The 113,699-nt window shown below is 43.0% G+C and carries 124 protein-coding genes and 2 tRNA genes (2 of these 126 running past the window's edge); 56 read left to right on the top strand and 70 right to left on the bottom strand.

The genetic code is table 11. The features are described from left to right. The 3 genes from KEJ24_05635 to KEJ24_05625 all read right to left on the bottom strand — a co-directional run. Window positions 1-292: the 5' portion of a hypothetical protein gene (locus KEJ24_05635; protein MBS7647298.1), read on the bottom strand. Its footprint begins 161 nt before the window's first position; only the first 292 of its 453 coding nucleotides appear in the window; the start codon lies at window positions 290-292; its stop codon lies beyond the left edge, outside the window. A 73-nt stretch (window positions 293-365) separates the two neighbouring features. Beyond that, window positions 366-686 (bottom strand): hypothetical protein, encoded by a 321-nt coding sequence (locus KEJ24_05630; protein MBS7647297.1) that lies wholly within the window; start codon window positions 684-686, stop codon window positions 366-368. 115 nt (window positions 687-801) lie between these two features. After that, a complete protein-coding gene (locus KEJ24_05625) occupies window positions 802-1,023 on the bottom strand; it encodes an NFYB/HAP3 family transcription factor subunit (GenBank protein MBS7647296.1) in 222 nt (73 codons plus the stop codon). A gap of 160 nt (window positions 1,024-1,183) precedes the next feature. On the opposite strand from KEJ24_05625, the gene KEJ24_05620 reads away from it, so the two are divergent. The 5 genes from KEJ24_05620 to KEJ24_05600 all read left to right on the top strand — a co-directional run bounded on the left by KEJ24_05620 (window position 1,184) and on the right by KEJ24_05600 (window position 3,998). Further along, window positions 1,184-1,993 (top strand): TatD family hydrolase, encoded by an 810-nt coding sequence (locus tag KEJ24_05620; GenBank protein MBS7647295.1) that lies wholly within the window; start codon window positions 1,184-1,186, stop codon window positions 1,991-1,993. Between the two features lie 83 nt (window positions 1,994-2,076). Next, window positions 2,077-2,307 carry a 30S ribosomal protein S17e gene (locus KEJ24_05615; protein MBS7647294.1) on the top strand — a complete coding sequence of 77 codons (231 nt, stop codon included), beginning with the start codon at window positions 2,077-2,079 and terminating at the stop codon, window positions 2,305-2,307. Then, window positions 2,288-2,737 carry a hypothetical protein gene (locus tag KEJ24_05610; protein MBS7647293.1) on the top strand — a complete coding sequence of 150 codons (450 nt, stop codon included), beginning with the start codon at window positions 2,288-2,290 and terminating at the stop codon, window positions 2,735-2,737. Before KEJ24_05615 ends, KEJ24_05610 begins: the two co-directional genes overlap by 20 nt. A 164-nt stretch (window positions 2,738-2,901) precedes the next feature. After that, complete coding sequence (locus KEJ24_05605; GenBank protein ID MBS7647292.1) at window positions 2,902-3,183, top strand: MoaD/ThiS family protein; 282 nt, start codon at window positions 2,902-2,904, stop codon at window positions 3,181-3,183. Between the two features lie 2 nt (window positions 3,184-3,185). Beyond that, the gene (locus KEJ24_05600; protein ID MBS7647291.1) at window positions 3,186-3,998 is read left to right on the top strand and encodes an S-adenosyl-l-methionine hydroxide adenosyltransferase family protein; all 813 of its coding nucleotides are present in this window, start codon (window positions 3,186-3,188) and stop codon (window positions 3,996-3,998) included. Here the strand turns inward: KEJ24_05600 and KEJ24_05595 are convergent. Both KEJ24_05595 and KEJ24_05590 read right to left on the bottom strand, forming a co-directional pair. Beyond that, window positions 3,967-4,491, bottom strand: coding sequence for a nicotinamide-nucleotide adenylyltransferase (locus KEJ24_05595; GenBank protein MBS7647290.1), 525 nt, complete (start codon window positions 4,489-4,491; stop codon window positions 3,967-3,969). The two genes, KEJ24_05600 and KEJ24_05595, sit on opposite strands and share 32 nt — an antisense overlap. Before the next feature lie 57 nt (window positions 4,492-4,548). Continuing rightward, window positions 4,549-5,130, bottom strand: a complete 582-nt coding sequence (locus tag KEJ24_05590) for a methylated-DNA--[protein]-cysteine S-methyltransferase (GenBank protein ID MBS7647289.1) — start codon at window positions 5,128-5,130, stop codon at window positions 4,549-4,551. 242 nt (window positions 5,131-5,372) lie between these two features. Between KEJ24_05590 and KEJ24_05585 the strand changes: the two genes are divergently transcribed. From KEJ24_05585 to KEJ24_05575, 3 genes are all read left to right on the top strand, one after another. Then, window positions 5,373-5,513 carry a hypothetical protein gene (locus KEJ24_05585; GenBank protein MBS7647288.1) on the top strand — a complete coding sequence of 47 codons (141 nt, stop codon included), beginning with the start codon at window positions 5,373-5,375 and terminating at the stop codon, window positions 5,511-5,513. 148 nt (window positions 5,514-5,661) lie between these two features. Continuing rightward, on the top strand, window positions 5,662-6,264 hold the full coding sequence (gene psmB / locus KEJ24_05580; protein MBS7647287.1) for an archaeal proteasome endopeptidase complex subunit beta: 603 nt from the start codon (window positions 5,662-5,664) through the stop codon (window positions 6,262-6,264). Between the two features lie 15 nt (window positions 6,265-6,279). Next, window positions 6,280-6,900 (top strand): TIGR00296 family protein, encoded by a 621-nt coding sequence (locus KEJ24_05575; GenBank protein ID MBS7647286.1) that lies wholly within the window; start codon window positions 6,280-6,282, stop codon window positions 6,898-6,900. A gap of 12 nt (window positions 6,901-6,912) precedes the next feature. Here the strand turns inward: KEJ24_05575 and KEJ24_05570 are convergent, their stop codons facing one another. Then, window positions 6,913-7,998: a hypothetical protein gene (locus KEJ24_05570; GenBank protein ID MBS7647285.1), complete on the bottom strand. Its 1,086-nt coding sequence runs from the start codon at window positions 7,996-7,998 to the stop codon at window positions 6,913-6,915. 146 nt (window positions 7,999-8,144) lie between these two features. On the opposite strand from KEJ24_05570, the gene nadC reads away from it, so the two are divergent. Further along, window positions 8,145-9,014, top strand: coding sequence for a carboxylating nicotinate-nucleotide diphosphorylase (gene nadC / locus KEJ24_05565; GenBank protein MBS7647284.1), 870 nt, complete (start codon window positions 8,145-8,147; stop codon window positions 9,012-9,014). Here nadC and KEJ24_05560 read toward each other — a convergent pair. From KEJ24_05560 to KEJ24_05545, 4 genes are read right to left on the bottom strand one after another with little or no spacing between them, the layout of a single operon-like run. Further along, the gene (locus KEJ24_05560; protein ID MBS7647283.1) at window positions 9,007-9,561 is read right to left on the bottom strand and encodes a stage II sporulation protein M; all 555 of its coding nucleotides are present in this window, start codon (window positions 9,559-9,561) and stop codon (window positions 9,007-9,009) included. The two genes, nadC and KEJ24_05560, sit on opposite strands and share 8 nt — an antisense overlap. Before the next feature lie 17 nt (window positions 9,562-9,578). Further along, on the bottom strand, window positions 9,579-10,283 hold the full coding sequence (locus tag KEJ24_05555) for a DUF4152 family protein (protein ID MBS7647282.1): 705 nt from the start codon (window positions 10,281-10,283) through the stop codon (window positions 9,579-9,581). A 50-nt stretch (window positions 10,284-10,333) separates the two neighbouring features. Next, window positions 10,334-10,960 (bottom strand): RlmE family RNA methyltransferase, encoded by a 627-nt coding sequence (locus tag KEJ24_05550; protein MBS7647281.1) that lies wholly within the window; start codon window positions 10,958-10,960, stop codon window positions 10,334-10,336. A gap of 2 nt (window positions 10,961-10,962) precedes the next feature. Beyond that, on the bottom strand, window positions 10,963-11,340 hold the full coding sequence (locus tag KEJ24_05545; GenBank protein MBS7647280.1) for a transcriptional regulator: 378 nt from the start codon (window positions 11,338-11,340) through the stop codon (window positions 10,963-10,965). A 103-nt stretch (window positions 11,341-11,443) separates the two neighbouring features. Between KEJ24_05545 and kae1 the strand changes: the two genes are divergently transcribed. The 10 genes from kae1 (at window position 11,444) to KEJ24_05495 (ending at window position 19,132) form a co-directional block, all read left to right on the top strand. Continuing rightward, entirely contained in the window at window positions 11,444-12,466 is a 1,023-nt protein-coding gene (gene kae1, locus KEJ24_05540; GenBank protein MBS7647279.1) for a N(6)-L-threonylcarbamoyladenine synthase Kae1, read from the top strand. Between the two features lie 5 nt (window positions 12,467-12,471). Further along, window positions 12,472-13,122, top strand: coding sequence for a Kae1-associated kinase Bud32 (locus KEJ24_05535; protein MBS7647278.1), 651 nt, complete (start codon window positions 12,472-12,474; stop codon window positions 13,120-13,122). A 6-nt stretch (window positions 13,123-13,128) separates the two neighbouring features. Further along, window positions 13,129-13,716 carry an XTP/dITP diphosphatase gene (locus KEJ24_05530; GenBank protein MBS7647277.1) on the top strand — a complete coding sequence of 196 codons (588 nt, stop codon included), beginning with the start codon at window positions 13,129-13,131 and terminating at the stop codon, window positions 13,714-13,716. A 34-nt stretch (window positions 13,717-13,750) separates the two neighbouring features. Continuing rightward, on the top strand, window positions 13,751-14,278 hold the full coding sequence (locus tag KEJ24_05525) for a PH domain-containing protein (GenBank protein ID MBS7647276.1): 528 nt from the start codon (window positions 13,751-13,753) through the stop codon (window positions 14,276-14,278). Between the two features lie 7 nt (window positions 14,279-14,285). Then, the gene (locus KEJ24_05520; GenBank protein MBS7647275.1) at window positions 14,286-14,882 is read left to right on the top strand and encodes a PH domain-containing protein; all 597 of its coding nucleotides are present in this window, start codon (window positions 14,286-14,288) and stop codon (window positions 14,880-14,882) included. Between the two features lie 42 nt (window positions 14,883-14,924). Further along, window positions 14,925-15,365 (top strand): 30S ribosomal protein S15, encoded by a 441-nt coding sequence (locus KEJ24_05515; protein ID MBS7647274.1) that lies wholly within the window; start codon window positions 14,925-14,927, stop codon window positions 15,363-15,365. Window positions 15,366-15,448: 83 nt separating this feature from the next. Beyond that, window positions 15,449-16,900 (top strand): DHH family phosphoesterase, encoded by a 1,452-nt coding sequence (locus KEJ24_05510; protein MBS7647273.1) that lies wholly within the window; start codon window positions 15,449-15,451, stop codon window positions 16,898-16,900. After that, on the top strand, window positions 16,890-17,138 hold the full coding sequence (locus tag KEJ24_05505; GenBank protein ID MBS7647272.1) for a hypothetical protein: 249 nt from the start codon (window positions 16,890-16,892) through the stop codon (window positions 17,136-17,138). The genes KEJ24_05510 and KEJ24_05505 overlap by 11 nt, the downstream gene beginning before the upstream one ends. A 41-nt stretch (window positions 17,139-17,179) precedes the next feature. Beyond that, window positions 17,180-18,469: a serine--tRNA ligase gene (gene serS / locus KEJ24_05500; GenBank protein MBS7647271.1), complete on the top strand. Its 1,290-nt coding sequence runs from the start codon at window positions 17,180-17,182 to the stop codon at window positions 18,467-18,469. 48 nt (window positions 18,470-18,517) lie between these two features. Beyond that, complete coding sequence (locus tag KEJ24_05495; GenBank protein ID MBS7647270.1) at window positions 18,518-19,132, top strand: 30S ribosomal protein S3ae; 615 nt, start codon at window positions 18,518-18,520, stop codon at window positions 19,130-19,132. On the opposite strand, the gene KEJ24_05490 is transcribed toward KEJ24_05495, so the two are convergent. From KEJ24_05490 to KEJ24_05475, 4 genes are read right to left on the bottom strand one after another with little or no spacing between them, the layout of a single operon-like run. Next, window positions 19,129-19,674, bottom strand: coding sequence for a 2-oxoacid:ferredoxin oxidoreductase subunit gamma (locus tag KEJ24_05490; GenBank protein ID MBS7647269.1), 546 nt, complete (start codon window positions 19,672-19,674; stop codon window positions 19,129-19,131). The two genes, KEJ24_05495 and KEJ24_05490, sit on opposite strands and share 4 nt — an antisense overlap. 5 nt (window positions 19,675-19,679) lie before the next feature. Beyond that, window positions 19,680-20,513 carry a 2-oxoacid:ferredoxin oxidoreductase subunit beta gene (locus KEJ24_05485; protein ID MBS7647268.1) on the bottom strand — a complete coding sequence of 278 codons (834 nt, stop codon included), beginning with the start codon at window positions 20,511-20,513 and terminating at the stop codon, window positions 19,680-19,682. Next, window positions 20,513-21,673, bottom strand: a complete 1,161-nt coding sequence (locus KEJ24_05480; protein MBS7647267.1) for a 2-oxoacid:acceptor oxidoreductase subunit alpha — start codon at window positions 21,671-21,673, stop codon at window positions 20,513-20,515. The genes KEJ24_05485 and KEJ24_05480 overlap by 1 nt, the downstream gene beginning before the upstream one ends. After that, the gene (locus tag KEJ24_05475; GenBank protein ID MBS7647266.1) at window positions 21,667-21,945 is read right to left on the bottom strand and encodes a 4Fe-4S binding protein; all 279 of its coding nucleotides are present in this window, start codon (window positions 21,943-21,945) and stop codon (window positions 21,667-21,669) included. The genes KEJ24_05480 and KEJ24_05475 overlap by 7 nt, the downstream gene beginning before the upstream one ends. Window positions 21,946-22,205: 260 nt before the next feature. Here KEJ24_05475 and KEJ24_05470 point away from each other — a divergent pair, with 260 nt between their 5' ends. Genes KEJ24_05470 through KEJ24_05460 form a run of 3 tightly spaced genes read left to right on the top strand, consistent with a single transcriptional unit; the run spans window position 22,206 to window position 24,486 of the window. Beyond that, window positions 22,206-23,255, top strand: a complete 1,050-nt coding sequence (locus KEJ24_05470; protein ID MBS7647265.1) for a Gfo/Idh/MocA family oxidoreductase — start codon at window positions 22,206-22,208, stop codon at window positions 23,253-23,255. A gap of 52 nt (window positions 23,256-23,307) precedes the next feature. Further along, on the top strand, window positions 23,308-23,763 hold the full coding sequence (locus KEJ24_05465) for a molybdenum cofactor biosynthesis protein MoaE (GenBank protein ID MBS7647264.1): 456 nt from the start codon (window positions 23,308-23,310) through the stop codon (window positions 23,761-23,763). A gap of 54 nt (window positions 23,764-23,817) precedes the next feature. Then, on the top strand, window positions 23,818-24,486 hold the full coding sequence (locus tag KEJ24_05460; GenBank protein ID MBS7647263.1) for a DUF47 family protein: 669 nt from the start codon (window positions 23,818-23,820) through the stop codon (window positions 24,484-24,486). A gap of 6 nt (window positions 24,487-24,492) precedes the next feature. On the opposite strand, the gene KEJ24_05455 is transcribed toward KEJ24_05460, so the two are convergent. From KEJ24_05455 to KEJ24_05440, 4 genes are all read right to left on the bottom strand, one after another. Next, on the bottom strand, window positions 24,493-24,777 hold the full coding sequence (locus KEJ24_05455; protein ID MBS7647262.1) for a PDGLE domain-containing protein: 285 nt from the start codon (window positions 24,775-24,777) through the stop codon (window positions 24,493-24,495). After that, complete coding sequence (locus tag KEJ24_05450) at window positions 24,774-25,436, bottom strand: energy-coupling factor ABC transporter permease (protein ID MBS7647261.1); 663 nt, start codon at window positions 25,434-25,436, stop codon at window positions 24,774-24,776. The genes KEJ24_05455 and KEJ24_05450 overlap by 4 nt, the downstream gene beginning before the upstream one ends. 181 nt (window positions 25,437-25,617) lie before the next feature. Then, window positions 25,618-25,729 (bottom strand) — tRNA-Leu (locus tag KEJ24_05445). A 125-nt stretch (window positions 25,730-25,854) separates the two neighbouring features. Continuing rightward, window positions 25,855-26,613, bottom strand: a complete 759-nt coding sequence (locus KEJ24_05440) for a creatininase family protein (protein ID MBS7647260.1) — start codon at window positions 26,611-26,613, stop codon at window positions 25,855-25,857. A gap of 75 nt (window positions 26,614-26,688) precedes the next feature. On the opposite strand from KEJ24_05440, the gene KEJ24_05435 reads away from it, so the two are divergent. From KEJ24_05435 to KEJ24_05420, 4 genes are read left to right on the top strand one after another with little or no spacing between them, the layout of a single operon-like run. Beyond that, window positions 26,689-27,774: an NDP-sugar synthase gene (locus KEJ24_05435; GenBank protein MBS7647259.1), complete on the top strand. Its 1,086-nt coding sequence runs from the start codon at window positions 26,689-26,691 to the stop codon at window positions 27,772-27,774. 22 nt (window positions 27,775-27,796) lie between these two features. Continuing rightward, window positions 27,797-29,173 carry a phosphoglucosamine mutase gene (gene glmM, locus KEJ24_05430; protein MBS7647258.1) on the top strand — a complete coding sequence of 459 codons (1,377 nt, stop codon included), beginning with the start codon at window positions 27,797-27,799 and terminating at the stop codon, window positions 29,171-29,173. 33 nt (window positions 29,174-29,206) lie between these two features. Next, entirely contained in the window at window positions 29,207-30,580 is a 1,374-nt protein-coding gene (locus tag KEJ24_05425) for a nucleotide sugar dehydrogenase (GenBank protein MBS7647257.1), read from the top strand. Next, window positions 30,573-31,523, top strand: coding sequence for a Gfo/Idh/MocA family oxidoreductase (locus KEJ24_05420; protein MBS7647256.1), 951 nt, complete (start codon window positions 30,573-30,575; stop codon window positions 31,521-31,523). The genes KEJ24_05425 and KEJ24_05420 overlap by 8 nt, the downstream gene beginning before the upstream one ends. A gap of 3 nt (window positions 31,524-31,526) precedes the next feature. Here KEJ24_05420 and KEJ24_05415 read toward each other — a convergent pair whose 3' ends face one another. Continuing rightward, a complete protein-coding gene (locus KEJ24_05415; GenBank protein MBS7647255.1) occupies window positions 31,527-31,802 on the bottom strand; it encodes a Trm112 family protein in 276 nt (91 codons plus the stop codon). 36 nt (window positions 31,803-31,838) lie between these two features. Beyond that, on the bottom strand, window positions 31,839-32,708 hold the full coding sequence (locus KEJ24_05410) for a class I SAM-dependent methyltransferase family protein (protein ID MBS7647254.1): 870 nt from the start codon (window positions 32,706-32,708) through the stop codon (window positions 31,839-31,841). A gap of 79 nt (window positions 32,709-32,787) precedes the next feature. Between KEJ24_05410 and KEJ24_05405 the strand changes: the two genes are divergently transcribed. Beyond that, a complete protein-coding gene (locus KEJ24_05405; protein MBS7647253.1) occupies window positions 32,788-32,955 on the top strand; it encodes a DNA-directed RNA polymerase subunit P in 168 nt (55 codons plus the stop codon). 47 nt (window positions 32,956-33,002) lie between these two features. Here KEJ24_05405 and KEJ24_05400 read toward each other — a convergent pair whose 3' ends face one another. Further along, window positions 33,003-33,290: a hypothetical protein gene (locus KEJ24_05400; protein ID MBS7647252.1), complete on the bottom strand. Its 288-nt coding sequence runs from the start codon at window positions 33,288-33,290 to the stop codon at window positions 33,003-33,005. A gap of 134 nt (window positions 33,291-33,424) precedes the next feature. After that, window positions 33,425-35,515, bottom strand: a complete 2,091-nt coding sequence (locus tag KEJ24_05395) for a hypothetical protein (protein ID MBS7647251.1) — start codon at window positions 35,513-35,515, stop codon at window positions 33,425-33,427. A 159-nt stretch (window positions 35,516-35,674) separates the two neighbouring features. Here KEJ24_05395 and KEJ24_05390 point away from each other — a divergent pair, with 159 nt between their 5' ends. The 7 genes from KEJ24_05390 (at window position 35,675) to metG (ending at window position 40,710) form a co-directional block, all read left to right on the top strand. Beyond that, window positions 35,675-36,853 (top strand): hypothetical protein, encoded by a 1,179-nt coding sequence (locus KEJ24_05390; protein ID MBS7647250.1) that lies wholly within the window; start codon window positions 35,675-35,677, stop codon window positions 36,851-36,853. A gap of 49 nt (window positions 36,854-36,902) precedes the next feature. Beyond that, window positions 36,903-37,862 (top strand): 4-demethylwyosine synthase TYW1, encoded by a 960-nt coding sequence (twy1, locus tag KEJ24_05385; protein ID MBS7647249.1) that lies wholly within the window; start codon window positions 36,903-36,905, stop codon window positions 37,860-37,862. 93 nt (window positions 37,863-37,955) lie between these two features. Next, entirely contained in the window at window positions 37,956-38,156 is a 201-nt protein-coding gene (locus tag KEJ24_05380) for a hypothetical protein (protein ID MBS7647248.1), read from the top strand. A 98-nt stretch (window positions 38,157-38,254) separates the two neighbouring features. Then, window positions 38,255-38,905: a hypothetical protein gene (locus tag KEJ24_05375; protein MBS7647247.1), complete on the top strand. Its 651-nt coding sequence runs from the start codon at window positions 38,255-38,257 to the stop codon at window positions 38,903-38,905. Window positions 38,906-38,908: 3 nt separating this feature from the next. Then, the gene (locus KEJ24_05370) at window positions 38,909-39,595 is read left to right on the top strand and encodes an endonuclease V (GenBank protein MBS7647246.1); all 687 of its coding nucleotides are present in this window, start codon (window positions 38,909-38,911) and stop codon (window positions 39,593-39,595) included. A 42-nt stretch (window positions 39,596-39,637) separates the two neighbouring features. Beyond that, window positions 39,638-40,345 carry an HDIG domain-containing protein gene (locus tag KEJ24_05365; protein ID MBS7647245.1) on the top strand — a complete coding sequence of 236 codons (708 nt, stop codon included), beginning with the start codon at window positions 39,638-39,640 and terminating at the stop codon, window positions 40,343-40,345. 35 nt (window positions 40,346-40,380) lie between these two features. Further along, window positions 40,381-40,710 carry a methionine--tRNA ligase subunit beta gene (metG, locus tag KEJ24_05360; protein ID MBS7647244.1) on the top strand — a complete coding sequence of 110 codons (330 nt, stop codon included), beginning with the start codon at window positions 40,381-40,383 and terminating at the stop codon, window positions 40,708-40,710. A gap of 10 nt (window positions 40,711-40,720) precedes the next feature. On the opposite strand, the gene KEJ24_05355 is transcribed toward metG, so the two are convergent. From KEJ24_05355 to KEJ24_05345, 3 genes are all read right to left on the bottom strand, one after another. Continuing rightward, window positions 40,721-41,980, bottom strand: coding sequence for a replication factor C large subunit (locus KEJ24_05355; GenBank protein MBS7647243.1), 1,260 nt, complete (start codon window positions 41,978-41,980; stop codon window positions 40,721-40,723). Between the two features lie 3 nt (window positions 41,981-41,983). Next, a complete protein-coding gene (locus KEJ24_05350) occupies window positions 41,984-42,952 on the bottom strand; it encodes a replication factor C small subunit (GenBank protein MBS7647242.1) in 969 nt (322 codons plus the stop codon). A 101-nt stretch (window positions 42,953-43,053) separates the two neighbouring features. Beyond that, on the bottom strand, window positions 43,054-44,145 hold the full coding sequence (locus KEJ24_05345) for a phosphate uptake regulator PhoU (protein ID MBS7647241.1): 1,092 nt from the start codon (window positions 44,143-44,145) through the stop codon (window positions 43,054-43,056). A gap of 146 nt (window positions 44,146-44,291) precedes the next feature. Here KEJ24_05345 and KEJ24_05340 point away from each other — a divergent pair, with 146 nt between their 5' ends. The 4 genes from KEJ24_05340 to KEJ24_05325 all read left to right on the top strand — a co-directional run bounded on the left by KEJ24_05340 (window position 44,292) and on the right by KEJ24_05325 (window position 49,948). After that, window positions 44,292-45,899: an FMN-binding glutamate synthase family protein gene (locus tag KEJ24_05340; GenBank protein ID MBS7647240.1), complete on the top strand. Its 1,608-nt coding sequence runs from the start codon at window positions 44,292-44,294 to the stop codon at window positions 45,897-45,899. A gap of 82 nt (window positions 45,900-45,981) precedes the next feature. Beyond that, complete coding sequence (locus tag KEJ24_05335) at window positions 45,982-47,232, top strand: Glu/Leu/Phe/Val dehydrogenase (GenBank protein MBS7647239.1); 1,251 nt, start codon at window positions 45,982-45,984, stop codon at window positions 47,230-47,232. A 105-nt stretch (window positions 47,233-47,337) separates the two neighbouring features. After that, window positions 47,338-47,922, top strand: coding sequence for a DNA replication complex GINS family protein (locus tag KEJ24_05330; protein MBS7647238.1), 585 nt, complete (start codon window positions 47,338-47,340; stop codon window positions 47,920-47,922). Beyond that, complete coding sequence (locus KEJ24_05325) at window positions 47,906-49,948, top strand: minichromosome maintenance protein MCM (protein ID MBS7647237.1); 2,043 nt, start codon at window positions 47,906-47,908, stop codon at window positions 49,946-49,948. Before KEJ24_05330 ends, KEJ24_05325 begins: the two co-directional genes overlap by 17 nt. A 19-nt stretch (window positions 49,949-49,967) precedes the next feature. Here the strand turns inward: KEJ24_05325 and KEJ24_05320 are convergent, their stop codons facing one another. The 7 genes from KEJ24_05320 to KEJ24_05290 all read right to left on the bottom strand — a co-directional run bounded on the left by KEJ24_05320 (window position 49,968) and on the right by KEJ24_05290 (window position 53,899). Beyond that, the gene (locus tag KEJ24_05320) at window positions 49,968-50,501 is read right to left on the bottom strand and encodes a hypothetical protein (protein MBS7647236.1); all 534 of its coding nucleotides are present in this window, start codon (window positions 50,499-50,501) and stop codon (window positions 49,968-49,970) included. 871 nt (window positions 50,502-51,372) lie between these two features. After that, on the bottom strand, window positions 51,373-52,146 hold the full coding sequence (locus KEJ24_05315) for a proteasome assembly chaperone family protein (protein ID MBS7647235.1): 774 nt from the start codon (window positions 52,144-52,146) through the stop codon (window positions 51,373-51,375). Next, on the bottom strand, window positions 52,143-52,307 hold the full coding sequence (locus tag KEJ24_05310) for an RNA-protein complex protein Nop10 (GenBank protein ID MBS7647234.1): 165 nt from the start codon (window positions 52,305-52,307) through the stop codon (window positions 52,143-52,145). Before KEJ24_05310 ends, KEJ24_05315 begins: the two co-directional genes overlap by 4 nt. Then, the gene (locus KEJ24_05305) at window positions 52,307-53,095 is read right to left on the bottom strand and encodes a translation initiation factor IF-2 subunit alpha (GenBank protein MBS7647233.1); all 789 of its coding nucleotides are present in this window, start codon (window positions 53,093-53,095) and stop codon (window positions 52,307-52,309) included. Before KEJ24_05305 ends, KEJ24_05310 begins: the two co-directional genes overlap by 1 nt. A 14-nt stretch (window positions 53,096-53,109) precedes the next feature. Beyond that, window positions 53,110-53,307, bottom strand: a complete 198-nt coding sequence (locus KEJ24_05300) for a 30S ribosomal protein S27e (GenBank protein MBS7647232.1) — start codon at window positions 53,305-53,307, stop codon at window positions 53,110-53,112. Between the two features lie 17 nt (window positions 53,308-53,324). Then, window positions 53,325-53,600, bottom strand: a complete 276-nt coding sequence (locus tag KEJ24_05295; protein MBS7647231.1) for a 50S ribosomal protein L44e — start codon at window positions 53,598-53,600, stop codon at window positions 53,325-53,327. Window positions 53,601-53,665: 65 nt separating this feature from the next. Further along, on the bottom strand, window positions 53,666-53,899 hold the full coding sequence (locus KEJ24_05290) for a hypothetical protein (GenBank protein ID MBS7647230.1): 234 nt from the start codon (window positions 53,897-53,899) through the stop codon (window positions 53,666-53,668). Between the two features lie 81 nt (window positions 53,900-53,980). On the opposite strand from KEJ24_05290, the gene KEJ24_05285 reads away from it, so the two are divergent. Then, window positions 53,981-55,045: an archaeosortase/exosortase family protein gene (locus tag KEJ24_05285; protein ID MBS7647229.1), complete on the top strand. Its 1,065-nt coding sequence runs from the start codon at window positions 53,981-53,983 to the stop codon at window positions 55,043-55,045. Here KEJ24_05285 and KEJ24_05280 read toward each other — a convergent pair. Continuing rightward, window positions 55,008-55,544, bottom strand: coding sequence for a hypothetical protein (locus KEJ24_05280; protein ID MBS7647228.1), 537 nt, complete (start codon window positions 55,542-55,544; stop codon window positions 55,008-55,010). The genes KEJ24_05285 and KEJ24_05280 overlap by 38 nt on opposite strands. Beyond that, window positions 55,545-56,738 carry a DNA primase small subunit PriS gene (locus KEJ24_05275; GenBank protein ID MBS7647227.1) on the bottom strand — a complete coding sequence of 398 codons (1,194 nt, stop codon included), beginning with the start codon at window positions 56,736-56,738 and terminating at the stop codon, window positions 55,545-55,547. Between the two features lie 197 nt (window positions 56,739-56,935). Here KEJ24_05275 and KEJ24_05270 point away from each other — a divergent pair, with 197 nt between their 5' ends. Next, window positions 56,936-58,027: a glycosyltransferase gene (locus KEJ24_05270; GenBank protein MBS7647226.1), complete on the top strand. Its 1,092-nt coding sequence runs from the start codon at window positions 56,936-56,938 to the stop codon at window positions 58,025-58,027. Window positions 58,028-58,056: 29 nt separating this feature from the next. Here KEJ24_05270 and KEJ24_05265 read toward each other — a convergent pair whose 3' ends face one another. From KEJ24_05265 to KEJ24_05240, 6 genes are all read right to left on the bottom strand, one after another. Beyond that, window positions 58,057-60,090, bottom strand: a complete 2,034-nt coding sequence (locus tag KEJ24_05265) for a DUF2079 domain-containing protein (GenBank protein MBS7647225.1) — start codon at window positions 60,088-60,090, stop codon at window positions 58,057-58,059. Between the two features lie 42 nt (window positions 60,091-60,132). Beyond that, entirely contained in the window at window positions 60,133-60,945 is an 813-nt protein-coding gene (locus tag KEJ24_05260) for a polyprenol monophosphomannose synthase (protein MBS7647224.1), read from the bottom strand. A 139-nt stretch (window positions 60,946-61,084) separates the two neighbouring features. Further along, a complete protein-coding gene (locus tag KEJ24_05255; GenBank protein ID MBS7647223.1) occupies window positions 61,085-62,152 on the bottom strand; it encodes a DNA primase large subunit PriL in 1,068 nt (355 codons plus the stop codon). A 7-nt stretch (window positions 62,153-62,159) separates the two neighbouring features. After that, window positions 62,160-62,915 carry a proliferating cell nuclear antigen (pcna) gene (pcn, locus tag KEJ24_05250; GenBank protein MBS7647222.1) on the bottom strand — a complete coding sequence of 252 codons (756 nt, stop codon included), beginning with the start codon at window positions 62,913-62,915 and terminating at the stop codon, window positions 62,160-62,162. A gap of 158 nt (window positions 62,916-63,073) precedes the next feature. Continuing rightward, window positions 63,074-63,427 carry a transcription factor S gene (locus KEJ24_05245; protein MBS7647221.1) on the bottom strand — a complete coding sequence of 118 codons (354 nt, stop codon included), beginning with the start codon at window positions 63,425-63,427 and terminating at the stop codon, window positions 63,074-63,076. A gap of 65 nt (window positions 63,428-63,492) precedes the next feature. Next, window positions 63,493-64,098 (bottom strand): DUF99 family protein, encoded by a 606-nt coding sequence (locus KEJ24_05240; protein MBS7647220.1) that lies wholly within the window; start codon window positions 64,096-64,098, stop codon window positions 63,493-63,495. 110 nt (window positions 64,099-64,208) lie between these two features. Between KEJ24_05240 and KEJ24_05235 the strand changes: the two genes are divergently transcribed. The 4 genes from KEJ24_05235 (at window position 64,209) to KEJ24_05220 (ending at window position 67,498) form a co-directional block, all read left to right on the top strand. Beyond that, complete coding sequence (locus tag KEJ24_05235) at window positions 64,209-64,394, top strand: hypothetical protein (protein ID MBS7647219.1); 186 nt, start codon at window positions 64,209-64,211, stop codon at window positions 64,392-64,394. Window positions 64,395-64,406: 12 nt separating this feature from the next. Then, window positions 64,407-65,762: an amidohydrolase gene (locus tag KEJ24_05230; protein ID MBS7647218.1), complete on the top strand. Its 1,356-nt coding sequence runs from the start codon at window positions 64,407-64,409 to the stop codon at window positions 65,760-65,762. Window positions 65,763-65,779: 17 nt separating this feature from the next. Next, window positions 65,780-67,054, top strand: a complete 1,275-nt coding sequence (locus tag KEJ24_05225; GenBank protein ID MBS7647217.1) for an adenosylhomocysteinase — start codon at window positions 65,780-65,782, stop codon at window positions 67,052-67,054. A 75-nt stretch (window positions 67,055-67,129) separates the two neighbouring features. Then, window positions 67,130-67,498, top strand: coding sequence for a transcriptional regulator (locus KEJ24_05220; protein MBS7647216.1), 369 nt, complete (start codon window positions 67,130-67,132; stop codon window positions 67,496-67,498). 4 nt (window positions 67,499-67,502) lie between these two features. Here KEJ24_05220 and KEJ24_05215 read toward each other — a convergent pair whose 3' ends face one another. The 6 genes from KEJ24_05215 to KEJ24_05190 form a co-directional block, all read right to left on the bottom strand. Beyond that, a complete protein-coding gene (locus KEJ24_05215; GenBank protein ID MBS7647215.1) occupies window positions 67,503-67,877 on the bottom strand; it encodes a hypothetical protein in 375 nt (124 codons plus the stop codon). A 76-nt stretch (window positions 67,878-67,953) separates the two neighbouring features. Continuing rightward, complete coding sequence (locus tag KEJ24_05210; GenBank protein MBS7647214.1) at window positions 67,954-68,310, bottom strand: hypothetical protein; 357 nt, start codon at window positions 68,308-68,310, stop codon at window positions 67,954-67,956. 147 nt (window positions 68,311-68,457) lie between these two features. Then, the gene (locus KEJ24_05205) at window positions 68,458-69,036 is read right to left on the bottom strand and encodes a PhoU family transcriptional regulator (protein ID MBS7647213.1); all 579 of its coding nucleotides are present in this window, start codon (window positions 69,034-69,036) and stop codon (window positions 68,458-68,460) included. A gap of 4 nt (window positions 69,037-69,040) precedes the next feature. Further along, complete coding sequence (locus tag KEJ24_05200) at window positions 69,041-69,649, bottom strand: potassium channel protein (protein MBS7647212.1); 609 nt, start codon at window positions 69,647-69,649, stop codon at window positions 69,041-69,043. A gap of 55 nt (window positions 69,650-69,704) precedes the next feature. After that, a complete protein-coding gene (locus KEJ24_05195) occupies window positions 69,705-70,943 on the bottom strand; it encodes a magnesium transporter (GenBank protein ID MBS7647211.1) in 1,239 nt (412 codons plus the stop codon). Window positions 70,944-71,024: 81 nt separating this feature from the next. Then, a complete protein-coding gene (locus KEJ24_05190; protein ID MBS7647210.1) occupies window positions 71,025-71,210 on the bottom strand; it encodes a hypothetical protein in 186 nt (61 codons plus the stop codon). 126 nt (window positions 71,211-71,336) lie between these two features. Here KEJ24_05190 and KEJ24_05185 point away from each other — a divergent pair, with 126 nt between their 5' ends. Continuing rightward, window positions 71,337-71,525: a hypothetical protein gene (locus KEJ24_05185; GenBank protein MBS7647209.1), complete on the top strand. Its 189-nt coding sequence runs from the start codon at window positions 71,337-71,339 to the stop codon at window positions 71,523-71,525. A 33-nt stretch (window positions 71,526-71,558) separates the two neighbouring features. Here KEJ24_05185 and KEJ24_05180 read toward each other — a convergent pair whose 3' ends face one another. Then, window positions 71,559-71,963: a hypothetical protein gene (locus tag KEJ24_05180; GenBank protein MBS7647208.1), complete on the bottom strand. Its 405-nt coding sequence runs from the start codon at window positions 71,961-71,963 to the stop codon at window positions 71,559-71,561. Between the two features lie 74 nt (window positions 71,964-72,037). Here KEJ24_05180 and KEJ24_05175 point away from each other — a divergent pair, with 74 nt between their 5' ends. From KEJ24_05175 to sdhB, 3 genes are all read left to right on the top strand, one after another. Next, a complete protein-coding gene (locus tag KEJ24_05175; protein ID MBS7647207.1) occupies window positions 72,038-73,780 on the top strand; it encodes a pyridoxal-phosphate dependent enzyme in 1,743 nt (580 codons plus the stop codon). A 222-nt stretch (window positions 73,781-74,002) separates the two neighbouring features. Further along, window positions 74,003-75,703 carry a succinate dehydrogenase/fumarate reductase flavoprotein subunit gene (locus KEJ24_05170; GenBank protein MBS7647206.1) on the top strand — a complete coding sequence of 567 codons (1,701 nt, stop codon included), beginning with the start codon at window positions 74,003-74,005 and terminating at the stop codon, window positions 75,701-75,703. Window positions 75,704-75,721: 18 nt separating this feature from the next. Continuing rightward, entirely contained in the window at window positions 75,722-77,287 is a 1,566-nt protein-coding gene (sdhB, locus tag KEJ24_05165) for a succinate dehydrogenase iron-sulfur subunit (GenBank protein ID MBS7647205.1), read from the top strand. Window positions 77,288-77,314: 27 nt separating this feature from the next. Here sdhB and KEJ24_05160 read toward each other — a convergent pair whose 3' ends face one another. After that, window positions 77,315-77,542, bottom strand: a complete 228-nt coding sequence (locus KEJ24_05160; GenBank protein MBS7647204.1) for a hypothetical protein — start codon at window positions 77,540-77,542, stop codon at window positions 77,315-77,317. A 183-nt stretch (window positions 77,543-77,725) separates the two neighbouring features. On the opposite strand from KEJ24_05160, the gene KEJ24_05155 reads away from it, so the two are divergent. After that, window positions 77,726-79,588: an aldehyde ferredoxin oxidoreductase family protein gene (locus KEJ24_05155; GenBank protein ID MBS7647203.1), complete on the top strand. Its 1,863-nt coding sequence runs from the start codon at window positions 77,726-77,728 to the stop codon at window positions 79,586-79,588. A 12-nt stretch (window positions 79,589-79,600) separates the two neighbouring features. Further along, window positions 79,601-80,110 carry a 4Fe-4S dicluster domain-containing protein gene (locus KEJ24_05150; protein MBS7647202.1) on the top strand — a complete coding sequence of 170 codons (510 nt, stop codon included), beginning with the start codon at window positions 79,601-79,603 and terminating at the stop codon, window positions 80,108-80,110. 57 nt (window positions 80,111-80,167) lie between these two features. On the opposite strand, the gene KEJ24_05145 is transcribed toward KEJ24_05150, so the two are convergent. The 10 genes from KEJ24_05145 to gcvH form a co-directional block, all read right to left on the bottom strand. Then, window positions 80,168-80,659, bottom strand: coding sequence for a hydrogenase 3 maturation endopeptidase HyCI (locus KEJ24_05145; GenBank protein MBS7647201.1), 492 nt, complete (start codon window positions 80,657-80,659; stop codon window positions 80,168-80,170). Between the two features lie 41 nt (window positions 80,660-80,700). Then, window positions 80,701-82,155 (bottom strand): Ni/Fe hydrogenase subunit alpha, encoded by a 1,455-nt coding sequence (locus KEJ24_05140; GenBank protein MBS7647200.1) that lies wholly within the window; start codon window positions 82,153-82,155, stop codon window positions 80,701-80,703. Beyond that, on the bottom strand, window positions 82,152-83,135 hold the full coding sequence (locus KEJ24_05135; GenBank protein MBS7647199.1) for an oxidoreductase: 984 nt from the start codon (window positions 83,133-83,135) through the stop codon (window positions 82,152-82,154). Before KEJ24_05135 ends, KEJ24_05140 begins: the two co-directional genes overlap by 4 nt. A 9-nt stretch (window positions 83,136-83,144) precedes the next feature. Further along, window positions 83,145-84,023, bottom strand: a complete 879-nt coding sequence (locus KEJ24_05130; GenBank protein MBS7647198.1) for a CoB--CoM heterodisulfide reductase iron-sulfur subunit B family protein — start codon at window positions 84,021-84,023, stop codon at window positions 83,145-83,147. Beyond that, window positions 84,020-84,586, bottom strand: coding sequence for a 4Fe-4S dicluster domain-containing protein (locus tag KEJ24_05125; GenBank protein ID MBS7647197.1), 567 nt, complete (start codon window positions 84,584-84,586; stop codon window positions 84,020-84,022). The genes KEJ24_05130 and KEJ24_05125 overlap by 4 nt, the downstream gene beginning before the upstream one ends. Continuing rightward, entirely contained in the window at window positions 84,583-85,020 is a 438-nt protein-coding gene (locus KEJ24_05120; GenBank protein MBS7647196.1) for a hydrogenase iron-sulfur subunit, read from the bottom strand. The genes KEJ24_05125 and KEJ24_05120 overlap by 4 nt, the downstream gene beginning before the upstream one ends. After that, on the bottom strand, window positions 85,017-88,049 hold the full coding sequence (locus KEJ24_05115; protein ID MBS7647195.1) for a CoB--CoM heterodisulfide reductase iron-sulfur subunit A family protein: 3,033 nt from the start codon (window positions 88,047-88,049) through the stop codon (window positions 85,017-85,019). Before KEJ24_05115 ends, KEJ24_05120 begins: the two co-directional genes overlap by 4 nt. A gap of 2 nt (window positions 88,050-88,051) precedes the next feature. Next, on the bottom strand, window positions 88,052-88,801 hold the full coding sequence (locus KEJ24_05110) for a hydrogenase iron-sulfur subunit (protein ID MBS7647194.1): 750 nt from the start codon (window positions 88,799-88,801) through the stop codon (window positions 88,052-88,054). A 6-nt stretch (window positions 88,802-88,807) separates the two neighbouring features. Further along, window positions 88,808-90,526 carry an FAD-dependent oxidoreductase gene (locus tag KEJ24_05105; GenBank protein MBS7647193.1) on the bottom strand — a complete coding sequence of 573 codons (1,719 nt, stop codon included), beginning with the start codon at window positions 90,524-90,526 and terminating at the stop codon, window positions 88,808-88,810. Between the two features lie 128 nt (window positions 90,527-90,654). Then, complete coding sequence (gene gcvH / locus KEJ24_05100) at window positions 90,655-91,245, bottom strand: glycine cleavage system protein GcvH (protein MBS7647192.1); 591 nt, start codon at window positions 91,243-91,245, stop codon at window positions 90,655-90,657. A gap of 165 nt (window positions 91,246-91,410) precedes the next feature. Between gcvH and KEJ24_05095 the strand changes: the two genes are divergently transcribed. Further along, complete coding sequence (locus KEJ24_05095) at window positions 91,411-92,445, top strand: phosphate uptake regulator PhoU (GenBank protein ID MBS7647191.1); 1,035 nt, start codon at window positions 91,411-91,413, stop codon at window positions 92,443-92,445. 175 nt (window positions 92,446-92,620) lie between these two features. Further along, window positions 92,621-93,088, top strand: coding sequence for a hypothetical protein (locus tag KEJ24_05090; GenBank protein ID MBS7647190.1), 468 nt, complete (start codon window positions 92,621-92,623; stop codon window positions 93,086-93,088). Here KEJ24_05090 and KEJ24_05085 read toward each other — a convergent pair. The 12 genes from KEJ24_05085 to KEJ24_05030 form a co-directional block, all read right to left on the bottom strand. Further along, entirely contained in the window at window positions 93,085-93,282 is a 198-nt protein-coding gene (locus KEJ24_05085) for a hypothetical protein (protein ID MBS7647189.1), read from the bottom strand. The genes KEJ24_05090 and KEJ24_05085 overlap by 4 nt on opposite strands. 126 nt (window positions 93,283-93,408) lie before the next feature. Beyond that, window positions 93,409-94,284 carry a CoB--CoM heterodisulfide reductase subunit B gene (locus tag KEJ24_05080; GenBank protein MBS7647188.1) on the bottom strand — a complete coding sequence of 292 codons (876 nt, stop codon included), beginning with the start codon at window positions 94,282-94,284 and terminating at the stop codon, window positions 93,409-93,411. Next, on the bottom strand, window positions 94,281-94,787 hold the full coding sequence (locus KEJ24_05075; protein MBS7647187.1) for a 4Fe-4S dicluster domain-containing protein: 507 nt from the start codon (window positions 94,785-94,787) through the stop codon (window positions 94,281-94,283). The genes KEJ24_05080 and KEJ24_05075 overlap by 4 nt, the downstream gene beginning before the upstream one ends. 32 nt (window positions 94,788-94,819) lie before the next feature. Then, a complete protein-coding gene (locus KEJ24_05070) occupies window positions 94,820-97,228 on the bottom strand; it encodes a hydrogenase iron-sulfur subunit (GenBank protein MBS7647186.1) in 2,409 nt (802 codons plus the stop codon). Between the two features lie 31 nt (window positions 97,229-97,259). Continuing rightward, complete coding sequence (locus KEJ24_05065) at window positions 97,260-98,717, bottom strand: Ni/Fe hydrogenase subunit alpha (GenBank protein ID MBS7647185.1); 1,458 nt, start codon at window positions 98,715-98,717, stop codon at window positions 97,260-97,262. Continuing rightward, window positions 98,714-99,664 carry an oxidoreductase gene (locus tag KEJ24_05060; protein ID MBS7647184.1) on the bottom strand — a complete coding sequence of 317 codons (951 nt, stop codon included), beginning with the start codon at window positions 99,662-99,664 and terminating at the stop codon, window positions 98,714-98,716. Before KEJ24_05060 ends, KEJ24_05065 begins: the two co-directional genes overlap by 4 nt. Before the next feature lie 281 nt (window positions 99,665-99,945). Further along, window positions 99,946-101,310 (bottom strand): NADPH-dependent glutamate synthase, encoded by a 1,365-nt coding sequence (gltA, locus tag KEJ24_05055; GenBank protein MBS7647183.1) that lies wholly within the window; start codon window positions 101,308-101,310, stop codon window positions 99,946-99,948. 34 nt (window positions 101,311-101,344) lie between these two features. After that, window positions 101,345-102,181 carry a sulfide/dihydroorotate dehydrogenase-like FAD/NAD-binding protein gene (locus tag KEJ24_05050; GenBank protein ID MBS7647182.1) on the bottom strand — a complete coding sequence of 279 codons (837 nt, stop codon included), beginning with the start codon at window positions 102,179-102,181 and terminating at the stop codon, window positions 101,345-101,347. A 9-nt stretch (window positions 102,182-102,190) separates the two neighbouring features. Next, window positions 102,191-103,399, bottom strand: coding sequence for a hydrogenase iron-sulfur subunit (locus tag KEJ24_05045; protein MBS7647181.1), 1,209 nt, complete (start codon window positions 103,397-103,399; stop codon window positions 102,191-102,193). 109 nt (window positions 103,400-103,508) lie between these two features. Further along, window positions 103,509-104,444 (bottom strand): thioredoxin-disulfide reductase, encoded by a 936-nt coding sequence (trxB, locus tag KEJ24_05040; protein ID MBS7647180.1) that lies wholly within the window; start codon window positions 104,442-104,444, stop codon window positions 103,509-103,511. Window positions 104,445-104,449: 5 nt separating this feature from the next. Then, entirely contained in the window at window positions 104,450-104,611 is a 162-nt protein-coding gene (locus KEJ24_05035) for a hypothetical protein (protein ID MBS7647179.1), read from the bottom strand. Window positions 104,612-104,648: 37 nt separating this feature from the next. Further along, window positions 104,649-105,758, bottom strand: coding sequence for a (Fe-S)-binding protein (locus KEJ24_05030; protein MBS7647178.1), 1,110 nt, complete (start codon window positions 105,756-105,758; stop codon window positions 104,649-104,651). Window positions 105,759-105,853: 95 nt separating this feature from the next. On the opposite strand from KEJ24_05030, the gene KEJ24_05025 reads away from it, so the two are divergent. From KEJ24_05025 to KEJ24_05010, 4 genes are all read left to right on the top strand, one after another. Then, entirely contained in the window at window positions 105,854-108,229 is a 2,376-nt protein-coding gene (locus KEJ24_05025) for a hydrogenase iron-sulfur subunit (protein MBS7647177.1), read from the top strand. Between the two features lie 209 nt (window positions 108,230-108,438). Then, the gene (gene leuS, locus KEJ24_05020) at window positions 108,439-111,351 is read left to right on the top strand and encodes a leucine--tRNA ligase (GenBank protein ID MBS7647176.1); all 2,913 of its coding nucleotides are present in this window, start codon (window positions 108,439-108,441) and stop codon (window positions 111,349-111,351) included. Window positions 111,352-111,514: 163 nt separating this feature from the next. Next, window positions 111,515-111,620 (top strand) — tRNA-Arg (locus KEJ24_05015). A 66-nt stretch (window positions 111,621-111,686) separates the two neighbouring features. Further along, window positions 111,687-113,699 carry the 5' portion of a DNA polymerase II gene (locus KEJ24_05010; protein MBS7647175.1) on the top strand. It continues 384 nt past the right edge of the window, so 2,013 of the gene's 2,397 nt are visible here — the first part of the coding sequence; the start codon lies at window positions 111,687-111,689; its stop codon lies off the right edge, out of view.

Here is a 113,699-nt window from a genome sequence, read left to right as displayed (position 1 = left end):
AATCCTTCATGTGATTAGCCTTTTGTATAAACAAACTGGCAGCATCAACAGGGTTTGCCACAGCATACTTATTCGCCCAAATAACTGCCTCTGTTTCACGGAGTTGTGTGAAGCCATCTATTTCAATTATCTCCTTAATATAAGTCCTAAGAAAATCGTAATAACCAGCCGTTTTCACAAGTTTAATGGCTTCTTTCACTTTCTGTTTAAACTCAGGGCTTCCCTGAACTCTTATATAATGTCGATAGTTTCGCTTGACACGTTCCCCGACTTCTTTAACATCTTCTTTCATGGAAATCTTTTCCGGAAACGACAGATTAAAGTCGCCTCAAACAAAATAGAAAGCCAACCTACTTTAAAGTTTGTTAATCCAAAGTCTTATATATTTTGATGTCATGGTTACCTGAAACTAGCTGAATTAGTCCGTCGTCTTCAAGCTGCTCTAGCAGATCTTTTGCAGCGCTTATCCTTATGTTAAATTTTGAAGCCACTGCGTAAGGTGTTAAAACCCGCATTTTTTTCAATTCATCCAGCATTTTTCCGCCTTTAATGTCGGGAATCAGTATTCCAGCTGCCTTTTTCTCTTTTGGAGCTGCCTTTTCTTTTTCCTTCTTTTTCTCTTCTTCGCTTTTTCGCATTTGCATGCGTTCCATCTGTTTCAAGCTTAGCTTCTTTTTCCCACCCACAGTGCATTTCCACCTTTTCGGTGTTTACCGGAATATTCTCAGCTCCCTTCCTTATATATCTATTGCAAACATGAGGCATGCTTTAGGGGAAAGGAAAAAGGGTGGGTGCTTTATTTTATCTACCCATAACTTTTCTTGCAGCGATTTCAATGTCCTCAGCTTTTATTGTTTTTCTTCCAGTGTGCATCGCAAAATCAAGAGCTTCCTTGGCTATTTTAATTCCAATTTCTTCTAGAGCCTTGGCGAGTTCCTTTGCAGCTGCTTCACTTACTCTTTCAGCTCCGGCCTTTTTACAGAGTCTATGCATAGGAGCAATTGCCAACTCTAAATCTGCCATAGAGACTCCTCCGTAGCGTCTTTTTGTATTTGAAGCAATATTTAATGTTTATTGCGCTTCATCTTCCAAAAATCAACTCTAAAACCGGATTTTCTTTAATTGAAATTTAGGAAATTATAAAAGCTTCCGGATGATACTTTATGTGCCAAAAGTGAACAGCATGAAAGCTCTGAGATATATTGATGCTCACATACATCTTTCAGATGAGGAGTATGAGGGGAAAGTTGAAGAGATTGTTTCTGAAGCAAAAAATTTCAATGTTATTGCGCTTGTTTCCAACTCGATGGATCTTGAAACCAGCGTAAAAAGTGTAGAATTAGCCGAACAATTTAAGGGATTAGTCTATGCTGCGTTGGGAATTCACCCGTGGAATGTAAACACTATGCTAGAGGAAGAGTTGCATGAAACTTCTGAGTTTATATTGGGACAACAACGGAATAAGGCGGTGGTGGCTATTGGAGAGGTTGGCTTAGACTACAAGTATGAGAAAATATGGGATAAGCAGCTGAGAGTCTTTGATGAAATGCTTAGGTTAGCTGAGAAGATGAATCTGCCGGTTATAATTCATTCCCGTGGGACAACCGCACAAGTAGTTGAAATGCTTCCGTCTTACCGTTTAAAAAAGGTTCTTCTCCATTGGTTCAGCAATCCGATAAGCGCGTTAACGAAAGCTATAGACAACGGATATTACATAAGCGAAGGGCCGCCGGTTGCCTATTCTAATGGTATAAGAGAGGTTGTGAGACGCGTTCCTCTAGAAAATCTCTTGACAGAAACTGATGGGCCTGTGCGGTACTTCAGAAATCCCTTCGAGGGTAAGTTAACAAGTCCAGCTTTCGTGCCGACGGTTGTTAACGCTATAGCTGAGGTTAAGAAAAGAAATGTTGATGAAGTTGCGGAGCAAATCTTGAAAAATTTCGAGGAATTTTTCGGGTTGAAGTTTAATTCAAAGAACGTAAAGTTAAATTAGGATTTGTGTTTATGAAATGTTCATTCCACCATACGTGTTTAACAGCGTGGTTAGTCTCGAATGCCGCTGGAGGAGTCGATTGGTTGGGAAAAGTTCGAACAGAGCAGATTAAACGTACAGCCAAAGAACTAATCAGACGATTTCCGGATAGGTTTTCCAGAAATTTTGAGGAAAACAAACGTTTGGTTGCCATGCTTGTTCCAGGGGCTACAACAAGAGTGCGAAATCAGATTGCAGGCTATATAACACACGCTTATGGCGGTATCGAGGTTCCCTCTCAAAGTGAAAATGGAAATGAGGACGCAAGCGAGTAGCTTATTAAATGCTTTCACATCTAGAAAGTTCTGGAGGCTGAAAGGTGATTGCACAATGATGGATCATTATAGGCGGGGGTGGGCTTTAAGATATTTGCGAGAAGCTAAAGCGGAGCTTGAGGCTGCTAGAAAATTACCATACATGGCTCCAAGCTTAATTCTTGAAGCCATAAGAAAAGCTAGAAATGCCATATATTACAGCCTAGGCGAACCAGCCTTCATTGAAAACGTTGTACGCGATGTCATGGAAAAAGCCCAAATAGGAAATGACCCGGTTTTAAAGTGTCTGGTAGAAATTGAAGAAATTATGCTGCAACTAGCGCAATTGGAGGAAATGGACGGGGAGAAAGCCATAAAACAAGCAGATAATTTAATCCAAACAGCTTCGGAAATTGTTGAAACTCTTACTGGAGAGAAAGCAGAAAATTAAGAAAGAATGCCTTTAAAGTTTCTATACCCTAGCCCATCCTTCTAAAGCTTTCATAACCTTTTTAGCCTTTTCGAACATGGGATCCGATAAATTCGAAGGCAAAACGTAAACGACATATCAATCCAACCCTTATAGAGTTCTAATAAAAATGGAGAAATTTGAGTATGAGTGTAACTGTAAAGTTCGTCGGAAGTTTACGCAACTTGACTGGAAGAGGTAGAATTACATTAAAAGTTGATGGAGAAAAAGCGCTAAAGGAGATTATAGACATGATTATCAAAGACTTTCCTAAAACAAATGTCTTGCTTGATCCAGAGTTGAAGAATCCGAAGCCAAACACTCTTATAATCGTGAATGAGAAGGAGATAAGCGTTCTAAATGGTTTAGAAACCATCATTAAAGATGGAGATGAAATAGTCTTTGTTCCAGTTTCTCATGGCGGATAAGTATGAAGACACCGTTGCAACTTATAACGCTGACTACGGATTTTGGATTGATTGATCCCTATGTTGCTGAAATGAAAGCGGTTATTTTGGGAATAAATCCCAATGTAAGAATAGTTGACATAACACATCAGATAGAGAAGTTCAACATTAGAAATGGTGCATTCGTGCTTGCCGCTGCATCTCAATATTTCCCAGAGGGCACAATACATGTGGCGGTTGTCGACCCCGGTGTTGGAGCGAAACGAAAACCCATCTTGATAGAGACTGCGAAAGACTTTTTCATAGGTCCAGACAACGGCATATTGACTCTAGCAGCAAAAAACCAAGGAATAAAACATATTTATGAAATAGCAAACCCAAAGTTTATGCTTCCCAAAATATCCAAAACTTTCCATGGGAGAGATATATTTGCTCCGGCAGCGGCGTTCCTTTCAAAAGGGGCAAAACCATCAGATTTTGGGCCGGAAATTCATAAAATTGTTACGCCAAGGTTCGCAAGAATCGTTAAAAAGGACGACACATTATCTGGTCAGGTTATTCATGTTGACAGTTTTGGGAATGTCATAACAAATTTCACAAGCGAACATCTTGAAGCTTTGGGTATCAAGGATTCTGTACATGTAAAGATAGGGGATAGGAAGTTAACATTAAGGCTTTGTAAGGCTTATGCAGACGAGAAAGCCCAAAGGCCTTTGGCTATAATGGGAAGCCATGATTTTCTTGAAATATCCATAAACATGGGTAACGCAGCCAAATTTTTTAACGTGAAAGTCGGAGACCCAGTTACACTTTATCGCTCTTTACAAGATCTCTGATTCTTTCATCACCACCTATCTCTTTTATGAAATCGGCTACGCTTTTGGGGACAAGTTCCTCCCAGTTTTCGCCCTTTAGCATTCTTTCTCTTATTTCTGTGGCGGAGTATATTTCGCGCTTATGAAAGCGTATGGATTTAACAGGGTATCCAGCTTCCATGAAGAGTCTACGCGTAAGCGGTTCGTTGGAGTAAACCACATCAAAGCGGGGGGCATAACCTTCAACGGCTGAAACCCAAACCATGTGGATGTGCACATCGGGCACGGGCACAATCCAGACGCGTCTTAGATCAATCCCTTCCTCTTCTAAGGCTTTCCTTATCATTACAAGCCTTTCGCTTGTTGTGAATGGGTTATTAATGCGATGACTGTATTGAGCGCTGCCAACAACGATTACAAGTTCGTCCACTTCGCTTAAAATTTCTTTTATTACATGGAGGTGTCCTTTGTGGAAGGGCTGGAATCTCCCAACAAAAAGCCCACGCTTAGTCATTGAAAATCGCCTCTTCACAGATTTAGATATCAAGCTTTTATTATTTGCGCCTATTTTTTACAAATTTTTCAGAACAAATTCCACTGGAAAAATTCGTAGAACACCGCCATTCACTTTAATTTCTTTAGTTGTTGTGTAGCCTCTCTTTTCACGTTTTAGAATCTCTAACTTTACATGCAAACCCCCGCCATACCCGCCTGGAGAAAAATCTGAAGCCACAACTCGATGGCATGGAATAAGTAGCGGAAAGGGGTTTGAGGCCATAGCTCGCCCAACAGCTCTAGGGCTTCCGCCAATAGCTTTCGCTATTGAGGCATAAGAAGACACGTAGCCAACGGGAATTAAAGAGGCAGCTTTAAGGACTTTCTGTGAATAGCAAGTTAAAAGATCTTCGGCAAGGGGAAACGTTTCACTGCAACCTTGGCCACCATAGATACCTGCAAGGGAATAGATTACTTTTTCAGCGAACTCCGTTGATTCTTCTGAATGTTGAAAAGGAATGTTAAAGGGGATGTTTTTAAGCAAACTTCTAAGAATCTGGCTCTTTTCGAACGCAAATGCTGTTGCGAAAATCTTCTCGCGTTCATATGCAACCCCAAACCATACGTTTTCAATCTTCTTGGCATAAAGCGCTAACATTTTGTTCCTCGTTAAAGTGTTAAGAGTTTGAAATATTTTAGCTCTTGTGGAGGTAAATGAAAGGAAGACAATCCATTTTAGACATTGCTGTGAGGCTGTTGTAAAATTGTTCAAGGAGCAGGGACCTTTTGCTCTGCCTTCGTGTTTTATTTCTTGGGGGGTTATCTGACACTGGATGGTGTTATTGATAAACTCTTGAGATTTTTGGAGCTGGCACTAAAATAGCCGTGTAAGCAGCGGTTATGGCGACTGACGTCAAGGAAGTAAATGAAGGCGAAGAGATAGCATCATGCGCAGTACATATAAAGGTTAGACACTGCGTTGATTATGAAAACAGCATGCAGTATGAACTTTTCGATGGTTTGAGGTTAAAGAAATCGTAGCTAAACCATCATGCCGTGTTAATAAGCTCCCGGAATTTGATATGAAAACTGAGAGGCGATTGTTCACAACTTCGAAGACATTAAGTTTAATAGGTTGCGTTCATATATCACGTGCAAAGGGTGAAAGATCGTGGAAAGAGAAGGGCAAATGCCTCAATATTTGTGGGTTCCAGGCGCCACTACGGTCGGCATAGTATGCAGAGACGGTGTCATATTGGCCTCTGAAAAGCGGGTTTCCTACGGGTATTTGGTTGTTAGCAGAGGAGGGAAGAAAGTCTTCAAAATAACAGATAATATAGGTGCAGCCTGCGCCGGGCTTGTATCAGACATGCAAATTCTGGTTCGCGAAGTTGAGGCTTATGCAAACCTTTACAGCATGGATGTCGGCAGACCCATATCAGTCAGGTCTGCAGCCAAGCTTATGTCTAACCTGCTTTTTGCTAATAGATTAGCTCCGTTAATAACTCAAACAATTGTGGGAGGCATAGATGATGAAGGCTCTTCACTATACGTTTTGGACGTTTTAGGTTCGGTTATACCAGACAAGTACGCGGTTGTTGGTTCCGGAACAGAGATCGCCATGGGAGTGCTGGAAGAAGGCTATCGGGAAGGCTTAAGCATAGAAGAGGGAAAAAACCTCGTCGTCAGAGCTATAAAATCCGCCATTAGTCGAGACATTATGAGCGGCGACGGCATCGACTTTCTATTTATAACAAAAGACGGAACACGCGAGGAATCCATAAAGTTCTAGAAGGGTTAATCTCCATTGTCTTTCGACCTTAGCCTAGAGGAAGGAAAACTGCTGGTTGGGCTTGCTAGAAGAGCCGTAGAAGAGTACCTAAAAACTAGAAAACGCATTCGATTGCCGGAAGGACTTCCACAGAAGCTTATGCAACCATGCGGAGTTTTCGTGACGATAAATAGTGTTAAGGGAAGAGAAAAAGAATTACGGGGATGCATCGGCCTTCCCTACCCAACAACACCTTTGGCGGAGGCTGTCATAGAATCTGCTATAAGCTCGGCAACCCAAGACCCGAGGTTTTACCCCTTATCTCTAGAAGAGTTAGACGATGTGGTTTTTGAGGTCAGCGTGCTCACACCCCCACAACTAGTGGAAGTGAAAAGTCCAAGCGAATACCCATCGAAAATAAAAGTGGGTGTTGATGGGCTGATCATAGAAAGAGGTTTCTACAGGGGACTTTTGCTTCCTCAAGTGCCAGTTGAATGGAGTTGGGATGAAGAAGAGTTCCTATGCCAATGCTGTTTGAAGGCCGGACTCCCACCGGACTGCTGGCTTATGAAAGGCACAAAAGTCTACAAGTTTCAAGCTATAATATTCGAGGAAGAAAAACCAAAAGGCGAGGTTAAACGTAAAGCCCTCACCTAAACCGTCTTACTTTCAACCGTCCTGTGCAACTTTTTCGATAATGTTAACAGCTCTGTCAACGCCTTTAAACTTGCTAGCATACTGGTTTAACCTCTGCACGTTTTTCTTGTAAATGTCTATGTTTTTCTCCATCCCACCAATGGCTTGAGCCAATTGACTCTCGTTCTTAGCGATTATGGAACAATGCATGTCTTGCAGTTTCTTTGCATTTGCAAACTGCTCGAGCTGAGTTGGGATACATATACTCGGTTTTGCATACTTCACAACTTCAAAACAAGTGTTGTGTCCTCCACTGAAAATCACAAGCTTAGCGTTCGCCATAAACTCGTTTCTTTCCTGTGGTGAAAGCCACGTGTAAACTACGCAATTTCCGATTTTTGCCATCCTTTTTTCGCCATGTTCTCCAAGGCTGACTATACTTTTTGTTCTCAAGCAACTTAAAACTGGAATAATAATTCGTTTCAATCGAGCCCTTGTTCCAGCCGGCCCGCTTATTGGAGCAAAAATATGGTTTTCTCCACCTTTTACAGACGTTATCTCAATAAAGCTTCCTACAAATTCAGTTTTGTCCGCAACTCCGACATCTTCCAGATTGCCTAAGTTGTATTCGCAAATGGTGTATGGTGGAGGGATATCTGGAATAATTATTTTTGAACAGCTTCTCACATAGCGTTCAGTGAATCTTTCACCAGGAATAAGCAAGGGAGAAAAACCGCAGCTTGGGCGAATAAAATTTGTTACATATACCGAGGGATAACGCCATCTCCAAGCTAAACGTAGTGTGTGTAGATCACCGTCCGATATAATTACATGAGGCTTTATTTTCAGAATGTTTCTTCTGAGGTCATAGTAACGATGCATTGTTTCTATGCCACTTGGGGATTTTATTTCGAGCTTCCTATTTTCTGGGTTAATACGCAGCAACGGAAAAAAGATGTTTAAAATAGAAGCAGAAAAAACTATGCCATAGGCGTTTTCATACCATCTGACAGGCGTGCAATGATAAACATTTTTAAACTCCCTTTTTAGAAGAGTATAGGCGTTTCCTCCGGAGAAAAAGAAAAGCTCGTTTCCCTTTGCTGCTAGCTTTTTTCCCAAAATCATAAGCCTAGAAACATGCCCTAATCCGAGCTCTGAGCAGCTTAGCATTAAACGCATAATTCATAGTGAGGCTTATGCCATTTATTTTGGTTGCTCTGCAAAATTGTTAAATAAAAAGCAAAGGGATGATAAAACGGTAAATTATGTTCCTCCCTAAAAAAGTTCTCGAAGAAAAGCTCTTACAGATGCTTACAGAAGACCTTGGGCAAGGTGATGTAACGTCATCCCTAATAGTTCCAGAAGGTTGCACTGCAGAAGCGGAGATAATAACCAAAGAAGCAGGAATAGCTGCGGGAATAGAGGAAGCAAAAGTGCTTCTTGAAAGTTTAGGCTTAAAATTTGAATCTTACGTTAGAGACGGTGACGAACTAACACCTAAACAAGTTTTGTTAAAGGTTTACGGGGACGCAAGAACAATACTCTCGGCTGAGCGCACTCTTCTCAACATTTTATCGCGGATGAGTGGCATAGCCACGGCGACGAGAAAGCTTATAGAGAAAATCCAAAAAGCGGGATATAAAACGAAGGTTGCTTGCACAAGGAAAACTGCGCCTGGACTACTATACTTAGATAAAAAAGCTGTCGCCACTGGCGGAGGAGACACGCATAGACTTCATCTGGACGACATGATTCTGATAAAGGACAATCATATCGCCATAGCCGGAGACGTTAGAAAAGCTGTTAAAGCGGTCCAGGAAAAAACCTCTTTCAGCAAGAAAATCGAGGTTGAAGTGGCTAAAGTTGAAGATGTTCTCAAGGCTGCTGAAGCCGGGGCAGACATAATAATGCTTGACAATTTTTCACCAGAACAAGTGGAAGAGGCTATCAAACTCTTGAAAAAAGCTGGATATTATGGAAAAGTGATGTTAGAAGCCAGCGGTGGCATAACGGCAGACAACATCCTTGATTACGCTTCGAAAGGAGTAGACATTATAAGTTTAGGTGAAATAACCCATAGCATAAAAGCTCTAAACATAAGCTTGGAGATCACAAACGTTGAGAAGACTAGGTGAAGGCTTTTATTAGCGCTATTTCAATGAAGGCAGCCACCAGCAGTATCACCGCGCATATAGAAATCATAATACATGCATTTATGATTTCCCTTCTCCAATTATGCCTTATAATACGCCAGCCCAACCAAACACTTTCAGCAAATGCCGCAGAATATGCTAAAAACTCAAGCCAAGTGAAAGGGAAAAGGAACAGCAACAAAAAAGCTAAGCGGGGATCTACACCGTTGCAGATGCTTTGTGCAGCAATCACAACACCAGTGCTATAAAGCACATAAACCCCAAATATAGGTCCAATAAAGGGGACAAAAAAGGACAGACACAAAACAAAATTGTTGCCGAAGATTAAAGTGGCTCCACGAAACAGATCGGCGGTTGAAAGGTAGTCTTGCATCTCGCCAAGTTCTTCGTTTATCTCAGATGCCTCCCTCTCGGTGAGTGGAGTCGAAACACCCGCAACCGTCACAGCAATCGAAACAAGGAAGAAAATCAATACCGTGAGAATGCGTTTCACTTTTGTTGGAAAGCCTTTCCAAATGCTTGATGTCAACTTTTAAACTCCTCCAATCATGTTAGGTTAGAGGGGGTTATTTTCAAAGTTCTGAACCCCCTTGCGCATGGATTCAATATCTCGGTAATATTAACTTTTTTCAAAACTCCGTTAGTGTCGGTCGCGCAGCCTAGAACATCGTGTTCCGCCGCCATTAAAGAGTAAACATACACTTTGTCGCCTAATATTTTTGGTTGACATTTCAACGGAAGCCCAAGTATTAACGGTTCATTCTGCTTTAGTGTTTTTTCTGAAGCATATATTATGGCATGAGCCCCAGCTGTCAGTTCAGCAATTCTCACTGGGATACTTGCCTTTCCTATGGCTAGGACATCTACGCCATATTTCTGCGAAATCTCTCCAGAGATTTTCCTAAGCTTGGGCAGAATCTTTACAAGGTTGCTTCTTGCCCTGCTAGAGATTTTCATGTTAGAAAATTGTATTGGGGAAAGCTGTTCAAGGGAGACCGCCCCAAGAGACATGTCAAGATGAATAACATCCGCTTCCGCCTCTACTTTTGCAAGCAGTTGTTTACACAATTCAGCTTCATGCAGTATAACCTCGTGGCTGTTTTCAGCATCCGCAAAAATCGGCTTAGCTAAACATTCGCTTGGTTCTCTGTAAGGAGACTTCACTAAGACGGCGGCAGTTGCCACGATAGTTAATGGTTCAAACTTCTCGTTTAAAATAGCCGAAGAAGAATCAGCGGCAACTATCCTCAATGATTCCACATCTCATTAATAAACCGTATAGGAATTTAGCTTTTACCGCTTTATCCATGAGGAAAACTTGAAGCCTTAAGGTGAACGCCCAAAACAAAAAGCTCCGAGCTTCTCGCCCTACTAGCTTTCGGCTTTATAACTTTCACCTCTCTAAAATACCGTTTAACTTTAGCTACAAAGTCGTCAAGCATGTCGCCTTGAAAAACCTTCACAAAAAAGTTACCGTTAGGCTTAAGGATTTCAAGAGCTATTTCCAAAGCTTTTTGAGCTAAATCAATCTGACGAGCGTGATCTAACTCCCAAATTCCAGAAATATTTGGTGACACATCTGAAATAACTACCTCAGCCTTTTTAGGGAGTTTTTCACAGATTTGCCCAACTATTCCCTCCTCAGTTATGTCACCGATAATCGTCCGTACATTATGTTCTGAAAACGGTTCTACAGGCTTTAAGTCAACCCCCAAAACAAAACCTTTTGATCCAACAATTTTTCTTGCAGCTTGGGTCCAGCCGCCCGGTGCAGCGCCCAAATCTACAACAACGTCGCCCTTTTTTATGAAATGATATTTCTCTGCCGCTTGAAACAGCTTGTAAGCCGCTCTTGAACGGTACTTTTCTTCTTTCGCCTTCTTATAGTAATAATCTCTTTTGCGTTCTTGAATCCAAGCTTTGGGCAAGACTAGCTGTCACCTAAAATGTTTTGTTTGGATTCGGCAATGTGGAAAAGCCATTCAGTAAGTCTTTCACAGCCTTGTGGTGTAACGTTGCCCGTGGGCCCGCATTTTGCACTGTCAGGACACATTACGCATGGACAGTCAACTATAGAATTTATTGACGCGGGAAGCCTTTTCGGATAAAGTCTATAAGTCCATCTGCCGTTGCGGAGTTCCTTTTCGCGTCGAATAAGCCCTTTACTCTCAAGTTTTAGGGCTATTCTTGAGCCCTCCCTGCTGCTTGCACCCAACTTCCGCCATAATTCAGACTGCAGTAAGCCATCGTTTCCAGCATTCATTATTATTTGCAACGCTTTCTGTTCTAAGTCGTTGGGTTTCGGCATCTTACCCTTTCAATCTCCACGCAAATATATAGGCATTCTCAAATAAAATATGCTCATCCGAACATAAAATAATTTAGGTCACAGTTGGGGTTAGGATTCTAAAATGAGACTGAAAAAAACTAGTGACGGCTACTGCTTAGGAATAGAAAGTACAGCTGACGATTTCAGCGTTGGAATTGCCACTTTTAGGGGCGAAATACTAGCTAACATAATAAACGCCTACATCCCGCCGGAGGGGGGCATTCATCCAAGGGAGGCCGCGCAACACCATGCTGAAGTCGCAGGCAAAGTTATTGAAGAAGCCTTCAAAACAGCCGGCATAAAACCAAAGGATTTAACGGTTATCGCGTTTTCACAAGGTCCAGGGCTTGGACCTTGCTTGAGAACTGGTGCCACCGTGGCTCGGGCGTTGGCCTCTTATCTACGTGTTCCACTTGTCGGTGTTAATCACTGCATAGCTCACATTGAAATAGGAAAACTGAAAACTGGAGCGGTGGATCCGGTTACGCTTTATGTCTCAGGCGGAAACACTATAGTAGCGGCTTTTGACGCTGGTCGGTACAGAGTTTTTGGCGAAACATTAGATATTGCTTTGGGAAATTGTTTAGATGTTTTTGCAAGAGAAGCTGGACTAAAGCAAAAGCCCGGAGAGCCGTTTGGAGCCGTTATTGAGAAACTCTCAAAAAGCGGAAGGCAATTTGTACCATTGCCTTACACCGTCAAAGGTATGGACATGTCTTTTAGTGGACTTTTAACAGCTGCCATAAAAGTCCTCCAAAAAGGCGAGTACAGGTTGGAAGACTTGTGCTATAGTCTCCAAGAAACAGCATTTTCAATGGTTGTTGAAGTTACTGAAAGAGCCTTAGCCCATACAGAGAAAAGGGAAGTATTGTTGACAGGCGGCGTCGCTGCAAATAAAAGGCTTCAGGAAATGGTGCACTCCATAGCGGAAGAGCATAACGCCAGATTCTGCACCGTTCCAAGCGAATTCGCCATCGACAATGGAGCTATGATCGCGTGGACTGGTGTTTTGGCATTCACTCACGGTGTTACAACACCTATAGAGGAAAGTTTCGTACGACTAAGATGGCGTCTGGAAGAGGTTGAAGTCCCTTGGGTGAAATGAGTCGGTTGTTTCTCATCAAAAAGGGCGCAGAGGCACATTTATTTCTTACAGAGTGGCATGGCAAAAAAGTCGTGTTGAAAATACGCTTGCCCAAAAAGTATAGAATCCCAACGTTAGATGAACGAATTAGAACATATAGAACCATCCATGAGTCCCAATTACTGCATGAAGCGAAAAAGGCTGGGGTGCCAACTCCGACAATATTTTTTGTTGATACAAAAAATTCCACGATAGTAATGGAGTTTATTGATGGAAAACAACTAAAACAACTGCTTAACGAAGTTACAGAGGAGAATAGAGTGCGTTTATGCCGTAAAGTTGGCGAGTTAATCGGCAAACTCCACAAGTATGGAATAGTTCATGGTGATCTAACGACCTCAAACATGATTCAAAGAGCAGACGGAAAAATTTTCTTTGTGGATTTTGGTTTAGGTGAAAAGACAAATGAGCTTGAGGCTAGAGGGGTGGATCTCCATTTAATGAAAAGGGCTTTGCAAAGCACTCACTTCAAGTTTGCAGAAGAATGTTTTAAAAATGTAATTGAAGGATATGCGAGTGTTTTTGACGCTGAAACGGTGAAAAACGTTTTAGATAAGATTAGGGAGATAGAGATGAGAGGCAGGTACATAACTAAAAGGAACAAAGGCGAAACGTGATCGTAAATGACTTTCCAATTAAAAGGTAAAGTTGTATTTTTTGCTACGAACAATATTAACAAATTCAATGAGGCACGCAAGGTTCTAAGCCGCTACAAAATAGCCGCAGGCATGTTAAGGGTGAAAACTCTTGAAATTCAAAGCGATAGCCTCGAGGAAATTGCAAAAACAAGCGTTGTTCACGCTTTCCAACACTGCCGCCTCCCGGTCATAGTTGAGGATGCCGGTCTATTTATAGAGGCCTTAAACGGTTTCCCCGGACCATATGCAGCATATGTTTACAAAACCATCGGAAATGAAGGTTTGTTGAAGATTATGAAGGGAAACGCCAACAGGAGGGCACTTTTTCAATCAGTGGTGGCCTACTTCTCTGAAGAGTTGGAAACTCCTATTTGTTTTAGGGGAGAAGTCGTTGGAGAAATAACGGAAAATATACGAAGTGAATGTTCAGGCTTTGGTTTTGATCCAATTTTTAAGCCCATGGGTAGCGAGAAAACTTTTGCTGAGATGAGTGTGAATGAAAAGAATAAGTATTCGCATAGGGCTAAAGCCCTCCGGAAATTCTCGAAATGGTATAAAAGCTTAAAAATTTAAAATTGAACTGTTAAAAATTCGTGGAGGTTTTCCTTTGAATGAAAAACAAGACATTCCAAAAGAGGTTGTAATAGCGCCGAACGAGAAGGTTCTCATGATATTGAAGAGGCATTATGTCTCATATGTGACTGTCGCAACCATAGGTCTCATAGTAATATGGTTTATCACAGCCAGCATTACACTAGCGCTGCCGCCGGAATACGGATTGATCAAATTTCCAATGCTAGTATTCGTGTTTCTGGTTCTTCCAGTTCTGGTTTATGGCTTAGGCTACATCTACGTCAGAGGACACCGTTACATAATCACAAATGAACGCATAATAATGTTCAGAAAATTCATTGGAATTCTAATGAGAACCGTAACCCACGACAAGATTACAGATCTAATTGTGAACCAAGGGCCTATTGGAAGACTTTGCAATTACGGTAGAATCTCTCCAATTACAGCTGGCATGATTATGCCTATGGGAGCGGCAATTTTCTCAATTTCAGGTGTTAGAAATCCATATGAAGTTAGGGACGCCATTGCAAAGCTTGTGAAGGAAACTCAATCGAAAGGGTAGAAAGCTGATGGAAGCAGCGAAGCTTACCCAGAAGTATGTAAAACTCCTTCGAGATGAAGAAGTTTTAATGACGCTGCAGAGACGCTATCCTTCTGTATTCTCATCTATTCTATCAACAGCTGGATTCATGCTTCTCGTATATTGGTGGTCGATTGTCCGCTATATTGTTCAGTACTCCGGCTTTTTGATGGAAACGCTGTTCACTCTCATTTATAGTGTGATATTTGCTATTGTCTGCGTTTTCGTGTTAATGTTGCTTCTCGGCTACTTTTACGTTAGAGGACATCTTTACATTCTGACCAATAGACGCATAATTCTGTTCAGAAAATTTGTCATGATATCCGTGAGAGAACTAACATACCATGAAATAACAGACCTTATTGTGAATCAAGGGCCTCTTGCTAGGTGGTTAAATTATGGTTCCATAACACCGTTAAGCCCCGGGGTTAGAGGTTTATACGCTCTTCCATACCCTTATTTTAGAAAACCGTCACATGCAAGAGTTGAATTAAAGGATGTTAGCAACCCGTTTAAAATTGTAAGTCAACTATTCGATTTAACAAGAACTCATAGTTCAGATGAAAGTTTAAATCGAAGGTCTTAAATATCCGTCTATCCTCGCTCTTACAGAGTCCACGGGGTAAGTATGCCGAAACAGGAAAAGGGAAAATCCCATTCAACCAGGCCGGTAAGTAAGCGTCCACCAAGCTGGTGCAAGTATCAGCCTGAAGAAGTAGAGGCATTGGTTATTAAGCTGGCTAGGGAAGGCCATCCCCCAAGTAGAATAGGCACGATTTTAAGGGACCAGTATTCAATTCCACTTGTTAAACCGTTGACCGGAAAGCCCATAACACAAATTCTCCGCGAAGCAGGACTTGCACCTCCCATACCTGAAGATTTAGGAAATCTTCTCAAAAAGGCCGCACGACTTTCAGCCCACCTTGAAAAGCATAGAAAAGACCTTCATAATAAGAGGGCTCTTCAGCTAATTGAAGCCAAGATTCACAGGCTGGCAGATTATTATAGGCAAGAGGGAATATTGCCTCCAGAATGGAAGTATGAGCCTAAAGCTGCCTCCATAGCGTAAGGGCAAATGTTTCATTCATGCAAACACTAGGTTTTTTAACTTACTATTCTAAGTGAAACCTCACAGACACTACTGTGATGAGAATGACGCTAAGTGAGGAACAAATTTCCAGCTTCTTCGAAAGCGTCTCAAAAGCATCTCAAATAATTTTAGAGGCAGTCAAGGAAGATAGTTACATCCACGTTTTTTCCCATCTAGACGCAGATGGTGTAGCTGCAGCGGGAATCATCTGTAAAGCTTTGTATAGGCTGGACGCAAGATTCCGTGTTAGAATAACTCAGTGGGCTGACGAGAAACTCGCAAATGAAATTCTTAAAGAAAAGCCCAACATTGTCATTTTCACGGACCTAGGAAGTGACTGTGCAAACATTTTGAGACGCAAAACCCAAGAAATGAAAGTCGTCGTTTTAGACCATCACCAAATGGGCAGCGAAGCACAAAAAGAATTTCCATGCGTTAATCCACATCTTCACAACATCGATGGAGCACGGGATATAAGTAGTTCAGGCATAGCTTATTTTGTTGCAAGGGCGTTGAACAAAACGAACATGGATTTGGCTCCAATAGCTATTGTAGGAGCACTCGGAGATTTGCAAGATAAGTACGATCAGCGAATGTTAGGCGGTTTAAATGAAATAATAGTTAACGATGCTAAAAACCAAGGACTGCTAGCCGTTGAAAAAGACTTGATATTTTTTGGAAGAGAAACACGCCCAATTCATAAAACTTTAGCGTCCACAACAAACCCATTTATTCCCGGAATAAGCGGTGAGGAGGACAAAAGCCTAGCCTTCCTAGTCAGCCTTGACATTAAACCAAAACACAACGACAAGTGGCGGGCCTTAAGGGACCTCACAGAAGATGAAAAGAAGAGACTTTGCACAGCCCTAGCAGACTACCTACTGTCGAAGGGGTTACATTATAAGGTATCTGACCTCATAGGACACGTTTATACACTAACACATGAGGAGCCTTGGACGCCATTAAGAGATGGAAGGGAGTTTGCCGTCTTGCTTAATGCAACTGGGCGCATGAATAAACCAGGTGTAGGCATCGCAGTATGCATGGGTGATAGAAGCGCAGCTCTCGACGAAGCAAACAAAATTCTAGATGAATACAGGCGAACCATCAATAAATATCTCGGATGGCTTATGGAGAAACCTGAAAGAATAAAAGAGCTTGAGAACATCTACGTTATTTACGGCGAAGACTTCATAGATGACAAGATAGTGGGTGCTATATCCTCCATTCTCTCAACATCGTTACCGAAACCAGACAAACCCCTAATCGCTTATGCAAACGTGAAAGAAGAGGGATTGATAAAGGTGTCCGCTAGAACAGTGGATGCCGTTGTTGCAAAAGGCGTTAACCTTGGGGAAATCATGCAAATAGCGGCTGAAAAGTGTCTTGGAAAAGGCGGGGGCCACGATGTGGCAGCAGGGGCGCAGGTTCCCATCGAAAACGTGGAAACTTTCATTAAACTTGTTAATGATCTAGTTGGCAGGAAGCTGAGTGGAGAAAAAATTGGAAGCTGAAATAACGATTCTTTATGAAGATGAAGAGACTGCTAGGGCAATTACGGAAGCGGTTTCTCCGGACAATAACAAATTGCCAACGGGTTTATACGTAAGAACCGAAAGGAGGAATAGTACTGTCTGGACTTATATAAAATGTAAAAAAGGCTTCAAAACATTTATTGCAACGGTTGATGATTTGCTGTCCACCATTTCGACGGCGGAGAAAACTCTAAGAATCGCACGGAAACTTGAATAATAAGATCACATATGTACTTCTCTATACGGCAGTGAATGTGAATGCTAGACATAAGGCTTATCAGAGAAAACCCTAAACTCGTGAGAGAAAACCTCGCAAGAAGGGGTGACCCTGAATACCTAAAGATGCTTGATGAGCTTATTGAATGCGACAAGTTATGGCGACAACATTTAACAAGGCTTAACGAGCTACGACGTGAAAGGAACAAAGTAACCGCTGAAATTGCAGCAGCTAAAAAAAGGGGAGAAGACGTAACTGCCATCCTTGCAAAGGCTAAATTGGTGGATAGGGAAATAGAAACGCTTGAGGGACTTGTTGCTGAATATGAAGGTAAAGTACGCAACTATCTCATGTTGCTTCCAAATCTTCTCCACGAATCAGTTCCAATCGGCAGGGATGAGACAGAAAATGTCACCATCAGAACATGGGGAGAAATACCGAAATTTGATTTCACGCCCAGAGACCACATCGATTTAGGTTTAAGTCTAGATATAATGGATATTGAAAGAGCTGGAAAAGTTGCGGGTGCCAGATTCTTCTATTTGAAAAAGGAAGGTGTACTATTAGATATGGCTTTGATGAATTTTGCCTTAGAAGAAATGATTAGAAAGGGATTCACACCTATTGAGCCCCCTTTGCTTATGAGACGCAGGCCATATGAAGGTGTTATAGCACTCGGCGACTTCGAAAACGACCTTTACAAAGTTGAAAGCGAAGATCTATACCTGATCGCTACCTCGGAACATCCAATGGCAGCCATGTATATGGATGAAATCTTGAAGGCTGAGGAATTACCCATAAAATTTGTTGGAGTAAGCACAAACTTTAGAAAAGAAGCTGGAGCTCACGGCAAGGATACACGGGGGATATTCCGCACCCACCAGTTTAACAAGGTGGAACAGTTTGTTTTTTGTAAGCCAGAAGATTCTTGGAAAATTCATGAGGAACTCTTGAGAAACGCTGAGGAGCTTGTACAAAAGCTCGGTTTACCTTACCGGGTTGTCAATGTTTGTACCGGCGATATTGGAAAAGTTGCCGCCAAAAAATACGATATAGAAGTCTGGATGCCCGCTCAAAATGCTTATAGAGAAATAATATCATGCAGTAACTGCACAGACTACCAAGCGAGGAGACTTAACATTCGCTACAGAGAAAAAGAGGGCGAACCGCCCAAAGGCTTCGTACACACATTGAACTCCACAGCACTGGCTACTGGAAGGACTATCGTCGCCATCTTAGAGAACTACCAACAAGAAGACGGTTCCGTGATTATTCCAGAAGTTTTGAAAAAATACATGATGGGCGTAGAGAAAATATCTCCAAAGAAGTAAAGTTTAATATTCTACGATGCAACTTTCTCCGCTAAATGGAGGGCCGCCGTGTCTGCAAAAAAGGTTCGAGACAAATGGCGTAGCAAAACATGGTATATGATAGTGGCACCACCATATTTTGGAAATGTGGAACTTGGGTCGATTCCAGCAGATGAACCGGGGAAGCTTATCGGAAGGGTTGTGGAGTCAACCCTCTATGATATCACAGGAGATTTCTCTCACCAATACCTGAAAATCTATTTTCAAATAACAAGAGTTGATGGAAAAAATGCGCACACCATGTTTAAAGGACATGAATATTCAAGGGATTATCTGCGAAGTCTGGTACGTCGAAGAACAACAAAGGTTGACGGTATATTTAACATTGTAACAAAAGATGGATATAGGCTTAGGATCGCCGTCTGCGCTTTCACCCTTTCAAGGATTAAAACTTCACAAGAGGAAGCGATACGCAAAGTTATGGCAAAGATTGTTGAAGAAAAAAGCAGAACTTTAACAATGGACCAGTTTGTCCAAGAAATGGTTTTGGGAAAAATCGCTTCAGACGTTTATAATGAGGCAAAGAAAATTGTTCCATTGCGACACGTTGGTGTCAGGAAATCTAAACTTTTAACTCAAGTAGTCCAGGCGCAAGTACCTCTTCAAAGCGTAGAACAAACTTAACCTTTAACAAGGTTTTCGCCATATTCATAGCCCTTTTCAAAAGCCTTTAAATTCAGTTCTTCTGTCTCTTTTGGAACATTAGCTGCTATTGACTTTTTTATAGCTTCCTTGTCCACAATACCAGTTATGGCAGTTAACGCCCCGAGCATGACAGTGTTTGCCACAATCTTATTTCCAAACTCCTCTGCTATCCGCGTGGCAGGTACACGAAAAATTTTCACGTTTCCAAGCTTTTTCTCATTGGGAATCATATCTGGATCAAGGATTATTATTCCGTTCTCTTTCACGTTTCCTGCGTACTCGTTGTAGGCGTGCTGGGACATTAGAACCAAAATGTCAGGTTCCATGACATTTGGAAAATCTATTTCACCGTCCGAAATTACAACCTCCGACCTACACGCGCCTCCACGTGACTCCGGCCCATACGACTGAGTTTGCACGGCGTGTTTTCCGCCATATATGCATGCCGCCATGGCTAGCATAATCCCAGATCTTATTATCCCCTGTCCGCCGAAACCTGCAAACATTATTTCTAAGCGCATTTGGCTCACTTCTGTACATTCATGATTTGAGCAATTTTTGTGTAGAGCAACTGTTCATATGTCGGCTTCTCTATGTCTACAAATTCCCCAACAACAATTTTTTCAGGTGTTATTTCCGCCTTCGCCGTGTCTGAGAAACTCGCTGTTACAGAGGCTTTTCTGAACCATTCCATCATTTCTAGACCCGACTGCATCTTGTTGCGGCGTCCATAGATTTCTGGACATGGTGATACAACCTCTATGAAGGAAAATCCCCTCCGTTGGAGTAGCTTCTTTATCGACATCGTCAACATGCGCACATGCAGCGTTGTCCACCTAGCTACATAGGTCGCCCCGGCAGCCGCTGCAAGATGTACAAGGTTAAAGGGATGTTCTATATTGCCATAAGGAGTTGTAGTGGTTAAGGCTTCCAGCGGTGTTGTCGGTCCCGCTTGACCGCCAGTCATTCCATAATTGAAATTATTTGCACAAATAACCTTTATACCAATGTTTCTTCTCGCTGCATGGATAAAATGGTTTCCGCCTATAGAGAATAGATCGCCGTCGCCGCTTATAACCACCACTTCTAGCTCTGGTTTTGCAAGTTTGACGCCGGTGGCAAAGGCTATTGGCCGACCATGGGTTGTGTGGAATGAGTCCACGTTTATATAACCAGCTGCCCGCCCTATGCAACCTATTCCGGAAACTACCACAAGTTTATTTAAGTCTATTTGCAGCTCGTCCAAGGCATGTATAAAGGCGTTTAAGATTATGCCGTTTCCACATCCAGAACACCAAATGTGAGGCATCATCGCAGCTCTCAAATACTTTGCGAATGGATGCTCAACAATTTTCGCCATTAACTGTGCCTCCTCAATGCTTCAAAAATTTCAAGGGGTGTATGGGGCGCCCCTCCAAGCTTTGGAACAGGATATACCGGCGTTGTTTTTGCAACCCTTTCAACCTCCCGCACCATTTGGCCGCAGTTCATTTCTGGAACGATTATGGCTTTTGCATTCGCCGCCGCTTCCACCACATGTTTTTCAGGAAAAGGCCAGAGGGTGATTAAGCGAAGAAGCCCAGCTTTAATCCCTTGGTCTCTAGCTTTTTTCACGGCGCCAAGGGCGGCTCTGGCTACTATTCCATAAGCAACAACTAAAACTTCTGCATCATCTAAGAATGCTTTTTCTACACGAACTATTTTGTCAGCATTCTTTCTTATCTTGTCGCACAACCTGCGGACAAGCCTTGTTTGAACTTCAGAATCTTGTGTCCGTGGGTAACCATACTCGTCATGAGCTAAGCCTGTCGCATGAAAACGGTATCCCTCACCAAAGCACGCCATTGGCGGAACCAAATCGTCGTCTGGCATAAAAGGCATGTACTTACTTGGCGGCATGTCCGGTTTTTTACGGTTAACAACTTTTATCTCTTCAAGTGGCGGTATGACCACTTTTTCCCACGTGTGGGCTACAGCTTCGTCCGTAATTATGAAAGTTGGAACACGATACCTTTCAGCTAAGTTAAAGGCCTCAATGGTTAAGTTAAACATTTCCTGAGCTGACGATGGAGCTAGGGCTATTATTTCATAGTCTCCATGGGAACCCCACTTAACTTGCATAACATCCTGTTGTCCTGGAAGTGTTGGTTGCCCGGTGCTGGGACCACCCCGCATAACGTCCACAATAACACATGGAGCTTCGGTCATAACGGCTAAACCGATATTCTCTTGCATTAGGCTAAATCCGGGTCCAGATGTGGCAGTCATGGCTTTTAACCCTGCGTAAGAGGCACCTATGACGGCTGCTATCGAAGCTATTTCGTCTTCCATTTGAATGTAGATTCCGCCAACCTTCGGCATTCTAGAGGCTATATGCTCAGCTATTTCGGTTGCTGGTGTTATGGGGTACCCGGCGAAGAATCTGCATCCAGCGGCTATGGCGCCCTCCGCACATGCAATATCACCGCTCATGAAATGCACGCCAGATAAAACAGCTTTTTTTTCAGCCACTTTCAACATCCATCCTTGCATTGTTTTTCTTTAACGAAAATTGCAAAATCTGGGCAAACAGCCATGCAGAAACTGCAAAGGATACACGCTTCCTCGTTAACGACCCTAGGGGGATGAACCCCTCTCGTGTTAATTTCATCCGATTCTTCTAAGACCCTTTTAGGGCAGTAATATATACAATAACCGCATCCTTTACACTGATTTTTTAGTATGTGGACTTCAGCCTTTGATTTGGAGGCTTTTTCAGTCTCTAGGGATATTTTCCAGAATTTTGTTGTCATTTAGATGCCTCCAACCCTGCCAAAACTTTTGTAGATTTATTCCGTCATTATTTCGCGCGTTTCTCTGAAGAAGAAACACATTTATTTTAGGCATTGTTGCTTTTGAAATGTTTGAGTTTGAATTTACTGCTTGGTTTATGTAAGTTTGCAGATCGGGTCCTTCATACATTTAATTTTCGCTCCTATTACCCGGTTCTAATATAGCAAGTTATCTTTTATAAATTGGAGATTAAATAAATCTGCAAAAGTGAGGGGCGCAAATGAAAGAAATAAAGGTTGTTTTGTACGGAGTCGGAGCCCTCGGTAGTTTAATTGCTAAGGCTTTATTGGAAAGGAAGGGCTTGAAAATTGTAGGCGCTGTGGATGTAGCAAAGGATAAGGTAGACAAGGATTTAAGCGAGGTATTGGGCTTAAAAAAGCGACTTAATGTAAAAATTTACAGGAATGTTGACCGTTTATTTTCAGCAACAACAGCTGATGTAGCGATTCATGCAACTTCATCCTATCTTAAAGAAACTTATCCGCAAATAGTTTCACTAATAGAACACGGAGTAAACGTAATATCTACTTGTGAGGAACTTGCGTATCCGTATTATTCAGAGCCTAAAATCGCAGAAGAGCTAGATGCCTTAGCCAAAAAGCATAATGTAACGGTTTTAGGGACGGGGATAAACCCAGGTTACCTTATGGATACTCTTGTGATAACCTTAACTGCAGTCTGCCAGAAAATAGAAAAAATTGAGGCGATTAGAGTGATGAATGCCGCCACGAGGCGATTGCCCTTCCAGAAAAAAATAGGTGCAGGGCTAACCGTGGAGGAGTTCAGACAAAAAATTGAGGCTAAGGAGATTACAGGACATGTGGGACTTGAGCAGTCTATTTCCATGATCGCCGACGCTCTAGCATGGGAACTGGAGAAAGTAGAAGCTGATTCGGTCGAGCCAGTGATTGCAAAGGTTCCAGTGAAAAGTGAAGCAGTAAAAGTTGAGGCTGGAAAAGTAGCTGGTTTAAGACAAGTTGCACGAGGTTTCATGAAAGGCAGAGAAGTAATAGTTCTAGATTTCCAAGCTTACATTGGCGCCGAAGAAGAATACGACGCCATAAGGATTACGGGTGTGCCAACAGTTAACCAAAAGATACAACCATGTATTCATGGAGATGTAGGCACGGTTGCATTGATGATTAACACTATTCCAAAAGTGCTTAACGCGCCAGCCGGATTGCTCACCATGAAAGATTTACCGGTTCCTTCAGCCGCGTTGGAAGACATGCGAAGATACATAAAAAGTGACTTAATAGCTAAAAACTAAATAGTAGATTGCCGCAGAATATTTTTGCCATAATTTCAAGCTGTGATGCAAAATGTGTGCTAAATATGTTCACGAAAAGGGCACATTGTCCCTTGAGAAGTTGCTTGCAGAAGTAAAAAATAAACCGGACTTTCAAAAGGCAGGTGCCATAGCCATTTTCGTGGGTGTTGTTCGTGGAGAAAACATGGAAGGCGAGAAAGTTCAAAAGCTGGAGATAGAGGCTTACGAGGAAAAAGCCGATGAGGTTTTATCAGGGATACGTGAAGACTTAAAAATGAAAAAAGGTGTTGTAGACGTTCAAATTCACCATTTTTCCGGCGAGTTCAATGTGGGTGAGGATCTTGTTTACGTTTTAGTTGCAGGTTCTCATAGGGAAAATGTTTTTCCAGTTTTAAGGGAAGCCGTTGAAAGATACAAGAAGGAAGCCCCAATCTTTAAGAAGGAGTATGTTGTCGCACGAAACGGAAAAATAAAAGCTTACTGGGTTGCCGAGAAAGAGGAAAGGTAATTTTGAAAAGTGTTATTAAGCAATCCATAAAATTATGTGACGGGATGAGAAGTCTTGGAAAGTAAGAGTTATGCATGGTTTGAAAGAAGGCGAAGAGCCAAAGCCCTGGACCTAGCGCAGGAACAAATCACAAAAGCTCTTGACACTGTAACGCTTCTCCATCAATCCATGCAAAAGATGGTTGAAAACAACAAAAAGGAAGCTATGCAATATATAGAGAACATTTTCAAAGTTGAAAAAGAGGTTGACAGACTGCGAACGGAAGTTTTCAAGGAGCTTTCCAAAGGTGTGGCGCTTTTTGCAGAATACCGCGAGGATTTAATGCATTTAGTGAAAAGGCTTGACACTCTGGCTGACCACGTGAAAGACGCTGCAAGATGCATAAAGATGCTTGAAGAAGCAAAAATACCAAAAGAGCTATGGGAAAGCACAGCCCGTACGACAGCTTTCCTTTTAAACTGTGCTCACGCTTTGAGAAGCAGTATTGAAAAAATTGCAGTTGACTCTGCTGCAGCCATAAGTGGGGCCAAAAAGGTTGAAGAAATTGAAAAGAAAATAGATGAAGAATATTTAAAAACAAAAGCTTTGTTCATTAAGCATGGACGGGAAATAGACAGCGGGTCCATGGTTATTTTCGATGATTTAGTGGAATTTATTGAGCATGCTGCTGACATGTGTGCGGATACGGCCGATTACATAGTGATTCTCTCAAGTCGAGAATAGCATTCCTCAGCTTTTTAATTGGCTGGTTTTTGATATTACCTTTCCAAGAGCAAACGATAAGATCAGGATAAGAAACACCCCTAAAAAGCCTGCAATCAAAGTTGAAAGATATGGATTCTCAACCGTTGGAAGAACATAATCGGGCATTAGTCCAGTCCATAGAGGCTCGTGTTCTCTGACGCCAAGAGCTTCAGCTACTGTTTCCAGCCCATCCGGATAAGATGAGGTGAAAGGCAACAGAACCACAAAACCAGCTAGTATCAGTATCAAAGCTTTAACGTATCCGCTCAAACAGCATCCCTCCTGAAAAAAGTTAAACCATTTAGGACAACCGCTTGAAGCTTGGAAAGTTGAGTTATAAAAGTTGTTGTTATTATTGCCTCGCCAAATCCAATTAAGGCATGCCAGAAAAGCATTGTTGGAACCGTCACAGCAACGCCACCAGCTTGCGAGAAAGCTGGGGACACACCTATTTCTAAGCCGCATGCCAAAGCTCCTAAAACAACTGAAAGCCATGAAGCTGCAAAAACTCCCATGACAAAGCGTTTGCCTCTTATATTGTTGCCTGCGATAAGCTTCGCTAAGAAAAAGCTTAACCCACTTATTATAGCCATATTAAAAATGTTTGCACCCAAAGCAGATATTCCCCCATCCGCAAAAAATAACGCTTGTATCAACAAAACAATGGTCATGCTTATGACAGCCGCATAAGGTCCAAGAACAACGGAGAGAAAAGTGCCACCAACCAGATGCCCACTAGTTCCGTAAGTTATTGGAAAGTTGATCATTTGTGCCACAAAAACGAAAGCGCTGGAGACGGCTAACAACGAAGCGAAAGATTTTGGATAAGCAGCCTTAACCTTTCTCCAACACAAAACAAGAAAAGCCACAGATACAACACTCATTAAAACTGAAACTTCAAGACTTAAATAGCCGTCGGGTATGTGCATTGCAACACCTGTAATACTTTTAATAACAAAAGTATTACTTAATAAACCTTACTTACAGAAACAACGAACCAAAACAACGGTCTCAAGTTTTAGCACTATGGGGCCTACGCTCATTTATTTTCTTATGAACAGCTCCTCCGTGATTATTGAGCTTAAACGACAATGATTAATAGTAAATTAGTGCGGGGGGTGGGATTTGAACCCACGAACCCCTACGGGACAGCCGCTCCGCGAAGCTTTTGGACGAGCCTCGCCTCAGGGCTGCGCCTTTGGCCAGGCTTGGCAACCCCCGCACTTGTATCTTGCTATCTTTAACTTATCAGTAGAATTAAGTTTTCCCTTTCTTAGGCTTAACGGGTTTACAATACAAAAAGGGAGGACGCTTTATTATTGGACTAGGCCACTGGGTATACATCGCTTAAGCTTTAGGCTTAGCCTTTAAGTCTTTGATATTCGCATTCTTAAGCCAATTAACATGTTTAATCAATTCGTTAACAACAGTTTCAAAGATTTTTCTTCCTTTTTCTGCAGAAGCTGTTGTTGACTTACCAAACACTCCTAGTCTAGTTTGGTCAGCTGTATCTAATGGAAGAGTTAAGCCCTCCACTTCTGCGAAGGATCTATGGACCTCTTCGTCAACAGCGTTGTCCATGTTAACAAAGTGTGGAAACAAAGCTAAGTTCATTGAAGTCTCTTCAGACCCCGCGTGTCCCCTTTCTTCTGATCTAAAAATATCAGGCAAAAGCTTGCTAGCTGCTGGCCACCATTGGAAGACAGATACAAAAATACCGATTTCTCTAAGTTCCCTTGCTAAGTCAGTTAAGGCGTTTAAGTTTCCGCCGTGTCCATTAACTATGACAATTTTTCTAACGCCATAATAGTTTAGGGATAGGCAAACCTCCTTAACATAGTTTTTGAAAGTTTCTGGCGAAACGAAAACTGTGCCCCAAAATTGTCTGTGTTGATGACTTACACCGAATGGTATAACTTGAAGGCACACAACGCCGGTACGTTTGGCAACTTCTTCGGCAATCGCCTTAGCAATAAAATTGTCTGTTCCAAGAGGGCCATGCGGACCATGCTGCTCGTTTGAACCCACTGGGAGTATAGCAATATCATTTTTGCTGAAATACTCCTTGGCCTCAACCCAACTCATTTCATGAAGCAGAACCTTCATAGGATTTCCCATCACGAAACTGTTTTATTAGAAGGCTTTGAATATAAGCTTGCAGCCAAATTGGCGGTGAGTTCTTTGAAGGCTTTAATCCTTGCCGGTGGATTCGGAACAAGGCTTAGGCCGTTAAGCTGCACGCGACCAAAGATTTTATTTCCAATAATCAATAAGCCTCTTGTAGAATGGATTATCGAAAAGCTTTATGAAAGCAATTTTAAAGAGGTGATATTCGCTGTCAATGGTCAAACAGCATTCCATCTAAGACAAGCAAAGTTCTCAAGAAACGGAATGAGAATCGTTTATTCATGCGATCCTCCTAGAAAACCATTAGGAACCGGCGGTCCAATAAAAAGAGCAGAGAGAATCTTAGGCAAGGAAAAATTCTTGGTCATTAATGGAGACATTTTTGCAGATATAAATTATCTAGAAATTATTAAAATGCACGAAGAGAAAAACGCCGTTGCAACGATAGCACTTCATCGTGTTAAAGACCCAAGCAGATATGGAGTTGCAGAGTTAACAGAAGACGGTAGAATAAAAAATTTCATCGAAAAACCTCCAAGAGAATTCTCGCCATCAAACCTCATAAACGCCGGCGTGTATGTTTTTAGCCCGGAAATTTTCAGTTATATCCCGGAAGGAATGAAAGTCTCCTTAGAACGGGAAGTTTTTCCAAAACTTGTAAAAGAGGGGAAACTTTACGGCTACATGTTTGATGGATTTTGGACGGATATAGGCAAGATCGAGGACTATTTAAATGTAAATAGGATTTTACTTAGAAAAGTCAACGATAGATGGCAAAACACAGTAAAAGGAGTGGGCAAAATTATTCAACCAACATTTTGTGGTGAACGCTCTTCCATTAGAGAAGGATCCGTAATTGGACCATACACGGTATTAGGAAGAAACGTTAACATTGGAAAAAATGTGCAGATAAAAAACTCGGTAATATTTGAAGGTGTCTCTATAGCGGACTCATGCATCATCAACGGCGCAATAATTGGTGAAAACGCAATCATCGGAGAAAACGTCGAAATAAGCGAGAATTGCGTCATTGGAGATCACGTTGTCATCGGGGATCATGTTAAGCTAGCAAGAGGAGTAACAATCTGTCCAGCGAAAGAGGTTTATGAAAGCGTGACAACTTCGACATGCATACTCTAAGCTTCAGAAGGTGTCCAGAAGAATGATAAACGCTGGAAGATTGTTTGGAACAAACGGTATTCGGGGAATAGCAAACAAAGAGTTAACCCCAGAGCTTGCAGCAAAAATCGGAAGCGCGATAGGGACCTTCTTCAAGAAAGGTAAGTTAATAGTTGGACATGATGCTAGAACGAGTAGTCCGATGCTTGCCAAAGCTGTTATTTCCGGGTTAAATGCAACTGGTTGCAATGTTTTATTCGCCGGTATGGCACCAACCCCGGCATTACAATATGCCACTAAAAAACACAAAGTAGACGGGGCAGTTATAATAACCGCCTCCCATAATCCTCCGGAGTATAATGGAATAAAGGTTGTATGGAACGATGGAATAGAAATCTCACGAGAACAAGAAATAGAGATTGAAAACATTTTCTTTGAAGAAAGGGTGCAGTACGCTGAATGGTGTAAAATTGGAGAAACACGGCCACTCATAGGAATAATTGATGAATACATGGAAGCCATAAAGGCGCATATCGACATTAATAAAATAGCAGACAAGCGTTACCATGTCGTCGTGGACGCGGCTAACAGCGTGGGCGCTCTTGCAGTTCCCAAAATTTTGAGGGACTTAGGCTGCAGAGTTACAACAATAAACGCGAACATTGATGGAACTTTCCCGGGAAGGCCTCCGGAACCTCGTCCTGAAAACCTAAAAGATTTGGCATTAGCGGTTAAAGCGGTAAACGCCGATGTCGGAGTTGCATTTGACGGAGACGCTGACCGCTCCATATTTGTTGACGAGACTGGAGAAATTCACTGGGGTGATAAAACCTTCGCCCTAGTTGAAAAATACTTTTTAATGAGGAATCCCGGCGAGAAAGTTGTTTCACCAGTTAGCTCATCAACGCTGATTAGAGATATAGCAGAAGCTTACGGTGGAGAAGTTGTCTGGACAAAAGTTGGAAGCGTAACTGTCTCGCATACCATGAAAAAACTAAACGCAAAGCTGGGTGGAGAAGAAAATGGAGGAATCTTTTATGGACCTCATCAAGCTGTTAGAGATGGGGGAATGGCAACAGCTCTAATACTGGACATAATGGCTGAAACCGGCCAGAAGCTTTCTCAATTACTTGGCGAGCTTCCAAGGTATTTTATTGAGAAAGGTAAGGTCGAATGCCCCAACAAACTTAAGGAGAAAGTCTTAGAAAATCTCATCGCGGAAACAAAGGGGCTAAACATAGAGACAATCGATGGAATTAAAATATGGTTTGAAGATAAAAGCTCGATTTTGATGAGGCCCAGCGGAACCGAACCACTTTACAGAATTTACGCGGAGGCAAAAACAAAGGAAAGGGCTGAGGAACTTGTCCGAGAGTTTAGTCTAAAGCTTAAAAGGATAATTGACAGCGTAAAAAGCTAAAGTTGAGGAATGCATCTAAAATCTGGAGAAAATATGATGATGTCAGACGCGGCAATCAAGGAAAGCAAAGATCCTGAACCATGCGAAAAGTTTACAGTATGTGTTGTAGGTTGTGGACGAAGCGGGATTCTCCATGCATGTCTTTTCGTTGAAGCGGGGGTTAATGTAATATGTGCTGATGAGGATCGAACCTTAGTGGAACGCGTTTCGAAAGGCAGAGTTCCATTTTTAAGACAAGAAGTGGAACCCGTTCTGCGAAAAAACTTGGACGATGGAAGGCTTAGGGTCACAAGCAATTTGGAGGGAGCGGTAACCCTAAGCAACATTATAGTCGTTACAACACCAACAGAAATAAACGAAAAGGACAGGGTGGACTACTCAAACATTGAAAAAAATCTTAAGAGAATAGGTTTAAACCTCCGCAAGAACACGTTAGTCATTATTACAAGCGTTGTAGGAGTTAATGTTACTGAGAACATCTTAAAAGAAGTTCTTGAGAACACATCTGGGCTGAAATTGGGTGTAGACTTTTATCTTGCGTACAGTCCGGTTTTAGATTGGAAGACACACACGCTCAAAAGTCTGGCAAATTATAAACGAATCGTTGCAGCCTTTGATGAAAATAGTTTGGAAAAAGCATCGGATTTTCTTGGCTCTGTCACAAAAACTCTGCCTATTAAAACCATGGATGTAAGGGCGGCCGAAACGGCTATATTACTTGAGGCTATGAGGAGAAAAATTGGTTCTGTGTTAGCTAACGAGTTTGCATTCTTCTGCGAGAAAATTGGCGTTGACTACTTAACTGTTCAAAGCTTGTTAACAGCGGATCTTGGTGAGTTTGTGCAGCCTACATTAGACTGCACGGTCGACAATGAACTCCTGATACTCTCGGAAGATGCGGAAAGCCATAACATTAAACTTCGAACTTTGGCTGTGTCCTTAGAAAGCAATAAAGAAATGTTAAGACACGCTGTTGCCCTCATTCAAGAGGCGTTAAAAAGTTGCGGAAAAACTACGAGAAGAGCAAGGGTTGCATTACTAGGTATTTCTCAAAACCGAAACATCATGGACACACCAAAAAACTCATTGAAAATGTTTGTTGGGATGCTTGAAAGAAGGGGTGTTAAACTAAGCCTTTATGATCCATATTTACCGCAGAAATTTTCAACGGAATTAGAGTTGCCGCCTATTAAGGAAAATTTGACGGAGGCATTAGAAGGCGCAGACTGTGTTGTAATATTCACCGGCCACGACCAGTTTAAACGGTTAAATCTAAAAAAGCTTAAACTTCTAATGAAAATGCCAGCGGCGATTGTTGATTTTGAGGGTATCTTAGACCCGGTGAAGGTTGAATCCGAAGGCTTTGTATACCGAGGTTTAGGTAGGGGGTTACGGAAGAATGGATAAAAAACTCGGGGTAGCCGTTATCGGTGCTGGTTTTTGGGGGAAAAACCATGCAAGGATCTTCAGGGAACTAGAGGAAACGGAGCTCATAGCTGTTTGTGACATAGACGCTGAAAGAGCCAAAACTGTTGCAAAACAGCTCGGTGTTGAAGCATATACGGAAGCCGGAAGGATGCTGAAAAAAAAGGAAATCGAAGCGGTAAGTGTATGTACGTGGTCAACAAGTCTTGCAAAAGAAGCATTGAAAGCATTAAAATTTGGAAAACATGTTTTGGTTGAAAAGCCAATGGCTGCAAACTCTAAACAGGCTGAAATATTAATAGAGACGGCGGAAAAAGAAGGGTTATACCTTTCGGTTGGTTTCTTGATGCGTTTCATTCCAGGAGTACAATACATAAAAAATGCTATTGAAAATAAAAGTATAGGCGAGCTTGTTTGTGCAACAGCTAAAAGAGTTTCCCAATGGCCGGAGAGAATAGGAGACATTGGCGTTGTAAAAGATTTAGCGATTCACGATATAGACATAACACGCTACTTATTTAACGATGACCCGATAGCAGTTTACGCGAAAACTGGAAACATGAGACACAAGCGCTTTGAGGATTACGCCCACATCATGCTCACTTTTGAAGGCGGAAAAAACGCCTTCATAGAATCCAACTGGCTAACTCCTTACAAAACGCGAGTGCTAGTGGTAACTGGAAGCGAGGCAATAGTAAAACTTGATTATATCACACAGGAGTTGACTATAGAGAATGCGAAAGAGACTGTTCAGCCGAGAATCCCTTGGCAGGAGCCGCTAAAACTTGAGCTTAAACACTTCACAAACTGTATCCTAGGGAAGGAAAAACCCTTAATAACTGGAGAGGACGGATTAAAAGCCTTGAAAATTGCTGAAGCCGCACTGAAATCTTCAAGAACTAGCAAACTCGTAAGAATAAAGTAGGCTTTAACTTTTTTTAAGATTGAATGGTTTTCCCTCGAGCAGAATCTTTTCCGGAATTTTCTCCTTCCATTTTTTCAAGAAAGGCAGATCCTCAATTTCCTTTCTAAGCTCATCCGGAAGCATCTCTGGAATCTCATCCCTTATAGGGTACCAACGTAAACATTCCGGGCAGACAATCAATCCTTCAACGATCTCTTCTCTTTCTTCGAAAACATATAATTCAAGGGGATGATGTTTATCTATTGGACAGGCCAATATCTCCATAAGCTTCCTTTTCATGGCAACCCCAACGCATATGGTTTTTACAACTCTTTATTAAAATTTGCTAGTCTTTAAGCCTTTGCATAGGATGTCTACGACGATCTGATACCAGTTTGGCCCTGTTGTCCGAACAATTCGACTGAAAGGCATCTCGAAGTTCACGTTAAGTTTTTTAAGCTTATCCGCAACTTTCGCTTTAACTTTCTCAACGGGGTTTTCATTCTTTTTTGCATTTTCAAAGTCGTAGTAGTGTATCCAGCCCCTACCGTTTTTTAATGACAGAAATGCATATGGCAAGTATTCTAGGGCTTTTTCAGGCAGCGGCATGAGAACTCTGTTTGCAGTGTCACGGAGCCTTTCTAGGATTACGTCTTTTGCGTCACCTTCTATTGGGACTATTTTACCATGAACATTGTTGAGTTTTATATTTTCCCACATGTACCGGACTGCTATAGGGTTAATGTCTATTGAATATATCTTTTCAACCTTTGAATGTTTAGCGATTACTATAGAAAAACACCCAACACCTGCAAACATATTTATGATGATTTCACCGTCTTGGACGAGATTTGCAACCCGCATTCTCTCATAGGACAGCCTAGGTGAAAAATAGCAGCGTTCCAGATCAACCGAGAAAAGGCATCCGGACTCTTTGTGGACGGTTCTTGTTTTATTCTCTCCGGAAATGTACTCAAGCTTCCGAAGTCTAAAGTCTCCTTGAACCGGGCTTGTTTGAGCTAGAACTGTCTTAACATTTTTATGAACCTTCATTATTGCCTCAGCAATGGTCTGGCCATGCTTTTGGGAATCCTCAGCAAGACGTATGATGGCTATGTCGCCCACGATATCGTAAGAGTTATAAATAGTAGCTACCACCTCGGACGGCAACACTGTTGAAAGGAGATGTTTTAGGCGTTTCTTCATACTAATCGCCGAGACAAATAATATTATTCCTGGGGAAATGCTTAAAAGTAAACAAATTCTTTTGTAACGGGGAATAAAAATGGAAAAAGCAGCTCCTGGAATAGTTTATGAATGCCTAAGGTGTGGAGCTAGGGTTTCAACGGAAGAGCTTGAACTGCGAGGGGGAGAAATAAAATGCACCGTCTGCGGCTACAGAGTTCTAAAAAAAATAAGACCTCCGGTAGTTAAGCGAATTCAAGCCAAGTGAAAGTTCAGATTATTGAGCGCTCGCAGTATGTCGATGAACTTTCGAGTTTAGAACAGTTCTCTTTCACCTATCTTGCGGAGGGCTCTTCCCCGAAGCTTTATTGCTGGACCAACAACTTCCTCAGGTTGTTTTTCCACAGTTTTCCTTCTTATTGTTTCGCCGCATACTCCCCTTGGAAGTAGACGCCTTTTAACACAAAGTGCGTATGAACAGTTCGCCACATTACACATGTCTTCAGTCCATCTGCACCACACACCGTCTCTACGGAAAACGGCAGCATTCTTGCCACACTTGAAAAGTTCACATTTGGGAGAACACATCTTCACTTGCGCCAAGGGACGACCAACCTTTAACTATTCAATAAAACCTTGCCGTTCCATAACGCTTTTGTTACTGTAAGAATTCTCGGAAATTGATATAAAGTTTTCCCAATTAGACTCAACATTTAAACTCAAACTTTTCGGGAAACTTATATTTTGAAACGTTTCATTCTTACTTCAAGTAGAACGAAAAACGCCAGAGCTACTACAATCAAGATAATTGTTGCAAACCATGCTGTCTCAACGAGGAGGCCGGCGAAAATAATATACTTAGCCAACTTAACTTCAATTGGGTTTATTTCATTCCTTGCCTCAACAACCGGGCATGTAAATGAATAAATTGGCTGGTTTCGGTCTGTTAAGTAAACCTTTATTGTCAGAGTCCCTCCGATCTCCGTGAAATCTGCTATTCCGTTAGCGTTTGTCAATTTGGAGTTTATCGGTACGCCTTCACGTTCTAGGGTTACGTTAACGTTTGGAATTGGTTGCCCAAAATAGTCGATCACCTTAACGTATATTGGCAGGTTATACAGAGGACAATAGACCGTTATCGTTTTTCCCTCGAAGAGTTCAACTACTGTTGAATTAAGAATAACCCCTCTAGAAGAAACTTTAACATTATAAATCCCAAAAACACAGCTGAAGAACGATCGGCCATCCTGGTTTGTGTAATTAGTATATTGCAATCCACCCATTGTTTCTTGAACTTCCACCAGGGCGTTTGATATGGGGACATTATTGGTGCCCACTAAATTCACTGTTAAAGGTCTAACGGGACAAAATATAGTTATATTATTCCATGCGGACGGCTTCAGTCGAAAAGTGTCATTGTTTAAATTGAAAACTTTCCCGTAGCGGAGAGCTGCCACATGATATGATGCACTTATAAGGAGCGACCTAAGCTGTGCATAACCATCAATATTAGTCTGAGAAATGATGGTTTCGTTCTCAATTTTCCCACCATCCAAATCCATGGTGTAGGTGACGGAAATGTTTAAGGATACAAACGGAATTTTTACCGCAACGTTTTGTTCGCCTACAACCGCTATGTTGAGGTTAGTAAGCTGGCAAGTTATGTTTAGTTTATCATACATATTTGGGATAAAGAAAGATTTTTCGCTGACCTTAACTTTTTTGAAGTACGCTGTTAAGTTGTATTCACCCTTCTCTAACAAGGCGACAGCAATGCCGTTTTCATTGCTTGTGATGTTATAGGTTGCATTAGCCCATTTATCATACGCATTAATTAGGACGTTTGGAACAGGTTCTCCTGCAAGGTTGAGTGGAGTAATTTGGGTTTTGAACCCTGGGACGATGAAATCTTGTGTGTCATTAACTTTTTTGCTGTCTGGTTTCGGTGTTATATTTAAGGTGTAGTTTCCAATAAGTGTGTTGACTGGAACCGTCCAGTTTGCTTCTATAATGTCGCCTAAAACTGTATGGTTAAAGTTGGCTATTAGTTCGTTTCCAAACCTAATTGATATTGTTGTATTAGTACCGGTAAGCGATGAATAACCAACAGCTTTTATTCTAACCACGTCGCCCCTGTGATATTCCGCGCGATCTGTTAGTCCTATGAAAAACGTGTCATAAGCTAAGGTTCCGTTGAAGTATACCGTGTAAGTTCCAGTGTAATTTGTGTGTGGACGCCCCAAAAAATTGTCCGGATATAATATTGAGGCGTTCCATACACCCGTGTCTGTTGTATTTAAGAGATGCACAAGTGCCTGGTACGTCTCGTTTGCTGGTGTTTTGACAGTTATGTTAGCGACATAACCACCGTTCTCTTTTTTGCCTCCAGTTATACTGACGGAAATGTTAATTGCCGTTGCGCCTTCTTGGAATTGATTTGGATATTGTGGCTTGCTTACTTTTATGATGTAGTTTGCCTCCACGTAAAACCATGAAGTAGCGTTAACTCCTGCAAGGACATCACGCAGCGTTATTGTGTAATTTCCACCCTGAAGAGTGGGAACTTTAAACGAGCAGTTCACATTATTTCCAGAAGCTGTTCCGTTTGCCACTAGAATGCTGTCAAACCAGACCTCGTATAAGCCTTCTGTCGTGTTTATTGTGCCAACAAGTGTGACTATTTCTCCGACTTTTCCGGTTTTTGTTGCAGGTGAAATGGAGGTTATCGTCACGTTAACTGCGTAAACATGTAACGAAATCAGCTGACAGAATGCCGCTAAAACTAGCACGGTTATTAACGTATTTACAGCCACAGCCTTTCTATTCAATTTTGTCGCGCTCCAACGGCCTCTCTTTGAGTTTTGATTTGAACATTTACTATTAGGTGAGCGTTTTAAACTTTACCTTTAATATAAACAATGTAAGGTTTGAAAACGTAAACCTTTAAACAAAAGGTTCTTTAGGACTTGAACACCGGAGGGAGATTGATGATCGACAAAATTCTAGGCCTAGTTGAGAAACATGAGAAATGGCGTGGAAAAGAATGCCTAAATCTAATTCCTTCTGAAAATGTTATGAGTCCTATTGTGCGTGGTCTTTTAGCATCGGAACTTGGACACCGCTATACAGCTAGGGACCGCTTTTACATGGGTACAAAATTCATCGATGAGATTGAACAATACGGCGAAGAGTTGGCTAAAGAAGTGTTTGGAGCCGAAATCGCTGACCTACGACCGCTTTCAGGCCACATTGCAGATCTAACTTTTCTGGCATGTTTCACAAAGCCCGGCGACACGCTCATGTGCCTCTCGCCGGAAGACGGTGGCTATCCGGGGTTGTGGGAGAATGGTTTAGCCGGGCTTTTGGGTTTGAAGGCTGTTCCCTTGCCATTTTCTAGGGAAAACATGAAAGTGGAAACGGAAAAAGCGAAAGAAATCATTAAACGTGAAAAGCCTAAACTCTTAATTTTCGGAGCTAGCCTAATTCTTTTCCCTCATCCCGTTAAAGAGTTGGCTGGCGTTGCCCAAGAAAACGGTGCAGTGGTGGGGTTCGATGGCTCTCATGTTTTAGGACTCATCGCCGGAAAACAGTTCCAAGACCCGTTGAGGGATGGGGCTCAAGCGCTTTTTGGCTCAACACATAAATCTTTTTTCGGTCCCCAAGGCGGCATAATTTTGGCGAATAAAGAGCATGGCGAATTGATAAAAGCCAAAATTTATCCACGTTTTGTGGATAACGCCCACTGGAATCGCATAGCTGCCTTAACCTTGGCTTTAGCTGAAATGAAGTGTTTCGGTAAAGAGTATGCGAAACAGGTGATTCGTAATGCTAAAGCTTTGGCTAAAGCGTTACACGAAAATAGTTTTCCAGTGAAATGTTCGAAAATTGGCTTCACGGAGTCCCATCAAGTTATAATGGATTTTGGAGGCTACGATCAAGGCAGGAAAGTGGCTGAAAAACTTCAAAAAGCAAACATAATCGTTGACTGCGTTGTAAGAATTGGAACATGCGAAGTCACAAGGCGTGGAATGAAAGAAAATGAAATGGTGAAAATAGCTGAATTCATAAAAAGGATCGCGCTTGATGGAGAGAACCCGGAAACTGTCAGAAGGGATGTGATAAGGCTTTGTTCAGACTTCCAAAACATTGAATACTGCTTTAAATAATGAAAGAGCCATTTATAAAAGGCGTCTTCATTTTACAAGTTTGATAACAATGGGTCTTGTTCCAACATTGCTGATTGAAGCGCTGAAAAAACATAAGTACCATATTGTTGGTAGACATTCGGCTGTCAAACGATGCAGATGGCTTTATGAGACACTGATTCACGGAAGACCATGCTACAAGCAGAAGTTTTACGGGATAAAAACCCACCAGTGCATTCAAATGACACCAGCACTTTTCTATTGCACACAACGATGTCTTTTTTGTTGGCGAGCTCAGAGTGGAGACCTCCAAATTACATGGGAAGAAAACATGTTGCCCCTATGGGATTCACCTGAAGAAATCGTTGAAGGAAGTATAAAGGCACAACTAGCAATTTTAAGCGGGTATAAGGGAAACCCGAAGACAGATCCTCAAAAGTTTAAAGAAGCATTAAGACCCCGCCATGCAGCCATAAGCCTAACAGGTGAGCCAACCCTTTACGAACCTCTGGGAGAGCTTATCCACGCTTTCCACAAGAGAGGCTTCACAACATTTTTGGTGTCTAATGGAACAGTGCCCTCAGCGCTGGCAAAATTAAGCCATGAACCATCACAACTGTATATCTCAGTCTGCGCCCCAAACAAGGAAATTTACCGAAAAGTTTGCCGACCACTCACGCAGAATGCTTGGGAGAAACTAAATGAAACACTGGAGATGCTTAAAAGCTTTAGCTGCCCCACAGCGATTCGTATAACAGCTGTGCGTGGTCTCAACATGGGAAACATCGAGGAATACGCTAAACTGATGGAAAAGGCTAATCCAACGTATGTTGAACCGAAAGCGTATATGCATGTTGGTTTTTCGAGACTGCGTTTAAGCTATGAAAACATGCCAAGCCATATGGAAATCCGTGAATTTGCATTTAAGCTTGGGGAAGCAGCTGGTTATAAAGTTATTGACGAGTCGGAGGAAAGTCGTGTCGCATTGTTAAGCAGGCTAGAAAAGCCTGTGAAGTTTTCATTTTGTTAAACGTTGGTTTACTTCTTGAGTGAACGGAAGTAAAGGTTAAATAACACACTTTTTAATTCAATGCAGTCTTAAACCCGCTGCGAGGTGCAAAGTATGGTTAGCGAAGGTAGAGGAAGACTGTTTAGGAGGAAGGACGGGAAATTCCTAATATACTTACCAAAAGACTTAGCGGAGGACAGCATGTTCCCATTTAAAGGCTCAGACTCCATATTTGTCAAAGTAAGCTTCAAAATTGGAGACGATAAGCTAATAATAGAGCGATGGCCCGAACAAGAAAAACAGCAAGACACCTAAAGTTTTTCAAAAACACCAGCGCTGTCACTCCCCATATTCTCACTCTTTTGGCAACAATAAAATAGCACTGACTATTATTTTAAGTAAGAGCGATGAAAATGGCCACTCTGAAAACCGTTTTGAGGCAAATTAGAAGAGAACTTAAAGAGAAAGAGAAAGTTCGAGAAAGAGTTCAAGCTGACATGCGGAAGATCACAAGCATTTCTAAACAAGCGATACTTTTCATTCACCAGAAAAGGCTTAAGGAGGCAAGGAGGCTTCTCGGAAAAGCCAAGGAGATTATTTTAAGGCTTAACAGTATGGCGAAAGAGCATTCAGACATAATTCACAGCGGTTTATATGATGTTGCCCTTCAAGAGTATGCTGAAGCCAACATTTTTCTCACTCTAATTGAAGATGCACGTTTCGTCACACCAGCAGAAATCAATGTGCCGTCGATAGACTATGTTCTAGGTCTCGCAGACGTTATCGGCGAATATAGACGCCTAGCATTAGACGCCCTAAGAGAAGGTGACACTAAAAAGAGCGAAGAATGTTTGCGAATCATGGATGAAATTTATATTCAACTTATGGCGATGGATGAAGCCTACATGCTAGTGCCTGGACTTAGAAGAAAATGTGACATCGCAAGAAAAATAATTGAGACTACAAGGGGGGACGTAACCCACGAAATGCGTAGACAATCGCTTGAGAAACATATGAAACGATTGGAAAAACTCGAAAGGCGTTTTGAAAGTCTGGGAAAGTGAAAAATGAACCCTGCCAGTTTAAAACATAATTTTTCCATCGAAAAAGCACACAATGCACAGCTTCAACTTTCAAAATTTATTGTTTTAGAGGATAAGCTTCCAGAAAAGATCAGCTTTATAGGCGGTGTTGACACGGCTTATGCCGAGAATTTGGCTATAAGCGCCGTTATAGTCCTCGACTTCGACAATTTAAACGTTGTTGAGGTTGAAACAGCCACCCGTAAAATCGATTTGCCATACATTCCAACGTTGCTCTCATTCAGAGAGTTGCCATCGACATTCAGGTGTATTAAGAAGTTGAAAACACAGCCAGACGTTTTGCTTGTGGACGGACAGGGAGTTGCGCATCCTTACCGTTGTGGTTTCGCAAGCCACTTAGGAGTTGTTTTGGGCAAACCTACGATAGGTGTTGCAAAAAGTAGACTTATAGGCGAGATTGAACCGTTTAAAAACAGAGACTACGCCTACTTAAGGGAAGGAAATGAAATCATAGGCGCAGCTGTAAAAACAGCCACTGGAAAAATTTTTTACGTGAGCGTTGGACACATGGTTTCGCTGAAAACAGCCATAAAAATTGTTAAATATTGCACACGCCGCGGCGGTGTTCCAGAACCAATACGTCTAGCACATGATGTTGCAACCATTGAAAGAGATAGAGTTGCAAAATCTAATACTCTTAATAATGGGTAATAACAAAGGATACTCTTCAAGTCAACAGTGAGTGGATGAAGTTTGCTTCATCCTAAAATTAGGGCTTTAGCAGATAAAATCCGCGACAAAAACCTTAAAGAGAAAGTGGTTAAACTTCTTGAAAATCCTGTTTTTGAGGTCGACGGGAAAGTCTATAGCGGTTTATCGCTGGATGTTTCGCCAGCTGGTTTGTCACATCACCACTGTTATCCAGGTGGCTTCATTGAGCATGTGGTCTCCACAACTAACCTGGCTTTGGCGCTATGCAATTCTGTTGAAAAGGTTTATCATGGAAAAGTGAACCGAGACCTCGTTGTAGCTGGGGTTTTGCTTCATGACATATTTAAGCCCGTAACCTATACGGTCAACCAGAATGGCAGTTACAGTACTACTGGCTTGGCAGAGTACATGGATCACTTGTCAATCGTTATAGCGGAACTTGTTCGAAGAGGTTTTCCGCTGGAACTTATACACGTGGTTTCAGCGCACCATGGAGAATACGGCCCGATTAGGCCACATACTGTTGAGGCTTTAATTTGCCACCTAGCGGATTTTATTGATTCACGTTTGAACGGGGAGGTTTTAAACGCTGCGGCATACCTCATTAGAAAGGCCACTGGTGAGGAACCACCGGGTTTAACTTCAAAGGAGGCTTTCGAAATAATCCACTCGAAGGCCGTTGAAGGCTGGGAAGGTGTGATAAAAACTGTGGAAAAAATAAAGAAGAGAAAGACCGCGCATAAACCTTAAAAGCAGTGTATGCACACGAATTTGGCGTGATGCATATGGTGGAGATAACGTTTGAGGAATTTCAAAAACTTGACATGCGAATTGGAAAAGTTTTGGAAGCGAATCAAATTCCAGGTTCGCGAAACCTCATAAGAATGATTGTAGATTTTGGAGTGGAAAAACGTCAAGCTGTTGCTGGGCTTTTGCAATGGTACAAACCTGAAGACCTTGTTGGCAAAAAATACGCCTTCATATTAAACTTGCATCGTAGAAAAATCATGGGTGTGGAATCCCAGTGTATGATTTTAGCGGCTGAAGATAACAAAGGTAACGTGGTGGCATTGCAGCCCGAAAAAGACATATCTGAGGGAAGCAAAATCCGCTAGGTAAAGGAAATCAGCTCAAAAGTTTGTTTATTGCCTCAGCTTTTTCTTTGCTTTCTACGATATATTCAATCATTTCCGGAGTTAGGTCAAGCCATTTAGCGATGCCGGCTGCCATTTCCGCATTGTTCTTAAATATTATCCGTAGATATGGAAGCACTTCTTTTGAAGCCCTCGTGGCGGATATGTGGCATCTGCGTTTTATTTTTTGCCCTATTTCCAATTGCATGGCACGTTCCTCTTTTGATCTTGACAGGGCTTGTATACGCTCTGGAAAATGGAAAGGTGTCCAACCGGAGGTTTTCGTATTAACCCGCGCCATGGCCACGCCAGCCGTCATAAAGTCAATTACATAGCGCACGAAGCTCCAATCTTGGGTTCTTCGTATTCTTCCACGATAAACGTCGGCCATTGAAAGTGCATCCATAGCCCTTGCCAAGTCGTGTGGGTCCGTCAGGTGCGCTGGAACATTTTCATATATCCATTCAAAAAGCATGTCAATATCCACATCCGCCATATTGACGGTGCGTTTGGCCCCATCACACGTTTTTCCGTATAGGATCATCCGCAAAACCGTGAATATTGTTTCTTGTCTGTCTCTGAAGCCCAGCCATGAAACATCGTCATAAGTTAAGCGTTTCCTGCCTTGAGCCAGTGCTTGAAGATCCGTTACAGCTGAACGGATATCACCTTCCGAGCGTTGAGCGATAAACTTTAATGCGTTTTCTTCAGCATCTATGCCTTCTTTTAGGCATATGCCCTTCAAATGTCTGAGGACATCGGTGACTGAGGGTTTCTTGAACTCTATTAGGAGGCAGTAGTTGCGGAGAACCGTAAAACGTGGGTCGAAGGCGTTATTAGCAATAAGCACTATGGGACATTGGGCGATTTTTATTATGTCAGTTATGGCTTTAACTCCACCCTTGTCCGCTGTTCCGGTCAAGCCGTCAAGCTCGTCGAAGAGTATGATCCGCTTTGCGCCAAATAATGAACCATATTGGGAGGCCATTCCAGCAAAACGTTTTACAGCTTCTTCTGTTCTATAGTCGCTGGCGTTTTTCTCCACTAACTCCATTTTAAAGTCGTTGGCTAAGGCCTCCACAGTGACTGTTTTTCCTACACCAGTAGGCCCATAAATAAAAGCTGCTCTTTTCTGCGGGATGCCTTTATCCCATGATTTTACCCATTCAGCAAACTTTTGGATAGCTTCCCTGTTGCCAACTATTTCCTTTAATGTTTTTGGCTTGTACTTAACCGTCCAAGGCTGATACACTTTTTACACCTTTCTGGCGGAACCCTTTATTTCGTAGGCTGCCTCCACAAGTTTAGCCAGCAATGCGCTTAGTTGGACTTCTTCGTCTGCACCTTCGACGAGCCGATAGTCTATTTCGCCTATGATATCAGCTAGCTTTATTTTCCATGGTTCCGGAATGTCTGCTCTAAAAATTTCTGTGTGAATTTGGCGGATTATGTCGCTCCCAGCCACGCCATACTTTTGAATCATTTCACGGAGTTGCCTCCGCGCTTCTATAAAGTTGCCTTTCATGGCTGTTTCAATCATTTTCTGCACATCCGCAGGGTTGGCTTTCCCGGCAATCGAATAAACAACCTTTGCGTCTATTGGCTTGCCAAGCGAGGCTGCAGCTTGCAAAGTGTTTATCGCCCTTCGCAAGTCTCCACCGCAAACCTCGTATATGGCGTCTAACCCCTCATTGAGGAGCTTTACGCCTTCTTTTTCAGCAATATACCGCAAGTATTTGTCGTGTTCCTCCCGCGGCAAATATGTGAAGCGAAAAGGTGCACAACGGGACTGTATGGGCTCTATTATTTTCCCACTGTAATTAGCGCACAATATGAAACGGCACGTTTCCGTGTACCGCTCCATGGTCCGTCTTAAGGCTTGTTGAGCATCTGCTGTCATGTTGTCCGCTTCATCCAAAATCATTATTTTAAAGGGAACCTCACCGATGGAACGCACCCTTGCAAAGGTTTTAACAGTTTCCCGTACTACGTCGATGCCTCTCTCATCGCTGGCATTCAATTCCATTATGTGCTCTCTGTAACCCTCACCGTAGAGATCTCGTGCTAAACATAATGCTGCAGTTGTTTTCCCTGTTCCAGGTGGTCCAGCGAAAATGCAATGGGGTACGTTTCTCGATTTAACAAAGCTCTTTAGCCGTTCAACTATTTCTTTCTGGTTTACCATGTCATCTAACGTTTTTGGCCTGTATTTCTCAGCCCACATTTCGAAACTCAAAAATGCTAGCCTCCTTGTAGCTATAGTTTAGCGGTTAAGAGGTTAAAAGGTTATTTAACAAATACGAATTCTTTACAGCATATAAGTTTTTATGGACTTTTCTTCGAACTTATTTCCTCAACTGATTTGTTTAACGTCACCTCCGCAATGTTCCGTGCGTATTCAATAATTCTTCGGCAGTTATCAAAAGTCAGCCTGAAAATTGCTGAAATGTTCGGGTCCAGCTTTTTGCTGGATATCAGGGTTATGATGTCATTTTCAAGAGTTACAAGGGACTCAGTTTTGGAAATTATGTTGTCAGCTTGTTTGTAATCCCATTTGAATGTTGCACTTAATGCCTCTTCAAATAGTCTGCTTGCCAAAGAGTTGAAATTAAGAATTTGTAAGTAAATCTCCTCGTCTATTAACTCCTTAAGAAAAAGAGTTTGATTTTCAACCATCTTTTTAAGGGCAACTATATTATTTAAAATGTTTCTAGCGTTTTCAGCTACGCCTTTAACGTCATTAACAACTATTCTATCTGCAAGAAATTCTTTGGGAGTCTTAAATCCAAGTTCTCGGAACAAGTTTCGCTCCACGCCGAATTTTAGTTGTCGAACGACGTAAAGGTTCAATCTGTTAACATCATTGTAAGCGCTTATCACGTTTTGAATCAAACTTTCATCCATGTCCTTCAGCATCGAAAGAGCGTCCATGTGCGCTGAAAGGGCAATAACGGCCATTCGTCTAATGGCCTTTTCAACCGGAAACTCTGGATGTTTTATCAAAATTTGGATCACAAACTCGGTGGGTGTTTCATCAATAATTTCGGAGCCTAAAAGGGTGTCCCTAACAAGGTTGTTTATTGCTGTTTTAAACTTCAAAATGTTATTCTTGCTTTTTAAACGAATTCGTATTAGCTCTGCACCTGAAACATATAGAGCTTTTATCTTGCGGTATAGCGATGGAATGTCATCGTTAGGTTCTACAATGACTTGATATTCTTTTAATTTGGTTTCCTCGAGTTTTTTCTCCTCTAACTTGCTTGGAATCAGAATTAAAGATGCGTCATCTAACACTTTGAACGCTACTTCGCTTCCTTTGTCTAGGCCTACCTCTCGAACCCAATTTTTTGGCAAAGATATTATATATGAATCTCTTCCTGTACGTTGAACCCGCCTATGCCCCGAATACTTTTTCATAGCATCCCTCAGCAATATATTTCATTTATTCTAAAGCATTCATCATCTAGTATATAAATGATTTACAACAAGTTTATATCGAATCTCGGCATAAATAGCTGAGCTCAATTGGCGAATAATTTGAGATTCAAAAAGGGTGATGTGAAATGACTGAACGCGTATTCAGAAACAGTTCGTATTTAAACGGAAAATCAACCACTGGAACAACAACACGAGTTAAAGACACAAGTCCAACAAGTGGAATGTGCCCCATTTGTATTCGCGATTGTCCAGTGATGTGTGAGATCAGCCTATCTGCCTTTAGAGGAAGAGAAGCCTTATATCCGGAACCGGTGCAATTCGGATATAGCACTGCCGGGGCACTAAAAGACTTTGGGCTAGACTGGTCCCATTTCAACATACAGGCAGGTTTGTTTGAAGCTATTGGCATAGAAGAGAACTCAGATTTAGCGCTTTTCCCAAATGTGAACATTGAAACAAAAGTTGGAGGCATACCGCTTAAAATCCCTATACTGTGCGGTGCCTTCGGTTCCACCGACGTTGCAAGACTTAACTGGGAAGGCTTAGCAATAGGCGCAGCCCTTTCAGGCGCCATGATAATTGTGGGAGAAAACGTCTGCGGCATGGATCCTGAAGCTCAATTTACGAATGGTAAGGTAACATACTCAAAGGAGTTAAAGCGCAGGGTTGAGCTTTTCAGAAAATTCTGGGATGGAAAATACGGCGAAATAGCAGTCCAAACAAATGTTGAAGACCAGAGACTTGGTGTAGACGTTTACGCTATCTCAAAGTTAGAGGTTAATGTTATAGAGAGAAAGTGGGGGCAAGGGGCAAAAGCCATAGGAGGCGAAGTTCGCGTAAGAGACATTGAAAAAGCAATAATGCTAAAGAAGAGAGGGTATATGGTAATTCCAGACCCGGAAGACCCGGCAGTGCAGCAAGCCTTTAAGGACGGCGTTTTCAAATCCTTCGAAAGACACAGCAGGGTAGGCATCCCAAAGGAAAAAGATGTTATAGAAGACATAGAATGGTTGAGGAAGCAAGGAGCAAAACATGTAACCCTCAAAACAGGTGCTTATAGACCCTCAGCGGTAGCCTATACCCTAAAAATAGCTTCGGAAGCAAAAATAGATGCTGTATACTTTGACGGCGCAGGTGGCGGCACAGGCATGAGCCCAGTCCCAATGATGGATGAAATGGGCATACCAACAGTCTACTTAGAAGCCATCGTGCTTAAATGCGTCCAAACATTAAAGAAAAAAGGCCGATATGTACCAGACATAATCATGGCTGGAGGTTTTATAAACGAAACACAAATTTTCAAGGCCATAGCGATGAGCAACTTTGGAGATGGACCGTTTGTTAAAGCTGTTTTGATGGGACGCGCCCCACTTACCGCGGTAATGAAAGCGAACTACTTCAAACAGTTGGCTGAAGAGGGAAAACTTCCGAAAGCTTTCGCCGACAAATTCGGAACAACTCCAGAGAAGTTCTTCATAGCTGCTCCGGAACTAAAAAAGAAGTATGGCGAACGCTTTAAGGAAATTCCATGGGAAGCTGTGGCACTCTACACATACTTGACTGACCGCATAGGCGTCGGGTTAAAGCAACTCCTAGCAGGTGCCCGAAAATGGCGGCTAGACCTAATCAACAGAAACGACTTAATGAGTCTCTCAGAACTCGCAGCTAAAGTAACAGGTATACCGTTAGCCCACGAGGCAGAAGCAGACGCCATTGAGAGAATTTTAGACTAGCTTTCCACCTTTTTCTCATTTCTTCTACGCATAATAGCTAACTTTTTAAGACTTCTTAGAAGAATAGTTTCGGAGGCAATTCATGGAAAGAAGCTACTCCGCGTTAGATACTGCGCTGGAACAATTAAAAGTTGCTACAGAAAAACTTCAGCTTGACTCAGGATTGCATGAAATGCTTAAACATCCAAAAAGAACGCTTATAGTTTCTATAAACATTAAAATGGACAATGGTGTGATCAAAACTTTCTTGGGTTGTCGTGTTCAGCATAATGATGCAAGAGGCCCTTTTAAAGGAGGCATAAGATACCATCCGAACGTAACTTTAGATGAGGTCACCGCGTTAGCCATGTGGATGACCTGGAAGTGCGCGGTAGTCGACATTCCATATGGGGGAGCCAAGGGAGGAGTATGCTGCAATCCAAAAGAAATGTCAAGGAGCGAGCTTGAACGATTAACAAGACGGTACGTCAGCTTGATTCTAGACATAATCGGGCCATACCGTGATGTCCCGGCACCTGACCTCTATACAGACGCTCAGACGATGGCCTGGATAATGGATACCTATAGTCAATTTAAAGGCTACAGTGTCCCTGAATGTGTCACTGGCAAGCCTTTAAGTGTCGGCGGTTCCGAAGGAAGAACTGAAGCCACCTCCCTCGGCGTTATGTTCTGCGTAAGGGAAGCTGCAAAGGTTCTCGGCTTAAAAATGAAGGGGGCAAAAGTTGTGGTCCAAGGATTTGGGAATGTTGGATGGAACGCTGCAAGAATCGCTTATGAATGGGGATGCAAAGTGGTGGGCGTGAGCGACTCAAGCGGAGGAGTTTACTGCAAAGAAGGATTGAACCCATACAAAGTTTATGAGCATAAAACGAAAACAGGATCGGTTCTAAACTTGGAGGGGTGCAGAAACATCACCAACGAGGAACTATTAGAGTTGGAATGTGATATCTTGGTGCCGGCAGCCCTAGAAAACCAAATAAAAAAGGCCAACGCCGATAAAATAAAAGCAAAGATAGTGGCAGAAGGAGCCAACGGACCGACAACTCCAGAGGCTGACAAAGTGCTTAATGAAAAAAGAGTGTTCGTGATTCCAGACATATTAGCAAACTCCGGTGGCGTTACGGCAAGCTATTTTGAATGGGTTCAAAACCTAACAAGGGAACATTGGACTCTAGAAGAGGTAAATCAGAAGCTTGAAAGAAAAATGGTGAAGGCATTTAACGAGGTACACAAAACTTCAAAAGACTATGAAGAGCCCATGCGAACAGCCGCATTAATGCTTGGAGTGGGGCGGGTGGCTGAGGCGATAAAAACATTGGGTCTATGGCCCTAAATAACGGCCATGAATCTCAAGAAGCCTAAAAATTTCCTTAGCCTTTTAAGCTATACTTTTTATATAAAATTCGAGTAGAATCCGCTGGAAAAGGGGAAACTCATATTGCAGGGAAATATCACTTACAAGATTAAGGCGTTAGACTTTATGTTTGAAAATTCACCAGTCAAAGTTATAGCTAACCGCAATTGCCCAGAAATTAAGCTTGCTGGGGTAGCTGTTGGACCCTTCGAGGAAGGGAATGAGTACGAAGTTTTGTATTGGATGGCAAGAGAACTCGAAAAGTTTGGTGTTGTTCGCTTCCGAAGTGAAGAAATGCTAGATTCATCTAAACTCTACAAAATACATTGGAAGGAGCGAGTTCAAACAGTTGGACAGATTTCCGAGCTTCCAAAGGACTTTTACCCCAAACTCCGCAGGTACCTCGCTAAGCTGGAAGCGGAAGCAGCAAAAACACCGGAAAAAATGCGAGAATACGAAAAAGTGAAACAGTTAGCAGTTGACATTGTAAATTTAAGGCTGAAAAAAATTGTTTCACTTGCATCCGCTCCAGCCCAGCCAGAACACATCCTACGAAACCTTACAGCGGAGGAAAGACTCCTCTACGAGCACATCTACAAGCTTATTCACAAATGGAAAAACCAGCTGCTAGAATTTGAAAAAGCAAGGAGAGATGGAGAAAATGACTGAAGAATTGGAGATAATAGATCCACAAGAGCGATTTCTAGAACTTTTTAAGACTGAGAAATACCGCCAAAGAATTTCGCAACTGGCAGTTTCTGGAAAAACTTCGCTTATAGTTGAATTTGAAGACATCTTAACCTTCGATCACAGGCTGGCAGACAAACTCTTAGTGAAACCGGATGAATACTTGAAGCACGCGGACAACGCAGCGCAAAACCAGCTTGCTATAGAAGCTCCTGAATATGCGGAAAAACAACAAGCGACTGTTAGAATCGTCAAACTTTTGGAGCCTACACCTTTACGGAAACTTGGTGCAGCTCATATTGGAAAACTGGTAATGGTTGAAGGCATAGTTGTTCGTTCAACACCAGTCCGCCCCATGGTCATGCGGGCAGCCTTCAAATGCCGCGGATGTGGAGAACTAACCTACGTTGACCAGACAGGCCCATTTTTAAAAGCTCCATTTGCATGCGCAAACCCTCAATGTAAACGAAAAGGCCCCTTCGATTTCGTGCAAGAAGAATCCACATTCATAGACTCCCAAGACCTCCGTTTACAAGAGCGCCCAGAAGACCTCCCACCGGGACAGTTGCCACGAACATTACATGTGAAGCTTGTTGGAAGCGAAATTGTGGATGTGGCCAGACCGGGTGACCATGTTTCAATAGTTGGTGTTGTCCGAGCGGCAGCTCCAACCATGCCCAAGATTGGAAAGCTCCGCGTTTTTGCTTTACATTTAGATGCAAACTCCATCGAAGTTTTGGGGAAAGAACCAGAAGCAACACTGCCATCCCCAGAGGAGGAGAAACAAATTCTGGAGTTGGCTAAAGATCCATGGATACACAGAAGAATAATAAACTCCATAGCTCCTTCCATTTATGGCTATGAACACGTCAAGGAAGCGATAATGTACCTTCTTTTCGGAGGTGTCCCGAAAACTCTTCCAGACATATCTATAAGAGGAGAGTTAAACGTCCTTCTGGTAGGCGATCCTGGAACGGCGAAATCCCAGCTTCTACAGTATGTGGCACGGATTGCCCCAAGAGGACTATACACTTCTGGTAGGGGAACGACGGCTGCTGGCTTAACAGCGGCGGTGATCCGCGAAAAAGGCGGTGGAATGAGCCTCGAGGCTGGAGCGCTAGTGCTGGCTGACAAAGGAATAGCCTGCATTGACGAACTAGATAAAATGCGCCCAGAAGATCGTGTGGCGATTCACGAGGCCATGGAACAGCATACGGTTTCTGTAGCGAAAGGCGGTATAGTAGCCACTCTAAACGCAAGAACCGCGATATTGGCAGCAGCAAACCCGGCTCTAGGAAGATACGAACCGCGTAGAACAATAACAGAAAACATTTCCTTGCCAGTCACGATTCTATCGAGGTTTGATCTAATATTTGTGTTAAGGGATGTGCCGAATAAAGAAGTAGACGGCAAAATGTCGGAACACATCCTTGAAATCCACCGCAGAGGTTCAAATCCCGTGGAGCCCCCTATACCAACAGACCTTCTAAGGAAATACATAAGCTATGCAAAAAGCATAAAGCCTGTCTTAACCGATGACGCCCTCCGCCGCATAAAGGACTTCTATTTAACCATGCGATCGGCAAGCGAATCAGAGGGCTCACCAATAGCTATAACCGCCCGTCAACTGGAATCTCTTATACGTTTAGCCGAGGCCCGTGCCCGTGCAGCCCTCCGTACAGAAGTTTTAGCTGAGGACGCAGAAGCAGCCATAACTATAATGAAGAGGTCTCTTGAAGAAGTTGGCATAGACTTGTCCTCCCATAAGATTGACATAGATTTAATAATGACTGGAAAACCGAAAAGCCTTAGAGACAAATTGCAAATACTGCTCTCAGTGCTAGCTGAAATGGAAAGAGAAATAGGCATGGTTGAAAAAGCCGCGCTAATTAATAGACTCGAAGCAGAATACAACATTCCAAGGAACGAAATTGAACGCTTAATCGCACAATTGCAACGCGAAGGAACAATCTACGAACCTAGAGAAGGTTTCCTAAAGAAGACTTAGAAAAAATGCTGCAACGTTATTAAGTGGCTTCTACATTAGCTTCAACGTAATATTGTGCATTAGCAGTGAACACCGTTATGCCAACAGTCTTGCCCACATCATTAGATGCAATACTGTCAGGATTCTCTATGTATATGACCATGGTCCAACCAGACCTTAACGTTAAATCGCTTGATGCTTGGGAAAACGTTTCGTCATTGTCTAGATATGTGAATATCTGCCGCCACTGAGCAGCGGACATCTCACTAGGTTTGACTATTGTAACATTTAAGTCAGCTGATATTGTTCCTTCGGTTCTCCAATAATATACAGTTGACCAAGGACACTCCCGTCCTCTCACCGATATCTTATCGATCACAACGTCTCTTCCACCAGCATCAATAATCACTAACGCTGCAACGGACCAACCGCCAGTTGCATTATACCACACATGTTGTTTGGATATGTGTAGTGATTCTTCCTGTACCCTTGTTGTAACCACGTTTATAGCATAAAATGTAACAATGGTTGCAAGCAACACTGACACCACTAAAATTATTAGAGTTGTCACCACAACACTGAGCCCCTTCCCATTATTTTTCAGTAGCCACATACTTTCATCTCCAACATGGCTTTTGCTGAACCAAAGTAAATAAAAAAGGAAAGTAAGATGCTTTGTATGTCACAGAAAATAACGCAACCCAACAATTTTAATTAAAACGATTAATCAAAGGTTATGACTTTACAGAAGTATCTGAATTAAGGTTTATTTGTAAGCGTAAGCCCCCTTTTTCGAGAAATTAAAAATAGAAAGGAGTCCATTTGCTAATATGACAACATTATTATTACGGAGTGTCTCAGCAGTTCATTGAAGAGCTTGAACCACGAAACAGATTATAACTAAAAGTTAGGGTGTACTCCTGGAAGAGCAAAGGTCCCCATATACTTGCCAACATGGAATAGTTGCTGAAGAAGACGAAACCAACGTTAGTCCTGTTGAAGGTATACAAACGGGGTCTCGCAACACCATTGGTATCAGCTAAACTTAGATACCCATAGGACATGTGGGAGTTGAGTTGAAAGCTTTGATTTCACATGCCAGAACATAACAGGACGATTAATCGATCACATGTCCACCGATCTGTTTGCATCTACAAAAATACTGAAACAAATCTTAGAAGGGAATCCGTTTGGGAGAAGAGGTCAAGCTCCACATATAAGGAAAAAGTATTGGTTTTGCGCCTTTCAACCGAAAGACCAGAAGCTATTGAATCTGGATTTGCGAAAGTTGTAGCGCGGACAAACATAGCATAATTAAAAGCCATAAAGAAACATTAAACAATCAATATGAGTTGCTGACAAATCCCCATTTGGAGGTGGCGATGTTGCCGAAAGAATAGTTGAAATAATTAAAAGCGATGTACAGCCGTTCTCTGATTTTTTATTTATGATATATAAGTTATCTTCTTGTCTTCTTCTCTTCGCATTTCCTCTGCTTGAAGAGCTCTCTTCTCCTCAATCTTCTGTAAGCGGGCAACCATGCTCTCAGCCTTTGCTATTTCCTCGTCTAAACCAGCCAAATCAACGTTTATCCCTAGGAAATTAATCAAAACCTCCAAAACGCTTTTAGCCGCTTTGGGATCGGGAAGGTATCCTCTCGTTTCGCCTAAAAGGCAAAGGGCGTCAATTTTCTTAAAAGGTGCCAAACCCAAAATAAGGCCGGCGGTTCCAACAATAGGACTTCCAACGGAACTTATTAGGGCACCAGCCTTAATGGCGCGCTCAAGAAGGTCTTGGCTGGTAGCTGCAGCTATAACTTTTGGCTTGTCTTTTGCTTCTACCCTGTAGCCGCCGATAGTAACAATTAACTTCACGTTTTGCCTTTTGGCAAAGTCCAATATAGCGTTTGAAATTTCATACTGTCCCTCAATTGTTTGGGCTTGACTGTCACCAGTGAATAGAATTAAATCGTTTTTTTCTGCTTCATTTTTCCAAAAGTAGAAAGCGCCCCGCAAAAGTCTAACATTCCCTCTTTTGCTTACAAGTACAAAGTATGGGAAGTGAGGAGAATAAAGGTGCGCAAGTTTTTGGGCTTTTAATTGTTTAACTAAGTATCGGATGGCTATTTTTCCGACAAGCCCGAGACCAGGAAGCCCTTCAATCATTACAGGATTTTTCAAATCAACTTTTGTTAATTCTTTGATGAAGGTTTCCTTCAACCTGAAGCCTCCTTCACGGCCATTCTATATTTTAAGTATTTGTCCTCTGGCGAAAACTTTGGAGGATGCGGTATCCGAACTACCCCTCCACAATAAGGACATTTATCCCTTTTAAGCGTGTATTTTCCACACTTCTCACATTTTCTTAAAAGCCAAACCACTATTTCTCCCTTCTAAATGCTCCCTGTCCGCCAGCCTTAACAACGTTTAAGACAACGTTTTCCGCAACTTTTTGTAGGATGGTTTCTGCATGTTTGTAGTTGTCGGCTGAAACCTCGATACAATATTTTGGCGCAGCCATAACGTAAAACCTAATTTTTGCATTTCGTACTTTTTCAGCTTTCTTAGCGCTCAAGAAGGCTTCCTTAATGACTTTAACACCATCAGGTCTTAAACAGCGAAGTTCCACAATGCCCTTAATTTTTACCATGGGTACACGGATTTTTTCCCTCGCTACTTCAACGAAGACTTCTGCAAGGTTTTCAGGTACACCTATCTTCGTCAAAACTTCTACGCCTTCCATTGCAGCTTTTTCAAAGCCCTCATATAAACCGTATTTCGCGTCGATAAGCGCTCCGGCTTTTTCGTAAAGTTCTTCAACAGACATGTTGACTTTTTCGGCAACGCTGCGGAGTAGCCCCTCGGCTTTCCGCTCTCTCTTCCAAGAAAGCATCTTCTCAATTTTTTCCCGTTTAGTAACTCTTCTTAAGGACAGGTCTATGTGCCCTTTTTCCTGATCAACCCGCAAAACCTTCAAAACCACTTTTTGCCCTTCACGCACATAATCCCGTATATTCCTAATCCAGGAGGACGCAACCTCAGAAATGTGCAAAAGACCCTTTTTATCAAATTCATCAAGTCTTACATAAGCTCCGTAATCCATGACGGATTCAACGGTGCAGATAACCAAGTCGCCGACTTCAGGCCATTCTTGTTTTCTTAAAACCATGACTTCACCGTCTTTTACTCAAAAACCGCAGCAACCTCTCCTTTAATAACAGCTTTTCCGCCAGATGGTTCTGCCAATTCGGCTCCGCAAACGTTACAGTTAACCTTGTTCACGGTGTGACTGAAAACCATCTGCTCATTACCGCACTTTAAACATTTTACCCTCAAAAAGCTGCTTTTGGGTTTTGGAATAAGTTTCTCCCACTCTGCCATAAGGATCACTCTACAATTTAGGCTATTACAAGCTTCCTTAAGCGGATCCCCTCTTTATGTCGTGTATAACCGCAAGCTTTGCACTTTAACTTTAAGGTCTGTTTCTTGGTGGTTTTGGCAAATCTCCGCTGAAGAGGGTACTTTTGTCCACCATAGCCCCTTTTTTCGCGTTCGTGATGGCGCTCACCCTTAGCAAGAGCTCTACGCTTACCAGCTTTATAGAGCGAAACAGCGTGAACTTGATGTGTCCTACACCTTGGACAATAGGTTCTGATTTCCTTGGGCACGTTCATATGAACCCCTTTCTCTAGAGAGGAAAACACACATACACTTATACCTTTTTCTAGTTTAGGCCATGTTACGGAAGATTGCTTGAAGTTTTTTCCAGCCCTAAAAGTTTCACGGAGACAAGCACAAGAGCAATAGTGAGTATACCCAGCAAAAAACCAAGCGAAAACATCATAACAAGCGCAGCAGAATCCAAATTTAAATTCACAAGGGCGACTGCCAAAATACCGGTTAATAAACCAGCAATAAAAATTGCGAAGCCCAAAACCAAGAAACTTTCGACAAAGCCCTCCCTAAATTTCATAATCTCCTGACCATACACTAAAATGCTCTTCTCTTATTTAAGTTTCAAAGTTTAAATCTTAGTAGGCAAAATAAAAACGTGATGCAGGGAACAAAAGAAAATTTAGGTTTAACTGGCATGAGACTACAATTTAAAGCAATGAGATTGGCGGTTAAAAAACTTATACCAGTGTTTGCCTTCATCTCACCCTTCTTAATCTTATATTACTTTTATCCAGCCTCTTTTGATATGACGTGGAAGGGACGGACGTACTACCTATTCTTTACGTGGCTTATGGTGCTGGAAACCATAATTAGTTGGGAGGAATTAGAGGGAGATAAATTCAAGAAGAACATCATGAAAGCGTTACTCCTGCTGATATCTTGTGCCATTCCAACAATTTATGCGGTTGTAACAAGTTACATTGGCTTAAATACATCTATCATAGACTTTGCACTTCAACGTGGGATAGATCGCGATTCTGCCGTCAGGATGCCATTAGCTATAGAATATCTAGTTTTCACTGTTTCATTAAGTTTAATAATTCTCTCTGAATATGGCATCGAAAAACTTTCTAAATATTCGGTTTCAACTTTTTTCCTTGGGATCATTGGATTGGTATATCTTGTAGATGATTTATATCCTTATGGCAAATTTACTCCTTTTCAGATAGTCGTACCAACAACAACTCAATTAGCGGCAAATATCCTTAACGCTATGGGATTCAGAACGTCGATCACAATGATGGTAAATCCAAAATATGGCTCACTAACGGTTTTAAGCGTGTATAATCTTCAAGGGAACCCTTTGGTCGGATTCGGTGTCGGTTGGCCCTGCGCTGGAGTAGATAGCTTACTACTATACTCAACGATAGTTGTATTATTTTTAAAAAAAAGTTCGTTCTCACTGAAAGCTTCCATCGCTTGCTTTTTGGTAGGTGCAGTAGTCACATACTTCATCAATATAATAAGGATAGTCTCAATCTTTATTATAGCTATCAATGGAGGAGACTGGATAAAGTTCCACGACTATTATGGACCATTATATTCTATTATATGGATTACGATCTATCCATTAATAATCCTCGGAACTCAATCTCTGCGAGAGTCATGGAGGTTAAGAAAGCATCTCAGCAGATCTCAACACTTACAGCGAGACCTTGTTTAACAAATATCTTGGCGTTCTCAACAGGTAATACAGCAACATCTTCAGCCTTAAAGGGACCGTAAACTTTCATATCAGACCCGATTATTTCGGGGATTTCAGCCAAAAAGCGCAAGACAAAGTACTTGTGTTCAATTTTGGTTGCCGCACCACGTCCCATTAATACATTTCTCACGGATTCCTGATGGAGCTCCAATAATGGCGCAAGTTTTGAGTAAAACTCTTCTTCAAAAGATAGAAGCTCAGAAATTTTCTCACCTCTTAAAGCCTTTTTAATTAACTTATGTCGACGGATGCGCATTATTTCATTTAGCATGCGTTTAATGTTAAGTGCCTCTATATTTAGAAGACTCGCTTTCACTGTCTTTTTATCAAGCATTTTACTTTCTTTATCTATTTCTTTAAGGTATTCTGCGACTTTTTGAACAAAGTCTTTAGGAAGTTTTGTGAGCTCATTAGTTTTTAACTCATTTTTCCAAATTTCAAGCAGATCGCCATACACCTATCCCACCACCTCGGCTTTATTCTTGCAGATAAGCAACATAGCAGCATGTATTGGCAAATTTAGTCTCTGGTTTTTGTACGGGCCAAATGTTTCGTTCTTAAGCCTAAATTTCGGCGCGTCTATTACAAAAACTGTCACCGTGCCTTTTGGGAAGGCCGTGGCTTTATCGAAAGGATCAAACCTTTCAATTTCGTTTGTAGGAAGCCATGTTTTTTTAAGGCCGGTTTTGCCATGTAACGTTTCAGGCAGTCGAATTAATCGGTGTATGTCGCTGGTCACGACTGTGTCAATTTTTGCAGACTGCACCTTTGAAACATGCTCCTCTATTCTCTTTATTGTCTGAAGCCCAACACCTTTAATACTTCCCCATGCTCCAGAAGACAAGTTTTTTAGGAGAATACTTTTATTCTCCACTATTACTTTGGCCACGTTTCCTTTTATGCCAATTTTTTTGAGGCTATCCTCTTCCGCGTTTTTGATAAATTCCGAAATTCCATCTTTAAGACGCTTGTTCCATCCTCGCAAAAAGTATTTATTCATACCAAACGGAGAAGCCTTTAAGCCCAAGCCTGTCACATAATCAACAATCTCCTTTCGCGCATGGACATCTAAGGTTAAAATAGTTTCATTTTCAACATGTATGTGATAGCCACGGTGCCCCGAGAAAAACACTTTGATCTCTCTGTCAGACAGACCGAAATCGTCCATTAACATATCTAGAAGTTTCATTGTTTCCAATTTTGCAGATTCAAGGCATATCTCGCAAGGCCATGTGGTCACATTAAATTTTTCGCCGTTGCATATTGGACATTTTTCCGGTGTTATTCCTTTCCCGATAAAACCACATGTGCCGCAAACCCATTCATCATGAACCTTGTCACAATTTGTCGGTATATGATCGGCGTCAACGTCGAAGATTAAGTCTGCACCCAGCCACCCCTTCTGGTCCATCTCTGCGGTTGGATTTTCATAGTATGCACAAGAGTAATAGGCGTCCATAGGGGTGGAAGCTTTCAGAAAGTCCCTAAGCTCTTCAGGATTATTGAAACTCTTGTGACGAAGCATGAAGCCCTCAAAAAGAGTGAAGCCGAATTCACGCTTTTCTATCCTTGATGGCCCCTCTGAAAGATATTCCTGCTTGTAGTATTCGCTAAACAAGCTTCGAACAAAGTTGTAAGACCTTTGATTCAATCCTTTTACTTCTCTCCTATTAATTACCTATTACATAAACATAAACTAAATATAACCTAAACCTAAAAATCTCACCGAAGAACATTCACCGATTTTGTGTTCTAAAATAGGCTCTAGAGAAAGAATTTTTATATTATTCACTTATCCATCATCCAGATAATTGACCCGGGCAACACTGTTATTGAGATGTTTAGATCATGAAAAAAGTGTTCCTAGTTACAGACCCCCTTGTAACAAGCTATGGGTCTGTAAGGCCCCCACTTTTGCTATCCATGGAATTCAGTGGATGTGGATTCGATGTTGTAATAGTATCCCCAAAAGTTAGCGAGGATGTGAGAAGGCTCATTGGGGAACGCGTCGAAGTAGCGGAGTTAAACATGAACTTTTTTATTACACCGCAATTGCCAACTTTTGAAGCATGGTTACGTTGTCTTTTAAAGACCTCTGACGCACTATGTCTCCCCGAGGATTCTTTAACAATTAATTTCTCGTCATCTGTAATGGTGAAGTCTCATGTTTACTACGCTCAAGGTCCTATGACTCGAGCACTTGAGGATATGCGTTCAGAAATGCCAAACCGGTATCGCTATTTCTATGGACCAGTATTATGGTTTTTGAAAAGTTTAGAAAAGAGGATGATATGGAGATGCCGCAAAATATCGAATTTCTTTGTAGCCAACTCAAAGTTTTGTAAGTCAATGTATGAAGACTTGGGTGTTAACGTAGATAGTGTTATTTATCCTCCGCTGGACTGTAGCTTTTTCAGGCCTACAACTTCAAGCCCCTCGGGCAGTTACGTTTTAACATATTTTGGAATATACGGTAAGGAAGCAAAATTCCAAGCGATCAAAAAAGTGGCTGATAGAGGTGTAAAAATTAAGGCCTTTGGTTCAAAAATGCATTATGTACCGGCTTACATTCTTAGACATCCAAACATTGAAATATTGGGAAAGTTAACCAATGAGGAGCTTGTTGAGTTATATTCAAATGCTCTTTATACGCTTTTTACATTCACTCATGAGCCCTTTGGCTACGTACCCACGGAAAGCATGGCATGCGGAACACCAGTTCTAACTTATAACAGACAGGGGCCATGCGAAACTGTGATTAATGGACAAACAGGATGGGTTGCAAACAGTGATGAGGAGTTAGTAAAAGTTGCTTGTGAAATATGGAGAAAAGGCTACCCGCAAATTACGAGAAGCAAATGTAGACAAAGGGCATTAGAATTTGATTTGAAAAAAATCGCTAAGCAGTGGCTTAAGTTCCTTGAAGAACTGGACACTTAAAAATCCAAAATTACGAAGTTATATACATTTCAAGCTGACTGGGTTATTTCAATACAATCAAGGTATACGTCGACATTTTTAGTCATGTCTACCGCTCTGATTTCAAAATCGGTGAGAGGGTGTGTGACGCTGAAATAGACATCATAGATTTTCCAGGAGTTAAGGGCGACATTAAAATCGTAAAATTGTTTTGATTCCAAAACGTTTTGACCCCCGTTGCAGCATAACTCTACTTTGAATAATTCGCCAGTCCCATTAATTTTCATCCTCAAAGATACCGTATAGTTGCCCGGTGGAAGAAGGGTGCGCGGACTGCTCCAGAAAAGTGGCGCTGGTCCCATTGAACCGTTAAAATGTAGCACGTTAGCGCTCGTCGCGTCTGAGTTTATTACAATTTCTCCTGCGTAAACGTTTAGGTTATTGTAAGAATAAATGAGCGTGTAGGATGCGAGTATCAGCGCTTTTCCGTCATAGTCTCTTTTAAAGAGAACAATACCATCTGCTGAAACTAAAACTTTAAAATCTGTTCGTTTACTCAGGATGCTAAAAATTTTAGCAGATGCGAAATAATCGGTTTTTATGTCTACCAAAACATAATCAACGTTGTCTAAAATTGTGCTAACAAATTTTTTGCATTCAAGTTCGTTTTGGCGCCATATCCCTTCAACTGGAACAACGTAAGCATGGAGCCTACTGGAAACATGGGCAAAGAGATTGTTCTGCGTTATTATTGAAGCGTTAACCGGCACGTAGGACAGAATCTCATGTATGAAAAGTTCATGTTGCGATGCTGGTCTCAAGCCTGCATCATAATATTGGTTTACAATAAAGCTTGTGGGAGAAGCAATAAAATATGCTACTAGGCTAAATAAGACAATCATTGACAGCTTGCGCGTTTTACCACGTGATGACTGCAAGGCAGACATTGAATATAGTGCAGAAACAAAAATGAATGCTATAACATAGGCTGGGTACTGGTCATAAATTGTATAATATGGCTGATAATTTGAGAAGAGAGAGTAAACGAACCATGGTAAAGTGGGAAGAAGGTATTCTGCTTTGTGGAATGAAAAGAAAGCAAGAGGACCAAATAATATAAGGAGATACACGATTTTCACCAGAAAATCGTATTGGAGAGCGTTGATAGCTCTCTGAGGGTAAAAGATAATGTATATTGGAATTAGGATTGGGTCGGAAGCACCTAGAACGTCCCAGTTCGCAGATGCTTTGAACGTGGAAAGAAACGACGGATTAATGGGGAAGAAAGTGTTCCGTATCCATAAGGTCATTGGATACCAAAATATTGCAAGAAAAACCGTGAATGCGGCGCTTGAAAAAATCGGATCTCTAAAGTTTCTAGTTTTTAACGCTACTTTTAGCTGTCTTCTATATCGTAACGCTATAAGAAGACCAATAAAGGCGACAGCAAAAGAAACATGCTCCTCACACAACAAAGATAGCAACGTAAAAACAAAGTAGCACTTCCAGTTTTGCTTCTCTAGAAAGTAAATATTTGATAAAAAGAAAAGCGGCAGAAACGCTTGAACATGAAAATCAAACCAATTCACTCCGTGAAGCGGAGGATATAGCAAGTAGACGAAAACAAAAGCTATAGATGCAACTCTGCTTTTTAAAACGTGCATGCTTAACTTGTAAAGCGGAACGGCGCCTAAAGCTAATATAAAAGATTGAAGGATGAGAAGAGTTTCTGGAGATGGATAAAAAGCATACGCAGGTAGTATGAGGAAAAGAATTGGGCTAAAATGTATACCTAAAAAATTTCCAGAGGGATTAATAAGCAACTCAGGTGTATTATAAAATAGTTTACCATACTTCACAGTGAACCAAAAAGCTTGGTTGAATATTCCCAGATCCCAAGCGTAAGTCCTGAAAGAATAGTGTTTCAAAATTGTGAAACATGAAAAAAAGATTGTATACAAACAAATCATCAAAGCTACAATCAACGCACTTAAATCTACCCAAAATATCTTATATGCCAGTATTCTTTCAATTTCCTTCACTTTTTTAATCTTTTCAAGAAACCTTGATAACATTGTCCTCATAGTCTATCAACCCATGTGGTTTAAGAATTTTTAGTGTTTGATTTACACTGCGGAGATCATGTAAGAGATAAAATCAAGCACTTCGTTTATTGAAAGTTTTGATTTTCCCTTTTTCCGATTAATGAAAGTTATAGGTTTTTCTGTTATCCTGAAACCTCGCATATACGCTTGCCTTATTGTTTCTATTTGTATCTCATACGTTTGACTATGTAACTCATGAATTATGCTTTTGACGAGTTTTGTTGAGTAACAGCGCATTCCGCTTGTGTAGTCAGAGATTCCTCCACCTACAACTAGTTTTGCAGCGAGGTTCGCCATTTTACTTAGAATTTTCCTAAGGAGACTCCAGTTTTTAACAACGCCTCCTGGACAGTAACGGCTCCCAACGCATAAGTCATACTCACCATCTTTAACGGGGGCCAATATCCTTGGTATCTCTGCAGGATTGTGAGAATGGTCTGCATCCATTGTTATGATGAACCTAGGTGGATGCTTGAGGGATAGGAAGAATTTAAAGCCATTAACTATTGCTGACCCGAGGCCTGACTTTCTAGGTCTTTCCAAAAGTAGAATGTTTTCATATTTTCCTTGAATCCTCCGCACGATATCCGCTGTCCCATCTGGGCTGGAGTCATCTACAACGAGAATGGAAGCGTTTAGGTTTAACTCCTCAATTTTTTGTAGAATTTCCCCAATGTTTTTTGCCTCGCAATATGTTGGAAGAATTATTCCAACTTCCGAAACCAAATCTAAGTTACCTTCAACAGTTCCATTGAAGATTTCCTTTGGATTTTTCCTGTCCTTCATCCGGTAGTGTGTAAGCATCGTTGATAAGAACATCCCAGCGGTCATCATTAGTACCACGTAAGTATATCTTACAGGTACATTAACCTTAGACTAATATGTTCTAGTCTAATTTAAGTCTAGGTTCTAGAACAGAATAACTAAATCAAATCTTTCATTCCGGGTTTTTTCTTTTTGAATAATTAAAGGGCTACTTTTCATGGTTGCGTGTAGAACTTCCCATTTGGGCGCTATGCTTTTTGTAGAATCCCAGCGGGTGTCTAACTGCTTTGCACGATTCGACAGGGTTGACGCATATCCCGTGGGTCTTAAGAGTTTCACAATTCGGTGGTTTATATCGCGTTCTTGAACCTCTTTCGCCCGCTATATGTTCTACCTGGTATCGGGTTAGGCGTTCATTGAAGTCTGATGAAGCCCTGAATAAACCTATTATGTTTTCTATGGGCATTCCTATGTTTACCAGGAAAGTTGTTAAGGTAAACCTAGCTATATGGGAGAGATGGCGCCCTTTTTGAGCAGCATCATATAGGATAGCCACACATGGCGGAAACGCATCTACATTTATCGTTTTCGGTATGCCTTCTATTTCGGTTTTGCTTACCTTCTCTAAGGTTAAGGTTTTTAGTGTTTCTGCTATTCCGACTATTTTTTGCGGTAGTTTTGGAAGTTCTCCTATTTCTAGACGTTTTTCTATATGTCGTCTAACCTCTTCGCTGAGGAGTCTTGCAGTTTCTGTTTTTGTTAGGTAAACGTATCCGTTAGCTAAGAGGCGGTTGACAAGCTTCCATTTTTTCTCATGGAGATTTGCCGTGTTTTTTAGATAGTCTGTAAAGTGAAGTTTAAACTCGTATGGCGCCATAGCTTCTTCAGAATCTGCCAAGGTGATGTTCCACTGGAAGTTTTTAGCCACAGCCACTATTTTTTCTCTCGACTCGAATTTTAGGTCACCATAGGCTTGTTTTGCCTCCGCGAGGGCGTACCGCCTTTTGATGAACGAGTTTTCTGTTGCTGCAGCAAGCATTATAGCTGTTGGGAAGGATAAAATTTCGATTTCTTCGTTTTGGAGTTTTCTGGTTACAATAGCATATAATATAGCTTCTTCAACTCTTTCTTTGGCACGGTTAAGGATCTGGGAAAAATCTGGACTCACGAGATCCTCAATGTTTAAATCTAGGGTTTTTACGTACTCCGCTGCCTCTTTTAAAAAGGGGTATTTAGCTAAATCATTTTTCGTGAATTTTATGGTTGTAGTCTGCATTTTTCCACTAAGCTGTTTCGATCCTTGGTGCTAAATAGAAGACTAGTTTTCCTTCTTTTGCTTGCTGGAAGTCGAGTTTTATTGGCATGTCCGTGGAGAATTCAAGAGTTGCAATATCGGAGGTGGCGGACGCTGCCTTAATTATTTCTGATAGGTAGCTTAGGCTGAAGGTAGCCTTTGAGGGTTCTTTTGCTTCCAGGTCTAATAGCGCATCGCTTCCCTTTTTGAGTTCTATTGTAGCTCCCATGAGGTCGCCAGTTGCTTGGAAAACGAGTTTTTCGCTGTCTGCTTCTATGCGGACGTGATCGCTTACGAGTTCAGCATCCTCTATAGCTTGGCGTAGTCCTTCCGTTGTGGTTTTAGCTCTAACATTAAAGGTTATTTTCGGTGTTGGCACCTCCTCCTCTGAAGCTTCAAGAGTCGGCATGGTGAAGCTTCGCGTATACTTTCCAGTTATCTTTACCTGCAGCCTGCCTGTTCTCTCGTCGAGAGCAAGCTCAATAACTTCATCCTTTCCGGCTCTTTTTAAAAGTTTTAAAAGTTCACTTATGTTTATGCATATCTTTGACGGTTCTGTGCAGACATATTCTTCGAAAACTGTTTTCGGCCACTCAAAATCCACCATAGCCACACGGGATGGATCCATCGCTCTAAGCCTCAAAGCATCTGGTGCTATTTGAAAAGTCGCCTCGTCCACAAGAATGGATATGGAGTTCGCCATATCCCTTAAAAGTTTAGCATCTGCAACCTTAAGCTTGAACACTTGCGTCACCTTTTATCTTCTGGTTATAACATGCAGAGCTATAAAAGATTTGCATAACGCTCAACCCCCTTTAAAGACTATAAAACCATAAAGGGGATTGCTATAGCATATGCACAGCAAGTTTTAGAAGAGAAGTAATGAACATTGAGAAAAACATGTTAGCTGTATTCCCTGAACGTGTAACCGCATTTTGTACAGCGTAGGAACTGGGTTGAGGATTCATCTGCTCCGCGTGTTTGCACCTGCCAAACATATGCTGTGTTGCTTCCACACTTTGGACACTCAATCCTCACAGTTGGCAACGTCCGAAGCTTTTGCTCTTCCTTGCTAATTACTGCAACTTTTTGTTGTGGATTATGTTGTATAACTTTTGCCACTTTAGGCGTTACTTCCTCACTCACCATTTGCTTCTTGTAACCACATTTGGGACAAGTAAGAGTTAGGGATTCCTTTTTCTCGGTTTTGCCCTTTTTAGGCACGAGGCGAGTCCCGCATTTCGGACAAAATTCCATTGTTTATAGCTCCAGTCTTCAGTTGTTTTCCCATGTTCACGGTGTCTTTTAAACTTTTCTTGTCCCTAATTAAGATTGAGGCTAAAAGGTGCGCTTATGCCCGAGGCGATCAAATGGGCTACACGAAGAGCCTCAGGTATATTGCTTCGAGTGGAAGTTAACTTCAAAATTTTTACGGCGTCTTCTAAGCTTATTCCGACTGCCTGCATGTAAATCTTCTCTTTTCCGTCTTTAACAGGTATCTCGATGGGTTCGCCAGCGTTTAGTATAGCTTTCCAACGCTCTTCGCTTTTTGGAAGGTTTGTTAATGCTTTTCGTATTTCCTCAAGGTTTGGTTTTTCACGTGTTACCGTTATAACTGGAAGCCCCGTTTTGGCGTTTAGTTCCTTTATGTCCACTACATTGAAACCTGCGAAGGTTATCCCGTCCAACATTATAACCCTTAACTGTTTATAGTGAGGTGAGCCTATTATCATTGAGGCAATTTTTCTTGTGGCATCTGTGCCGTCAACCTTAATTTTTGTATGCATTACTCCGTCAAGCCAGTATCCTCCACGGAAAACAACACCCACAACAAGCACAAAGCCCCGTGTTTTAGGTTTAAAGATTCCATCATCAACTCCTAAAACGCGGATTTCTGGCTTGATTATTCGGAACTTTTTGTATGTCAAAACTTACCCTCTTACAGCACACAGACATAAGAGAAGAACATGCTATAAAATTTAAGCGGAAAAGTTAAAGACGCTACGCCCTAGACAGAATTAGCTATGTGTGGTAGACTATGGATAAGGCGCACGCCCTAAGCTTTTTCTTAATAGCCCTGGGCGTTTTGTTAGTCGTGCATCACCTAGTTTTTTGGCAAAGACCATTCGACTTGGCTGATATAATGCACCATGAATTCTTCGAGGCTATATTCTTTACCGCGGGCTTGACGCTCCTTATTGCTAAACACGCTTTCAAGAAGTGAGGAATCCAGTAAATGGAGTTTGTAATTTATGGTGGAACAATAATTACCATGAAAGATAACCAAGTGATCAGAGACGGAGCCATAGTTGTCGAAGATCGAACAATAGTTGACGTTGGAAAAACTAGCGAGCTATTGAGGAAATATCCAAGAGGTTACGAACGAATAGACGCTAGAGGCAAGGTGGTGATTCCCGGACTTATAAACACGCACCAACACGCTGCAATGAGCTTGTTAAGGGGCTACGCGGACGACTTGCCCTTGCAAGAGTGGCTCGAAGAATGGATTTGGCCAATAGAAGGATATATGACCGCACATGACATTTATGTTGGCGCACTATTGACAGCTGTAGAGTCTATTCTCGGCGGCACGACAACCGTTAACACTATGTACCATTATACGCCAGATGAAAACGAGGCAAAGGCTTTTGCTGATGTAGGTTTAAGAGCTGTTGTAGGACACGTATGTTTTTCATGGCGGAAAAAAGATGACAAGAAAGCCTTAGAAGACTTAGCTAAGAAATGGCATAGCAAGGCTGATGGACTGATACGAGTAAGCGTAGATCCCCATGCACCATACACTGTTGACCCAGAATACATGCGGGAGCTCAAAGCTTTATGCAGCGAGCTGAACGAAAAGTATGGTTCAGAAAAGGCACCAATAATCTGGCATATTCACGCGGCCGAAACCGGCGACGAACTGGAGAAAACTCGCAAAACCTTTAACGTAAACTTTAAAGGCGGCGTAATAGAGTACTTGGATTCGTTAGATGTTTTAGACGAACGAGTTATTGCAGCGCATTGTGTGGCTTTAACAGACAAAGACATAGCCATCATGAAACAGAGAGGCGTTAAAGCTTCCCACAACCCAATTTCAAATCTTAAGCTTGCTTCAGGCATAAGTCCGGTTCCTAAAATGCTTGAACAAGGCGTGACAGTTTCGCTTGGCACTGATAGCCCATGCTCCAATAATTCGGCGGACATGTTTGAGGTCATGAAAATTGCAGCTTTGCTTCACAAAGGAGTAAATAAAAATCCAACTTTGATGTCAGCGCCACAAGTTTTAAGCTTAGCAACCATTGAAGGGGCAAAGGCTCTTTCATGGGATTCAGAGATAGGCTCAATAGAAGCGGGCAAAAAGGCAGACCTAACCATAATAGATTTCGCCAGACCGCACCTATGCCCAGTCCACAACGAGGTAAGCCACATGGTATATGCAGCGAAAGCCGCAGATGTTGAAACAGTTATGGTGAACGGAAAAATAATTGTTGAGAATAGGTGGCCAACAACCGTGAGTTTGGAGGAAGTCATGGAGATGGCTGAGAAAGCCAAAACCAGCCTCTTAGAACGCCTCAAGCGCAATATTAAATAGTCAAGTCAAAGAATTGCATGTGGAAGTGTGTCACTTTGGTGTGTTCCAAAGTTAAGGATGAAAGCTTGGCTCAAAAGGGCTTTTTGCAGATAGAATGGGCTTCAAAGCACATGCCTGTATTAAACCGAATCAAGAAAAAGTTCAGCCGAGAAAAAACCTTTGAGAACGTGACGCTTGGCGCATGTCTCCACGTTACAAAGGAAACTGCTGTCCTAGTGGACGCTTTCCTTGCCGGTGGAGCAAACGTCGCATTATGCGGCTCTAATCCTCTTTCAACACAAGACGAGGTTGCAGCAGCCTTAGCCCAGCTTGGCGTCCACGTTTTTGCCTGGCGTGGACAAACCACGGAAGAATATTACTGGTGCATTGAAAGAGTTATAGATCATAAGCCCCTAATAACCTTGGATGATGGAGCAGATCTTGTAAGCACAATACACAGCAAAAGAACAGACGCCCTACCAAACGTGAAAGGAGGCACTGAAGAGACAACAACTGGGGTTTTAAGGCTTAAAGCCATGGAGAGAAACGGTGCCCTTAAATATGCCATAATAGCGGTTAATGACGCGTACACGAAATATCTTTTTGACAACCGTTATGGAACAGGCCAAAGCACCATAGACGGCATCTTAAGAGCTACAAACATCCTGCTAGCTGGGAAAAACTTTGTTGTGTGCGGTTATGGCTGGTGTGGAAGAGGCATAGCACACAGAGCCAGAGGCATGGGTGCCAACGTAATTGTCACGGAAACCAACCCGTTAAGGGCGCTTGAAGCTGTCATGGATGGTTTCCAAGTCATGCCCATGGGCGAAGCTGCAAAAGTAGGCGAAATCTTCGTCACGGCAACAGGTGATATAAACGTTATTCGAAAAGAGCACATGCAGAAAATGCGAGACGGAGCCATTCTCGCCAACAGCGGCCACTTTAACGTGGAAATAAACCTAAAAGACCTTGAAGAATTTGCGGCATCAAAACGGCTCATAAGGCAGAACCTTGAGGAATATAGATTAAAAGACGGAAGAAAACTCTACCTTCTGGCAGAGGGTAGACTTGTAAACCTCGCTGCTGCAGAGGGACATCCATCAGAAGTTATGGACATGTCTTTTGCAAACCAAGCTTTATGTGTTGAATACTTGATAAAGTCTGAAAAGATGCCGCCGAAAGTCTACCAAGTGCCAAAAGAAATCGACGAAACAGTTGCTAAACTTAAACTTGAAGCCATGGGTGTAAAAATAGACACGTTGACGGAAGAGCAGAAAAAATACCTATCCACATGGGAGTTAGGAACAATATAACGAAAAACATGGTAAAGTTTTTAAATATACAAATGATAAAACATTAGGCTTGAAAAATTAAAAGGTGATGTAAAGTTGGTTAGTAAAGATCAGGCGATTGGTGGTGTAATATTTGCGGTCTGTGTCATCATAGGTATATTATACACCGTCGGATTATTTTATGTGGGCGGAAATCCCTTTGAATGGAAGCTATCATTCACGCTAATTGCGATACCAGTGTTCATTGCGTTCATTGCAGTTATGGCCATCGGTGCTTGGATCGGCTGGACTATGGCAACAACACCCCCACCAAAACCAATAGAGGAAATTACAAGCGAACTTGAAGAGAAGAAGGAGGAAACCGCTGAAGCAGAGGTAAAAGAAGTGGAAAAAACAGATACAGCCGCCGCAGAAACGAAAGAAGAAGAGAAAAAAACCGAAAAAAAGGCTAAAAAAGAAAAATAAGCTCCTATAAGCCTAATAATCTGAAGATAAAATGTAACGCAATGTTCACGGCCATTGCTATAGCCACTACCACTATTATTGCTTTTAGGGAAGCTGGAATAAGGGAAGCTTCCTCCCCTTTAGGCTGAATTTCATATGATTTTATCTCCTGAGTTTCAGTGTCTATGTGGATTATTGCTGTGAATTTGTTCAATTCTACTTCAACGGTGTAGATTCCCTCCTCCAGCGACGCTTTTTTTGGTTTCAAGCTTCCTTTGTAGCCTATCCGCTTAAGGAAGCCCGCGGCTACTGATGTAACAGATTCAGCGTTCAATCTCCTAAATTGGGTTGCGGCTGAAGCGACTACTCCTGGAGACTTTTTCTGTAGAGCCGTTTCCAACAGTTTGTTCTCCCTACAATTTTTAAGAGGTGTATAAACACTTTAAAAGGAGATGCGTGTATCATGAGCAACCGACCTATGCAGTTACGCCTTTAAGCATGCACTGGACTATTTTAGGGCAAATTATACACTCTTCTGGAATCCACTCTCTTGAGGAGCGTTCGCTTAAATATCCAAAGTGATGTTTGCAGTTGGGCGTTTCCAAAGAAGTTTGTTGAATCTCTTTTACAGTTTCCAATTCTGGTTTAGACGCAGGTTTTCTAACATCTTTTTCTTCAATTGGCAAAGGCTTCGATTCAAAGAAAGTTGCCGGAGAACCACTTTTCTCCATGGTTATTTCTGTAAGGCAGTATGGGCAAGCCTCGTAAAACACTGGGGTTCCAGAGCTTAAATTTTCAACTTTTAACGGCTTTGAGAATGTTTTTCCACACATCAAATTTTGGCAAATATGTCTTTGGATTTCAAGAGAATATTCCTTTTTCTGTCTCGTAGTTTTCCCCCAAAAATTAGATTAAATTCCAAAGTTTATAGTATTGATGAATCTAAAATCTTTATTAAGAATATAGTCGCTTGAAAAACATTAAGGAGCGGCTAGCTTTTTGAAGTCTTCAATTCCTTCAGCATAGCCGGAAGCAATGAGGATGTCTCCCGCTTGGATTTTGGTTTCAGGTTTCGGTCTGATGCATCTGTCACCTCTTTTTATGACGAGAATCCATATGCCGGTTTCTTCGGGAATTTTGGCGTCCTTCAACGCCTTGTTCGTTAATGGAGAGTTTTCTGTCACCTGCACGTGTGTTATGGTTTCTTCAGCTTCTTCTATGGCCAGTTTTAAAACTGGATGAGGTTCTAATCCTCTTAGAACCACCTCGGCTATTTGTGCAGCAGCATCAGCTATTTTTTCTGTTGCAACCCCAAGCCTTACTAAGCCTAGGAAGCCTTTTGCTTCTTCTTTTCTGAATCCGCTTGTGAGAACTTGTAGCTCAAATTCCGTATGCAGTTTGTCCATGTATTCCTCAAGTTTTTGCACTTCTTCAGCAAGCTCCCTGCTGTTTAAAAGAAGCGCCGAGTAAGCTAAGTCGATCATGAGTTCCGACGTGTCTTTAAGCTCTACGAAACGTTTGACTATTTCCTCAAACTTTTTAAGACTTTTTCCAGACATGTTCCTAGCCCTCAACTTTGTCAAGTTTCCCTTCGCAGAGTCCCTTAAGCTCTTTTAATCCTTCAGAGGTTCCTCTGGCAATTAAAACATCACCCGTGCGGATTTTCTCTTCTTTCTTCGGGTTGATTATCCAGTCTTTTTCTCTGTAAATGGCGATTATATCTACACCCATTCTTGGGGCGAGTTCAAGTTCACCTATTTCTTTCCCAGCGAGGACGGACCTTTCTTGTACCTTAACTTTTATGAGACGCTCTTCAACTCTTTCGAAGATCTCGCTTACAATAGGATGGACGCCTATATTTTGGGTCACTATGGCAGCTATGTCAGCGGCAGCATCTGAAATCTTGTCCGTTGCGGACGCTACTTTCGAAACGCCCACTAGTGCTTCAGCATCTTCAGCGTCTCGGGCAGCTATCATCGTCGTCATTTCCAGTTGATAGGCTAAAGTGTCTATACGTTTCTCAAGCTCTAAAACGTCCTCGGCAAGCTCCTTGTCGTTAAAGAGGGCTGCGGAATATGCCAAGTCAATCATTAGTTCAGATAAGTCTTTCATCTCTCGGAGAAGTTCTCTAACTGGTATTGGTTTGTACTCTATTTTTTCGAATGATTGCATAGCCTTTGAAGCGCTCCAACAAAATATTAGACATCAAAATATTTTAACCCTTATCCTAGAAGGGCTGGATCCACACCCAAGTCCAGAAAGTTAAGGCGACAAACAGGGAGATCGTTGTCAAGGTGTCGGCCAAAGAGCTTTCAATTGGGATTTCAAAATTATCTGGATCTAAACCCTTCTGGTATGTTATGATTGCCACAGAATAAGAAACTAAAATTATTAGTGCAGCAGCCAATACATTAACTGTAAACAAAAGTAGAGAAAACTTTGCAATTTTCACGAGTGAGAGCGTCCCCCTTATAGCTAGGGCTAAAATGGAGTAGGCAAAATACATTACTAGAGAGGCTGCCCAAGCACCGGATACCTCTGTCAAATGATTCTTTATTGAGGAGAACGACGCCTTCAAAGTACCAAGAGCAAGTTTTGTAGTGGCAGTTGAACCTACGACAGAGCCTACATCTCCTATAGTATCTATTAAGGCTGGATAAACCACGTAGACTGGATAAGCCTCATAAACCTCGTGTTTTTCGCGTATAAGCTCGTCAACTCTTCCTAAAACTGTTCCAGCAACGTTGATTATAAATGAAACTATTAGGAGGGTTAGTAGGGATTCCTTCAAAGTTTTGGTGAATTCTGGTTCTTGTATGTTTCTAGCAAGAATATAGAGTGACGTAAAGAGTAAAGCTAAGCTCGACGCAAAAAGGAAGTATAAAAATGAGCTGCGCATAACATGTAGATTGAGTACAGAAACGTAAATGACAGTGATTAAGAGATCTGAAATGGTGGATTCCACGGGATACAAAATTATGTCTGGATCTAACCCATGCTTGAAGGATAAGAAGGAGACAGTTAAGGTCAGCGGAGAAATAACAACCAAAGCAAGAGCCATTGTTGCCATAAGCACGTTAACCATGTCCCATAACTCACTTGTAAACATACCAAAATATATAGCTCTAAAGAGCACCGCCACCAAGCCCATTAATAAACTTGCTTCGAAAGTTAGGAAGACTATTGCTTGAAAAAGCAGATAGAAACTTTTGGTGTTTCCAAAAAAGCGAGGCTGAACAGTGCCAAGATGAAGGGCTGTGCTTAACCTTCCGCAAAACAATCCACCTATGACCCCCCTTGCACTTAATATTGGAGGGTAAATCACCACGGCCCAAGGAAGCCGCTGAAAAAGCCCAGAATAATATGCGACAAGGGTTCCAGCCACTATACCGAAGACATTGAATGCGTAAGCCATCAGCGACTGCTTCAAGGTTTTGGCAAACCCCAGCCTAATGTCCGGAGCCATAAGCCTAAAATCCTCCATTAAAGCGTTGAAAAATCAAAAGAAGGATTCAACGCTAATAAAACCAGTTTAAGAAGCAAAATTCTACAAAACTTGATGGTTGGATAGGGCGGTTTGGTGTGGAACATTAGTAAAGTAGTGTTGTTTCCGTATTTTTGCATGGCATTGGCTGACTTCATCATTTTCGCCTTCCAGGCCTTGTAGGCTTTCTTCCATGTTCCATAGGCACTCCTTCAGAGGAGCGTTTCCAAGCCCGTCTTTAAACTTCACCTTTTTATCGCTCCTAAACCATGAAATGGTTGCGGAACACCTTAATTAATTTTTCATTCATATTCAAGATTCATAACCGTTTTAATTACTGAAACTCAAATTTTTAATAAACACTGAAGTGTTGTGGTGAAGGTGTACGCTGTTTGGATAAAAGTTGACGAAACATTGCCTTGGATTGAGTTAAAGGGCACATACCAGTCGAGAAGGGAAGCCCGAAAAGCTGCAAAGGAATTTCTTAAGACGCTTAAAGTGAAAATAGTTAAAGTTAACAGTAAACGTAAATCAATGAGAGCCGTGGTTATGGTGAAACAATAATGATTTACGTGTGTATCTTCGCCTTTTGAAGAGCTATCTAGCTTCTGTTTTGAGTTGTGAATAGCATGTGACGCATTTACAAGCGTCAAGCGTTGGAAGGTCTTCCTGATGAAGTCTGCAAATGACCTTTTCATATCTTATCGTGGCGCATATCTCACATAGTTTTTCTATAATGCTTTCTGGCGTGGCTTCTTCTCTTGCGATGGCTTCAGCAAGACCTGAGATCATTTTCATTGCTTCTGGCGATTGTTCTATTTCGCGGGTTAACGTTGCGCCCCTCTCACCTTTAAAATATTGAGTTATGGCGGCGGGGGTTAACTCCATCTTTTCAGAAGCATCTATCTTGCGCATGTTATGCTTTTCTATGAGTTCTTTAGTTACAAGCACTCTTATTGCTGGTAAAAGGTATTTTACGACCACGACACATGGAGGTTTCATTTTGTTCCCCACTTATTTTTAGCGGTAAGTTTATATATTTTTAACGGTGTTAAATTTTGTTTAACGGTGTTAAAATGTCTGGAAAGCCCAACGAAATACACTTAGTAGAACTGGAAAAACTACACCAACATGAAGAAATAGACCCGGAATATCTTAAGGAATTAATCAAACACATAGCTTCAAAAGCAGTCTTAGAATACGCAATAGTCGCTGACGAAAAAACAAACGTTATCCTTGACGGTGAGCACCGCTATAATGCTTTAAAAAACCTTGGATGTAAAATGGTGCCTGTAGTTTACGTAGATTATGAATCGCCAGACATTGAAGTTGAAACATGGAAGAATAATTATAACTTAACAAAGCGCGATATAATAGAAGCTGCCTTAGCAGGTAAAAGATTTCCACCAAAAACAACACGACACATGATAAAAAACGAAGGCGTTTCAGTACATATATCATCCATCGGAAAAAGAGTAAACGTTCCACTAGAAATCTTGAAAAGCGAACTTAAATTTATCCCGCTAGGAACCGTAAAAACAGCCATGCATACCGATTTAAAGGATGTTTTGCAGCTTTACACAAAATTCTTGACAACAGAAAACGTTGACACGCCACTGATCCTAGACAAAAAAACAAAAGTCTTGCTCTACGGTTATGAAACTTTCCAAGCATTAGACTTACTCTCAGCTGAAAAAGCGCCAGCATTAAGCGTTGACATCAACAAAGTAGAAGTAAAAACTTTAAACCCGCAACTTGAAACCATAACAAAAGAGGCGATTTTAGAGGCAGGTCTTAAAGGAAAAAAACTGCCATCTAAAAGTTTTACTCTTTTAACTGAGCAAGTCAAAATAAATGTTCCCTTGAAAAAACTGCTTAAAGCGGAAAAGCCGAACAAAAAAGTCTTTAATGTTTATAATGGCAGCTTAGAACTGCTTTATGAAAGTTGGCCAACACCGTTAGTCAAGCTAAATTCCCTTTCAACCAGCGATAGAAACGTTTGGGCAAAACTTGAATGCTTCAACCCTTTCAGCAACAGCGTTAAAGATAGGATAGCTTGGTACATGATTAAGGAATCTATAGAGAGAGGAGAGCTTAAACAATTTTTGTATGAAGCAACATCAACAAATACCGGAATAGCCCTAACCTCAATAGCAAATATTCTCGGAGCTAAAGCAAGACTTTACATCCCAATGACAGTACAAAAGGTAAGCGACATCTACCTAAAAGTCCTAGGAGCCGAGGTTGTCAGACTACCGGTTGGATTAACCGTAGAGGCTATAGGGCAAGTAGATTCAGAGGCAAAAGTTCATGGAGCTGCACACTTAAATCAGTTTGAAAACGACGCTAATCTTAAGGCGCACCTCAAACACACGGCAAGAGAAATAGACCAGCAATTAATAAGCCTAGGCCTAAAGCCCTCGTGCATTATCGGAGGTGTAGGAACCTCTGGCCATATGAGCGCCATATCCATCTACTTCAGAGCCAAATATGGAGACAACATCAAGATAGTCGGTGTACAACCAGCACCAAACGAAGTAATTCCTGGAATAAGAAGGGTGGAAACAGGCATGAAATGGATACATTGGACACGCTTCGACGAGATAATAGACGTAAAAAAGTCAGAAGCCATAGAGGCTGCGATAAAAATCGCAAGAAAAGAAGGCCTTTTAATAGGACTAAGCTCAGGCGCAGTTGCTCACGCCTTCGAAAAAATAGCCGAAGAAAAAGGAGTATATGTCTTAGTTTTCCCAGACAGCGGATATAAATATGCAGAACAGTTTGAAAAATACTTAAGCGCACAGCAGAAGAGCAGATAGTTGCCCCTCCAACTTATGATGTAAATTTTCAGATAGATGGAAGAGTTAAAAGAATTTTCCAAGCTTTAGTTTATTGAATTCTGATGCACCGATAATCAGTATAACACTGAGTTCCCCGCCTATATTCAAGTAGGCGTTGAAACATTTAATGCAGGGTTGCTCTCAGAAAAATATAAAGGTTAGAATGAGGAATCTTGCTACTTCTTTGAGGGTTGATGTGAATTGGAAAAACACTCTCATGATATAGTCATCGTTGGTGCGGGCTTAGCTGGTATGAGGGCTGCGGTGGCAGCTGCAGAATACAGTGACAAACTAGACATTGCGGTCATTTCTAAGCTTCACCCATTAAGGTCACATTCTGTCTGCGCTCAAGGCGGGACTGCTGCCGTAATGCGGGAGAAGGATTCATTTGATTTACATGCTTTTGACACGGTGAAGGGTGCTGACTACTTAGCTGACCAAGACGTTGTTGAATTCTTTGTTAGACAAGCGCCAAAAGAACTAATCCTCATGGAGCATTGGGGATGCCCATGGAGTCGCACGCCTGACGGCAAAATAGACCAACGGCCTTTCGGCGGCCACTCTTATCCAAGAGCTTGTTACGCAGCTGATATGACAGGCTTTCATGAAATGCATGCACTTTACGGTAAGGCTGTAACTTATCCAAACGTAAAGTTTTACGACGAATGGTTTGCAACGTCCCTCATAGTTGAAGATTACACTGTGGTTGGCTTAACGGCAATAGAGCTTAAAACTGGGGAAATGCATGCTTTTCAAGCAAAAGCTGTTATTATGGCGACAGGCGGTCATGAACGCATTTACGAGTTTACAACATTCTCCCACACCACAACAGGTGATGGGATGGCTATGGCCTACCGTGTTGGTGCACCGCTGGAGGACATGGAGTTCGTCCAGTTCCACCCAACGGGACTTGTACCTTCAGGTGTCTTAATAACAGAGGGCGCCCGAGGCGAAGGCGGCTACTTGATAAACGCTCAAGGTGAGCGTTTCATGAAGCGATATGCGCCAGCAATGATGGAGGTGGCTCCTCGGGATGTGGTTGCAAGGGCTGAACAGACGGAAATCCTTGAGGGAAGAGGCTTTCAAGGGCCTCACGGACCATATATCGCTTTGGACCTCAGACATTTAGGTGAGGAAAAAATCAACGAGAAGCTGCCTTTGATACGTGAGGTAGCTATAAAACTTGGAGGAGTTGACCCCGTTAAAGAGCTTATCCCAATTCGTCCAGCAGCTCACTACTCCATGGGTGGAATAAAGGCCAACATTAGAACAGAAACTCCAATTAGAGGATTGTACACGGCTGGGGAATGCTCATGTTTAAGTCTGCATGGCGCGAATAGGCTTGGATCCAACTCAACAGCTGAATGTCTCGTTTTTGGAGCGGTTGCTGGTGAAGGAGCAGCAAAATATGCTGCGTCCGCGAGTTTCCGTGAATTTCCAATGGAGAAGGCTCTTGCCGAGGAGAAACGAGTTTACGATGGGATCCTTGGAAGCGAGGGCAGTGAAAGAGTCCCACAATTGAGGGATGAATTGCGGAGGCTTATGAACAACAAGGTTTGGATTTTCCGCACGGGCGAAGAGCTTAAAAGCGCTCTTAAGGAGGTTAAAATGCTTAAGGAACGATTTAAACACATAAAAGTTGAGGATAAAGGGAAAATCTTTAATACCGGTTTTACAGCAGCCCTTCAACTTGACTTTATGTTAGACCTAGCTGAGGTAACGGTAATAAGTGCTTTGGCAAGAACGGAATCCCGCGGTGCTCATACAAGGCTTGACTATCCGAAAAGAGACGATGAAAAATGGCTTGCCCACACATTAGCATATTACACAGTGGACGGCCCGAGGCTTGAATATATCCCAGTGACCATTACGAAGTGGCAACCCGCCGCCCGGAAATATTAGATTAGGAGGGGACACACTATGAACAGTGGAGTTGAAAAAGTTGTTGAATTCCGAATTCGCCGCTATGATCCAGACGCCAAAAGAAGCTACATTTCCACCTATAAAGTGCCAATCTACCGTGGAACAACAGTCCTTGACGCGCTCAACTATATCAAGGAGAATTTGGATGAAACTTTAACTTTTAGACACTCGTGCAGAATGGGAATTTGCGGAAGCTGCGCCGTAAACGTCAACGGTAAGCCCATGCTGGCATGCTACACGCAAGTATTGGACTTAAACGTTGATACCGTGACTGTTGAACCACTGTCAAACCTTCCAGTTATAAGAGACTTAGTTGTGGATATTCAGCCCTTCTTCCAAAAACTTAGAAAAATCAAAACAACACTTATTAAGCCACCAGAAGCCTTCAAAAAACCAGAAGAGTTCTTCCAGTCTCCGGAAGACCTTAAAAAATACTGGGATTTAACGCTCTGCACTAAATGTTCAGCTTGCTATTCTGCTTGCCCAGCAGCCATAGATGAAAAGTTCCTCGGCCCCTCGGCGTTAACGGCCAACTACAGGTTTATCGCCGATTCAAGAGATGAAGGCTTGGATGAGAGGCTTAAGGTTATGGCTGACAACGTTTGGCTCTGTACTTCATGCAATTCATGCACACTTTTCTGTCCAAAACTTGTCAATTGCGCAAACTCTGTGATTGAAGATCGCAGCCTCCTTATTGAAACGGGAACTCTTCCGAGAACGGTTAAGGATGTTCTAGAAAGCGTTATGAAATACTATAACCCTATGGGAACTCACCAGAGCAAAAGAATGGCATGGGCTGAAGGCTTAAACGTTAAAGTGTACCCAAATGTGACTAAGGCTGATATACTCTACTTCGTCTGCTGCTCAACAGCCTATGATATACGAAACCGTGAAGTCGCCAGAGCCATGGCAACAATGCTTGACAAGCTAAGCATCGACTATGCAACTTTAGGCGAAGAAGAATGGTGCTGTGGAGACCACATCCTACGCATGGGCGAGAAAGGCTTATTTGAAATGCTCGCAGAGCATAACGCAGCTATTTTCCAGAAGTTTAACGCGAACACCATTTTAACAGTTTCACCCCACTGCTACAACACATTCAAAAACGACAAGCCCTACAAGGACTTGGGATTAAACGTCCAACATTACACACAGTTTTTGGCTGAAGCCATAGACAAAGGCAAGCTTAAACCATCAAAACCGTATCCAAAGCGGGTTGCCTATCATGACCCATGCTTCCTTGGAAAACGCAACCAAATCTACGAAGAACCAAGGCACATACTCCAGTCGATAAGCGGCCTAGAACTTGTCGAAATGAAACGTACAAGAGAAGCAAGCTTCTGCTGCGGCGGTGGAGCGGGCAGAGTGTGGACAGAGGAAGCTGAACCGGAAAAAAGACCATGTGTGAACCGTGTCAAAGAAGCCTTAGAGCTTGGCGCAGAAGTCTTAGCGGTGGCATGCCCATTCTGCATAACAACTCTTGAAGATGCTGTAAAAGTTCTGGAAGTAGAAGGCAAAATAATCATCAAAGACATTCTTGAAATCTTAAAAGAAACTCTGTAGAAGTTTCCTTTCTCTCTCTCCCTCTTTTTAACATCTACACCTGTTAGCCATGTGGCAATGGCACTTTGTTTCTTCGATTGAAAGAGTTAAGTCTATCAAGATTTCTTCGAGCTCTCTTGCAAAGCTTTGTTCGCCTTTAGCCTTCACCTCGGCAAGAAGCTTTTCCGCTTCCGCTTTTAAGGCCGAGGGGTCTTCATCCCAGCCTTCCAGGAACCGTTTATATTTGGCTTTAAAGGCCTCAATTGTTTCCTTCATAGTTTATTCCGCTCAACCAAGAAGCTAATAACCATCATAGATAAACTTTTCCGTTCCATTCAAGCGTCGCCTCTAACTATTGTTAGTTTAATGTTTCGAGATTTTGAAAGCTAATAGATACATTAATATATTAACTGCATAGAGTTATTTTATTCTCGTTGAAACAAATGGAGGAAAATTGGATTGTATGGCTATGCTGGCAGAGTTCTCCACGTAGATTTGACAACAGGAAAAACACGCATTGAACCACTAAACGAGGATTATGCTAAAAAATACATTGGCGGCATAGGCCTTGGAATGCGATTATGGCTTGATCATTCAAAGGCGGGCGTCGACCCCTTCAGTCCAGAAAACCCACTGGTCTTGACAACCGGGCCGACTTCCGGCACTGTTTGGCCTACGGGCGGTAACGGCCATGCTTTTGTATCTAAGTCCCCGCAAAGCTACGGTATAGCTGAAGCCAAGTCTCATGGCAGTTTTGGCACCGAGCTCAAACGGGCTGGATATGATGCCGTTATTTTCCATGGGAAAGCTGAAAGGCCCGTTTATGTTTGGATTGACGATGATTCCATCCAAATTTTAGATGCTGCTCATCTATGGGGTAAATCGCCAGCCGAAACGGAAGACATAATTAAGGAAGAATTAGGCGACTACTATATTCGGGTGGCCGCCATTGGACCGGCCGGAGAAAAACTTGTAAGGATAGCATGTATAATCAACGAAAAGTCTAGGGCTGCTGGTAGATGCGGCTTAGGCGCAGTTATGGGCTCGAAGAATTTGAAGGCTATTGCTATCCGCGGGACAAAAGACGTGACAGTCGCAAAGCCTGATGAGTTTCTAGAATTTGTCAAAGAATTTCACGAAAGAATGAAGGGACCCGCTACAAAGAAGTATAGGACTTTGGGCACTCCGGAAAATGTTTTGGTACACAACGCCCTGCATTGCATGCCAACACGCAACTACAACAATGCACATTTTGAGGCTGCAGAGAAAGTGAGCGGCGAATACTTAAACGATAGATATGTAGCAAAGATCATAGGTTGCAGTTCGTGCGCCATGAGGTGTGAGCACGTCTGCGTTGTCAATGAGGGCCCATATAAAGGTGCCATGGCAAGGGTTGAGTATGAACCATTATGGGCTATGGGACCCTACTGTGGAGTTGACCGCCTCGATGCTATCATCAAGGGCAGCGAACTTTGCAACTATTATGGTATAGACTCTATCAGCGCCGGCGTAATTGTTGGCTTCGCCATGGACTGCTTTGAGAACGGCATCTTAACAATTAAAGATACAGATGGTATTGAAGCCAGTTTCGGCAACCATGAAGCCTTGGTGAAGCTTATTGAAAAAATCGGTAAAAGAGAGGGTATAGGCGACATTTTAGCGGAAGGCGTAAAGTTTGCCGCTGAGAAAATTGGCAAGGGCGCCGAGAAACTTGCCCAACACATTAAGGGCGTTGAAGTTACCGGTTATGACCTGCGCTGTTTGAAGACTGCTGCTTTAGGTTTCGCTGTGTCTTTCCGAGGCGCAGACCACAACAGACATGGGTCTTACGCCTTCGACGTGAAGGGCAAATTTAACAGGTTAAAGTACGAGAAGGGCAGGGCTAAAGCCGTTAAGGACATTGAAGATGTTTACACAGTTATTGACTCAATGATTATTTGCAAGTTCTCAAGAGGCACCTACTACAAGGAGTTCGAAGACCTAGCCAAGCTCTACACGCTTGTAACCGGTTGGGAAACAACACCTGAAGAAATGCGTTTGAAAGGCGAGCGGATAAACAACCTTGCCAGAGTCATCAACGTGCGGGAAGGCTTGGGCAGAAAGGACGACACACTTCCATGGAAAGTCATGAATGTACCGATTCCAGACGAAGGCCCATCAAAGGGCGCCTACGTCACCCAAGAAGAACTTGAATTAATGTTAGACGATTACTACGAGGCACGAGGTTGGACTAGGGATGGTGTACCAACACCCGAAAAACTCAAAGCCTTGGGCATGGACGACCTAATCCCAATTGTGGAGGCAAAGATCCAGAAAGCCTAGGAGGCATTATGAATGGTCAAGATTCATGAAAGAAAGTTTGTTTCAGTTGACCCGGACAAGTGTGTTGGCTGCCAAGTCTGCGAATACATTTGCGCTTGGAACAAGGAGAAAGCTTTCAATCCATTAAAATCCCGTATAAGGGTTGTTAGGCTTAACCCGCTTGTCAATGTTTCTATTACATGTAGGCTTTGCGAGGACCCGCCATGTGTAGCTGCTTGCCCTAGAGACGCGTTAACTCAGTCTGAGGAGAATGGCACAATACTGGTGGATGAGGACAAATGCAACGGCTGCGGATGGTGTATAGAAGCATGTGATTATGGAGCAATCATGCTTCATCCAGAAAAGAAAGTAGTTTTCGTCTGCGACCTCTGCAAAGATAAGCCCGATGGTCCTCAATGTGTCAAGTGGTGTCCAGAAGAAGCTTTGGACTTGGTTACGGCGGACGTGCTGGCCCAGAAGGCCCGAATAACAGCCACAAAGAAGCTCTTCCAAGAAGCATTAAAAACTTCGACGACACCATAAACATCACCTTCCTCTACCCATTCTTATTTTTCCGGATTTTAAATACATAATGAAGTTCTAGGGAAGAATGCTGAGCAAGAGGTTCACTATTTCTTCTTCTGAAGTTGCAATTTCCGTGGAAAGTTCTTCACCGAAGTCTGTTTGCTTTGGTTCTATTAGAAGGAGAGCTATCTTAGCTTTTGTTGTTTTTGCAAGATAATCGCAGAACACCCGTAATGGAAGTGCATGAGTTGAAATAGCCGAAAAAACTTTAAGATGTTCCGGTCTAACGAGGCGACATTCGCCAGGCTTCAAACCCATAACAGCGGCGTCTATAAGCAAGATATGAGTTGGATTAAAGTCCACTATTTGCTGGATATAACTCTCCGGAACGGTTTCACACTCGATCAAAAGAACTTCTTTGGAGACCCTTCCATAAAGATCGCGAACAATTTTCACTCCGATAAAATCGTCCATACGAATAGGATTTCCAACACCTGCTACAACAACTTTTTCGGCGTTTGAAAGCCATTCCTTCAACTTTTTCTTAATTGAGTATTTCATTGTCAAGTGGCAAACTCCAAAAGAAAGAAACTGGGAAAATGAAGTGTTTATCTTTGCACTTTTTTGATGAGCTTTCCTTCTCTGTCGTAGATTTCTATGGTTAGTGGCATTTGTCCAAAAGCGAAGTGGGTTGCGCAACCGAAACATGGATCGTAAGCCCTAAAAGCCATCTCCACCATGTTAAGCAAGCCTTGGTCAACTTTACCTCCGTGAATCAAACCCTTGGCAGCATTCCGCACAGACATATTAATTGAGGGTGCATTGTTAACTGTGGCCACAATCAAGTTGACGTCCTTAACCAGCGCATTCTCGTCCAAAACATAGTGGTGAATCAAAGTGCCCCTGCATGCTTCCACCACGCCAACGCCCTCGCCGGGTTTGCCAGGCTTGCTCCTCACATTAGCACTTGTAATCTCTGGATCCTTAACAAGCTCTAAAGCCCTCTCAGCTGCGTACAGAAGCTCAATAAGCCTAGCCCAGTGATAAGCCAGAGTGGAGTGCACTGGCTTGCCGCCCAAAGTCTTGTACATTCGTTCATATTCTGCTTGGGCTAGGGGTGTTGCCATGCCGTCTGCAGCATTGAGTCTTCCAAGGGGGCCGACACGGTAGATGCCACTTTCAGGTCCGTCCACAAAGCCTTTCCATCCAACCTTCTTAAGGTATGGAAGCTTCACATAAGTCCATGGCTCCACATGCTCAACAATATGCTCTAAATAGTTTTTAGCCTCAAACTTCACGAACTCTTTGCCGTTGGGATCTACGACGCGGATTTTACCGTCGTAAAAGTTCACCTTGTTGTGTTCGTCCACCAAGCCCATGTAATAGGTGCGCAGCGCGTAAACGTCGCTTTTAATCAACTCCACGTATTTGCTGTTTTCCAAGACAATATTATGGAGAAGTTTCAACGAAAGCTTTGCAAACTCGATAGAGGATTTCACCATCTTCTCAATTTCTTGTCTATTCTCTTCGTTTAGAGGTTTAGAAACCCCACCCGGCAGTCCGCAGACAGGGTGTGTTGCCTTTCCACCAATGAGTTCAGTTATCCGTTGGCCGTAAGCCCTATGCTTAATAACTTCTTTAGCAATCTCTAATCCAGCCTTCTCAATAACGCCTAAAATGTTGCGTTTCTCTGGTGGTGCATCCGGTCCGACAACGAAGTCTGGTCCACCTAGATAATAGAAGTGCAAAGTGTGGTCATAAATATAGTAGCCACAATACATGAGTTCCCTTAGTTTCTTGGCAGCGGAAGGTGGTTCAACATTGAAAGCAGCATCCAATGCTTTGGCGCTAGCCATGTGGTGTGCAACAGGACACACACCGCATATACGTGGCGTTATGATAGGCAAATCTTCGGCTTTGCGTCCAATGCAGAACTTTTCGAAGCCGCGGAGCTCTGGAATCTGCAAATAGGCGTTTTCAACTTCGCCCGCATCGTTTAGGAATATGGCTATTTTGCCATGACCTTCAAGTCTCGTGATTGGGTCTATGATAATTTCCTTCATTCGCGGATCACCTTCCTCCTCAAAATTGAGGCTGGTAAAGCATACATGTAGAAGGTTCCAACGGGATCTTTTATCTGGTCAATCAGCTTTTCAACCTCTTCCTCTGTGTACTTCTCCTTCTCCTCTTCTAGGCCAAGAATGGACGCTAAAGCGCTAATCATGGCAGCACCTTGCTCCGGAGCGTTTGGACAAGGCCCACCGCAACCAGTGCAAGGCATATCAGCCTTCAAGCATCTGGCGCCACATCCACCTCTTGTAGCAGGTCCCATGCAAATTATTCCCTGTTCCAATAGGCATCTTTCCGGATCCGGAATCTTTTCGTAGACGCGGTATATACGTGAGATTTTCTTATTTTCCTTCTTTTTGGGGCAATCATCGCACACAGACTTTAACGGTGCTAGTACCGAGCCTTTAGGCGGCAGGTCTCCTTTGGCTATAGCTTCCAATGCGAATATTGTTCGTTCAACTGCTGGGGGACAACCTGGAACATAATAGTCAACGTTCACCGTCTGGTCAAGAGTTCGCACAGTGTCGTAAAACTCTGGGATTTCCAGCACACCTTCTTTCACTTGCACTTTAGGCTGGGGAAAAACCCCATTTGGATTATGCGTTGAAAAGGTTTGAGTATAGACTTTTTCGAAGATTTCCTTCTTATTATGGAGGTTGGCCAGCCCAGGCACGCCACCGAGGTGAGCACATGCGCCATAGGCAACTAGAATCTTTGATTTTTGTCTAAGAAGCTTTGCCATGTGTTCTTGTTCGCTGTTACGGATTCCACCGTTAAAGAAGCACACGTCAATGTACTTGTCGGGCATACTTTCCACATCCTTATATTTGATGTCTATGGCAACAGGCCAGAATACTATATCGGCAATTTGCACCACGTCCAAGATTTTCTCGTTTATGTCTAGAACAGCGATTTCACATCCACCACAGCTTGCCGCCCAGTAAAAGGCGAACTTTAACTTCTGTTTTGCCATATCTCTCACCTACTTGATTAAGCCTAACAATTCGGTAGGCTTGACTCTAAGCTCGCCTAGGGCTAGCTCATCCGGCGAAAAGCCCATGGCTAACCCTAGAAGCTGCGGGTAATGGAGGACTGGCAGATTGAATTTTTCGTTAAAGGCTCTTTCAATTCTGGGCTGGTTTAGGTCGAACATGATGTGGCAGAAGGGGCAGATAGTTATAAGCGCTTGGGCACCAACCGCCCGTACATGTTCAAGCTTCTCCTTAGCCATCTGGAAAGGTACGTCTTCGTTAACGCCTATAACCGGGTTTCCACAGCATTCAGTTTCATCCATATAGTCTAAGCATTCAGCCCCAGTCAGTCTAATCAGCTCTTTGAGAGTTGTTGGATTTTCAGGGTCGTCTCGCCCTACATATCTGCGGGGTCTTAAAACGTGGCATCCACTGTGCTGGGCTACACGAATACCAGTTAAGGGTTTAACGACAGAATTCTTTATTTTCTCGAAACCAACGTCCTCAGAAAGCACGTAGAGTATATGCTTAACCTCAGTTGTGCCTTTAAATTCCATACCTATTTCTTTCAAGTATCCGTTAATTTTTTCCCGAAGCTTCTTGTCCTCCTTCAATAGTTTGTTGGTTTCGTTTAGACTACAGAAGCAGCCATTGCAAAGCGTCATTATCGGTAAGCCTGCTTTCTCAGCTATGCAAAGGTTTCTCGCAGCCAAAGTCAACATTAAATCATGGTTTATAACATCCATGGGATAGCCGCAACAGTTGTATTCGGGCATCTCCACAATTTCAACGCCAAGTTTTGCAAGCACTTTTCTTGCTGAAATCTCGTAGCTTGAAAGCCTATACGGGATCACACAACCCGGAAACAGCAAATATTTGGGGTTGCTCATTTACTCTCCACCCTTGCAATGGTTTGAACCTTTTCAATCAAGCTTGCGGAACCAGTAACCTCGAAAATTTTCATAACCTCGCTTACGTTAGGCTTGGGCAACGGCGGCAATCCCTGCTCAACACGCTTTTGAAGTCTTGATTCTGGAATTTCATAGACAAAGCCGCTCTTCATCAAATTCGTTGCCAACTCCTTATAAACAAGTGGCAGAATATTCTTTTCTGCTACTGCCATATTCCGTAGAACGCGAACTATGCCAGCTATTTCCACGCCTTGAGGGCAATGATCTACACATGTGAAGCATGAGGAGCAAAGCCACAAAGCCTTATCTAACAGAAGCCTATCCTTCAAGCCTAGCTGAACCATGCGGGCTATGCGACGCGGCCGATAAAATTCACTGAATCTGGCAATGGGGCAGTCAGCTGTGCACGTGCCACACTGGAAACACGCCATAATTTTTTCTGCGCCATGCATCCTGCTCATTTTATACTTGAATTTGGGATCAAGCTCTTCAGCTTTAATCACTGGTGGTGTATATTCGCGAACCACACTTTTTTCGCTCATTTCTTCGCCTCCATTTTCAACGGGTTTGGACCAAGCTTCTTGATTTGTTCAACCATGTCCCGAACTACGGCCGCGAATTTGTCTCCCTCACTAGCGGAGACCCACTCCAACCGCACACGTTCGGGTTCTATCCCAAAATCTTTAAGCACCTTCTTTAATAGCGTTACCCTTCGCAAAGCCTTAAAATTACCACTAAGATAGTGACAATCGGACGGTAGGTGGCAACCAGCCACCAGAACACCATCGGCGCCGTTTTTTAAGGCTTCAAGGATAAACGCTGGATCGACTCTACCGCTGCACATGACACGGATAATACGGATGTTCGGAGGATACTGAATTCGACTTACGCCAGCTAGGTCCGCGCCTGCATAAGAACACCAGTTGCAGAGGAAACCGACAATTTTCGGTTCGAAATCCTTTTGGACTTCGCTCATTTAGCCGCCACCTCCACCTCTCGCAGGACTGCCCTAACCTGGGCGAGGATTTCCTCCGTTGTAAAGTGACCGAGAACTATTGCCTTTGTTGGGCACGCGGTGCCACATGCGCCGCAGCCCTTACAAAGAGCTTCAATCACGTGTGCGACTACCTTTTCTTCCTTTTCTAGCATTTCAATCGCTCCGTAGGGACATAGAAATTCACAGATTCTACATCCACTACATAAATCTTCATTCACATTTGCCACGATTCCTTCCATTTCAAGAGCTTTCTTTGACAATATGGTAGCTGCCCGTGCCGCTGCAGCACACGCTTGAGAAATGCTTTCTTCAATATATTTTGGTGAGTGTGCCATTCCGCATAGGAAAACACCGTCCGTCTGGAAGTCAACTGGGCGAAGTTTCATGTGAGCTTCTAGGAAGAAGCCGTCCTTTGTCAATGGTACTTTGAGCATTTCGGCTACGCGCTTGTTATCTGGGTTCGGAATGGTTGCAACACTTAAAACAACAATGTCCGGTTCGATTTGGATTTCCTGCTTTAACACCGGTTCATAGAAGGAAACTTTCAGTTCGCCACCATCATTAGATACTTTTGGTTTTCTCTCATCCGAATAGTTTATGAAGAGCACGCCTTTGGCAGTGGCTTCCCGGTAATACTCCTCTTTGAATCCGTAGCTCCTAACATCCTTGTAGAGGACATAAACTTCAGCGTCAGGGTTTAACTCTTTGATTTTCAAAGCGTTTTTGATGGCTTGTCCACAGCATATCCGTGCACAGTTGGGGTGTTCCTCGTTTCTTGCGCCTACACATTGGATCATAACTACTTTTTTAGCGTTAAACTCGCCTTTGGCTATTTTCTCCTCCAACTCATGTTGGGTTAAGACGCGGGGATCCAGGCCATACAAGTATTCTTTGGGCTTGTATTCAACAGCACCCGTGGCAACGATAACCACACCGTGCTCGATCTGTTTTTCTTCACCGCTGCCTAGCCTAATCCTTGATTTGAAGTTGCCTACGAACCCGCTTACATCAACAACCTCAGCGCCTAGGTAAACGTGAATAAGCTTGTTTTCCATAACAGCCCTAACAAGTCTCCGCAAGTGCTCCTGCGGATCTTCACCCTCCAACAAGTAATAGATTTTCCGCAAGTGTCCACCAAGCTCTTTCTCGCGTTCAACAAGGTGAATTTCAAACCCTTGATTTGCCAACTCCAATGCTGCAGTCATTCCGGCTACGCCGCCACCTATAACAAGAGCTACCGGTGTAACGTTTACCGTAGGGTTCTTCAGAGGCTTAAGTAGTCTAGCCTTAGCAACAACCGAGCGGACAAGGTCTTTGGCTTTCTCCGTCGCCTTGTCTGGCTCATGCATGTGCACCCAGCTGCACTGGTCCCGGATGTTAGCCATCTCGAATAGATATGGATTTAAGCCTGCCTCGCGGACAGTTTCGCGGAAAAGCGGCTCATGTGTTCTGGGCGTGCATGAAGCTACCACAACACGGTTCAGGTTGTACTCCTTAATCTTCTCCTTGATCCGCTTTTGGGTGTCATCCGAGCAGGTGTAAAGGTTGTCTTCAGCATAGACAACATTTGGAAGAGTTTTAGCGTATTCCACAACCTCTGGAACCCGAACTATGCCGCCGATGTTTATGCCGCAGTGGCAAATAAAAACGCCTATGCGTGGTTCTTCTTGGCTCACGTCCCGTTCAGGAGGATACTCCTTAACGGCGACAAGCTTGCCCCTTTCCGTAGCGATTATCGCCATGGCTTTTGCCGCTGCGCCGCTTGCTTGGGCAACGCTTTCCGGAATGTCTTTGGGTGAGCTGAAAGCTCCGCAAACGAAAACCCCGGGCTTTGAAGTTTCCAATGGGGTAAATGTGTTTGTTTCACAGAACCGGTACTTGTTAAGTTTTATTCCCAAAGCTTCAGCCAATTTCTCCACGTTTTTGGGAGACTGCATTCCCGTGGAAAGCACAATCATGTCGAATTCTTCAATCCTCGGAGTTTCATCCTCGCCTACATAGTGGACGAATAGGTTTCCTGTTGCAGGATCCTCGGTTATGCTTGCAACCCTCGAACGCACAAAGCGTATGCCATACTCCTCTTGAGCGCGCTTATAATAAGCGTCAAATTCCTTGCCGTAAGCCCTTATGTCCATATAGAATATTGTACAGTCTAACTTTGTTGGAACATGTTCTTTAGCTATTATTGCCTCCTTAATGCTGTACATGCAGCAAGCAGCCGAACAATAAAGGTTTCCAAGCTGGGCATCACGAGAACCCACACACTGGACGAAGGCAAGTCTACGCGGAATCTCGCCATCCGAGGGCCTTAAAACAATTCCGCCATAAGGACCGGAAGCACTCAGTATGCGTTCAAACTCTATGCTTGTGACGACGTTTGCATACCTGCCATAACCATACTCGCTTTTGAGTCTTGCGTCGAAGGGTTCAAAGCCTGGCGCCAAGATCACTGCGCCGACTTTCAGGGTTATTTCGCTGTCCTTTTGGTCGTATTCGACGGCATTTGCCTTACAAACCTCTTGGCATGTTCTGCAGCCTATGCATTTTTCGCGGTCTATCTTATATCGTAGTGGAACCGCTTGTGGAAATTCAACATAGACGGCGCTTCTGTCCGTTAATCCCTTGTTGTAGGTGTCTATGGCTTCAACCGGACATTTTTGTGCGCATAGTCCGCAGCCGTTGCATTTATTCTCATTTATGTAGCGGCTTCTCTTTCGAATTTTTACTTCGAAATTTCCAGCTTCACCTCTTAAGCCAAGTACTTCGCTGTTCGTAATAAGCGAAATGTTAGGGTGCCTTCCAGCAGCCACAAGCTTAGGCGCCAAAATACACATGGAACAATCATTTGTCGGAAAAGTTTTGTCAAGCTGAGCCATAACGCCACCAATGCTCGGCGACTGATCCACCATGTACACTTTAAAGCCTGAATCAGCTAAGTCCAGAGCAGCTTGTATCCCAGCTACGCCGCCGCCGACAACAAGAACTGCACCAACCTTTTCATTCACCATTTTCAACGCACCTCCAAAGCCTTGTATAAGGGTGTGTAACCTTCAACCCTGTCAAGGGCGATCATGCCCTTACGCCTCATGTTTGTTATATGCCTCAAAACAGTGGATGGCTTTAATCCGAGGATTTGGGCAAGCTCCTTAACAGAGCGGGGTTTAATTCTCGTCAAGTAGTGAATTTTGTAGCGGATGAACTCCGCCTTGATAACGTCGTCCATTAAAGCGTCAAACTCTCCCTTCAATATTTTCTCGCCATAAGCGTTGGCAAAATCCGTGAGCTCCTCCTCCCTTCCTAGTAAAACGCGCAGTCTAAAGGCTGAAGCAGCCTCTTTCGCCGCCGTAAGATTGGCTGCAATTTCCTCCTTGTTCAGTGGTGAGCTCCCAAGCTTCCAAACTTCTTCAGAGAATTCTTTAGCATAATAGCTGAAGTCTTTATCCTCCAATGGTGAGACAAGAAGAAGCTTCAACCTTTCAGGTTCCAGCCCAGCCAGAGACAAAAGCTTACTCAATAGTTTAACCGCTAGCTTCGCATGAAGGTTTCCATCAACAAAGTGGCAGTCGGGAGGCTTACATCCCACAAGCATTACGCCTTCAGCTCCATTAGCAAAAGTCTCCAGAACAAGCGCTGGATCTATTCTTCCGACACACATGACTCTTATGATGTTAACGTTGTAGGGTATTCGCATTTCCTCCTCACAGAAAGCCCAGTTGCACATGAAACAAACAATTTTAGGTGGATTGGAGTTAGGGTTCATTCATCATCACCTCTCCAAGGCTGTTAAAACCATGCTTAGAATCTGCTCGTTGGAAAGCTTCTGCATGGATATAGCTCTTTCTGGGCAGCGCGCCGCGCATAGCCCGCAGCCCTTGCAAAGCTCCTCATTTACTTGGGCTACGCCTTTCACGTTCTTTTTGACAGCTCCTACTGGACAAACAACGGCACAAACGTTACAGCCTACACACTTGCCCTCGTCGACAACAGCCTTGTCACCCTCACAAAGCTCCATGCCCGCAAGACACTCGGCACACGGCCCGCATCCTAGACAACGATACGCCTCAAATCTTGCTTGGCGCTTTAATTTTTCAAGATACAATTTTGCCTCTTCAAAGCTTAGGTGAGGCTTCTCTATTGGGGCGTAGTATCTGCGTTCCTTCTTATCGAGCAGACGCCAATCTTTAACCCATGTTGTCTCCTCGATTTTCTTTTCATCCCTATTTTTTCGCAAGTCTTCACCCCGTAGATAACGATGTATGGAAACGGCTGCGCGTTTCCCAGCGCCCACAGCCTCAATGATGCTTGCTGGGCCTGTAGCAACGTCCCCGCCAGCAAAAACTCCAGGAATATTTGTTTCCAATGTTAACGGGTCAACTTGCAACGGTGGACCACGTTTATCTTTGCTTAAAAGCTCAGGCGGCAAAACTGATGTTTCAACTATTTGACCCAGTGCTGGGACGACCATGTCTACCTCATATCGGTGTTCCGAGAAGGCTATGGGAATAGGACGTCTCCTTCCACTTTCGTCAGGCTCGCCCAAGCGCATCCTCAAACATTCAACAGCCTTAACCTTTCCATTCTCGCCTATAATCTGTTTAGGCGCTACTAAGAAGTAGAATTTTATTCCATCTTTTTCAGCCAACTCCACTTCATGAGGAAGCGCCGGCATCTCCTCGCGAGATCGCCTATAAAGAATCATAACCTCTTTTGCGCCTAGCTTTTTGGCCGTTCTTGCAGCGTCGATGGCCGTGTTGCCTCCGCCTATGACTGCCACCCTTTCGCCTACGACTATTTCCTTTCCGAGGGCAATGGCCCTCAAAAAGTCCACGGCATTTATTACACCTTCTAAGTCTTCGCCGGGCACGTTTAACTTCATCCCAAGCTGTGTCCCAATAGCTAAAAAAATAGCCTTATACCCGTTCCTTTTCAGACTTTCAATGGTTATGTCTTTGCCGAATTCCACTCCAGTTTTGATTTCGACACCTATATCTTTTATGTAAGCAATTTCGTTTGCCACAACAAATTTTTCGAGGCGAAAGTCTGGTATGCAGTGACGCATCATGCCACCAGGCTCAGACATCCTCTCAAAAACAGTGACATAATAGCCCAACTTTGCGAGTTCATAGGCTGCGGCTAAACCCGCTGGACCAGCGCCGACTATGGCGACCTTTTCACTGTATTTTTTGGGAACTGGTTCGGCGATCACCCTTCCTTGTTCGCGTTCTATGTCAGCTACAAGTCTTTTCAAGGCGCGTATGGCTACTGCTTGGTCAAGGTTAACTCGTGCACAAGCATCTTCACATGGGCTGAAGCAAACCCTTCCGCAGATTGCTGGAAAGGGCATGTCACGCCTTATGACTTCAACGGCCTCTTTGAATTTGCCTCTTTGAATAAGGGCTACATAGGCTTGAACATTGACATGCGCTGGACATGCTGCTCTGCAAGGTGGTAATTTTCTAATTTCTTGTTGTGAAGATTTCTCCATCAAGGCTATCAGCCTTCTTAGAAGCTAATTTAAAGTTTGATTCCAATATATTAAGGCATTCAAATCAAGCCTGGCATAAATGTAGCTTAAAATTTTGACACAGAAAAAGAGGGGGAATTGGAGGGATTTTATTCACGTAATCTTCCCTCAAGTTTGCTAACCCACTTGTTGTATTCTCTAGAGCTTAGAAGACTCTTGAGTTCTTCTTCAAGCGTAAGCGAGTTTTTGGGTTTAATTTCAATGATCCAGCCTTCACCGTATGGATCCTCGTTAACTAAGTATGGCTTATCCTTCAATTTTTCATTAACCTTAACAATCTTGCCACTTACTGGCGCATATAAGTCAAACATAAACATCCAGGTTTCAGCCACACCGAAGGGTTCCATTTTGGCAATTTCTTTCCCCACAGGTTCAGTCATAATATTTGCTATGCCTTTAAGGTGTCTCTGAGCGTAGTCTGAAACACCCACACGGATGTTTCCTTCAGGTGTTATTTGTGCCCATGTATGTTTTGGCGTGTATAATAGTTGTTCCGGTATTGCCAGGAGCTCTTCACGTTTGGCGGCTGGAATTCCTTCAGCCCGCATGAGCTCCTCTAAGCGGAGTCTTATGGCTTCTGAGACGAACTCTGAAACGCTTCGGTAGCGTCCTGTTCTAAGGATTCTCTCGATTTCCTTTATTAGTTCTTGTCTTATGCTTACGGTTTTCCATTCAGACATTTATTATCAACCTCCTTCACATCTGCGTGATATATAGAATAAAGCGAAAAATATATATCTAGCGTAAATAGAAAATATAGAATAAATAAATTCGCAAAAATAAATACCGTAAATAGAGGGAATAACTTGGAAATTAGAAAAGTTCAAAGAGTGGGGCATTCAACAATGACCGTTTCCCTACCAAACGACTGGGTTAAGGAACAGGGTATAAAACCAAAAGACATACTATTCATACTTCCTGAGAGGGACGGTTCACTAAAAATAATGCCGAGACATGTGGCTCAACGGGAAGAAGCCGACGAGTATGTGGTTAATGCTGATGCATGCGACGAACCCGGCATGCTCGAGAGGATAATTGTTGGAAGCTACATTCTTGGACGTGATGTTATTCGCGTGATCTCCGCAAACCGTATAGAAAAGAACCATGTGGACGAAGTGCGAAGGATAGTTCAAAAGCTCATAGGTCTCGGTATCCTAGAGGAAACTCCAAAAAGCATCCTACTCCAATGTTCCATAGACACCACGAAATTCAAACTTGACATGCTCATCCGACGACTCGCCCTAATAGCATCAACGATACTTTCTGAAGCCATGCAGGGCTTCAAAGAAAAGAAATATAGTCTTGTAGAAGAAGCCATAGCCAGAGAAGATGAAGCAGATAAAATATACTATTTAGCGGTGCGACTGCTCCTTTTGGCTCAAGCCAAGCCGGTTATAGCCGAAGAAGTCGGCATGTCAGATGTCATTTTCATACCGGCAGCAAGGCTTATATTGCAGTACCTAGAGTTGGTGGCAGATTACTCCGAAGATTTAGCGAAGGAAGTCCTAGAAATGGAGATTTACAGAAACATGCTACAAGAAAACATTGTTGACCAAATATTTCATATAAGTGACATGGCTCAAACAATCTTTCAAAAGTCAGTTGAATGCGTTTTCACGCGCGACTTGAAAGTAGCAAATCAACTTTTAGAAATGCTTAAAGTACTTGAAGTCGACTCAAACAGGCTTATGCGGGAGGCCCCGGAGATTCCCTATATAAGGTCGATTATTTCATGTTTGAGCAAAATCGCTGATAAAGGCGCAACAATTGCTGAAATAGCCGTAAACAGAGCCTTAGAGGATCCTAACAAGTTCATTGGCAACGTTGTTCGGGCAGTGAAACATTTTAGAACTTTGCCCTTAACCATAGGAAAGAAGTAAGCTTTCCAATGGTTACCTAAGTCAACGACTATTCCATCGCAGGCGCAAGAATAGAAAGCAACAAGCACTTGACCTCTGCCTCAAAAGTTTCTCTAAAGCTAAACTAGTCTTCAGTTAAACTTAAAACAAACAAAGTTAAATAGGATTAGGTAAATACTTTATTTAGGGAAGCTCCATGAGCGATGATTTTGATGAGGCTTTAAGAAATATAGACATCTTCTGCAAAGTTTTAGCTAAAAAACTAGTGAAAAGCCTCAAAGAGGAGGAAGACCTTGGCAAAGAAAACCCACTGGAACCTATTGAAAAGCTTTTGAAGAGAAAATATGTGTTTGAGGAAAAATTTGAAAGTGGCCCATCAGTTAAGCATTTCATCCCGCTTCCCCACATTGAAGAACCATTGATAGATGTTTTTGAAGATGAAAATTACATTAAGGTTTTAATGCAATGCCGCTGCAAGAGCCATAGAATAACTGTTAACAAAGCTGACGAGGGCTTGCAAATATGTGTGGAGAACATGTGCTGGAAGGTTGATCTCCCCGTTGAAGAATTACAAGTTGAAAACATGATTATGCGATGCAACAACAATGAAGCTTTAGAGGTTGAAATCCCAAAGATAAAAACAACAATTAACTACAGAAACTAAACTGATACGCCTTTCTGTCTAATCCTCCTTCGGCAAGCCTCTTCTTCGGCACACTTTATACAAGTATAAATGACGTCAAATTCACTTTTATTTGGATTTTCAGGGTTGACGATGAATACAAAACATTCATCTCCCTTCACAATGGTTCCACCACAACAGAAGCACTTATGTTCTTTGAGAGCGGTAATCTTCATAGTTCATCCTCAAAAGCTAATGTGCATATCGGCTTTTAACACTTTCTTGCAGAAAATGAGAAAACTAAGTTAATAACCTCTGCCAACTCAAATATGAAAAAGAAAAAGATCATGATGTGTAAATTTTTAGCGTATTTTCTCTAAAACTTTGTCAATTTTCACTTTATGAAAATCTAGGGCCAGCTCTTTTGGTTCCACTCCTAAGCTTAGGCTTAAAAGTTCAGCGTAATGAATTATTGGCAGATTGTATTCTTCCTTGTATGTAGCTTTTATTAGTGTTTGTCCAAGGTCTAGAGTTAAGAAGCAGAATGGACATAGAGTTGATATGCAGTCGGCTCCAGCGTTATAGGCATTTACAATTTTGTCTCTCGCTATGGCCAAGGCTACATCATCCGCATATCCTCTTAGGAGACCGCCGCAGCAACGCAGTTTGTTCTTATATGGTATGCTTTTAGCGCCTAAGGCTTCAATTAGAGTGTCAAATATGCGTGGACGCTCTGGATCGTCAAATCGCAATATTTCGCTTGGCCTCAGTAAGTGACACCCAGAGAACGCAGCCACCTTAAGGTTTTTTAGAGGTTTGACAACATTTTGTTTTAAGCGGTCTACGCCTACGTCGCCCATGAGCACTTGTAGGTAATGCTTAACCTCTTTCGTGCCTTTGAACTCTTTCCCGGCATTAGACAAAACTTTGTTTATTTTTTCGCGGAGTTTCGGCTTTTCTTTCAAGAGGCGGTTTGCTATAGTTAGGGATTCGAAGCATCCAGTGCATAATGTGACAATGTTTAGGTCCGCTTCTTCTGCTAGGCAAATGTTGTAAGCGGCTACCGCAAGGCTTGTTTCCAAGTCTATGGATTGAATTGGTGGTGGCGCACAGCACGTCATGCCATCTAAATCCACAAGTTGTATTCCAAGTTTTGTTAGAGCTTTCCTTGCCGCCAATTCATAGTGAGGTTGACGGGCAGGTATTGTGCAGCCTAAAAACAGGGCGTAACTTGTCATTTAGTTGCACCCTCCTTTTTGAATACGATTTTATCAAAGCCTGTTGCCGCCAGAATCTTTTTGAGAGCTTCTAGGCCTGTTGGTTTTATTGCTGGTAATCCGTATTCTGCTCTCTTCTTTTCCAAGAATTTTGAGATTGGGGCTAGACGGCCTTCGCTTATTAGGGCTGTTGCAAAATCCGTGTATATTGCTGGTGTATTGCCTTCTTGAATGGCTATGTTTCTTAAGGCATATATTACGTCTGCAATTTCAACTTTTTGAGGACATCGCTCTTGGCAGTTATAGCATGAGGCACAAAGCCAAATGGCATCGCCTTTAAGGATCTCGTCTCTCTGCCCAAGAAGGGCAAGTCTAAGTATTTGACGGGGGTTATAGCGTTCTGTTGTCCTCGCTACTGGGCAAGTGCTGGCACATGTGCCACATTGATAGCAATTGGTTATTGTCTCTCCCCCGAGTCTACCAGTTATTTCCCTTGCAAAGTCGAGAAGTTTTTCTTCAGCCACTTTGCTTCTCTCCTTAAGGTTTTGCGACGTTCCTAGGCAAACTGCAGTGGACCTAGTTTCTCCACTCTTTCAGTCATAGCTTTGGCTGCTTCAGCGAATTTGTCGCCCTCGACGAAGACCAAATTGAACATTTCAAGTCTTTCAGGTTCTATACCATAGGCTTGGAGCAGCATCTTCGCCATTTCCACTTTTTGTTTGGCCTTTTGGCTTCCAACCTCATAGTGGCATCCATCAGGCTTACAGCCAACCACCATAACGCCTTGGGCCCCAGCCTTGAAAGCTTCAAGTATGTGATGGACTTGGATTATGCCTGTGCATGGAACCCGCAGCACCCTAACGTTAGCTGGGTAACTCATCATAGCCATTCCAGAAGAATCCACAGCTGCATGGCCACATTCGGAACAGCTGAAGGCCAACACAAGCGGCTTTGAAGTGCCATTAACGGCTAACAGCGCTCTTATCTGGGCGGATATTTGGCTTGGCTTGAGGTGGCGAAGCTCTATGGCGCCAACTGGGCATGTGCCAACACATACACCGCAGCCCTCGCAGAGAAGCTCTGAAACCTTCGCAGCGAAGTGCCCTTCTCCCTTAGGCTCTAAGGTTATGGCGCCGTATGGGCATGTTACCGGACAGAATTGGCAGTTTCCACAATAGTCTTGATTAACAACTGCCACCCTCAAATCTTTAACAATTTTGCCGTTCATAAGAAACTTAGCAGCCTTCACAGCCGCCGAGTGGGCATGGAGTGAAGCCGTCGGCACGTCTTTCGGGAAGACCGAGCCTCCGCAGATGAAGATCCCTCTCCGCTTTGTTTCTGTGGGCCTAAGCTTGGCATTGTACTCCTTAAAGAAGCCGTCTTGGTCAAGCTCGATGCCTAAGATTTGAGCCAGCTCTTTCGCATCTTCGGATGGAACCATGGCCGTGGCTAAAACCACTAGGTCGGCTTCAAGTTCCAAAAGCCTTCGTAAAAGTTCGTCTTCTACCTCAACAATTAACGTGTTTGTGGCTGGATCATGAATTATTTCAGAAGGCCTCCCCTTGACAAATTTGACGCCCATTTCCCTGGCTTTTTCATAATAGTATTCGTGTTCCCGGCCTGTCGCACGGATGTCTATGTAGCATATGGTTAAATCTGTGTCTGGAAAAGCCTCTTTAATCATGGTGGCATGCTTCAATGAAATCATGCAGCAGATGCTCGAACAGTATGGATTCCAGCGGCGATCTCTTGAGCCAACGCACTGCACGAACACTACGCGTTTAGCTGGTTTTCCATCTGAAGGCCTAACGGGTACGCCGCCAGTTGGACCGAAGGCATCTAACATTCTCGCCAATTCTAGATGGGTTACCACGTCTGGGTATTCGCCATAATGATATTCTTTGATGACGCTTGGATCGTATTCACGGAAACCTGTGGCCACAATGATGCTGCCGACGTTAAGCGTCAAGTGTTCGGGTTTCTTGTCGAGGTTTATGGCTTTCGTTGGACAAACTTCAACGCATTTGGCGCACGCGTGGAATTTGCATGCTTTAGCGTCTATAACGTAGACCGGTGGGTATACAAGCGGTTTGTTTATGTAGATGGCTTTACGCTTCGAAAGTCTAGCGTTATACTCGTCTGGCGATTCAACCGGGCAGACGCTTGTGCAGAGGTCACACGCCACGCATTTCTTTTCATCCACGTAGCGAGGCCTACGTTCAACAGTCACCTTAAAGTTGCCCGGACCGCCCTCGACTTTCACGACTTTAGCGTTTGTTAAAATGTTTAGATTTGGGATTTCCGACAAGCCTGAACGGTAAACACACTTTCTTGAAGTTTGAGTCACAGCGGTAAGGCTTGCCGGAGACTGGATGCATATGGCGCAATCGTCTGTTGGGAAGAAACGCACGGCTTTGGCTGCTAAACCACCCAAAAATGGCTCTTTCTCAACAAGGTAAACTTGGAACCCCATTTCAGCCAAGTCTTCAGCTGCCTGCATTCCAGCGACTCCACCGCCTATTACAAGGACGGATTTTACGGATGGAAACTCAGCCTTATCTATCGGCTCCATCAGCTTAGCTTTTTCAATAGCTGCCAGAATCATTGCCTTAGCCTTCTCCGTAGCCTCTTTAGGCATGTCTCTGTGCGGCCATGCACAATGGTCTTTAATGTCTACAACCTCCACTAGGTGTGAGTTGAGTCCAGCTCTTTCAACGGCTTTTGAAATGGCTACCTCGCTTATTTTTGGAACAGTTTCCGCAACGACCACTCGGTTTATCTTCTTAGTTTTAACAGCGTCCACTATCGTTTGGAGGCCTTGACCTCTCCAGAACTCGCTCCCTCTAGCGACTAATGCAACCCCTGGGACGCTCTTCACAAAATTTGTCAGAGCCTCGAAGTCTAGGATTTTGGGAATTTGCCCACCACAGTCAGATAGAAAGACTCCAACTTTGGCTTCTTCCATAATTTTCACCTTCTTTTTTCTCCCTCCACTTTTACCTTTTGATTGTTCGGACGAGCTTTTTATCGCTACCATAAATCTCCACCTCCAAGGGCATTTGACCCAAGGCGAAGTGCGTTGCACATGCAAAACATGGATCATAAGCCCTAAAGGCCATCTCAATCATGTTTAATATGCCGTCTGTAACCTTGCCTCTCTTAATTAGGCCTTTAGCTGCGTCTCTAATTGACATGCATATGCCCGGCACGTTATGCGTAGTAGCCACGATCAAGTTGACTTTCTTGGCCAAAGCTTTCTCGTCTAACTGGTAATGGTGGATAAGCGTTCCGCGAGCAGCTTCAACTATGCCTACGCCTTCTCCAGGTTTGTCTGGTTTGTTGCGGACGTTTTTGCTTGTTATCTCCGGATCCGTTACCAACTCCAAAGCGCGTTCAGCAGCGTATAACAACTCAATTAATCTAGCCCAGTGGTAAGCCAATGTGTTATGGACCGGTTTTCCGCCTAAAGTAGCATACATTCGTTCATATTCTGCTTGGGCTAGGGGTGTTGCCATGCCGTCTGCAGCATTGAGTCTTCCAAGGGGGCCGACACGGTAGATGCCACTTTCAGGTCCGTCCACAAAGCCTTTCCATCCAACCTTCTTAAGGTATGGAAGCTTCACATAAGTCCATGGCTCCACACGTTCCTCTATAACGTCCAAGTATTCTTTAGGCGTGAATTTGACGAATTCCCGTCCGTTTGGATCTACCACACGTACCTTCCCATCGTAGAAGTTTACCTTGTTGTTTTTATCCACTAAACCCATATAGTAGGTTTTAAGCGTGTACGCTTCACTCTTAATTAAGTCCACGTAAGCTTTGTTTTTCAGCACTATGTCGTCAAAAAGTTTCAGTGAGAATTTGGCAAAATCAAGGAAACTTCGCACCATACGCTCAATTTCTCGACGCTCTTCTTCGGATATTGGTCTTGCAAAACCACCTGGAATACATGCACTTACCGGATGAGTTGCCTTTCCACCCAAGATTTCGGTTATCTTTTGACCATAAGCTCTATGCTTTATTACCTCCTTGCCAATTTCCAAGCCAGCCTTTTCAATAACGCCTATAACGTTACGCTTTTCTGGCGGTGCGTCCGGTCCTACAACAAAGTCTGGTCCGCCCAGATAGTAGAAATGTAATGTGTGGTCATAGAGGTAATAGCCACAGTACATGAGTTCGCGTAGTTTTTTAGCTGGTTCTGGTGGCTCCACGTTAAAAGCTGCGTCTAGGGCTTTGGCGCTTGCCATGTGATGGGCGACTGGACATACACCGCATATGCGGGGTGTTATTATGGGCAAGTCCTCGGCTCTGCGGCCTTCACAGAACTTTTCGAAGCCTCTGAGCTCTGGAACTTGGAAGTAAGCTTCGTCCACTTCACCTTCTTCATTTAGGAATATGGTTATTTTTCCGTGGCCTTCAAGCCTCGTTATTGGATTTATAACTATTTCCTTCATGGACGCATCACCCTCCTCCGCAAGATTGAGTTAGCCAAAGAATACTTGTAGAAAGTTCCAACGGGATCAACAACTTGTTCAATTACCTTGGGGTCTGTGGCTATAGAGGCGAAAGCGCTTATCATGGCTGCGCCTTGATCTGTTACACGAGGCGCTGGTCCACCACACCCGGTGCACGGTATATTCGCCTTCAAACATTGAGCACCGCATCCACCGCGGGTGGCGGGTCCCATACATATTACGCCCTGCTCCAAGAGGCATGTTTTGAAATCGTCTTCTATTTCATAGATCCGCTTTACTTGAGTGATTTTGCGGTCCTTCTTTTCTCTCGGGCACTCATCACAGATAGACTTGTTAAATAGTAGGTTTGCGCCTTTTGGCGGGAGTTTTCCGCTTAAAATGGCTTCTAAAGCATCGATAATTCTCGGGACTGGGGGTGGACAGCCAGAAATAAAGTAGTCCACGTCCACGGTTTGCGCCAATGTTTTTACGGTGTCATAGAACTCGGGAAGTTCAAGCTCGCCTTGCAGCGCTTTAAAGCTGGTTTGAGGCGTTATACGCTCCGGGTTTTTTGTTGAAGGTGTTTCAAAGTAGGCTCTCTCAAAGATTTTCTCGCGGTTCCAAAGGTTACCCAAGCCGACAACGCTTCCGTCGCAGGCGCAAGAGCCGAAAGCCACAAGCACTTTTGACTTCTTCCTCAGAAGTTTCGCCATGTATTCTTGTTCGCTGTTTCGAATGGCACCGTTGAAGAAGCACACGTCTATGCTCTTATCAGGCATGGCTTCGACATCTTTATATTTTATATCCATAGCAACAGGCCAGAACACGATGTCCGCCTTGGCTATGACATCTAATATCTTCTCGTTAATGTCTAAAACAGCGATTTCACAACCGCCACAGCTAGCTGCCCAGTAGAAGGCAAACTTTAACTTTTGAGGTTTCCCCATGCTCGCTCACCATTTGTCGCACTCTAATGAAGCTACATTATTACAGTTTCTATAATTTAAATTTAGCTTATTCAAGTAAATAGAAATAATATCTTCATTAAGCTTAATTCATTCTCGTTAATTTAGAAAACGTTGCAAAGATGAAATTTCAATTCTTGCACTCAGTGTCCTTTCGAGAAAATTGAACATTACAAACTAATGGGTAATAGACTTCGACTAATTCAAAAAGAAAACGCAGAGAGTTCTGTTCTAGGAAATTTGGCAAGCATCAAAAAGTGACATTACCTCTTACTCATTAAGTACTCATGGATAGCCCTCGCGGCTCTTTTTCCGGCTCCCATGGCGCTTATGACTGTGGCTTCGCCGGTGACTATATCGCCGCCAGCGTAGACGCCTTCAAGACTTGTTTTACCGTTCTCGTCAGCCATGATTGTACCCCATTTGGTCACAGCTAAACCCTCTGTTGTACGTTGAATTATTGGATTTGGTGTTCTTCCAATAGCAATTATAACGGTGTCCACGTCCATCAAAAATTCTGAGTCCTTAACCGGCACTGGGCGTCGTCTTCCAGACTCATCAGGCGGTCCAAGCTCCATACGTATACATTCCATCTGTTTAACCCAGCCCTTCTCGTCTCCAATGAATCTGGTTGGATTTGTCAAAAGCTTGAAGATAACTCCTTCTTCCTCAGCGTTTTCAATTTCTTCTTTGCGGGCTGGCATTTCATCTCTAGAGCGGCGGTAGACTATGTAAACTTGTTCTGCACCGAGGCGTAGAGCCGAGCGGGCAGCATCCATAGCAACGTTTCCGCCACCAATAACCGCAACATGTCTTCCAACCCTTATCGGCGTGTCATATTCCGGAAACGCATAAGACTTCATTAAGTTAACTCTGATAAGAAACTCGTTAGCTGAGTAAATTCCTCCAAGGTTTTCGCCAGGCACGCCCAAGAACTGAGGCAAACCAGCACCTGTTCCGATAAATACTGCGTCAAAACCTTCCTCTTTAAGCAATTCCGGAATGGTATAGGTTCTGCCAATGAGATAACCAAGCTTAAGCTCCACACCAAGCTTCTTAATATAGTCAACCTCTGCCTGTACAATGCTTTTTGGTAAACGAAACTCGGGGATGCCGTAAACAAGCACACCGCCGGGAAGATGCAATGCCTCAAAAATCACCACTTCATGCCCAAGCTTTGCTAAGTCAGCTGCAGCAGTTAAACCGGCAGGTCCAGCACCAATGACAGCAACCCTCTTGCCAGTTGGTGGAGCCCTCTCCGGAATTGTGAACCCTTTAGCTCTCTCCCAGTCCGCCAAAAATCTCTCAAGCCTTCCAATACTAACAGAGTCGCCAACTTTTCCAAGAACACACATTTTCTGGCATTGTTCCTCCTGGGGGCAAACCCGACCGCAGATGGCGGGTAGGCTGTTTTTCTCCTTAATCTTCCTTATGCCCTCCTCATATTTGCCCTCCCTTAGTAGTTTGATGAATGCTGGAATGTCAACTTCCACAGGGCAGCCCTTAACACATTGGGGTTTTGGGCACTGCAGGCAGCGGTCTGCCTCTTCAAGGGCTTGCTCCTCCGTGTAGCCCAAAGCCACTTCGTTAAAGTTGTGCCTTCGCACCTCAGGTGGCTGTTTAGGCATTGGAACAGCCTTTTTCTTAACTTTAGGTTTAGATTCAGCTTGCGCCACAACCGCAACCTCCAAGCTCCCACAAAAGAGCGCTTAAACGCTCCTCCGGGAGAAACATGCGTTGACGCTTGATTAACTCCTCAAAATCTACAAGGTGCCCGTCAAACTCTGGGCCGTCCACACATCCAAACTTCATTTGTCCGCCGACACTTACACGGCAGACCCCGCACATTCCCATGCCATCAACCATGATTGGCATAAGCGCCACAATGGTTGGAATCTTGTATGGCTTTGTTAGCCCGCATACCGTTTGAAGCATTGCAACCGGACCCATGGCGATACAGCGATCAAACTTTTCAGAAGCTAAAACATCCTTTAGGAAGCTTAAACCCTTGTAGCCCTCGGAACCATCATCTGTCGCCACATAAAACCTGTGACTTAAAGCTTTCATCTCCTCTTTAAAGAATAAAAGCTCCTTTATACGGGCACCCATAACCGTTACAACCGTGTTTCCAGCCTCCCGCAAAGCTTTGACTTGCAAAAGCATCGGTGCAATCATTACGCCGCCAGCCACGCATAAAACCTTCCCAAAGTTTCTAATCTCCGATGGGTTTCCAAGAGGCCCAGTGATATTCCATATGCATTCGCCCTTTTTCATCATTCCAAGCTGCCTTGTTGTTTTGCCAACTTCGTTGAAAACAAATGTTATAGTTCCCTTTTTAACATCGTAGCCGGCGATGGTTAAAGGCACTCTTTCGCCCTTTTCACCTGTAATTATGATTATAAATTGTCCTGGACGGGACTTTTCAGCAATGTCTGGGGCATAAACCTCAAAAAGCTTAATTTTTGGAGCGAGCTCTTCGACTTTAACAATCTCATACATTTTCATGCTTTATGCCTCCTTTTTCAAGGGCTTAATAGGCGGCAAAGCTGAAATTTTCAGCATGAACTCATCAAGTTTTTTCTCGAAACTGCCAAAATTTCTTGGAGAAGCTTCAAAAAGTTCAAAACGTTCCAGCAACCCAGCTTTTCTTAAAAAGTTCCTTAAAACTGACATATTTCTTTCAGCAGTATCCCGCCCCTCGTGAAGCTTGCAGTCCTCCGCAGAGCATACAACGGCAATAACTCCGTCAAAACCGTTCATTAAAGCATTGACAATATGCACTGGATCGAGAGCTTTAAAACATGGTATCTCAAGCGTAACGGCGTTTCGCTTAAACAATACAGTCTCTGGGTTATCAAGGGCTGAAAACTCTGACCATTGACAGCAGAAAACAAGAATTACCGGAGATTTGCCCTCGGCTTTAAGCTTATCTGCAGAATCGCAATAACGTTTCAAAACGTTTTCAAATTCAAAGCCCTTGAGCTGAATGGCGTGATGTGGACAAACCAAGGCGCAAGCGCCACATCCCATACAGTGGTCATAAAGGATTTTCGGCGTTGCAAAGTGTTCTGCTTCTATGGCGGAGTAAGGACATATGAAAACACATTTGTCACAGCCAACACACTTCAATGTATCATAAACCACTTTCCGTGAATACTTGACAACTCTAATGGTGTCTTTGTCAAAACCCAATTCCTCTAGAACTTTTCTGCCCAAAAACATGCGTCTAGTGTTGATTTTTGTGCCTTCCTTGAAGCGGCAAAACGAATCTTCACACTGTATTGAAACAACATTTTTAATGCCTAGACCCAAAACTTTGAAAATAAACTCTGTTGGAACCCTACCGGAACATGGCAGGCGCAATGAGATATAATTCTTTAAGCTTAAGCCTTGCTCAATTAAAATTTCCTCAACTTCGCGTGTTGATGGAGAGTTCCCGCGACACATTAGCACAAGGGACTCAGTACCGACTTTTTCTTTCATTTCTTCAATATATTTCACCAAACTGTTATAGTCGTAGTACAGGATTTCTATGGCGAATACTGGACAAGCACTATAACATATCCCACAAACTTGGCACTTTCGTAAGTCTATTTCCACCTTACCGGTTTCCATATCACGCGTGATAGCCTCATAGGGGCAGACTGAATAGCAAATTGAACAGCGACTACAATAGTCTTGATTTATGTTAACAACGATGGTTCGTTCACCATTCATTTAACATTTCTCCGAACGCTTTACCCTTTTAAGCGCCCACCAGCGCTAGAAGTTTTGAAAGATAACGTTATAGGAATATAATATTTTTGGAGCAAAATTAACGCATTTATTATTGCCCATAATAGTATGGCCGCTTAACATAGCCATAAGCTTCTAAAGCCGCGGTTATTCCCTGCCCCACAGCCGTTCCGACCTGTTTCACCGGATGGTTTGTAACGTCACCAGCAGCATAAACGCCCGGAATGTTTGTTCTTTGGCGAACATCAACAATTATGTAGCCGTGCTCGTCTACATTCACGCCTGCGTCTTTGGCGATCTTGCTGTTTGGAACCTCGCCAACTTGAATGAAAATTCCGTCAACAGATAGTTCTCGGGTTTCTCCGGTTTTATTGTTGAATAAAACAACTTTTTCAACAGTCTTCGAGCCTTTAATTTCCTTTACTTCAGTATTCCATAAGACTTGGACGTTGCTTTTTTCCAACAAAGCTTTTACACGGGCTTCTTCAGCGCGGAAAGCTTCTCGTCTATGAACAATTCTAACTTCCGAGGCGAGTTCCGCTAGATAAAGAGCTGTAGCTACAGCTGAGTTTCCACCACCAACAACCAGTACACGCCTACCCTTAAATAGGGGTCCGTCACAGATTCCACAGTAGCTCACACCTCTTCCTCTAAACTCACTCTCACCGAGAACACCTAACTCACTGTAACTTGAACCAGAAGCGATAATTACCGCTTTAGCTCTATAGACGCTTTTGTCCGTTTTGACTGTTTTCTCCCCACTTTGCAGGTCTAGAGCTACAACTCTTTCAAATTCATGGATAACTGCGCCTAACTTTCTACATTGACCCACAATTTTCTGCGCTAATTCCGCTCCGCTTATTTTTTCAAAACCCGGATAATTTTCAATAATTGGAGCGTCTCCAACGGTTCCACCAGCAATTTTCTCCTCGATTATTAGGGCCTTAAGTCCGCTCCGGACAGCGTATATCCCCGCAGTTAAGCCAGCTGGTCCAGCACCTATAATTATCAGATCCCATGTCTCCAAGCTCCTCACCCCCCTTCAGCCATCTTCGTAATAATATCGTCTATTTCTATTTCAAAGCATTCTTGACACATACCAGCAAATGTCTCGTACTTCTCTCTTGAAATTTGCCGTCCACGGAGTAGGCAATAATAAACTCTTTCGTCTTCCTCCTCGTAAAAATCATCCATTTGCAAATGCCTCAAAAACGGTGTAGAAGGGGTTGTTTTATAAAGCTAGTGCTAGCAGTTCAGCCACATCTAAAACTTGGATTTTTCCTTCGTTTCCAGTGGTTTTGACGGCGTCTTCCATTGTTAACATGCAGAAGGGGCAAGCTACGGCTAAAACGTCAGCTCCAACTTCGATGGCTTCCTTTACTCGAATTTCAGCTAAGCGTGGTCCTGGAATATCAACCCACATTCTGCCTCCGCCGCCTTCACAGCATATGCTTCTGCTTCTTGAACGGTCAAACTCCAAGAGAGTGACGCCTTTTATGCTTTCGATAATCTTGCGTGGCTCGTCATAGATGTTGTTTTGTTTGCCAAGATAGCATGGATCATGATAGATAACCTTCTTATTCAATTCTTTTGGTGGAGTTAGTCTTCCAGCTTCAATGAGTTCTGCCAAAAGTTGAGTATGATGTTGAGGTTCGAAATTTGTTTGATTATATCGGTTCTTAAAGGCGTGAAAACCGTGAGGACAACTAGTAACCAGTTGTTTAACGCCATATTTGTTAAATATTTTCATGTTCTCTTCAACTAGGAAGTCGAAGAGTCCCTTCTCGCCCATACCGTAGACCTCGCTTCCACAACAGTTTTCCTCTTCGCCTAAAATTCCAAAGTTCAGTTTAGCCGCCTCAAAGCATTTTACAAGGCTTTTTGCAACATTTTGCACTCGTGGGTCATATGCTGGCGTGCAACCTACATAGTATAGAATTTCCACTCCTTGGGAGAAATGTTTAACATTTAGTCCTTGGCTCCATTCTAAGCGTTTACTGCGGATTCTACCCCAAGGGTTCCCATTTTTGAAAATGCTTTCAAGGGCGTCTCTGATCGTTGGGGCTATTTGTCCTTCCTCGACAGCCATGCTTCTAATGTCTATTAAAAACTCGTAAGGATTCAAGTCTTTGGGACAACGCACACCACAGGTGGAGCATGTTGTACAACTCCACAACTCATTTGGCGGATGGATGGATAATCTGCCAAGAGCAGAAACCTCCCGCATATACCGCCTAATGTTGAGGTTTGCCTTTTTAGCAACCGGACAGCTTCCAGTGCACGTGCCACATTGAATGCATTCCAAAAGCTTGTGTTTTTGAACAAGTTCTTGAAGGTTCATTTTACATCACTTTTGATGAAGGATAGGCGCAAGGTTTTAAAAGCATTTCGAGTTTTATAAAGGCTAAAATTCATGCAAACTGGGGATATCCACAAATGACAAATGGGGAAGTGTCTAAAAAACCTCGAATAGGCATTTTTGTGTGTGAGTGCGGTGGTAACATTGGAGATGTTGTGGATGTTAAGGCTGTTGTTGACGCTGTTAAAAACTGGGAAAACGTGGTTGTAGCCAAATATCATAAGTATCTGTGCTCAAAACCAGCGCAGGAAATGATTGCAGAGGCTATTAAAAAGGAGAATCTTGACAGGGTTGTGGTGGCTTCTTGTACGCCTAGGATGCATCTTGCCACGTTCCAAAGCGTTTTAGAAAGGTCTGGGCTGAATCCCTATATGCTTGAATTTGTAAACATAAGAGAACAAGACTCATGGGTTCACGGGCCAAAGCTGAATCCTGAAGCAACTAAGAAGGCTGTAAGCCTTATAAGGGGTGGATATGAACGCAGCTTAGAACTTGAACCTCTCCAAGTGATTAGTGAAAAGGGTTCGCGGGAGATACTTATTGTTGGCGGCGGCATAGCCGGTATTATGGCTGCTCTACAGCTTGGATACTTGGGCTATAAAGTTCATCTCGTGGAACGTAAGCCTAGCATAGGCGGGAACATGGCGAAACTCACGAAGGTTTTCCCCACTCTGGACTGCGCCCAGTGTATTTTGACACCTAGAATGGCTGAGGTTGGCAGAAACCCAAACGTTAACTTGTTGACGTATGCTGAAGTACAAGACGTTAGCGGGAGGCCGGGCAATTATCTTGTGCAAGTTTTCATGAAGCCTCGTGGCGTGGATGTTGAAAAGTGTCGAAGCTGCGGTGTCTGCGCTAAAGTCTGCCCGGTGACTGTTCCAGACGAGTTTAATGAAGGTTTGTCTCAACGGAAAGCCGCTTATATAGAGTTTCCACAGGCAGTCCCATCCGCATACGTCATTGACTTTAATGCGTGTACAAAATGTGGAAAATGTGAAAAACTCTGTCCAGCGAAGGCCATAAACCTGAATGACACCGGCAAAATTGTTGAATTAAACGTTGGCGCCATAATTTTGGCCACAGGCTACAGGCTTTACGATGCGCGAAAACTGGAAAACTTTGGCTACGGCATATACAAAGACGTTATTACGATGATGGACTTGGAAAGGCTGACATCTGCCACCGGACCAACTGGCGGCTATGTTAAACGGGCAGACGGAAGCGATGTCCGCAAAATCGCCATAGTACTTTGCGCGGGGTCAAGGGACAAAAACCACATTCCATACTGTAGTCGAATATGTTGCATGTACGCTTTAAAGCAGGCTTTTGTGCTTAAGAAAATGCTTGGAGTAGACGTTACGGTTTATTACACGGATATTAGGGCTACTGGAAAGGGTTATGAAGATTTGTACTGGCGAGATCAAGAAGCAGGTGTAGTCTTCATTCGAGGTAAAGTGGCAGAGGTCTGGAAAAACAACAATGGTAAACTCGTCGTGCAAGCCGAAGACACCTTGACTGGCGAAGTTCGCGAGGATGAATATGACATGGTAGCATTGGCAACACCCATGGTTCCACCGGACGGCTTAAAGGAGTTAGCTGAAAAAATGAAGGTTTCTCTAGGCGAGGACGGTTTCATAACTGAAAAGCATCCAAAACTGGACCCGGTGGACTCGCTTGTTACTGGAATATTTGCGTGTGGCTGTGCCTTAAGCCCCAAAGACGTACGGGACACTGTTTCAGATGCTTTGGGCGCAGCGGCGAGAGCAGCTTTATTCCTCAAAAGCGAGTATGTAACCACAAGTCCCGAGAAAGCCTTTGTCATAGTGGATCTTTGTAACGGTTGCGGTGAATGTGTAAAAATCTGTCCCGTTACTGCCATAGCAATGCAGGAAGGTAAAGCCAAAATCGATCCGTTCCAGTGCACGGGCTGTGGTGCATGCATACCCATATGCCCGCGGGAAGCCATAGACTTCAAAAACTCAACGTCAAAGCAGATAATTGCCACTATTAGAGGCATATTAGCAGATAAAGCACCGCAAGAAATTCGAATTGTAGCCTTTGTCGATAAGAATGTGGGATATACAGGTATGGACTTCCTGGGGCTTGATCGAGCTAACTATCCGGAAAACATTCGTATAGTGGCTGTTCCAACCACAGCGATCCTTGGAAAGAAACATATCTTAACAGCCTTTGCTCATGGAGCGGACGGAGTGCTGGTCATCGAGGGAAGCGAGGAAGTAGATGAGAAGTTCACTAAGAAACGCATGATAGATATGAGCAAGGAACTAGCAGCCTTTGGAATAGAAACCATGCGCTTAAGATACAGCTACGTGCCACTGCCAGTCTACAAAAAGGCTGCAGAACTATTCACTATGTTCACTGATAGAATTAAAAAGTTTGGACCGCTGGCTGAAGAGAAACGCAAAAACGTAAAGGAAAAACTGCAAATTTAGCTCCTTTTTCTTTTTTAAGTCCATATATTTTTGGGTTTGAAACCAGCCAGCTGGTTTAGTTCCCTTTGGCTTTGGCGCCATTTAGCAAAAGAGTAAAGGCTTAATGAGGGGACAGCAATATTTAAGGAGCGGTGCGAAAATGGGGGGTCGTGTTCTCACCCTCTGAAAACAAAACCTTTAATATCCACCGGAATAGCTCAGAAGATTTTATGGAGTTTTTAAAGAAAATCGAGGAAAAATGGCAGAAACGTTGGGAAGAAGCAAAGATTTTCGAGGCAAACCCTGACCCATTAAGGCCCAAGTTTTACATAACGGTGGCCTACCCGTATCCGAATTCTCCACAGCATATAGGCCATGCTAGAACTTATACGCTGGCAGACGCGTATGCCAGGTATATGCGCATGAAAGGCTATAATGTTCTTTTACCGATGGCGTTTCATTACACGGGAACGCCTGTCTTGGCGATGGCGAAGCGTCTAGCTGAAAACGATCAGGAGTTGATAAACGATTTTGTTAATATTTACAAGGTTCCGAAAGAAAAGCTGAAGGAGTTAACGGATCCCCTTAGCATGGCGCGCTATTTCCATGAAGAAATTAAGGAGGGCATGAAGCGGATAGGCTATTCCATAGACTGGAGACGGGAATTCACAACTGTAGACCCTCAATATAACCGTTTTATAGAGTGGCAGTTCCGCAAACTCCATGAAAAGGGATATATAAAACGTGGAAGCCATCCGGTAGGCTGGTGTCCAAAAGACGGAAACCCGGTTGGGCAACATGACACCAAAGGTGATGTGGAACCTGAAATAGGTGAATTCACCCTAATAAAGTTCAAGTGTGACGAATGGATCCTTCCAACGGCAACTCTGCGCCCCGAAACAGTTTTTGGTGTGACGAACATATGGATCAACCCGAAAGCAGTATACGTGAAAGCCATAATTGACGATGAAAAATGGATAATAAGCCGGGAATGCGCTGAAAAACTAACATACCAGAACCGCCAAGTAAAGGTTCTTGAAAGTTTATTCGGAAAAGAGTTTGTGGGCAAAAAAGTCAAAAATCCAGCTACTGAAGATGAAGTCTATATTCTGCCCGCGGATTTCGTTGACCCCAAAAATGCAACAGGTGTGGTAATGTCTGTACCTGGACATGCACCCTACGATTATGTAGCCTTAGAGAACATCAAAAAAGAACCGCAACGGCTCGAAGAATATGGATTAGCAGCAGACGCAATAAAGTCCATAGAGGCTGTTTCGATAATTGAAGTTCCCAAATACTCCGAAGTTCCAGCAGCGGATGTTGTAAAACGGATGGGTATAAAAGAGCAGACAGATCCCAAACTTGAAGAAGCTACAAGAGAAGTTTATAGACACGAATTTCACAACGGTAGAATGAAAGCCAACACTGGAAGATACGCCGGTTTACCTGTGTCAGAGGCTAAAGAAAGAGTGAAACAGGACTTGATAGCTAATGCGAAGGCCACAATCATGTACGAGCTTCTGAATAGGCCGGTGCTATGTCGATGTGGAACAGAATGTATTGTGAAAATTTTTGAAAACCAATGGTTCATCGACTATGGCAATCCAGAATGGAAAGCCTTGGCTCACAAATGCTTAGAAAAAATGAAGGTTTACCCGGAGGAACTGCGTGCTGAATATAAATATGTGATAGACTGGCTCCGCGAAAAGGCTTGTGCCCGAAAATCCGGTTTAGGCACAAAGCTTCCATGGGATCCAGAGTGGATCATTGAATCATTATCGGATTCAACGATTTACATGGCTTATTACACTATTGCCCGGCACATAAGAGAGCATAACATCCAGCCAAGCCAGCTTACAGACGATGTTTTTGATTATGTTTTCTTGGGCGTCGGAAACGTCGAGAAAATAGCAGAGAAAACCGGCATAAGCACAGTGGTCCTTGAAGGCATGCGGCGAGAGTTTCTGTATTTCTATCCGCTTGACAGCAGACACTCAGCTCACGAGTTAATTCCAAACCATTTAACTTTCATGATATTCAACCATACAGCCATATTTCCAAGAGAACTTTGGCCTAAGCAAATAGTGACAAATGGTGTTGTCACAATGGAAGGCGCGAAGATGAGTAAGTCATTTGGCAACATAATACCCTTAAGAGAAGGCCTCGCTAGTTATGGAGCGGACCCGATAAGGTTAAGCGTGTTAGCCACTGCCGAGCTACTTCAAGATGCAGACTTCAGTCAAGCCGTAGCAAGGGCCATGCGTGAAAAACTGGAACGCCTTTACAAACTTGTTGTGCAAACGGTCCAATTAGCCAAGAACACCGAGGAAGAAAGCGTCAATGGAGACTTAACGATGGCTGATAGGTGGATGCTAAGCCGTCTTCAAGAACATATAGAAAAGGCAACAGAGGCTATGGAAAAACTAGAAGTACGTAAGGCGATTCAAACGATTCTTTTTGAATTAGACCAAGACTTACAATGGTATCAGAGACGCACAAAAATTGGAGGGAAAACGAAGGTAAGCATTATTAACACAGCATTGAAAGTTCAAGCGCTGATGCTGACACCGTTCGCTCCACACATAGGCGAAGAGTTATGGGAGATCATGGGTGGAAAGGGGTTTGCATCTCTGGCGCCATGGCCTAAACCGGACAAGACAAAAGTGGATACAAAAGCAGAGGAAAGCGAAGCCTTGATAATGAGACTTTTAGAAGATATACGCAACATATTAAAGGCAACGAAAGTAACGCCGAAAAAAGTGTTCTGTTATACAGCGGCTCCATGGAAATGGAAAATATACCTAAGGGCTCTGGAAAAATCCATGGAAGGGAAGATCACTCTAAACACTTTAATAAAGGAGTTGTTAAATGACCCAGACCTTAAAGATAAAGTCAAAGAGATGGCAGATTTCGCCAATAAAATATTGGTTGAAGTTAATCAGATGTCTCAAGAAAGAAAACAAAGGCTAATGGCAGTTGGACAGATAAATGAAGCCCAAGTTTTGAAAGAAGCAGAGGAATTCCTTCGAAGCGAGATAAACGCAGAAATATCCATTTTTGAGGAAAACGCTGTTGAACGATATGATCCTCAAAATAAGGCTCGTTTGGCTAAACCGCTGAGGCCGGCAATCTATATAGAATGATTAGGCGCAGCGCGAGCTATGCTTTACAGAGCTTACCAGTACGTTCAAGCAAAACGGCTTAACTGCTCGATTGGCGCCTTCTCGCATTTTGTTTTTCACGTCTCAAAATTTATTAGGTAAAGCTATATTCAGCTTTTTTCAGAAAGGTGTTTGATAATAAAAAGGGTCCGTGGCGCAGCTTGGACTATCAGGCGCGATGCGTTTAATCCAAAAAGCGCGTCGGCCTTCTAAGCCGGAGATCCCGGGTTCAAATCCCGGCGGACCCGCCATCCAAATTTTCTCTTCTTAAAGTTTAAAGGAAAGCCGACAACTAAAATTGTTTGAAGGGAAAATGTATGAGAATCACGTTTTGGCTGCTGGATGTAAATTATGAAGTCAGAGGCCACGAGCCTGAGATTTGGCTTTGGGGAATCGACAACGCTGGAGACAGGGTTTTAGTTATTGATAGAAACTTTCTTATGTATTTTTACGCTGTCGTCGAGGACGGTTTTGACCCCGCTAAGCTTGCTGCGGAGATTATGTCAAGGAAGGTGGAGTATCCATTTATTGTTAGAGTTGAAGCTGCCGAAAAGCGGTTTTTCGGCAAGTCTGTCAAGGCTTTAAAGATTTATTGCCAGGATCCGGACTTGGTGGCGAAATATGCTAGGGCTTTGCGGAAGTTGGACGGTGTAAAGGATTGCTTTGAGGATGATATTCGGTATTCCATGCGCTACTTAATTGATAACGGGGTTGTTCCTTGCGGCTGGCATGAAGTTGAAGTTAATGAGGATGTTGAAAAGCGGAACGTCAAAGTTGACCGTGTTTATGTGGCTAAGTCTCCTCCAAGGTTTGTGGAAAAAACGGACATACCAAACTTTAGGATTTTAGGTTTTTCGATAATATGTTATAGTAGAGAGGGGACGCCGAAGCCTGAGAGAAACCCTGTAGTAATAATTTCAACGGTGACCAATAATGGCGAAGAAAGACAGTTTTTGGCTGGAGAAGGAAAAAATGACAAACCTGTCTTAGAGGCTTTTATGAAGTATGTACGCAGTTTCGACCCTGACATTATTGTTGGTTTCGGTGTTAACCGACAGGATTGGGCTTATTTGAACGAACGATGTAGGCAACTTGAAATACGTCTGTCCATTGACAGGGTTGGAACAGAGCCGCATACAAGTGTTTACGGACATGTTTCGATTACCGGACGGGCTAATGTGGACCTTTTTGATTTTGCCGACGAGTTTCCAGATGTTAAAGTTAAAACTTTGGAAAATCTGGCGGATTATCTGGGCGTTATGAAGCTTGAAGATCGCGTCTTAATTGAGGATGTAGATTTTGCCGAGTACTGGGATGATAAGGGTAAACGTGAAATTCTAAAACGATTTTCCATGGAGAACGCACGCTGTATCATGGGAGTAGCTAACGCTATTCTGGACTTTGCCATGCAACTTTCAAGCCTTGTAGGCTTACCCCTAGACCATATTGGAACGGCGGCTGTTGGCTTTCGTGTAGAATGGTTCTTGATAAAACATGCCTATAAGATTGGGGAGCTTGTTCCCAAAAGAGTTGAACAACCCTATAGACCGTATGCTGGCGCCATTGTGCTTAGTCCAAAGCCTGGACTGCATGAGAACATTGCTGTTTTAGACTTCGCGTCCATGTATCCAAATCTTATGATAGCTTACAACCTTTCCCCAGACACTTACGTAGCTCCGAAAGAGCAGACGCCATCCTGCGGAGTTTATGAAGCTCCTGAAGTTAAGCATAAATTTAGGAAAGAGCCTCCTGGATTTTATAAGGAAGTATTATCCCATCTTATATCCATAAGAAATGAAATTCGCACCAAAATGAAGTGCTGTCTGCCGGACAGTGTTGAGTACCGTGTTTTGGATGCTAGACAGAAAGCTGTTAAAGTTATAACAAATGCTTCTTATGGCTATGCTGGTTGGATTGGCGCCAGATGGTACATGAAACCCGTTGCAGAGGCAGCCACCGCATTTGGCAGGCAGACAATTCAAACGGCTATTAAAATGGCTGAAGAGGAGGGATTAACGGTTGTTTACGGCGACACAGACAGCATATTCATAAAGTATGAACAGGAAAAAGCAAAGAGGCTTGTGGAGAAAATTTACGAAAGGCTCGGCTTAGAAATCAAACCAGACAAAATCTACAAGCGCATATTCTTCACAGAGGCAAAAAAGCGCTATGCTGGGCTTCTTCCAGATGGCCGGTTAGACATTGTTGGTTTGGAGGTTATAAGGGGCGATTGGGCTGCCGTTGCCAAGAAAGTTCAAGAAAAGGTTTTAGAGGTTATTTTGAAGGAACAGTCGCCCAAGAAGGCTGCGCGGGTTGCCCGACAGTTTATT

Source organism: Candidatus Bathyarchaeota archaeon (assembly GCA_018396705.1).
Lineage (GTDB): Archaea > Thermoproteota > Bathyarchaeia > Bathyarchaeales > Bathycorpusculaceae > DRVP01.
Note: the sequence above shows the minus strand (reverse complement) of the source record. Positions and strands in the feature narration are given on the sequence as shown.

Bases quoted from the DNA above. Each gene is read 5' to 3' on its own strand.
- KEJ24_05625 (MBS7647296.1), bottom strand. From the start codon at position 1,023: ATGGCAGATTTAGAGTTGGCAATTGCTCCTATGCATAGACTCTGTAAA.
- KEJ24_05235 (MBS7647219.1), top strand. From the start codon at position 64,209: ATGGATAAGGCGCACGCCCTAAGCTTTTTCTTAATAGCCCTGGGCGTT.
- KEJ24_05595 (MBS7647290.1), bottom strand. From the start codon at position 4,491: ATGACTAAGCGTGGGCTTTTTGTTGGGAGATTCCAGCCCTTCCACAAA.
- KEJ24_05605 (MBS7647292.1), top strand. From the start codon at position 2,902: ATGAGTGTAACTGTAAAGTTCGTCGGAAGTTTACGCAACTTGACTGGA.
- KEJ24_05045 (MBS7647181.1), bottom strand. From the start codon at position 103,399: ATGAATGGTGAACGAACCATCGTTGTTAACATAAATCAAGACTATTGT.
- KEJ24_05415 (MBS7647255.1), bottom strand. From the start codon at position 31,802: ATGAAAAGGAAGCTTATGGAGATATTGGCCTGTCCAATAGATAAACAT.
- kae1 (MBS7647279.1), top strand. From the start codon at position 11,444: ATGAGACTGAAAAAAACTAGTGACGGCTACTGCTTAGGAATAGAAAGT.
- KEJ24_05490 (MBS7647269.1), bottom strand. From the start codon at position 19,674: ATGCGCTTAGAAATAATGTTTGCAGGTTTCGGCGGACAGGGGATAATA.
- KEJ24_05270 (MBS7647226.1), top strand. From the start codon at position 56,936: ATGAAAAAAGTGTTCCTAGTTACAGACCCCCTTGTAACAAGCTATGGG.
- KEJ24_05485 (MBS7647268.1), bottom strand. From the start codon at position 20,513: ATGGCGAAAATTGTTGAGCATCCATTCGCAAAGTATTTGAGAGCTGCG.
- KEJ24_05030 (MBS7647178.1), bottom strand. From the start codon at position 105,758: ATGAACCTTCAAGAACTTGTTCAAAAACACAAGCTTTTGGAATGCATT.
- KEJ24_05225 (MBS7647217.1), top strand. From the start codon at position 65,780: ATGTGGAAGTGTGTCACTTTGGTGTGTTCCAAAGTTAAGGATGAAAGC.
- KEJ24_05590 (MBS7647289.1), bottom strand. From the start codon at position 5,130: ATGTTAGCGCTTTATGCCAAGAAGATTGAAAACGTATGGTTTGGGGTT.
- KEJ24_05350 (MBS7647242.1), bottom strand. From the start codon at position 42,952: ATGTGGGCTGAGAAATACAGGCCAAAAACGTTAGATGACATGGTAAAC.
- KEJ24_05510 (MBS7647273.1), top strand. From the start codon at position 15,449: ATGACGCTAAGTGAGGAACAAATTTCCAGCTTCTTCGAAAGCGTCTCA.
- KEJ24_05440 (MBS7647260.1), bottom strand. From the start codon at position 26,613: ATGAAGGTTCTGCTTCATGAAATGAGTTGGGTTGAGGCCAAGGAGTAT.
- KEJ24_05425 (MBS7647257.1), top strand. From the start codon at position 29,207: ATGATGATGTCAGACGCGGCAATCAAGGAAAGCAAAGATCCTGAACCA.
- KEJ24_05370 (MBS7647246.1), top strand. From the start codon at position 38,909: ATGAACCCTGCCAGTTTAAAACATAATTTTTCCATCGAAAAAGCACAC.
- KEJ24_05375 (MBS7647247.1), top strand. From the start codon at position 38,255: ATGGCCACTCTGAAAACCGTTTTGAGGCAAATTAGAAGAGAACTTAAA.
- KEJ24_05125 (MBS7647197.1), bottom strand. From the start codon at position 84,586: ATGAGCGAAAAAAGTGTGGTTCGCGAATATACACCACCAGTGATTAAA.
- KEJ24_05090 (MBS7647190.1), top strand. From the start codon at position 92,621: ATGAGCGATGATTTTGATGAGGCTTTAAGAAATATAGACATCTTCTGC.
- KEJ24_05195 (MBS7647211.1), bottom strand. From the start codon at position 70,943: ATGGCTCCGGACATTAGGCTGGGGTTTGCCAAAACCTTGAAGCAGTCG.
- KEJ24_05085 (MBS7647189.1), bottom strand. From the start codon at position 93,282: ATGAAGATTACCGCTCTCAAAGAACATAAGTGCTTCTGTTGTGGTGGA.
- KEJ24_05610 (MBS7647293.1), top strand. From the start codon at position 2,288: ATGAGGACGCAAGCGAGTAGCTTATTAAATGCTTTCACATCTAGAAAG.
- KEJ24_05140 (MBS7647200.1), bottom strand. From the start codon at position 82,155: ATGAAGGAAATTATCATAGACCCAATCACGAGACTTGAAGGTCATGGC.
- KEJ24_05265 (MBS7647225.1), bottom strand. From the start codon at position 60,090: ATGAGGACAATGTTATCAAGGTTTCTTGAAAAGATTAAAAAAGTGAAG.
- KEJ24_05620 (MBS7647295.1), top strand. From the start codon at position 1,184: ATGAAAGCTCTGAGATATATTGATGCTCACATACATCTTTCAGATGAG.
- KEJ24_05475 (MBS7647266.1), bottom strand. From the start codon at position 21,945: ATGACAACAAAATTCTGGAAAATATCCCTAGAGACTGAAAAAGCCTCC.
- KEJ24_05210 (MBS7647214.1), bottom strand. From the start codon at position 68,310: ATGTGTGGAAAAACATTCTCAAAGCCGTTAAAAGTTGAAAATTTAAGC.
- KEJ24_05175 (MBS7647207.1), top strand. From the start codon at position 72,038: ATGTCTGGAAAGCCCAACGAAATACACTTAGTAGAACTGGAAAAACTA.
- psmB (MBS7647287.1), top strand. From the start codon at position 5,662: ATGCCTCAATATTTGTGGGTTCCAGGCGCCACTACGGTCGGCATAGTA.
- KEJ24_05050 (MBS7647182.1), bottom strand. From the start codon at position 102,181: ATGTATGAGATTGTTAAAGTCGAAGAGCTCGCTCCAAAAATTAAGCTT.
- KEJ24_05205 (MBS7647213.1), bottom strand. From the start codon at position 69,036: ATGTCTGGAAAAAGTCTTAAAAAGTTTGAGGAAATAGTCAAACGTTTC.
- KEJ24_05335 (MBS7647239.1), top strand. From the start codon at position 45,982: ATGGAAAGAAGCTACTCCGCGTTAGATACTGCGCTGGAACAATTAAAA.
- KEJ24_05300 (MBS7647232.1), bottom strand. From the start codon at position 53,307: ATGGCAGAGTGGGAGAAACTTATTCCAAAACCCAAAAGCAGCTTTTTG.
- KEJ24_05230 (MBS7647218.1), top strand. From the start codon at position 64,407: ATGGAGTTTGTAATTTATGGTGGAACAATAATTACCATGAAAGATAAC.
- KEJ24_05450 (MBS7647261.1), bottom strand. From the start codon at position 25,436: ATGCACATACCCGACGGCTATTTAAGTCTTGAAGTTTCAGTTTTAATG.
- KEJ24_05135 (MBS7647199.1), bottom strand. From the start codon at position 83,135: ATGGCAAAACAGAAGTTAAAGTTCGCCTTTTACTGGGCGGCAAGCTGT.
- KEJ24_05530 (MBS7647277.1), top strand. From the start codon at position 13,129: ATGACTTTCCAATTAAAAGGTAAAGTTGTATTTTTTGCTACGAACAAT.
- gcvH (MBS7647192.1), bottom strand. From the start codon at position 91,245: ATGTCTGAATGGAAAACCGTAAGCATAAGACAAGAACTAATAAAGGAA.
- KEJ24_05515 (MBS7647274.1), top strand. From the start codon at position 14,925: ATGCCGAAACAGGAAAAGGGAAAATCCCATTCAACCAGGCCGGTAAGT.
- metG (MBS7647244.1), top strand. From the start codon at position 40,381: ATGGTGGAGATAACGTTTGAGGAATTTCAAAAACTTGACATGCGAATT.
- KEJ24_05180 (MBS7647208.1), bottom strand. From the start codon at position 71,963: ATGAAACCTCCATGTGTCGTGGTCGTAAAATACCTTTTACCAGCAATA.
- KEJ24_05255 (MBS7647223.1), bottom strand. From the start codon at position 62,152: ATGCAGACTACAACCATAAAATTCACGAAAAATGATTTAGCTAAATAC.
- KEJ24_05480 (MBS7647267.1), bottom strand. From the start codon at position 21,673: ATGTTGAAAGTGGCTGAAAAAAAAGCTGTTTTATCTGGCGTGCATTTC.
- KEJ24_05285 (MBS7647229.1), top strand. From the start codon at position 53,981: ATGCAGGGAACAAAAGAAAATTTAGGTTTAACTGGCATGAGACTACAA.
- KEJ24_05380 (MBS7647248.1), top strand. From the start codon at position 37,956: ATGGTTAGCGAAGGTAGAGGAAGACTGTTTAGGAGGAAGGACGGGAAA.
- KEJ24_05120 (MBS7647196.1), bottom strand. From the start codon at position 85,020: ATGAGCGAAGTCCAAAAGGATTTCGAACCGAAAATTGTCGGTTTCCTC.
- KEJ24_05290 (MBS7647230.1), bottom strand. From the start codon at position 53,899: ATGAAATTTAGGGAGGGCTTTGTCGAAAGTTTCTTGGTTTTGGGCTTC.
- KEJ24_05600 (MBS7647291.1), top strand. From the start codon at position 3,186: ATGAAGACACCGTTGCAACTTATAACGCTGACTACGGATTTTGGATTG.
- KEJ24_05095 (MBS7647191.1), top strand. From the start codon at position 91,411: ATGACCGTTTCCCTACCAAACGACTGGGTTAAGGAACAGGGTATAAAA.
- KEJ24_05470 (MBS7647265.1), top strand. From the start codon at position 22,206: ATGAAAGAAATAAAGGTTGTTTTGTACGGAGTCGGAGCCCTCGGTAGT.
- KEJ24_05160 (MBS7647204.1), bottom strand. From the start codon at position 77,542: ATGAAGGAAACAATTGAGGCCTTTAAAGCCAAATATAAACGGTTCCTG.
- KEJ24_05390 (MBS7647250.1), top strand. From the start codon at position 35,675: ATGATCGACAAAATTCTAGGCCTAGTTGAGAAACATGAGAAATGGCGT.
- KEJ24_05305 (MBS7647233.1), bottom strand. From the start codon at position 53,095: ATGGTTTTAAGAAAACAAGAATGGCCTGAAGTCGGCGACTTGGTTATC.
- sdhB (MBS7647205.1), top strand. From the start codon at position 75,722: ATGAACAGTGGAGTTGAAAAAGTTGTTGAATTCCGAATTCGCCGCTAT.
- KEJ24_05585 (MBS7647288.1), top strand. From the start codon at position 5,373: ATGGCGACTGACGTCAAGGAAGTAAATGAAGGCGAAGAGATAGCATCA.
- KEJ24_05545 (MBS7647280.1), bottom strand. From the start codon at position 11,340: ATGCCGAAACCCAACGACTTAGAACAGAAAGCGTTGCAAATAATAATG.
- KEJ24_05080 (MBS7647188.1), bottom strand. From the start codon at position 94,284: ATGACAAGTTACGCCCTGTTTTTAGGCTGCACAATACCTGCCCGTCAA.
- KEJ24_05260 (MBS7647224.1), bottom strand. From the start codon at position 60,945: ATGATGACCGCTGGGATGTTCTTATCAACGATGCTTACACACTACCGG.
- KEJ24_05025 (MBS7647177.1), top strand. From the start codon at position 105,854: ATGACAAATGGGGAAGTGTCTAAAAAACCTCGAATAGGCATTTTTGTG.
- KEJ24_05105 (MBS7647193.1), bottom strand. From the start codon at position 90,526: ATGGAGAAATCTTCACAACAAGAAATTAGAAAATTACCACCTTGCAGA.
- KEJ24_05035 (MBS7647179.1), bottom strand. From the start codon at position 104,611: ATGGATGATTTTTACGAGGAGGAAGACGAAAGAGTTTATTATTGCCTA.
- KEJ24_05060 (MBS7647184.1), bottom strand. From the start codon at position 99,664: ATGGGGAAACCTCAAAAGTTAAAGTTTGCCTTCTACTGGGCAGCTAGC.
- KEJ24_05245 (MBS7647221.1), bottom strand. From the start codon at position 63,427: ATGGAATTTTGTCCGAAATGCGGGACTCGCCTCGTGCCTAAAAAGGGC.
- nadC (MBS7647284.1), top strand. From the start codon at position 8,145: ATGTTCCTCCCTAAAAAAGTTCTCGAAGAAAAGCTCTTACAGATGCTT.
- KEJ24_05110 (MBS7647194.1), bottom strand. From the start codon at position 88,801: ATGAACCCTAACTCCAATCCACCTAAAATTGTTTGTTTCATGTGCAAC.
- twy1 (MBS7647249.1), top strand. From the start codon at position 36,903: ATGGGTCTTGTTCCAACATTGCTGATTGAAGCGCTGAAAAAACATAAG.
- KEJ24_05065 (MBS7647185.1), bottom strand. From the start codon at position 98,717: ATGAAGGAAATAGTTATAAATCCAATAACGAGGCTTGAAGGCCACGGA.
- KEJ24_05295 (MBS7647231.1), bottom strand. From the start codon at position 53,600: ATGAACGTGCCCAAGGAAATCAGAACCTATTGTCCAAGGTGTAGGACA.
- serS (MBS7647271.1), top strand. From the start codon at position 17,180: ATGCTAGACATAAGGCTTATCAGAGAAAACCCTAAACTCGTGAGAGAA.
- KEJ24_05325 (MBS7647237.1), top strand. From the start codon at position 47,906: ATGGAGAAAATGACTGAAGAATTGGAGATAATAGATCCACAAGAGCGA.
- KEJ24_05345 (MBS7647241.1), bottom strand. From the start codon at position 44,145: ATGAAAAAGTATTCGGGGCATAGGCGGGTTCAACGTACAGGAAGAGAT.
- gltA (MBS7647183.1), bottom strand. From the start codon at position 101,310: ATGCCTAAACAGCCACCTGAGGTGCGAAGGCACAACTTTAACGAAGTG.
- KEJ24_05410 (MBS7647254.1), bottom strand. From the start codon at position 32,708: ATGAAGAAACGCCTAAAACATCTCCTTTCAACAGTGTTGCCGTCCGAG.
- KEJ24_05405 (MBS7647253.1), top strand. From the start codon at position 32,788: ATGGAAAAAGCAGCTCCTGGAATAGTTTATGAATGCCTAAGGTGTGGA.
- leuS (MBS7647176.1), top strand. From the start codon at position 108,439: ATGGAGTTTTTAAAGAAAATCGAGGAAAAATGGCAGAAACGTTGGGAA.
- KEJ24_05520 (MBS7647275.1), top strand. From the start codon at position 14,286: ATGGAAGCAGCGAAGCTTACCCAGAAGTATGTAAAACTCCTTCGAGAT.
- KEJ24_05070 (MBS7647186.1), bottom strand. From the start codon at position 97,228: ATGGAAGAAGCCAAAGTTGGAGTCTTTCTATCTGACTGTGGTGGGCAA.
- KEJ24_05115 (MBS7647195.1), bottom strand. From the start codon at position 88,049: ATGGTGAATGAAAAGGTTGGTGCAGTTCTTGTTGTCGGCGGCGGCGTA.
- KEJ24_05420 (MBS7647256.1), top strand. From the start codon at position 30,573: ATGGATAAAAAACTCGGGGTAGCCGTTATCGGTGCTGGTTTTTGGGGG.
- KEJ24_05130 (MBS7647198.1), bottom strand. From the start codon at position 84,023: ATGAGCAACCCCAAATATTTGCTGTTTCCGGGTTGTGTGATCCCGTAT.
- KEJ24_05200 (MBS7647212.1), bottom strand. From the start codon at position 69,649: ATGCAATCATTCGAAAAAATAGAGTACAAACCAATACCAGTTAGAGAA.
- KEJ24_05340 (MBS7647240.1), top strand. From the start codon at position 44,292: ATGACTGAACGCGTATTCAGAAACAGTTCGTATTTAAACGGAAAATCA.
- glmM (MBS7647258.1), top strand. From the start codon at position 27,797: ATGATAAACGCTGGAAGATTGTTTGGAACAAACGGTATTCGGGGAATA.
- KEJ24_05465 (MBS7647264.1), top strand. From the start codon at position 23,308: ATGTGTGCTAAATATGTTCACGAAAAGGGCACATTGTCCCTTGAGAAG.
- KEJ24_05150 (MBS7647202.1), top strand. From the start codon at position 79,601: ATGGTCAAGATTCATGAAAGAAAGTTTGTTTCAGTTGACCCGGACAAG.